This is a genomic window from Rufibacter psychrotolerans (genome assembly GCF_016924645.1).
Classification (GTDB): Bacteria; Bacteroidota; Bacteroidia; order Cytophagales; family Hymenobacteraceae; genus Nibribacter; species Nibribacter psychrotolerans.
The window spans coordinates 346,029-436,303 of record NZ_JAFFJV010000009.1 but is presented as its reverse complement, the minus strand read 5'-3'; the positions used below and the strand labels follow the sequence as shown (position 1 = coordinate 436,303).

Annotated in this window: 70 protein-coding genes, 1 tRNA gene, 1 pseudogene, 1 CRISPR repeat array and 1 riboswitch (1 of these 74 only partly in view); of the genes and pseudogenes, 26 read left to right on the top strand and 46 right to left on the bottom strand. The window is 51.8% G+C overall.

What is annotated here, in order from left to right:
• Nucleotides 1-549: 549 nt before the first annotated feature.
• From JT718_RS10750 to gap, 3 genes are all read right to left on the bottom strand, one after another.
• Complete coding sequence (locus tag JT718_RS10750) at nt 550-894, bottom strand: translation initiation factor (protein ID WP_205502523.1); 345 nt, start codon at nt 892-894, stop codon at nt 550-552.
• Between the two features lie 4 nt (nt 895-898).
• The gene (locus JT718_RS10745) at nt 899-1,804 is read right to left on the bottom strand and encodes a diacylglycerol/lipid kinase family protein (protein ID WP_205502520.1); all 906 of its coding nucleotides are present in this window, start codon (nt 1,802-1,804) and stop codon (nt 899-901) included.
• A gap of 183 nt (nt 1,805-1,987) precedes the next feature.
• Complete coding sequence (gap, locus tag JT718_RS10740; protein WP_205502518.1) at nt 1,988-2,986, bottom strand: type I glyceraldehyde-3-phosphate dehydrogenase; 999 nt, start codon at nt 2,984-2,986, stop codon at nt 1,988-1,990.
• A gap of 179 nt (nt 2,987-3,165) precedes the next feature.
• Between gap and JT718_RS10735 the strand changes: the two genes are divergently transcribed.
• Nucleotides 3,166-3,237 (top strand) — tRNA-Glu (locus JT718_RS10735).
• Between the two features lie 174 nt (nt 3,238-3,411).
• On the opposite strand, the gene JT718_RS10730 is transcribed toward JT718_RS10735, so the two are convergent.
• Nucleotides 3,412-3,567 (bottom strand): hypothetical protein, encoded by a 156-nt coding sequence (locus JT718_RS10730; RefSeq protein ID WP_205502516.1) that lies wholly within the window; start codon nt 3,565-3,567, stop codon nt 3,412-3,414.
• A 480-nt stretch (nt 3,568-4,047) separates the two neighbouring features.
• Between JT718_RS10730 and JT718_RS10725 the strand changes: the two genes are divergently transcribed.
• From JT718_RS10725 to cas2, 10 genes are all read left to right on the top strand, one after another.
• Nucleotides 4,048-4,968, top strand: a complete 921-nt coding sequence (locus JT718_RS10725) for a helix-turn-helix transcriptional regulator (protein WP_205502513.1) — start codon at nt 4,048-4,050, stop codon at nt 4,966-4,968.
• A gap of 160 nt (nt 4,969-5,128) precedes the next feature.
• Nucleotides 5,129-5,791 (top strand): CRISPR-associated endoribonuclease Cas6, encoded by a 663-nt coding sequence (locus JT718_RS10720; protein WP_205502511.1) that lies wholly within the window; start codon nt 5,129-5,131, stop codon nt 5,789-5,791.
• 6 nt (nt 5,792-5,797) lie between these two features.
• Nucleotides 5,798-6,388 carry a hypothetical protein gene (locus tag JT718_RS10715; RefSeq protein WP_205502509.1) on the top strand — a complete coding sequence of 197 codons (591 nt, stop codon included), beginning with the start codon at nt 5,798-5,800 and terminating at the stop codon, nt 6,386-6,388.
• Nucleotides 6,389-6,394: 6 nt separating this feature from the next.
• Nucleotides 6,395-8,602 (top strand): CRISPR-associated helicase Cas3', encoded by a 2,208-nt coding sequence (cas3, locus tag JT718_RS10710; RefSeq protein WP_205502507.1) that lies wholly within the window; start codon nt 6,395-6,397, stop codon nt 8,600-8,602.
• Nucleotides 8,603-8,618: 16 nt separating this feature from the next.
• Complete coding sequence (locus JT718_RS10705; protein WP_205502505.1) at nt 8,619-9,971, top strand: hypothetical protein; 1,353 nt, start codon at nt 8,619-8,621, stop codon at nt 9,969-9,971.
• Between the two features lie 10 nt (nt 9,972-9,981).
• Nucleotides 9,982-11,055, top strand: a complete 1,074-nt coding sequence (locus tag JT718_RS10700) for a CRISPR-associated protein Cas7 (RefSeq protein ID WP_205502503.1) — start codon at nt 9,982-9,984, stop codon at nt 11,053-11,055.
• Nucleotides 11,056-11,062: 7 nt separating this feature from the next.
• Nucleotides 11,063-11,608 carry a CRISPR-associated protein Cas4 gene (locus JT718_RS10695; protein WP_205502501.1) on the top strand — a complete coding sequence of 182 codons (546 nt, stop codon included), beginning with the start codon at nt 11,063-11,065 and terminating at the stop codon, nt 11,606-11,608.
• A gap of 153 nt (nt 11,609-11,761) precedes the next feature.
• Nucleotides 11,762-12,616, top strand: coding sequence for a CRISPR-associated endonuclease Cas1 (cas1, locus tag JT718_RS10690; RefSeq protein ID WP_240337024.1), 855 nt, complete (start codon nt 11,762-11,764; stop codon nt 12,614-12,616).
• 69 nt (nt 12,617-12,685) lie between these two features.
• Nucleotides 12,686-12,847 carry a hypothetical protein gene (locus tag JT718_RS20530; protein ID WP_240337023.1) on the top strand — a complete coding sequence of 54 codons (162 nt, stop codon included), beginning with the start codon at nt 12,686-12,688 and terminating at the stop codon, nt 12,845-12,847.
• Between the two features lie 99 nt (nt 12,848-12,946).
• Entirely contained in the window at nt 12,947-13,210 is a 264-nt protein-coding gene (gene cas2, locus JT718_RS10685) for a CRISPR-associated endonuclease Cas2 (RefSeq protein ID WP_181308524.1), read from the top strand.
• Nucleotides 13,211-13,429: 219 nt separating this feature from the next.
• Nucleotides 13,430-17,844: a CRISPR direct-repeat array (repeat unit 30 nt; unit sequence ATTTCAATTGCACCTCAGTGGTATAGAAAG).
• Nucleotides 17,845-18,258: 414 nt separating this feature from the next.
• Here cas2 and JT718_RS10680 read toward each other — a convergent pair.
• Nucleotides 18,259-18,693 carry a cupin domain-containing protein gene (locus tag JT718_RS10680; protein WP_205502499.1) on the bottom strand — a complete coding sequence of 145 codons (435 nt, stop codon included), beginning with the start codon at nt 18,691-18,693 and terminating at the stop codon, nt 18,259-18,261.
• A gap of 467 nt (nt 18,694-19,160) precedes the next feature.
• On the opposite strand from JT718_RS10680, the gene JT718_RS10675 reads away from it, so the two are divergent.
• Complete coding sequence (locus JT718_RS10675) at nt 19,161-20,501, top strand: glycosyltransferase (RefSeq protein ID WP_205502497.1); 1,341 nt, start codon at nt 19,161-19,163, stop codon at nt 20,499-20,501.
• A gap of 170 nt (nt 20,502-20,671) precedes the next feature.
• Here the strand turns inward: JT718_RS10675 and JT718_RS10670 are convergent, their stop codons facing one another.
• Together JT718_RS10670 and JT718_RS10665 are read right to left on the bottom strand one after the other, a co-directional pair.
• Nucleotides 20,672-21,709 (bottom strand): aldo/keto reductase, encoded by a 1,038-nt coding sequence (locus tag JT718_RS10670; protein ID WP_205502496.1) that lies wholly within the window; start codon nt 21,707-21,709, stop codon nt 20,672-20,674.
• Nucleotides 21,710-21,826: 117 nt separating this feature from the next.
• Complete coding sequence (locus JT718_RS10665; protein ID WP_205502493.1) at nt 21,827-22,858, bottom strand: spore photoproduct lyase family protein; 1,032 nt, start codon at nt 22,856-22,858, stop codon at nt 21,827-21,829.
• A 202-nt stretch (nt 22,859-23,060) separates the two neighbouring features.
• Here JT718_RS10665 and JT718_RS10660 point away from each other — a divergent pair, with 202 nt between their 5' ends.
• The gene (locus JT718_RS10660; RefSeq protein WP_240337022.1) at nt 23,061-24,143 is read left to right on the top strand and encodes a spore photoproduct lyase family protein; all 1,083 of its coding nucleotides are present in this window, start codon (nt 23,061-23,063) and stop codon (nt 24,141-24,143) included.
• Nucleotides 24,144-24,532: 389 nt separating this feature from the next.
• On the opposite strand, the gene JT718_RS10655 is transcribed toward JT718_RS10660, so the two are convergent.
• The 8 genes from JT718_RS10655 to JT718_RS10620 all read right to left on the bottom strand — a co-directional run bounded on the left by JT718_RS10655 (nt 24,533) and on the right by JT718_RS10620 (nt 33,128).
• Nucleotides 24,533-24,709 carry a hypothetical protein gene (locus tag JT718_RS10655; RefSeq protein ID WP_205502491.1) on the bottom strand — a complete coding sequence of 59 codons (177 nt, stop codon included), beginning with the start codon at nt 24,707-24,709 and terminating at the stop codon, nt 24,533-24,535.
• 225 nt (nt 24,710-24,934) lie between these two features.
• Nucleotides 24,935-25,492 carry a T9SS type A sorting domain-containing protein gene (locus JT718_RS20730; RefSeq protein WP_205502489.1) on the bottom strand — a complete coding sequence of 186 codons (558 nt, stop codon included), beginning with the start codon at nt 25,490-25,492 and terminating at the stop codon, nt 24,935-24,937.
• Complete coding sequence (locus JT718_RS10645) at nt 25,390-28,095, bottom strand: PA14 domain-containing protein (RefSeq protein WP_205502487.1); 2,706 nt, start codon at nt 28,093-28,095, stop codon at nt 25,390-25,392. Before JT718_RS10645 ends, JT718_RS20730 begins: the two co-directional genes overlap by 103 nt.
• 69 nt (nt 28,096-28,164) lie before the next feature.
• Nucleotides 28,165-28,635, bottom strand: coding sequence for a hypothetical protein (locus JT718_RS10640; RefSeq protein WP_205502485.1), 471 nt, complete (start codon nt 28,633-28,635; stop codon nt 28,165-28,167).
• 1,151 nt (nt 28,636-29,786) lie between these two features.
• Entirely contained in the window at nt 29,787-30,038 is a 252-nt protein-coding gene (locus JT718_RS10635) for a hypothetical protein (RefSeq protein WP_205502483.1), read from the bottom strand.
• A 296-nt stretch (nt 30,039-30,334) separates the two neighbouring features.
• Nucleotides 30,335-31,747 (bottom strand): aspartate ammonia-lyase, encoded by a 1,413-nt coding sequence (gene aspA / locus JT718_RS10630; protein ID WP_205502481.1) that lies wholly within the window; start codon nt 31,745-31,747, stop codon nt 30,335-30,337.
• A 151-nt stretch (nt 31,748-31,898) separates the two neighbouring features.
• Nucleotides 31,899-32,174: a hypothetical protein gene (locus tag JT718_RS10625; RefSeq protein WP_205502479.1), complete on the bottom strand. Its 276-nt coding sequence runs from the start codon at nt 32,172-32,174 to the stop codon at nt 31,899-31,901.
• 66 nt (nt 32,175-32,240) lie between these two features.
• On the bottom strand, nt 32,241-33,128 hold the full coding sequence (locus JT718_RS10620) for a DMT family transporter (RefSeq protein ID WP_205502477.1): 888 nt from the start codon (nt 33,126-33,128) through the stop codon (nt 32,241-32,243).
• A 384-nt stretch (nt 33,129-33,512) separates the two neighbouring features.
• On the opposite strand from JT718_RS10620, the gene JT718_RS10615 reads away from it, so the two are divergent.
• Nucleotides 33,513-35,405 (top strand): amidophosphoribosyltransferase, encoded by a 1,893-nt coding sequence (locus JT718_RS10615; RefSeq protein ID WP_205502475.1) that lies wholly within the window; start codon nt 33,513-33,515, stop codon nt 35,403-35,405.
• Between the two features lie 127 nt (nt 35,406-35,532).
• Here JT718_RS10615 and JT718_RS20725 read toward each other — a convergent pair whose 3' ends face one another.
• The 5 genes from JT718_RS20725 to JT718_RS10590 form a co-directional block, all read right to left on the bottom strand.
• Nucleotides 35,533-38,964, bottom strand: a complete 3,432-nt coding sequence (locus JT718_RS20725; RefSeq protein ID WP_205502473.1) for a T9SS type A sorting domain-containing protein — start codon at nt 38,962-38,964, stop codon at nt 35,533-35,535.
• Between the two features lie 940 nt (nt 38,965-39,904).
• Nucleotides 39,905-40,735 carry a hypothetical protein gene (locus JT718_RS10605; RefSeq protein WP_205502472.1) on the bottom strand — a complete coding sequence of 277 codons (831 nt, stop codon included), beginning with the start codon at nt 40,733-40,735 and terminating at the stop codon, nt 39,905-39,907.
• Nucleotides 40,732-40,908: a hypothetical protein gene (locus JT718_RS10600; protein WP_205502470.1), complete on the bottom strand. Its 177-nt coding sequence runs from the start codon at nt 40,906-40,908 to the stop codon at nt 40,732-40,734. The genes JT718_RS10605 and JT718_RS10600 overlap by 4 nt, the downstream gene beginning before the upstream one ends.
• Nucleotides 40,908-41,996, bottom strand: a complete 1,089-nt coding sequence (locus JT718_RS10595; RefSeq protein ID WP_205502468.1) for a toxic anion resistance protein — start codon at nt 41,994-41,996, stop codon at nt 40,908-40,910. Before JT718_RS10595 ends, JT718_RS10600 begins: the two co-directional genes overlap by 1 nt.
• Nucleotides 41,986-42,447: a hypothetical protein gene (locus JT718_RS10590; RefSeq protein WP_205502466.1), complete on the bottom strand. Its 462-nt coding sequence runs from the start codon at nt 42,445-42,447 to the stop codon at nt 41,986-41,988. Before JT718_RS10590 ends, JT718_RS10595 begins: the two co-directional genes overlap by 11 nt.
• Nucleotides 42,448-42,835: 388 nt before the next feature.
• On the opposite strand from JT718_RS10590, the gene JT718_RS10585 reads away from it, so the two are divergent.
• A complete protein-coding gene (locus JT718_RS10585; RefSeq protein WP_205502464.1) occupies nt 42,836-44,134 on the top strand; it encodes a DEAD/DEAH box helicase in 1,299 nt (432 codons plus the stop codon).
• Nucleotides 44,135-44,240: 106 nt separating this feature from the next.
• Here JT718_RS10585 and JT718_RS10580 read toward each other — a convergent pair whose 3' ends face one another.
• Nucleotides 44,241-44,639, bottom strand: coding sequence for an NUDIX hydrolase (locus JT718_RS10580; RefSeq protein ID WP_205502462.1), 399 nt, complete (start codon nt 44,637-44,639; stop codon nt 44,241-44,243).
• Between the two features lie 207 nt (nt 44,640-44,846).
• Nucleotides 44,847-44,942, top strand: a riboswitch (TPP riboswitch).
• A 79-nt stretch (nt 44,943-45,021) separates the two neighbouring features.
• On the opposite strand from JT718_RS10580, the gene thiM reads away from it, so the two are divergent.
• From thiM to tenA, 4 genes are all read left to right on the top strand, one after another.
• Complete coding sequence (gene thiM / locus JT718_RS10575; protein WP_205502460.1) at nt 45,022-45,852, top strand: hydroxyethylthiazole kinase; 831 nt, start codon at nt 45,022-45,024, stop codon at nt 45,850-45,852.
• Between the two features lie 381 nt (nt 45,853-46,233).
• On the top strand, nt 46,234-46,875 hold the full coding sequence (thiE, locus tag JT718_RS10570; RefSeq protein ID WP_205502458.1) for a thiamine phosphate synthase: 642 nt from the start codon (nt 46,234-46,236) through the stop codon (nt 46,873-46,875).
• A complete protein-coding gene (gene thiD, locus JT718_RS10565; protein WP_205502456.1) occupies nt 46,872-47,702 on the top strand; it encodes a bifunctional hydroxymethylpyrimidine kinase/phosphomethylpyrimidine kinase in 831 nt (276 codons plus the stop codon). Before thiE ends, thiD begins: the two co-directional genes overlap by 4 nt.
• Complete coding sequence (gene tenA, locus JT718_RS10560; protein WP_205502455.1) at nt 47,689-48,342, top strand: thiaminase II; 654 nt, start codon at nt 47,689-47,691, stop codon at nt 48,340-48,342. The genes thiD and tenA overlap by 14 nt, the downstream gene beginning before the upstream one ends.
• A gap of 175 nt (nt 48,343-48,517) precedes the next feature.
• On the opposite strand, the gene JT718_RS10555 is transcribed toward tenA, so the two are convergent.
• Nucleotides 48,518-49,900: an FAD-binding protein gene (locus JT718_RS10555; protein WP_205502453.1), complete on the bottom strand. Its 1,383-nt coding sequence runs from the start codon at nt 49,898-49,900 to the stop codon at nt 48,518-48,520.
• A gap of 77 nt (nt 49,901-49,977) precedes the next feature.
• Between JT718_RS10555 and JT718_RS10550 the strand changes: the two are divergent.
• Nucleotides 49,978-50,736: pseudogene (locus tag JT718_RS10550) on the top strand (Hsp70 family protein); the annotation flags it as partial.
• Between the two features lie 112 nt (nt 50,737-50,848).
• On the opposite strand, the gene JT718_RS10545 reads toward JT718_RS10550, so the two are convergent.
• From JT718_RS10545 to JT718_RS10495, 11 genes are all read right to left on the bottom strand, one after another.
• Nucleotides 50,849-51,463 (bottom strand): hypothetical protein, encoded by a 615-nt coding sequence (locus JT718_RS10545; protein WP_205502451.1) that lies wholly within the window; start codon nt 51,461-51,463, stop codon nt 50,849-50,851.
• 442 nt (nt 51,464-51,905) lie between these two features.
• Nucleotides 51,906-53,237 (bottom strand): basic helix-loop-helix domain-containing protein, encoded by a 1,332-nt coding sequence (locus tag JT718_RS10540; RefSeq protein WP_205502449.1) that lies wholly within the window; start codon nt 53,235-53,237, stop codon nt 51,906-51,908.
• Nucleotides 53,238-53,493: 256 nt separating this feature from the next.
• Nucleotides 53,494-54,534, bottom strand: a complete 1,041-nt coding sequence (locus tag JT718_RS10535) for a hypothetical protein (protein WP_205502446.1) — start codon at nt 54,532-54,534, stop codon at nt 53,494-53,496.
• Nucleotides 54,531-54,791 (bottom strand): hypothetical protein, encoded by a 261-nt coding sequence (locus JT718_RS10530; RefSeq protein WP_205502444.1) that lies wholly within the window; start codon nt 54,789-54,791, stop codon nt 54,531-54,533. Before JT718_RS10530 ends, JT718_RS10535 begins: the two co-directional genes overlap by 4 nt.
• Nucleotides 54,792-55,045: 254 nt before the next feature.
• Nucleotides 55,046-56,116: a radical SAM/SPASM domain-containing protein gene (locus JT718_RS10525; RefSeq protein ID WP_205502442.1), complete on the bottom strand. Its 1,071-nt coding sequence runs from the start codon at nt 56,114-56,116 to the stop codon at nt 55,046-55,048.
• On the bottom strand, nt 56,103-56,435 hold the full coding sequence (locus JT718_RS10520; RefSeq protein WP_205502440.1) for a hypothetical protein: 333 nt from the start codon (nt 56,433-56,435) through the stop codon (nt 56,103-56,105). The genes JT718_RS10525 and JT718_RS10520 overlap by 14 nt, the downstream gene beginning before the upstream one ends.
• Before the next feature lie 121 nt (nt 56,436-56,556).
• On the bottom strand, nt 56,557-58,023 hold the full coding sequence (locus JT718_RS10515; RefSeq protein WP_205502438.1) for an SGNH/GDSL hydrolase family protein: 1,467 nt from the start codon (nt 58,021-58,023) through the stop codon (nt 56,557-56,559).
• Between the two features lie 177 nt (nt 58,024-58,200).
• Nucleotides 58,201-58,908 carry a response regulator transcription factor gene (locus JT718_RS10510; protein WP_205502436.1) on the bottom strand — a complete coding sequence of 236 codons (708 nt, stop codon included), beginning with the start codon at nt 58,906-58,908 and terminating at the stop codon, nt 58,201-58,203.
• Nucleotides 58,909-58,919: 11 nt separating this feature from the next.
• The gene (locus JT718_RS10505; protein WP_205502434.1) at nt 58,920-59,693 is read right to left on the bottom strand and encodes a sensor histidine kinase; all 774 of its coding nucleotides are present in this window, start codon (nt 59,691-59,693) and stop codon (nt 58,920-58,922) included.
• Nucleotides 59,694-60,151: 458 nt separating this feature from the next.
• Complete coding sequence (locus JT718_RS10500; RefSeq protein ID WP_205502433.1) at nt 60,152-60,763, bottom strand: cupin domain-containing protein; 612 nt, start codon at nt 60,761-60,763, stop codon at nt 60,152-60,154.
• A complete protein-coding gene (locus JT718_RS10495; protein WP_205502431.1) occupies nt 60,760-61,308 on the bottom strand; it encodes an RNA polymerase sigma factor in 549 nt (182 codons plus the stop codon). The genes JT718_RS10500 and JT718_RS10495 overlap by 4 nt, the downstream gene beginning before the upstream one ends.
• A gap of 267 nt (nt 61,309-61,575) precedes the next feature.
• On the opposite strand from JT718_RS10495, the gene JT718_RS10490 reads away from it, so the two are divergent.
• A complete protein-coding gene (locus tag JT718_RS10490; RefSeq protein ID WP_205502429.1) occupies nt 61,576-63,714 on the top strand; it encodes a S9 family peptidase in 2,139 nt (712 codons plus the stop codon).
• 365 nt (nt 63,715-64,079) lie between these two features.
• Here JT718_RS10490 and JT718_RS10485 read toward each other — a convergent pair whose 3' ends face one another.
• Nucleotides 64,080-65,003: a lytic transglycosylase domain-containing protein gene (locus tag JT718_RS10485; RefSeq protein WP_205502428.1), complete on the bottom strand. Its 924-nt coding sequence runs from the start codon at nt 65,001-65,003 to the stop codon at nt 64,080-64,082.
• Between the two features lie 352 nt (nt 65,004-65,355).
• On the opposite strand from JT718_RS10485, the gene JT718_RS10480 reads away from it, so the two are divergent.
• Both JT718_RS10480 and hrpB read left to right on the top strand, forming a co-directional pair.
• On the top strand, nt 65,356-65,847 hold the full coding sequence (locus tag JT718_RS10480; RefSeq protein ID WP_205502426.1) for a YciE/YciF ferroxidase family protein: 492 nt from the start codon (nt 65,356-65,358) through the stop codon (nt 65,845-65,847).
• A gap of 580 nt (nt 65,848-66,427) precedes the next feature.
• Nucleotides 66,428-68,977 carry an ATP-dependent helicase HrpB gene (gene hrpB / locus JT718_RS10475; protein ID WP_205502425.1) on the top strand — a complete coding sequence of 850 codons (2,550 nt, stop codon included), beginning with the start codon at nt 66,428-66,430 and terminating at the stop codon, nt 68,975-68,977.
• 115 nt (nt 68,978-69,092) lie between these two features.
• Here the strand turns inward: hrpB and JT718_RS10470 are convergent, their stop codons facing one another.
• The 3 genes from JT718_RS10470 to JT718_RS10460 form a co-directional block, all read right to left on the bottom strand.
• Nucleotides 69,093-69,419 carry a hypothetical protein gene (locus JT718_RS10470; RefSeq protein WP_205502423.1) on the bottom strand — a complete coding sequence of 109 codons (327 nt, stop codon included), beginning with the start codon at nt 69,417-69,419 and terminating at the stop codon, nt 69,093-69,095.
• 229 nt (nt 69,420-69,648) lie between these two features.
• On the bottom strand, nt 69,649-70,518 hold the full coding sequence (locus tag JT718_RS10465) for an MBL fold metallo-hydrolase (RefSeq protein WP_205502422.1): 870 nt from the start codon (nt 70,516-70,518) through the stop codon (nt 69,649-69,651).
• A gap of 451 nt (nt 70,519-70,969) precedes the next feature.
• Nucleotides 70,970-71,989 carry a LacI family DNA-binding transcriptional regulator gene (locus tag JT718_RS10460; protein ID WP_205502420.1) on the bottom strand — a complete coding sequence of 340 codons (1,020 nt, stop codon included), beginning with the start codon at nt 71,987-71,989 and terminating at the stop codon, nt 70,970-70,972.
• Between the two features lie 383 nt (nt 71,990-72,372).
• On the opposite strand from JT718_RS10460, the gene JT718_RS10455 reads away from it, so the two are divergent.
• From JT718_RS10455 to xylE, 3 genes are read left to right on the top strand one after another with little or no spacing between them, the layout of a single operon-like run.
• Entirely contained in the window at nt 72,373-73,854 is a 1,482-nt protein-coding gene (locus tag JT718_RS10455; protein ID WP_205502419.1) for a xylulokinase, read from the top strand.
• Between the two features lie 26 nt (nt 73,855-73,880).
• A complete protein-coding gene (gene xylA / locus JT718_RS10450; protein WP_205502418.1) occupies nt 73,881-75,212 on the top strand; it encodes a xylose isomerase in 1,332 nt (443 codons plus the stop codon).
• 36 nt (nt 75,213-75,248) lie between these two features.
• The gene (gene xylE / locus JT718_RS10445) at nt 75,249-76,685 is read left to right on the top strand and encodes a D-xylose transporter XylE (RefSeq protein WP_205502416.1); all 1,437 of its coding nucleotides are present in this window, start codon (nt 75,249-75,251) and stop codon (nt 76,683-76,685) included.
• A gap of 283 nt (nt 76,686-76,968) precedes the next feature.
• Here the strand turns inward: xylE and JT718_RS10440 are convergent, their stop codons facing one another.
• The 9 genes from JT718_RS10440 to JT718_RS10400 all read right to left on the bottom strand — a co-directional run.
• Complete coding sequence (locus JT718_RS10440; protein WP_205502414.1) at nt 76,969-77,937, bottom strand: transketolase family protein; 969 nt, start codon at nt 77,935-77,937, stop codon at nt 76,969-76,971.
• Between the two features lie 110 nt (nt 77,938-78,047).
• Nucleotides 78,048-78,911 (bottom strand): transketolase, encoded by an 864-nt coding sequence (locus JT718_RS10435; protein WP_205502412.1) that lies wholly within the window; start codon nt 78,909-78,911, stop codon nt 78,048-78,050.
• Nucleotides 78,912-79,042: 131 nt separating this feature from the next.
• On the bottom strand, nt 79,043-79,714 hold the full coding sequence (gene fsa, locus JT718_RS10430; protein ID WP_205502410.1) for a fructose-6-phosphate aldolase: 672 nt from the start codon (nt 79,712-79,714) through the stop codon (nt 79,043-79,045).
• Between the two features lie 103 nt (nt 79,715-79,817).
• Nucleotides 79,818-81,545: a glycoside hydrolase family 43 protein gene (locus JT718_RS10425; RefSeq protein ID WP_205502408.1), complete on the bottom strand. Its 1,728-nt coding sequence runs from the start codon at nt 81,543-81,545 to the stop codon at nt 79,818-79,820.
• Between the two features lie 242 nt (nt 81,546-81,787).
• Nucleotides 81,788-84,721 (bottom strand): glycosyl hydrolase 115 family protein, encoded by a 2,934-nt coding sequence (locus JT718_RS10420; RefSeq protein ID WP_205502406.1) that lies wholly within the window; start codon nt 84,719-84,721, stop codon nt 81,788-81,790.
• Between the two features lie 11 nt (nt 84,722-84,732).
• Nucleotides 84,733-86,190, bottom strand: a complete 1,458-nt coding sequence (uxaC, locus tag JT718_RS10415) for a glucuronate isomerase (protein WP_205502404.1) — start codon at nt 86,188-86,190, stop codon at nt 84,733-84,735.
• Nucleotides 86,191-86,196: 6 nt separating this feature from the next.
• On the bottom strand, nt 86,197-87,369 hold the full coding sequence (gene uxuA / locus JT718_RS10410; RefSeq protein WP_205502402.1) for a mannonate dehydratase: 1,173 nt from the start codon (nt 87,367-87,369) through the stop codon (nt 86,197-86,199).
• Between the two features lie 400 nt (nt 87,370-87,769).
• Entirely contained in the window at nt 87,770-89,725 is a 1,956-nt protein-coding gene (locus JT718_RS10405) for a RagB/SusD family nutrient uptake outer membrane protein (protein ID WP_205502400.1), read from the bottom strand.
• A gap of 11 nt (nt 89,726-89,736) precedes the next feature.
• Nucleotides 89,737-90,275, bottom strand: partial view of a SusC/RagA family TonB-linked outer membrane protein gene (locus tag JT718_RS10400; protein ID WP_205502399.1) — the 3' end only. Its footprint extends 2,575 nt past the window's final position; 539 of the gene's 3,114 nt are visible here — the last part of the coding sequence; its start codon lies beyond the right edge, outside the window; the stop codon is at nt 89,737-89,739.

The window sequence follows — 90,275 nt, the reverse complement described above, 5'->3', positions numbered from 1 at the left end:
GGGCCCCGTCTTCCGCCTTCGCGCTGTGCTCTCTCGCCTGGCCCTCAGGCCTGCCGCATGCGCGGCACCGGGTCGAGCGCTAGGCGCTCAAGCGAAAGACTGGAACAGGTCTGCTTAGCACACGCCGTCGCTTCCTCTTTCCGGCCTCCAACATAGGTATATATGATAGGTATACAACATAGGTAAACATGATAGGTATACATGGTTCAAGTCTGTGAGGTGGACCTACCATGAGGGCAGTTTGTAACTGCCGTGAACCACTAACCCCTTAGGAGAATATAAACATATTGATCCGCTGGCGCGAGCGTCCCGCTCGTGTCTGCACGCATTCCTGGACTGTACACCCATCCACGCAAATTCACCTCATCAGCAAACCAGCGCTTTCTTCAACCCAGAAGGTAGATACGGCCCAATCACCTCGCACTGCCAACACAGCGTTTCCAGGCCAATTCTCTGAAAAAGGGCTGAAAACAGGAAAGGCACAGACCAATGCCTGTGCCTTTCCTGTCTGGGCAACCGTCTGCCGGAAAGCTGCGCCGCAGCAACTGTTCAACCGCCCGACTTTTTGGCTTTGTAGCCCAGGTCCAGGAGTAGTTGCAGCACTTTGTCCCGGAAATCGCCCTGCACGGTGATCTCGCCATCTTTGGCGCTGCCGCCCACGCCGCATTTGGTCTTCAGGGTTTTGCCCAGGGTTTGCAGGTCGGCGTCTTGCCCCACAAAACCGGTCACCAACGTTACCTGCTTGCCCCCCCGGCTTTTCTTGTCCAGTTGCACGCGCAGGTTCTGCTGCTGGGGCGGCAGGGTCTGCGCTGCTTCCTCCTGCTGGTAGTCGTACTCAAAATCTGGGTTGGTGGAATAGACCACGCCTTCGCGGCCTTTTTTGTTCTTGCTCATGGTTCTATGCTTTGGCCTCCAGGGAGGCGATTACTTCTAACGACTGCGGCTCTATCTGCACCTCAAACTCGGTGGCCTGGCCCATGGGTTCGCCATCGGCATGGTAGTACTGGGGTACTTCACAGTGTACGCGCACGGTGGCACAGGTATGGAACTCCGCCAGGTGAGAATGGGCAATCTGCTTGGTCATGAGCCCATACCCTAGCTGGATGGCCTCGGCCACCCCCACGTGCCGGATCAGGCAGACATCCATGAGCCCGTCCTGGATGTTGGCCATGGGCGCAATGTAGGCGTTGTTCCCGTACTGCGACGCATTGGCAAACGCCACCACAAAAAAGTCTGAACTGAGGTCACGCCCGTTGATGCTGACGGTGGCGGCCTCTGCCTTGAAGTTCCTGAATTCGCGCACCACCAGCTGCACGTAGCTGCTGAGGCCCCGCTTGGTGCTCAGCGCGAAAACCGAGCTCACCAGGCCGTCGAACCCGATGCCGGCGGTGCAGAAAAACGGGTGCCCGTTGATGGAGCAGGAATCTATGCGGTGGAACGTAGGCTGGTTGAGCAGGGCCAGCGCCTGCGGCAAGGCCATGGGAATGCCCAGATGCCGGGCCAAGCCGTTGCCTGAGCCTTTGGGCAAGATCCCCAACGCGGTGTTGGTTCCTTTGAGGCCCCGGGCTACCTCGTTCACGGTACCGTCTCCGCCTACGGCCACCACCAGCCGGGCTCCCGCTGCGGCGGCTTGCCGGGCCAGCTCGGTGGCGTGGCCGGCGTACTGCGTGGGGATGAGTTCGGCCTCCCAGCGGGCAGTGTCCAGGTGCTCGGCAATCAGGTCTGGCACCGACACAGCGCTCCGCACCCCCGACTTAGGGTTGAGGATGAAGCAGGCTTTCTCTGGGGCTACGGGCTGTGTCATAGAGGGCTGGGGTTGAGGGATAAGCACAGCGGCAGACGGGCTTTCCTTGTATAAATCTTGCCTTAAAAGAGAACGCAACCGCATGGTACTCCTTTCTGTTTTGGGGCTGTTTTGGTAAAAATAAACAAAAAAGTGGTGCCGCCCCACGGCAGCACCACTCTTGAAATAAGGTCAGGCAGAAGCCTAAGCGCCTAAACGCTCAATCAGGTCGGCGGCTCTGTTAGAGTAACCGGTTTCGTTGTCATACCAGCCCACTACTTTGGCCAGGGTACCGTTCACAGAGGTCAGCTCGGCGTCAAAGATGCAGGAGTGCGTGTTGCCTACAATGTCAATGGAAACGATGGGGTCCTCGGTATACTCCAGAATGCCCTTCAGCTCGTTTTCGGCGGCTTGTCGCATGGCGACGTTGATTTCCTCCTTGGTCACTTCGCGCTTCAGGATCACGGTAAGGTCGGTCAGAGAGCCATCCGGAATAGGAACGCGCATGGCCACGCCGTCTAGTTTCTTGTTCAGGTGCGGCAGCACCAGGCCAACCGCGCGGGCGGCACCGGTAGACGTAGGCACGATAGAGTAGGCAGCAGCGCGGGCGCGGCGCAGGTCTGCGTGCGGAGCATCCTGCAGGTTCTGGTCGGCGGTGTAGGCGTGCACCGTGGTGATGTAGCCTTTCTCAATACCGAAGGCAGAATCCAGCACCTTGGCCATAGGGGCCAGGCAGTTGGTGGTGCAGGAAGCGTTGGAAACGATGGTTTCCTGGCCGGTAAGGGTTTCTTCGTTCACCCCTAACACCACGGTTGGGATGTTTCCTTTGGCAGGAGCCGAAATCACCACTTTTTTGGCACCAGCCTCTAAGTGTCCGCCAGCGCCTTTCTCATCCACGAATCTACCCGTAGACTCCAGTACCACGTCTACTTCCAGTCTGCCCCAGGGCAGGTTTTTAGGCTCCCGCTCCGCGAACACTTCAATGCGCTGTCCGTTTACGGTGATGCTGTTTTCATCAGCAGTAACGGTGCCATTGAAACGGCCGTGTACGGAGTCATATTTTAATAAGTGGGCCAGGGTAGCGTTGTCGGTCAGGTCGTTGATCCCTACCACTTCTACGTTCTCGCGCTCAATCAGAGTCTTAAAGGTAAGACGGCCAATGCGGCCAAAGCCATTGATGGCTACTCTTATTTTCTTAGACATGTTACGTAAGGTTTTGTTCTTATAAAGCCCCGGCAAGTTACGGGTTCCGGCAGGCAAAACAAATTAAAAATTTTAGGGCTCACGGTGAGCTATTTAGCGTTTAAACGCAGCTTTTTTAAGAAGGGTGCTTGGCAGATTAAATTCTGCCCTCTATATTTGCAGCATCAAAACCAACAGATGGTCCGTTCGTCTAGGGGTTAGGACACCAGATTTTCATTCTGGTAACAGGGGTTCGATTCCCCTACGGACTACAGCAAAGCCTCTCAGCAATACTGAGGGGCTTTTTTTTATAATTCGGTTCAAAGCTCAGACGCTGCAGCTCTCCCTATTGCTGCGCATCAAAAATTCCTACCAAAACAGGCACCAGGAAACAGATTACAGGCAATGCCAACACCTCCAGCTGGACTTACCTATCTAAATCAATATTACTCTTTGGGCACCCTGTCAATTCCATCATCACTTCTTGAAGAATCACTTTTAGCTTTCTTCGCCGCGGCTTTAAGCAACTCCTGATGCTCTTTTCTTTCCCTAAATTCTTTCTGGCGCTGCTTCTTCTGTTGGTCTCCTGATCTGGTACTCATTGTTTAATTTACTTTATCTGCAACTAATTCTACCCTGACGTCCATAGTGACCTTGTGTATACGCTGGAACGAAAATAAAATACTTCTGCAGAAGGTATTTCCCTGTCATAATGGGTTAAGCAGTGGCTCTAAAAAAGATGAGAAACACTGAATCACATAGAAAGCCCAGGTTCCACTAGGCTTCTGCTATTCTAAAACGTTACCAAAGGGTAGCTATACATCTAACCTACTCTTATTCTTGCCTGCAATGTTAAGAAAATAACCATACGGTTTAAATCTTGTACCAAGAGGTTCGATACTTCTATCCTCTAGTCTACAGCAAAGCTGCTTCATGAAAATGGAGCGGCTTTTTTATTCACTCCCTCCCTCTGCCGCCGGTTCTCTCCTCCCATTTTTGCTTTCCTAAAGCGCTTGCAGGAGTTTCATCTTTCATTTTGGAATCATATATTCAGAAAACAATATTTTATCCCAGATTAGATCATGCACCATCATGCCATCATCAGGCGGCACCTGACCATTCTGCGTCTGGTACAGCCGCCTTTCCTGTACCCCACCAAAGCCCAGATAGCAGAACGCCTGCGCGAAGAAGACTTGGAGAACGTCTCCCGAAGGACCATTGAGCGCGACATCAAAGAAATCCAGGACAACTACGGCATCACCATTAAGCCTTGCCCCCGGCGCAGAGGCTATTACCTGGAGCAGCCCCAAGAGGAAGACCTTTCTAATTTCGGGCAGTTTCTGCAATTGCTGGAGCGGGGCGAGCGGCTGGCGTTTCTTACCCACTCCTCAGACGCGCTGCGCACCAGCCAGTATCTGCTGTTGGAGGAGAACCAATCGCAGCAAGACCTGCAGCATCTGCCTGTGCTGTGGGAAGCCCTGCGTACCCAGCGGCAGCTCTCGTTCACCTACCAAGCCTTTGGGGCGGTACCTGCCAAAGCCTACCAGCTAGACCCGGTCCTGCTGCTGGAGTACCGCAACCGCTGGTACCTGGCCGCCTGGCACGAAGAAGACCAGCGGTTCAAGACCTTCGGACTGGAACGGATGCAGGCCCCGCAACTCACCAATACCCCGGTACAGCAAGACCGACGCGCGGAGTTCCTGGCCCTGAAGCAGGATGGGCTGGGTGTTTTCATTGGCCCGGAGCATGAGGTGACAGAAGTGGTCCTGAGGGTTGACGCGACCATGGCTCCTTATATCAAGACCGTTCCCCTGCACCCTAGCCAACAAGTAACAGAGGAAAGCAGCACGGGCATGGTGCTCTTGCTTCGCATCATCCTCAACCCAGAATTAGAAAGTCTTATTCTGGGCTACGGGGAACACGTGGAAGTACTGGAACCAAAGGAACTACGCGAGAAAATCAAGCAGCGGGTACTGAGAATGGCGAAGCGGTACGAGGTGTAAGGGAAGCCTCCGTTTCCGGCCTGTTTTCGCAAAAACAGACCGGAAACAGAAAAGCATCAGATGACCAATTCAATATTATTTCTAAAAAATCAGCATCTCATTCAGCCGCCGCCGGATTCTGGCGAGCACTCCATTTAAATAGCATCAATAAACAGAACTTATGCGGATACAACTAAAACTTTCACCCAATACGCAGCAGGTGCCCTTCAACCACCTGTATGAGCTTACCCTACGGCTGCACCGCTGGTTGGGACCGGACAACGCCCTGCATGACGGGCTGAGCCTGTACAGCTTCGGGTGGCTGCGGGGCGGCAAAGCCCAACGCGGGGCCCTCTCTTTCCCGGCCGGGGCCACCTGGCAGATTTCCTTCCATTCTGAAGAAGCTACCCGCAAACTGCTCATGGGCATCATCAACGAGCCGGAGCTTTTTTATGGCATGCGGGTGTACGAGGTACAGGAATTACCCACTCCGGCCTTTGGTGAGCAGTACCGCTTCCTGGCAGACGGGCCCGTGATTGCCCGGCAGGTTCGGCCCGACGGCACCCGTGAATACCTCTTGCATGACTCCCCCGCCGCCGATGTAGCCCTCACTGCCACCCTGCGCCACAAACTGGAGAAAGCCGGGCTTTCCTCTGAAGGGGTTTCAGTAGCCTTTGACCGCGACTTCCTGGCTCCGCGCCACAAACTGATGGAGATAAAAGGCATCCAGCATAAAGGCAGCCTCTGCCCCGTGCTAGTGCAGGGCCCGCCGGAAGCCGTGCAGTTCGCGTGGCTGGTAGGTGCTGGGGAATTGACGGGAAGTGGTTTCGGGGCTTTAATGTAATATTTTATGACAAAATCTATACTACACCTTGTTAAATACTCCGGTCCTTTTGCCTTTATCAAACCTTGGACAGCAGTCAGGGACAGTGAAACCTATAGCCAGCAATTTTTAACACCTTCTATTACAGAAGGCATTGAGAAGAAACTTTTCCCTTATCTTTTAGGAGCCACTGGCATACACAAGATTAGAAGACATCGGCTTAGGTATGAAGGTATGTCTATGCAGATGGAGCAGACCCAGACCCGAGGGTGGAATAAAGTCAGCAAAAAGATGGAACGTCCCCGCTCCATTCTTTACAGAGGTGTGTTACTTAACCCTACCTTATATCTGGCCTTTGGCACAGAAGAAGATGCGCGCATAGCCTCAACCCAGCATATTTGTTTGTGTAGAAATGAAGACATACTGTTACCAGATGAACAAATAAGATCTGTTACTGAGAACGACTTTGACGAGGACTTAGAACAGTTTTCCGGCTTTGAATTAATATTTGAGCAAAATGAGCAAGCGTTTTTAGTTGGCCATAACCGCTGGAATAAGGCTGAACCCATGCACGGGTGGTTAAAGACCTATGGAAATCCAGTAACAACTTTTTCCTGATAGTATATGGAAGCCATTGCAAAGGAGATACAAGTCTCTTCCCTAAACCATTTAAAGGCTAAAGGAAAACCTGACCACACCACTCTGTATGACCATTTATTACATGTGGCATTGGTAGCAGAAAAGGTGGCCCAACATACTGGGTTGGATATTGAGTTAGCACGAACGGGTGCATTGCTTCATGATATAGGGAAAGCTAGCTGTGTCTTCCAGAAAAAGCTACAACCAAATTATACCCGCGACCCTAACGAAGCACCATTCCGGCATGAAATAGCCTCCCTTTTTTTCTTGCCGCTCTTTCCAGAGCAAGACCATGCCGCCTTGATTGAAATGATTATCGCCCATCATAAATCTATTAAAAAAGATGCAAGGCAAGGTGGCATCTGTGACTTGGAAGAACGGTTTGAAGCAGGAGTAAACCTAGAAAATCATCTACAGGACTGGGAAAGTTGGTGTGAAGATGCGCTACAACTTTTATCCTTGCTTGGGTTTAGAACACGTCCTATCTCCAGAGGCGAAGCAGAAGCCGCATACCTTAAAGTAGTTGATTACTGTGAATCTGTCGCACCGGGATATTCAGAATGGAAAGGCCTTCTAATGGCTGCAGACCACTTTGCCTCAGCGTTGGTTCATAGAACAGCATCTCAACTTAATCCACTCTTCAAAGCACCTAATTTAAATCACTACAATAGAGTAAGCGAGTTACACCCTCTTTCCCTGATTTCAGCCGCATCAGAAAAGAGGCATACGCTGGTTACCGCACCAACTGGTGCCGGAAAAACAGACTTTTTAATGCGCAGGTGCTCGGGTAGGGTATTCTATACGTTGCCCTTTCAGGCTTCCATCAATGCTATGTACAATAGGTTCTGTGGTGACTTGAAAGAAGACAATCCTGATTTACATATAAGGCTATTGCATTCTTCTTCCAGCTTGATTATTGAAAAGGGGAAAGTGGAAGAAAAGATTTTACAAGGCCATATAGGGGCCTCCATAAAAGTACTCACACCGCACCAAATGGCAGGCATTGTGTTTGGCACCAACGGTTATGAAGCACTTATCATGGATTTGAAAGACAGTGACATAATCCTGGATGAGATTCATACCTACACGCAGGTCACCCGCGCTATTGTACTCAAAATAGTGGAAATGCTTAGCAAACTGAATTGCAGACTGCATATAGGCACTGCCACGATGCCCACCTGTTTGTATAAGCAAATTCTGGAGTTACTTGGGGAAGGCAATGTTTATGAAGTAAGTTTATCTGAGAACGAATTAGAAAAGTTTAACCGCCACATCGTTTACAAAGAAGAAAGCTTTGAAGGTTGCCATGAGACTTTAGAAACAGCTCTAGTACAAAGAAAAAAGATTCTTCTGGTTGCCAACCAAGTAGATACAGCGCAAAAATGGTTTGAATACCTAGCAGATTACTTTCCAGAAGAGCCCAGACTCCTCATTCACAGCAGGTTTAAGCGCAAAGACAGGCAGCAGCTAGAAAAAATGCTGACTGGTAGTAGAATAGATGATTATGGGATACCTATTGCTGAATTCAACACGGCAGAAGGCTCCTGTATTGTAGTAGCAACGCAAGTAGTGGAAGTTAGTTTGGATATCAGCTTTGACCTGATGATAACACAATGCGCACCCATTGACGCACTGATACAGCGCTTTGGCCGCATCAACAGGAAAAGAACTCCCCATACTATTGGAGAATACAAGCCTGTATATGTATTGGCTCCCCCACCGTCTGAGAATGATGCAAAACCTTATGAATCCGAAATACTTCAACGAAGCTACTCAGCTCTACCCGATCAAGAGCTCTTAGACGAAAGAAGCCTGCAAGAAAGAATAGATGCTGTGTTCCCAACCATAGAGGATGTTACAGTAGAGAAAGAAGCAATTTTCTGTCAGAGCCGCTGGCGAATTGATAAGCTTCAGCACAAGGCAAAAACCGCCCTGTTAGAGAAACTGGATATTGACAGCGTCACCTGTATTACACAGGCAGACCAAGAGGCCTACGAAGCAGCAGAATACGAAGACCGAATGCAATTTGAGATCCCTGTCCGTTACCACACAATTGCATATAGAAAGTTAGATCAATCACTTTTGGGAACCAGGCCTTTTATTATACCTGACTGTGCTTATGATCCTGAGAAGGGCTTATTGTTAGAATTCGCAAAGCCAGAGCATTACGCCAATAAATATAGATTTATTTAAAGCCTACATATACACAATGATAGCAGTAACTATAGGCAGAAAGCTCTTAGAGCTTTACAACCAGGAAAAGAGAGATGCCCTAACTCCCAAGAGCTTTTTTGAGAAAGTATATTTTGAGCTTTTCTATAATCACTCCAGATATATGCAATGGGTTCCTAACTCACCCTTTGTACAAATGAAAAAAGGGCAAAAGCCTGATGCACTATCTGTTGCTGAACGTCAGGAAAAACTTCAAAATCTTTATGAAAAGGTTGAGACAGGATTCAGAGATGCTAGTATTGCCATTGGTTTTGCAGCCTCAGAAAAAAAAGAGTTCGCCACTACCTCTGGTCAAGTCTCCGCATTAGATTTAGTGACCACAGAAGAAGATGTTTATCTTTCTTGGATTGGAAGCGGCTTAGGGGTTGGCGTTGCAGGAGGTATCTCCATTTTCTTTGATCATCCCAAAATACTTCTGACACTCTTTGAAGGATGGCAACACTATCGTAACTACTTAAATGATCCTGCCTATATCGGTTTAAGAGGCAATCAGATCAATACATGGAATGGGCAATGGCTTTCCCATGCCTTTAGTAAAGACTACAGGGAGTATGATCCATTACAAAACTTTGATCCTTTTGGCACAATAGCAGGCGGCGGGATAGAGCTTACCACTCAAAGCTGGACCTCAGTGCTTTTCAATATTGCTAGAAATCTTCCTAACACAGATTTAATAGGCTATGTGTATAGCTTAGGCCAAAGTAGCCCTAATAGGACATTAGGATTTGTGCCGTTTCGTTTGCCTCAGATACAACGTCCAATTGAATTATACAAAAGCTTGTTTGGGGAGAACGATTACCATAAAGATGCAAAAAGGATAGAGCCGCTATACGGTACCGCCTTCAGCTTTCAAAGAGCTTGCCAAATGGGTGCCATAGGCGTACAGGCACTTGAACCTAAAGGGTTAAGGGGCTTGATCCCTACTGGCAGAGACTCTACCAGCCTGCCCAACTTCTCCAAAGCAGATCATGAAAAACTTGTCTCATTTAGAACTTATCAAACTTGGTTATTAGCTATGCTCAACAATGACGAACTCTGGGAAACCGCCGGTAAGGCAGCCGAAGCCCTTCTCCACTATGAAGCAGGTGCAGGAAAGGCTAGAAAAGACAGATTTAATAAAGTTAAATCTGTCTTAGATACTGCCCGAAAGCCGCAGTTCATGCGGGAACTGACTGTTATAGTCGAAGAAACAGACTACAAAGAACCTCTTGTTGAACTCGGCAAGACAGTGAACAGAATGCCCGTTGACAATGTGGGGTATTTTATCACCTTAATCCGCTTCCGTTACGCTGAACTATCTTCTAAAACTGTTCAAGAACCTATAATATAAAAGAAAAAATATGAATCACTTTATCTATTTCCGTGCCCTTAAGCATGCTAATCACACAGTTTTTTGTGTAGAAAAAGGCCAGAAAACCTTTAGAGATGCCCAATTTGGCAGAAGCATGGCTTACTCTAGTGGCCAACAAGTAAAACGCTCTATTTTAGAAGCCATCATTAGCGAAATGAATGTGCCTTTTTCCCCAACTACTTTTACATTTAATATAGATAAAAGTAAAAAATTAGGTGAAGGGGAAGCTTGGAGTGCCTGCAATCCGGTTTATGTGGATCAATTGTTAGGTGGTTGGATGAAAGCTGAAGTTGGTGGAGAAAGCCGTACCTTAAAAAGAAGAAGCCCATTTTCTATATCTGCCATGCGGCCTCTGCATCCATTATTGGCTACTTATATCAAGGAGGATTTAACATTTGACCGTAGTGATAGACCTGAAAGTCACAAAGTGATTGTTAAAGATGTTAATGGTAATACTCTCTCTGAAGAAGAAGTACAAAATTTATTAGCAGGAACAAATAGAAGCTTACATAGGAAATGGGTTCCTGAAAATGCTCGGACAACAGGTTTATTTGTACATGATATTGCCCTTGATCTACGAACACTTTTTGCGGTATCAATAAACAAATTTGAACCTGAAATAAGCCCTGAAACAGAAGATCTATTACGAGCTGCGGGGTGGATAGAGGGCGAGACTGTATTTGGTAAATGCTTGATTGCACCTAAAGAATTGCGGGAGAAGATTATTCCTGCTATTGCTAATGCACTGATAAATTGGCGAATTACCACTAACCAATCCCGCACTTTCAGCTTAATGGAAACATTAGCTATTGCAATCAGCCCAAATGCGAATAAGTTGGCTGCCGCAATACGGACAAAGTTGAAAGAAGATGAAGACAAAGTAGAACCTATTGTAGATGACAGTTTAGAAGACGTTCGCACCTTTATCTCTCTTCCGGCTGCAGGGTACATTAGAACCAACACCGAATCAGCTGACGCTTTAGACAAAGCAGAAGAGCACTTAATTGAACTTCTGCAAAATTACCCGTATGAGGCCCAACTCCAGGAAATAGTTCCTGCATAGCGTTTCTATGCTTAAGACTGTAACCATTAACGCCACCGTCTTCTCCTACTACCTCATCTGCCCGCGCAAAGCTTGGTTACACCACCAAGGAATCAGAATGGAGCAGGAATCAGAGGACGTGGCGTTGGGGCGGCTCTTGGATGAGACCACCTACAGCCGCAGCGAAAAGCACCTGGACCTGTACGCCACCGCCCCGGACGGCACGCCGCTCACCGGCCGCATTGACCGGGCGGTGCTGCGTGATGGAGTGTTGCACGAGACCAAGAAGGGCCGCTCCTGCCAAGCAGCGCACCTGAGCCAGGTTCGGTTCTACCTGTGGCTCCTGAAGCTGAACGGCGTCACGGGCGCGGGCGGCGTGCCTTTCAAGGGGCAGATTGACTACCCCGCTTTGCGCCGGTCTGAGCCGGTCACGCTGGGGCCGCAACAGGAAGAGGAACTGGCCTTGCAGCTCCGGCACCTGACTCAACTGCTGGAGGAACCGCATCCGCCGGCCCGGCTTACCAAACGCGAGTTCTGCCGCAAGTGCGCGTTCGAGGAGCTCTGCTACGGGTAAACCTCTATCGGCTTTAGCTGCTGCTTTTCATTCAAACTTGCGTTTTTGGCCTCATTTTCAGAAAACAGGCCTGAAGCGCAATTCCCCCCAGCCCCTCTCTACTGGAGAGGGGCTGGGGGTGAGGTACCCTTCACCAATAAATTTTTTCTGCCCATGAAACGCCCTTTCTACCTGTTTTCCAACGGTCGGCTGCGCCGGAAGCACAACACGCTGGCCCTGGAGAAATGCGCCCTGGACTGCCGCATCCCCGATGACGAGGACACCGAGGGCCTGCCCAGCCAACCCGCCGACGGGCAGCGGCTGCCGTTCGCGGTGGAGAGCGTGGACAGCATCTACCTGTTCGGGGAGATTGACATCAACACCAAGCTGGTCACGTTTCTGGCGCGACAGGGCATCCCGCTGTTCTTCTTCGACTATTACGGCAACTACACCGCCTCTTTGTACCCACGTCAGCCGGTGGTGAGCGGCCGGGTGCGCATGGCGCAGGCTCAACATTACCTCAGCCCTAAGAAGCGGCTGGTGTTGGCGAAGGAATTTGTGGATGCTGCCTTGTTCAACATCTTGCGGGTGATGCGCTATTACGTGCCGCGCCTGCCGGAGCCGGAGTCTCTGGCGCTGCAGGAGAGCTGCGAGCAGATTGAGGCCGAGCGCGCCCGGATTCCGGCCTGCCCCGATATTCCTACGCTCATGAGCGCCGAGGGCCGCGCCCGTGACTGCTATTACCAGACTTGGCCTTTAATGTTGGGCGAGGCCGTGGCGCAGAAGTTTCCGTTCAACAAGCGGGAGCGCAGGCCGCCGTCCAACCCGCTGAACGCGCTCATCTCCTTCGGCAACTCGCTGTGCTACACGGTGGTGCTGCGGCAGATTTACCGCACGGCGCTGGACCCCACGGTGTCTTTCCTGCATGAGCCCGGCGACCGCCGCTACTCGCTCTCGCTGGACGTGGCCGAGATCTTCAAGCCGCTGCTGATTGACCGCGCCATCTTTAAGCTGCTCAAGAACGGCTAGATCCAGCCCAAACACTTCGAGCAGCGGCTGGGCGGCTGCTACCTCAAGGAGGAGGGCCGCAAGATCTTCATGGCGCACCTGGACCAGCGCCTGCAGAAAACCGTGCTACACCGTCAGCTGGGCCGCCACATCTCGTATGAGCGGCTGGTGCGGCTGGAGTGCCACAAGCTGGTGCGCCATCTCTGCGACCCTAAGCAGGACCCTTACCAGGGCCTGCACATGTGGTGGTGAGGCGACCCCCTTACGTGCGTTTCGGGCCTGCTTCCCTGAAATCAGGACGGAAACATACGTTCCTCGTTCTTTGACATCTTGTAGAAAACTATAATTGACATGCCGTATTTTATTGCCGTGTATGACGTGGGCCAGAAGCGCGTGGGAAAAATGCTGAAGCTCTTCCGGAAGTACCTCACTTGGATCCAGAACTCGGTGTTTGAGGGCGAACTCACCGAGGCCCAGTACCAGCGCCTCCGCCATGAGGCCAACCAATTGATGGAGGAGGGCGACGGCGTGGTCATCTACCGCATGCGCGAGGAACGCTACCACGAGCGCCACGTCCTCGGCACCGACAAAGGTAGCCCGCAGCGGTTCCTGTAGTCGTCGGGTGAGAGGCCTACTACCTGCGGGTGGAGGCAAGTGCTTGTCCGTTTCCGGCTTGTTTTTATAAAAACGTCTCAGAAACAGACCATTAGCTCAGTCGTCGGCTGCCCGCTGATTTTTCCTTACCACCACCTGACGCTTCTTTAGCGCCATTTTATCTAGAAAAGCCTGTCCCTACGTGCTGGAAAAGGCTTTTTTCCGCTATTTTTAGAGCGCATTTCAATTGCACCTCAGTGGTATAGAAAGTTTAAGAATCCAGCTTTCAGGAAGCGCAGAATCACGATTTCAATTGCACCTCAGTGGTATAGAAAGTTTCTATTTTGTGTTATTAATACTTTGCCCATGTGCAAATTTCAATTGCACCTCAGTGGTATAGAAAGGTGGAGGAACCGAAACAGCCGGACGGGCCCAAACCACCATTTCAATTGCACCTCAGTGGTATAGAAAGATGGAGGCGAAGTCGTAAACGTGGTTCGTGGTCATTAATTTCAATTGCACCTCAGTGGTATAGAAAGCCTATACCACCAACGCCAAAGATCCCTACACGCCAGTAATTTCAATTGCACCTCAGTGGTATAGAAAGAGAGGAATAACAAACTCCCTAGCCAAAGGAGGCTTGAATTTCAATTGCACCTCAGTGGTATAGAAAGTGTAGACCGATTCCATATACAGTTCCACCAGGACGGGTATTTCAATTGCACCTCAGTGGTATAGAAAGACGGGAAGCGAAAGGTGGAAGAGCAGGAGGATAATACATTTCAATTGCACCTCAGTGGTATAGAAAGCATTATGCGCCTGGAGCAGCAGTTGATGGCCCTCAAGAATTTCAATTGCACCTCAGTGGTATAGAAAGTTCCCGCTCTTGGGGTAGAAGCTTACTCTCATGGAGCGCAAGAATTTCAATTGCACCTCAGTGGTATAGAAAGCTTAGCGGCTTTTACGGAGGTTGGACCTGCTTATATATTTCAATTGCACCTCAGTGGTATAGAAAGTTCCAAGTAAGCCCAGCGGCTGGAGTATGGTGGGGGAAATTTCAATTGCACCTCAGTGGTATAGAAAGCTTTCAGAGCGTTTGTATCTGGTTTTAGCAGAATTGATTTCAATTGCACCTCAGTGGTATAGAAAGGTCTGAAAAGGCCGCCTAATTCATTTACAGGAGTTGCGATTTCAATTGCACCTCAGTGGTATAGAAAGGTTCTCTGCTGGCAGACATTGACCACACCAAAAGCCCAATTTCAATTGCACCTCAGTGGTATAGAAAGGCGGGAAAGCTATTCTGGCCAGTTGCGCGCTGGATTGAATTTCAATTGCACCTCAGTGGTATAGAAAGCTTTCAGAGCGTTTGTATCTGGTTTTAGCAGAATTGATATTTCAATTGCACCTCAGTGGTATAGAAAGTTTCCCGAATGGAGGCGGAGGCAACGAACGGCAAGAGTATTTCAATTGCACCTCAGTGGTATAGAAAGAAGATTGGGAAGTACGGATTGAGAAGAAAGAAATTTTAATTTCAATTGCACCTCAGTGGTATAGAAAGCTATGGCAGTGGTGAGCATGTGCCGAACCTCATTGATTTCAATTGCACCTCAGTGGTATAGAAAGTGGGTAGAGGTATGCTCATAAATGAGCGAAAAAATCAAATTTCAATTGCACCTCAGTGGTATAGAAAGTTCGTAAAGCAGCCTCGAACGAGCTCGTCTCGTCGTATTTCAATTGCACCTCAGTGGTATAGAAAGACAATAGAACGTATTTAAAACCCTGGCCCCGCCTTTCCTGATTTCAATTGCACCTCAGTGGTATAGAAAGAGAAAAAACCTACTGCTAACGCAAAGGGCAAGAAAAAGATTTCAATTGCACCTCAGTGGTATAGAAAGGTGGTGGGCTTGTCGGTCACGTACTTCACCACGTTGGCCGATTTCAATTGCACCTCAGTGGTATAGAAAGTTTAAACCGCCCAGAATTCTTAGGTGGCACCAAACAGCCGAATTTCAATTGCACCTCAGTGGTATAGAAAGACGATATACCGCCCATCAATGCGATATTCTTTGAAAAGATTTCAATTGCACCTCAGTGGTATAGAAAGGGTGGGCACCTCAATACACGAAACACCCAGGAGAGAAATTTCAATTGCACCTCAGTGGTATAGAAAGATGCAGGAGATTGCCGAGATCTACGGCAAGGCAAAGGTGATTTCAATTGCACCTCAGTGGTATAGAAAGACGCAAGACTTCGCCGCACGACTGGCGGCGAAATACGGATTTCAATTGCACCTCAGTGGTATAGAAAGGGATTTATTGTATTTAGGCTGGAAACGGTAGTCATTAGGCATTTCAATTGCACCTCAGTGGTATAGAAAGTGCTTTGGGTCACCAGTTCGTCGCAGATGGTCCCCGGCATTTCAATTGCACCTCAGTGGTATAGAAAGTAGGGTATGACCCCTGGCAGTCTCAGTACCTGGCCAACAATTTCAATTGCACCTCAGTGGTATAGAAAGGAATGATGTGCCAGATAAGGGCGTAGGGATATGGTACGCATTTCAATTGCACCTCAGTGGTATAGAAAGCAGCCAGAACGCTCAAGATGCAGCATTCTGGTTTTGTCTGATTTCAATTGCACCTCAGTGGTATAGAAAGGGTTTAGCGGCTTACGCAGTTTGCCGCGGCTGGCGATTTCAATTGCACCTCAGTGGTATAGAAAGAAGATGATACAGGAACTTTGCGCCAGGTTTGCCAAATTTCAATTGCACCTCAGTGGTATAGAAAGTAAAAGGCAGGTCCGTTTGTGAGGTTTGTGACGCATTTCAATTGCACCTCAGTGGTATAGAAAGGGTCTGGTCGTAGGTCATCTTGGCGTTGGCGTTGGAGTATTTCAATTGCACCTCAGTGGTATAGAAAGAAGTCAGCAAGGAAAGCTTGCCAAGTTTGAGCAAAATATTTCAATTGCACCTCAGTGGTATAGAAAGCGGTTAGGAGCGGGTGGAAGCCCCGGAAATACAGGCATTTCAATTGCACCTCAGTGGTATAGAAACAAAACAGCGAACAAGCGAGAGTGGCGGCGGCAGAAATCATTTCAATTGCACCTCAGTGGTATAGAAACGCGGCAAGGTCACCTACAGCAAGCGCTAGCCTTTCACTTATTTCAATTGCACCTCAGTGGTATAGAAACTGATCAGGGTCACGCCACCCACAAAGGCTAGGGCCACGCATTTCAATTGCACCTCAGTGGTATAGAAACCAGGAAAAGAGATTTACGCAAGCGCGCTGAGTGTTCAATTTCAATTGCACCTCAGTGGTATAGAAACAAGCGCTCCCCACCGGTGTACTGATCAAGCCCCCCGTTGATTTCAATTGCACCTCAGTGGTATAGAAACAAGTTTGGAGGTTCCACCGTTGCCAGAGCTGGAAAAATTTCAATTGCACCTCAGTGGTATAGAAACAGTAAACGCATTTTCGCGGTCACTGACCCGAACGATCATATTTCAATTGCACCTCAGTGGTATAGAAACAACGGAAAATGCCTCTCTTTGGAACTCCGTTGATTTATTTCAATTGCACCTCAGTGGTATAGAAACAGGGGGGAGAATGGTGGGGGGTGGAACCTCAAGCACATTTCAATTGCACCTCAGTGGTATAGAAACAGATAACCCTACTAGTTGCTGTCTTTTGTTTGGGCATTTCAATTGCACCTCAGTGGTATAGAAACATCCATGGAGAAGCTTACGCCTTCCTCTAAACCACTGGATTTCAATTGCACCTCAGTGGTATAGAAACGAAGATGCCGAACACCTGAGAAACAAAGTCTGGGACAATTTCAATTGCACCTCAGTGGTATAGAAACGAGGCAATGTGCGCAGATTTTAGAGCCGCTTCCTGAGATTTCAATTGCACCTCAGTGGTATAGAAAGCAGCTCCGTTGCCACGGCAGGCGCTTCGCTTCCTGCATTTCAATTGCACCTCAGTGGTATAGAAAGGAGCCTACGCCCATATCGCGGAACCGGCCTCGCTCCAGATTTCAATTGCACCTCAGTGGTATAGAAAGGTGGGGAAACTCTCTGACGTTGTAGAAATTGATAAAAATTTCAATTGCACCTCAGTGGTATAGAAATCTGGAAGTGTGAGCGTTACAAAGGTCGGATAATACCATTTCAATTGCACCTCAGTGGTATAGAAATCCGGGCAGACCCCTGACACCCTGCGCGTGGTCAGGAATTTCAATTGCACCTCAGTGGTATAGAAATATGGGCTTCCGGTTAATAATCAAGGTGAGGCGTTTGATTTCAATTGCACCTCAGTGGTATAGAAATCAGGATGTCCACCCGGTGCTCCCGCTCGTCGGCCGAGATTTCAATTGCACCTCAGTGGTATAGAAATTTTTGTACATCATGGAGGTTTCCCAGGATCGGGAGTATTTCAATTGCACCTCAGTGGTATAGAAATTTCTTATGTGAGGAAACTTTGTGCAGCTGTACACGATTTCAATTGCACCTCAGTGGTATAGAAAGTTTCTTTATAGCTTTGGTACCACTCCTTTGTCATGGCATTTCAATTGCACCTCAGTGGTATAGAAAGATGGTCTTTGAAAAAAGAACCCCGTAACAACAGAAAATTTCAATTGCACCTCAGTGGTATAGAAAGTTTTTTTGTGGTTCTGCGCGCCAGAAATAGTGTTTTAAACAATTGCACCTGTATGGTATAGAAAAGTTGAATCAAGCTCTCAGCGGCTGAAAAAGGGAAAGACCCTGCCGCGAGAGGTGCTTTGATGGGTAGTTCCCAACAGTTCCAGACCACCCTACCCCGGAGGAAATGGTGGCTGTCAACCGTTTGCTGTACGCTGTGCATTCTAAATAGGTCAGAAGCTTTTATTGCTATGTCCTTGCTTCCTGCCTGTTTGGTTCTTACCAAAAGAAAGCCTTGCAGGAGCAAACGGGTAGTTGATCCGATTAGGCCAAAAAGGCCAGGGGAGTTCTTTACCGGCGTGCTTCAACCTGCCAGAAGAACCAGCATACTAAAGTGGGCACAACAAATACAAAGGACAAAGGCTCTGGAGTTTTACTTCTTCTCGTAAACAATGAGCAGGGTTAGCTCCGTGTCTTTGTCTGGGGAGAGTCCGTGCGAACTTCCGGGCCGGGTAAGGATGGCGTCGCCGGGTTTTACCGGGAAGGTTGTCCCGTTCATCTGCATCTGGCCGGTGCCGCTCAGGATGTAGTATATTTCGTCTTCTTTCTGCAGGTGATACCCAATGGAGGCACCGGGTTTCAGGACTCTTTTCCGGAAAGCAGTCTTAAAATTGGGCACGCCCTCAAAGAAACTGTAGGCAACGGTCTCCCCTCCTCCTTTGTGCGGACCGGCTTGCTTTTTAGCCACCTGCGCGTCCTGCTCCAGCACATATCCTTTGGGCGCAGGCGCTTTCTCCTGCGCATACAAAGGGGCGGCGAAGCCGAACAGGAGGGTAAGGGCAAATGCAGGAAATAATCTGGTTTTCATGGGCTTGTAGTAGGTCTACGTCAAAGATAGGCAGATTGAAGCAGTAGCAAACTTCTGCCTGAAGAGATTTGAAAAATGCCTGCTACGCCCCCATCCGCCAGCAACCACGGGGCATTGGTGCGTTACAGGCACAACTTACCTTGAACTGCTACCCACACAACCACAGAGAACGAGAGGGCAGCTTGTGGCTTAGGCTTGGCTGTAGACTGCTTCGGCGTTTTTGGCCCTTTTTCCGGAAATCACCCCTAAAACCTGGTGCGCCGGTGGTACTCACTAAAAACTACGCAACCCTAAACTCCCTCGCCGCTCCGCGGTTAAGGGTGAGAAGGTTAGACATCAGGCTCCCGCTCTGGTGAGGTAACAACCTTGGCCCGAATGCCGTTTGCTGGGGAAGGTTCCTGCATGAACCCAGGCCTGCGCGCTTTCAAAGCCAGGCCACCAAAGCCACCTGCCAGAAAAGAGCCGTAATGGGGAAAAAGATAGCGATGACCACCCTGGGTACGCTGGGTGATATTAACCCGATGCTGGGCCTGGCCCTGGAACTAAAGCGGCGCGGACACGAGATCAGCTTTTCCACCTCCCACTATTTCAAGCCTTACATTGAGAAACACGGCCTCCGGTTCCACGAGGTCTGGCCCAACCTGGACCCGCACAACCCAACCATCATCCAGACCGTGCTGGACCCGAAGCGGGGCCCGGAGCGCTTCCACCGGGACATCATCTTTCCGGCGGTGGAGCCCAGCTACCGCACCTTTCTGCAAGTGGCCACCTCCGCCGACCTGATCATTAGCGGCATCCTCTCCTACTTTGCCCCTCTCTGCGCCAAAAAGCTGGGGAAACCCTGGGCCTCGGTCATGCTGTCGCCCATGACCTTCTGGTCGGTGTACGATCCGCCGGTAATTCCCACCATGGAATTTATGAAGTACGCGTACCGGTTTGGCCCCGAAGTGAACCGGTTTGTGTTCAGGGAGATTTTCAGGGTTACCCAGAAATGGACCCAGCCGGTGCAGGACCTGAAACGGCGCGAAGGCATTTGGGAGGAAACCAACCCCCTGACCAACGGGGCCACCTCAGCGTTCCTGAACCTGGGCCTGTACTCCCGGCTCCTGGGCGAGGTGCAGCCCGACTTCCCGCCCAATTCCCAGATCACGGGCTTTGTCTGGCATGACCAGAGCCTCGGGCACCAGGAGCTATCGCCCCGGCTGAAAGCGTTTTTAGAGAGCGGCCCGGCCCCGGTGGTGTTCACGCTGGGCTCTAACAGCGTCATGAAGCACCAGGCCCTTTTCGACCTTTTCCACCGGGTAGCCCAACGGCTAAGCCACCGTTCCGTGATCTTAACCGGCGAGGCCAACTTCCAGAAGTACAAAGACCTGAGCACCCCCAAGGTGTTGTTTGACGCGTATGCCCCCTATTCCCAGCTGTTTCCGCACGCGTGCTGCATTGTGCACCAGGGCGGCATTGGCACCACGGGTCAGGCCATGGCCGGCGGCAAGCCGATGATCATTCTGCCCGAGTGCAACGACCAGCATGACAACCTAGAGCGCGCCCAACGCCTGGGCATTGCCCGAGGCATTGCCCTGCAGGACGTAAGCGCCCGCAAGCTGCGCCGGGCCATCAAGGCCCTCCAGTCCGATGCCGCGTGCCAAGCCAGAGCCACCCAGGTAGCGCAGGCGGTAAAACAGGAAAACGGCCTGAAAACGGCCGCCGACGCCATAGAACGCCTCCTGCAGCTCACCCCAGAAAACCAGACTGCTCCCTTGCCCCCCATTCCCCAAGCCGCCTTCTCGGCCAAAGTTGAGAAGGCATGACAAGCACTACTAAAGACTGTATTTCAGGATCAAGGAGCAGAACTTTCTGATTCTTTTTGAGCGACGCAATACAGAACCAACTCCTGAACAAGCACAACGCCTCTCCCATTTGGGAAAGGCGCTGTGGCATCAGCAGAAGGATGGACTACGACTGATTTCCCGATAACTGGTTAATAGAACTTCGGCAGGGGGTTTAACTTGGTGTTCTGCCGTTGGTGCCAGTACGGGTAAACGGGCGGCACTTCGCTGGCGGCATCCAGGCGCTTTACCTGGTCGGTGGTCAGGTTCCAGCCCACGGCTCCCAGGTTTTGCTTTAGCTGCTCTTCGTTGCGGGCTCCAATGATAATGTTGGTCACGGTGGGCCGTTGCAGCAACCAGTTCAAGGCTACCTGGGCCACTGTCTTGCCGGTTTCCTCGGCTACTTCGTCCAGCACATCAATGGTGCGGTAAAACACTTCTTCGTTCACTACGGCTTCCGGCACGGGACTGCCGCCCTGCGCCACGCGGCTGTCGGGGGGCAGGGGCTGGTTTCGGCGGTACTTGCCTCCCAGCCTGCCCGCGGCCAGCGGCGACCAGACAATGGCTCCCACGTTCTGGTCCAGACCCAGGGGCATCAGTTCCCACTCGTACTCGCGGTTGGCGAGGGAATAGTAGACCTGGTGGGCGATGTAGCGGTTCCAGCCGTATTTTTCAGAGAGGGACAGAGACTTCATCAGGTGCCAACCAGAGAAGTTGGAGGCCGCAATGTAGCGGATCTTGCCGCTTTGCACCAGGTCATCCAGGGTGCGCAGGGTCTCCTCCATGGGCGTGTTGCCGTCAAAGCCGTGCATGTGGTAGATATCCAGGTAGTCGGTGTTCAGGCGCTTGAGGCTGCCTTCCACTTGCCGGAGCAAATGGAAACGAGATGAGCCCTGGTTGTTGGGTCCCTGGCCGAACGGAAAGGTTCCTTTGGTGGAGATGAGCGCCTGGTGCCGGCGCCCGGCCAGGGCCTTGCCCAGGATTTCCTCGGCCATGCCCTGGGAGTAAATATCGGCGGTGTCAAAGAAGGTTACCCCGGCGTCCAGGCACAGGTCTACCAGGCGGGTGGCTTCCTCTACCTGGGTGCTGCCCCAGGCTTTGAAGAACTCAGTACCACCCCCGAAGGTGGCCGTGCCGAAGCTAAGCACCGGTACCTGCAGCCCCGAGGCCCCTAGTTGTCTATATTCCATAGTGGTTGTTGGGTTGGGTTTGGGTAAAGAAACGTGTTTCTCAGGAGCAGGTTGGTCAGCCCAAAAAAAGAAGCCCCGCCGGGTACCTGGCAAGGGCTTCTTTTTATAACGGATTTCTTAAAAGATATACCGGATGGTGCACCACGGAATCACCTCTTGCTGCAATTGCCTAAACTCATGGATCCAGACGGCCTTTCGTTGGTACTGGTACCGCACGTTGATGCCGCCAAACTGGCTTTGCTTGGTTTCCTGGATGTTTGGTGCCCAGATCAATTCCTCGGCCCGGGGGTTGATGGCCAGGTTAAGCTCGTGCTGCCCTTGGTTGTGGGTGAGGAAGATGACCTCACAGTCCATGGTCTGCTTGAGTTGAGGGGGCACTACCTGGTTGAGCTGCTCAAAGAGCTCGCGGTAATCGTCCAGCCAGCCTTTGTAGACAATCACCGGTGAAAAGTTAACGTGCACTTCATACCCGGCCTGGTAGAAGTCTGCAATGGCGGCCAGGCGCTTCTCCAAACTGTCGGTGCGCACGTCTACCAGTTTGCTCACCCTCTTGGGCAGCAGGCTGAACCTGATGCGGGTTTTGCCCTGCGGGTCATAGGTGAGCAGCTCTGGGTTCACAAATTTGGTGGCAAACGTAGCAAACGCTTTGGGGTGCTCCCGGAAGAACGCCACCGCCGTCTGCACGCTGTCAGAGATAGAGGCATCTACTGACACGTCTGAGTTACACCCAATGTCATAGGTATAAAAGCGGGCGTGCGTCTGGTTGGGAACTTTGGGCCAGGCTTGCTGGTGCACGTGCTTGTCCACGGCCCGCAGGATCTCCTCGGTGTTGGTGAACAAGGTGATGGGGTTCACGGCCTTGTTGCGGTCTACGTAGCAGTAGGCGCAGGCCCCCATGCACCCGTTGGCCAGGCTGGGCGCAATAAAGTCTGAGCTTCGGCCGCTCTCCCTGCACACCAGCGTCTTCAACCGGCCCAGCACCAGGGCATTTGACTTGATCTGGTAATGGTTGCCCTCCAGGGCAGGCAGCCGGTTGTGCTGTTTAATCTCCTGCTGCGCCGCCTGTGGGTAGGCCAGCAAGGCCTGTTTCCCGCGCGCATTCAGGGCGTCTGGCGTGTATAGAATAATGGAAGGATCAAATGTCTGCATACCCTTTTTCAACAGTTCTCCAGCAGGCTTGGTTCAACAAAATACTTATACAAAACACTGAGCATCAGCTACATACAAACCAAAACAAAGGCTTCGTTTTGAATTATACCAAGCCTGGGCATGTTCTTACACTAGCAGAAACAACCAGAATCCCCATCGGGTTTTCGGGCCGGTTTCTGCAAAATAACCCCAAAACAGACACATGGAACTAGTGAAGGAAAATATAGCGGCTGTACCCCAACTGCGTTCGGCCAAACGCTGGATGCCCAAACAGGTGCTCATCACCCCGGCGGCCCTGGACGAACCCTGGGGCAGGCAGATGTACGAGCGCGTGCAGGCCCTGGGCTTGCCGGTGCAGGAACTCAAGCAGAACCGCATCACCGGCTTGCGCGGGGAAGACGAGCGGGAGACCTACCGTAAGGCCAAAAGCACTCTGGCCATTGTGACCGCCCCTCCCAGCGCCCTCAAACTGCAACCCATTCCGCCCTCGGCCGACTACCAGTTTCACCTGGCCGAAGGCTGCCCCGCGCACTGCCAGTACTGTTACCTGGCCGGCAGCCTGCAGGGACCACCCGTGATCAGGGCCTTCGCCAATCTGCCCACCATTTTGCAGAACCTCACCCAGTACCGCAGACCGGGCCAGCCCACCACGTTTGAGGCCAGCTGCTATACCGACCCGCTGGGGATTGAGCACCTGACCGGCAGCCTGGTCGAGACCATCCGGTTCTTTGGGGAGCAGGAAGACATGCACCTGCGCTGGGTCTCTAAGTTTGACCAGGTAGACGGCCTCCTCTCGCTGCCCCACCACGGCCACACGCACCCCAGAATCAGCCTGAACGCCGATTTTATCTCCCGCCGGATGGAAGGCGGCACGGCCTCTCTGGAAGCCCGCCTGGCAGCCATCCGGAAACTGGCCTTGCCCCAGGCAGCGGGTGGCGGCGGGTACAAGGTAGGGCTGGTGATTGCCCCCATCATGGCCATCCCCGACTGGGAGGAGCAATACACTCACCTGCTGGACCGACTGGCGCAGACCCTGGATTTTCCCTGTGCTATCACGTTTGAGTTGATCAGCCACCGGTTCACTCCCGGGTCTAAAGCGCTGCTGCAGGAATGGTACCCCAACACCCTCATTGACTTTGACGAGACCAACCGGTCTATGAAGTTCAACAAGTTCGGGGGCAAGAAGTACGTGTATGATGCCTCTACCATGGGCCAGCTCCGCAGCTTCTTCTACGCCCAACTTAAAGCCCGCTTCCCCCAGGCCCCCATCCTGTACTGGACTTAAGGCCAGCGGGCGGATAGATGGTGCACTACAGTTTTGACATCCCTCAGCGGCAAGGCTCGGCGGCAAACTTCCCAGCACTCTGCTGCCTGGCCTTGCCTCTGTTTCGGGCCTGAAATCCTGAAAATTTGGTAAAATCGCTAAGAGATAGTTTTTGCTTCGCCTCTCCTAAGCTGATCCGGTTTTCTATTTTGCCTCTGGCGAACAGCATTCGTTTGAGTCTTTTGGGAAGCTTGTGTTTCCGGGCTGTTTTCTGAAAAGTGGCCCCAAAAGGATCCTAATCTTCCTCCATAGAAAACCCAAAAAGCCTACTCCCTCTTTAACCATCACCTTAGGGCAAGGCAATGGTTGAAGAGGGAGTAGGCTTTTGTCTTAGCGCTTTCTTAGAGCCGTTACTTCTTTGCTTCCTGGAGCACGCCGTAGATCACCGGACTGAAAAACCTTAGGTTCTCCAGAATGTAGGTCATGCTGTAGAACTTGCCGGGGTCAATTTCCTTGTTTTCGGCCATTGCCTCCAGCACCGCGTCCAGGGCCTCCACGTAATTCGCATCAAACTCTTCTTCCGTCATTTTTTATCTGTTTGGCCCAAAACAGGCTGAAAACTACTCTCCTTCTACTCTGGCAGCATCTGCTCGCTGTAGGGTAAACAGATTCCGGCCCCAAGTGATTCACTGGCAGCCACGCATTCTTTCCTGGGTTTCCATTAAGACCTGTTTTGGGCCTCTTTTTACAAGAATACAACAAAAAAGGCTCCCTGCAGCAGGGAGCCTTTTTTCTGGTTAGCTTCTGACAACTTACCGGTTCAGCACCAGGCGCTTAATGGTGGTCTTGCCGTCTACCGTGATGCGGCAGATGTAAACGCCGTTGGAATGCTTGCTGCCGTCAAACTCATACTGGTAGGCTTGCCCGGCTTCGGCTCTGCCCGAATGCAGCGCCTGTACCCGCTGGCCGTGCACGTTGAACACTTCCAGTTGTACCTCCCCGGCGTTCTCCACGGTGAACCCAATGGTCACCCGGTCGGTGAAGGGGTTCGGGCTGGCCGTGAACGCTGCTTCCGATGCCTTAGGTGCCGCAAGTTCGGCGCCCTGGGTGGTGGCTAGCATGTCAGCGCCAGTGTACGGAATCAGGCTGGAGCCGGGGATGGTCTCCATGGTGCCATCGGGGCGGGTCCAGGCCACGGTCATGTGGTCTTTGGAGCGGAACTCGCGCATCACCGCCTCAATGTAGTAGCGCTTGCCGGCCTCCAGCATCACCGTGCCCGACTGCTGGGTGGGGAAGGTGGAGTAGCGGTGGCGGTCCTGAGCGAGGCCACCCTCATTTTGTTGGCCGGGTCCTCGTCGGTGCTCAGCCACAGCTCGGCCCGGTCGTCGGCGCTCAGGTGGAAGCGGTAGTTGCCCGTCATCGGAACGCACAGGTAGCCGCGCACCCGCGCGAAGTAGTTGTCGCCCACGTTGGCCGGCACCGAGAACGAGGAGATGGTGCTGGTGCTGCTGGGCGCCGTGCCCGCAGGCAGGTGGTGGATCTCCACTAAACGTGAGGCTACGTTAGCCCACATCTCATAGGTGATTTCACCCGTTCCAGAGCAAGCCATCGGCATGCCGGTGAAGGGCACCAGGCTGGAGCCGGGGATGGTCTCCATGGTGCCGTCGGGGCGGGTCCAGGCCACGGTCATGTGGTCTTTGGAGCGGAACTCGCGCATCACCGCCTCGATGTAGTAGCGCTTGCCGGCCTCCAGCATCACCGTGCCCGACTGCTGGGTGGGGAAGGTGGAGTAGTTGCCCGGCGCGGTGGCGGTCCTGAGCGAGGCCACCCTCATTTTGTTGGCCGGGTCCTCGTCGGTGCTCAGCCACAGCTCGGCCCGGTCGTCGGCGCTCAGGTGGAAGCGGTAGTTGCCCGTCATCGGAACGCACAGGTAGCCGCGCACCCGGGCGAAGTAGTTGTCGCCCACGTTGGCAGGCACCGAGAACGAGGAGATGGTGCTGGTGCTGGTTGGCGCCGTGCCGGAAGGCAGGTGGTGGATCTCTACCAAACGTGAGGCCACGTTGGACCACATCTCATAGGTAATGCCGCCGGTGTTGGCGCAGGTTACCGGAGTAGTGTTTCCGGTGACCATGAACCGCTGGATCACAGGCTCTGCGGCAGCATACTCGTCATTGCCCGCTTGTGAAGCCTCTACCACCACTTCGCCCTGCATGCCGGTGAGCGTGATGGTATTGCCGCTGATGGTGGCCGGCCCTGACACGATTCTGAAGGACACCGGCAAGCCCGAAGTTGCGGTGGCGCTGATGGTGAATGGCGCATCACCTACCATTTTGTTGGCCAGCGGGCCAAATGCAATGGTCTGGCTTTTCTTGGTGGCAGTCACCCACGTAATCTGCGCCGTGGAGCTCACCGTGCCCGAAGAGGCCACAATGTTATCGGTGCCGGGGTTGGTGCCCGTGTAGCAGAACCTGGCTTGTCCGTTAGCCCCGGTGGTGGCAAAACCGGTCTGACCGTTTGCCCCGGTAATGTTGAAATCTACCCTAACCCCAGCTACTGGATTATTGTTTTGGTCTGTGGCGGTGGCCAACATGCAGTGCTCGGTGCCCGTAGTGGCGGTAGAACCGCCCTGTAAGGTAATGGTAATGGTCCGTACCGTTGCCACCGGTGCCAGAGACTGTCCGCCCGGGTACCCGTAGGAGTCCGCGTTATCAAACCCGTACACAAAGGCGCCAAAGGGGAAATTTCCGCCCGTGAGGTTATGCGTACCGGCTTCCACCGGAATCTGCGCCCCAGAAAACCCGCTGCTTCCAATGGCCATGAAGGACGAAGCCGGGATAACCGTGCCGTCTACCCTGATGGACCCTATGCCCGCGGTTGGGGCCACTACGTTGATGTAATTCACCCTGAACCCAGAGGCCGGGGTGGCCACCGTGTAACTGCCTAAAAACTGCTCAAAGGGCGGAATCAACATCATGAACGGATCTGATGTTACCCCGTCAAAGGAGGTGCCGTTGGAGTATTGCGCCACCAGAATGGGTTTGGTGGAGGTTATCTGGGCTGCCGTTGCCACAATCTGCTCATGGTATTCGCCCCTTTCCAGGGTGGCCACCGTCGTGCCGTTGATAGACACCACAGTATTCCCCTCTGATGCTAAGAACCTAAAGGTATCTCCGCCCCTTCTTGTGGCCAGCGGGATGGTGACAAACGCCTTGCCCCACGCCGAGCTTGGGGGCAGCTGCTCTACGATATAATCACACGCAACCGTGTTGCCGTCGGGGATGTTGGCGCAGCCGTGGCTCCCGAACACCGCCACCGGCTGACTGGACGAAATCAGGGTTCCGCTCAGATCACTTGGGGCCGGGCTGGTGTTCTGCAGCAAGTAGGTCTGCCCCTGATTCAGCGTGATGGTGTAAGGAACCCCCATGGCATGCCCGTCAGTGGCCTCCGTTGGGGTGATGGTGACGCTGGTATTGTTCACGGTGGCCACTATTGCCAGCTGAGTGGCATTGACCACGTTTACGTTCTTGTACCCCAGGTTGATGTATTCCGTGCCCAAAATATTGGTGGGCAGCGCCAGGAAAGCATCGGTGGTAAATTGCTGCCGGTTCAGGCCGTACACCGTCACTTCCTGCTGGGAGACAACGTGAATCCCTTTGTTCTCAATGCTGTTGGAAGCCATTAATTGGGCCCCGGTGGGTAAAACTACTGAGGTAATCTCCCCTGGCGTAACAGAGAAATTAGTGGAAAAGCCCATGCCCGGAATAGACACCACGCCGGTGGTTCCTACCTCCCCGGTGATAAACAGCGTCAGCGTACTTTGCCCCCCGAAATTACCCGGAAACGTAAGCCAGAAATCGCTTCCCTTGCTGTCTGCCACCGGCGTTTGGGCCCTGCCCTGTGCGACAATTCCTAATAAAATAACGAAGATGCTGAGCATCCTACACCTGAGAATCAACCGAGTAAAATCTTTCATAATTTTTTTGGGGTTAGAGTTGAACATTGTTTTAATAAATAGGGGCAATAGGTTAGCTTCATTTTGGGGTTACTCCAGGGGTTTTACACGCACATTTTTAAAGTTTACCCTGGTAATGTCGGCCTTGAAGGTTGGCAGGGCCTTCTCAGAATAAGTGATACATTCTTTGATGCCCACCTGCGTGCAATCGTCTTCAGAAGTGTCGCCCGGGGGCAACACAAGGCGCTTGCCTTGGCCATAACTTTCAAGCTCTTCGGGCACCTGGCTGGTCTGATAGGCTTCTTTCCAGGCCAGTTCCACCTTTTTCTTGGTGGTATTGCTGAACTTCAGGAACACCACGCTCCTATTCTCACAGGTACCTATCTTGTAGTATATCTTCACTCCCTGGGCCTCAGAATGAAATATCCAACTGGCATCATCGGGCTGAACCGCTCCTGGCCGGGAGCCCACCGTAGAAAGCGCCGGCGCCAGGAGAAAGAGCAGCACCAACCACGTTGCCTTGCAGCCCAAGAGGCTGTATTTTCTCTCATTATCGCTCATACTTGTGATCATTTAAGTCTCAGTTCTACACTCAAAAGGCACTACTTACACCGAGGATTTTTATGCATTTCGGTATCCTTGTTAGGGAGGAATAGACGCGGCATTTACCAAAGACTTCATCTATTGCTTTTGTTGCTTGGTATCAACTTTAGAAAGCAGTTTGCCTTGTATCTCATGCCCTAAAGGCATGCCGTGGCGTAGCGCAGAAAAGAAAAGGTGGCCTGGGGTTATGGTGCATAACCCTTCTTACTTTTTAAGCAAAGGCAGAATGGAGGTAAATGGCTTGGGCCCACAAGCAGCCCCTTAGAAAAGGTAATTGAAAGCCTAACGACCACGCCTTAAAGGGCCAGCAAAAACTAAAAGGGGCTAAGGCTTGAAAGCAATGGGCAGGGTAAACCTGGCAGATTTAGAGAAGCAAAAGACGGGCAATAAACAGCTGGAAGGCTTGGTAGAGTTAGCGTGCATAGCATTAACGTTAGGTTAACCAAATACCTGTAGCCCCTAAGCTCTTAGGCTACAAAAACTACTCAGTACTAAACCAACACAAACACACCTTTCGTGTTTTGTTGTACATGCAGGTCACCCATGGGCGCGGCGGGTACCGCTTACCCAATAAGTACTCTATATAGCATATACCCCTCAATCCAGATACTATACCTTGGCAATATGAACTAAAGCTAGTTAGCCCTGTACCACGGAGTTCCTGGTACAAAGGCATGGCCAACCAACCATGTTTCGCTGGTAACAACAGACCTACAGGAAGCCCTCTACCGGTACGCGCGTAAAGCGCCGTAAACTTCTTTCAGATCCTGACAGGAAAGTAACTGGTGCTGTTATGAAAGCAAATGTAGTATAAAAAATAATTATTCCAATATAATTTATACTTATTTACACAAATTTAACAGACTTCTTAATTTATACTTACAAGTAGGTACCCTAGGGGCGGTAGGGTGAAAAAAGTCTGCCGCCTAAGCCGCGAACAGGACGCGAGGCTCCTGGCCGGCTTTAGCACATTGGCAGCAGGGCAAGTTATCCTGGAAGCCGCGCTTCTCACAGTAATCAGGAGGAATGGGACAATCCCTACAAAAAAACAGCCATTGAAGCAGGTCCTCTTCAATGGCTGTGGGAGACAGTTCAGGCAGGCCTTACCGTCAGGCACTTTCGGGCACTTGCAGCTCTGGCACGTAGGGCTCAATGATGTCCATGTAGGTGGCAGCAGCATGGAAGGAGCCGATCACTTCCACGCCCATTTTAGCCCACACCTCCATAAAACGGTTCTCAAAGGAGAACAAGGTAATGGCCCAGCCTTTGTGGTTTCGATGGGCCAGGGCAATGCCTTTCTGCTCCAGCAGTTCGGCCTGGTTTCTGGGTGGAAGTTTATGAAAAAGCGAATGTTCTAACATACCGTCTCGTAACGCTGAGGTTCTCCCTCATAAGCCAGGCAGGAACGTTTTAGTTCACCCGGCCCGGGCCTGCGAAGGTAACAAAGTTACTGGGGAAAAGGCCAGGCAATCCGGTTCCCCTATGCACGAAAGGGAAAGCCTCCAGCGCTCTCTTCCAGGTGTTTCAGGCCGGTTTTCAGCAAAATGGCTCCAAAACCTCACGGCCCCATCCTGCCTGCAACTGCCCTCGTTTCAGGGCTGTTTGTACAAAAACTGCCCCAAAACGCTGCTGAAGCTCATTGAAAAAGTGTATAGCCCTACTTATTGATGTACACCGGGTGCACCATGTTCTCAAAGGTGTAGATCTCGTCCCACTTGGCCTGGTCTAGCAGTTTGCGCTCCAGCACCACAATCTGGTGGATGGACTTGCCGGTGGCCAGCGCCTCTTTGGCAATGGAAGCGGCGGTCTCGTAGCCCAGCAGCGGGTTGAGGGCGGTCACAATGCCAATGCTGCGCATGACTTCCTCGCGGCAGACCTCCACGTTGGCCACAATGCCGTCCACGCATTTGGTGCGCAGCGTGGTGATGGCGTTGATCATGTAATTCATGGAGGTAAACAGGCTGAAAGCGATGACCGGCTCCATCACGTTCAGCTGTAGTTGACCGGCCTCAGCGGCCATGGTAATGGTCACATCGGCGCCTATCACGTAAAACGCCGTCTGGTTCACCACTTCCGGGATAACGGGGTTCACCTTGCCGGGCATGATGGAGGAACCCGGCTGCATGGGCGGCAGCTTGATCTCGTTCAGGCCGGCCCGGGGCCCCGAGGCCAGCAACCGCAGGTCGTTGCAGATCTTGGAGATTTTGACGGCGCTGCGCTTGAGCATGCCAGACACCAGCACGTAGGTTCCCATGTCGGAGGAGGCCTCAATCAGGTCAGGGGCCAGGTGGATGGGCAGCTTGGTGATCTGGGCCAGGTACTTGGTGCAGAGCTGGGGGTAGCCCTTGGGCGCGTTGATGCTGGTGCCTATGGCGGTGCCGCCCATGTTGCACTCGGTAAGCTTCTCCTGCACTTCCGCCAGGTGCTTGATGTCATCGTTGATGGTGGTGGCAAAGCTGTGGAACTCCTGCCCCAAGGTCATGGGCACGGCGTCCTGCAGCTGGGTGCGGCCCATTTTCAGCACGTTTTTGAATTCCTCGGCCTTTTTCAGGAAAGCGGCTTTCAGGTCAGCGAGGGCCTGCAGGTACACATCCACCTTCAGGTGCACCGCCATCATGATGGCCGTAGGGTAAGTATCGTTGGTGGACTGGGAGCAGTTGACGTGGTTGTTGGGGTGCAGGAACTCATATTGGCCTTTTTTGTGCCCCAGGTACTCCAGCCCGATGTTGGCGATGACCTCGTTCACGTTCATGTTCACCGAGGTGCCCGCCCCGCCCTGGATCAAGTCGGTCACAAACTGGTCCAGGTACTTGCCGGCAATCAGTTCATCGCAGGCGAAGATAATGGCCTCGGCCAGCTTTTTGTCCAGGACGCCCAGGTCACGGTTGGCCATGGCGGCGGCCTTCTTCACGTAGGCAAACGCCACAATGAACAGCGGCTCTGAGGCAATGGTGATGCCGGTGATGTTGAAGTTTTCCAGGGCCCTGAGCGTCTGCACCCCGTAGTAGACGGTATTGGGAATCTCTTTCTCGCCCAGGAAATCATGTTCTATTCTGACGTTGGGTTTCATGTAGTCTAGGTTAGTAACAGGCATTTCCTGTACTGTACCCCATTTGCGGCAACTTGGTTATCTGCCTAGCCCCCGCGCGCCAACCTCCGCCTGGCCCTCACTGCCCAACCTGTTTTAGCCCCATTTTCTGAAAACGGGCCCAAAACGAGCCTCAGACCTTCAGGAATTTCACCTTGATGATGGTGGTGAGATAGTCATAGATCTCGGTGACTTCCTTGTCAAACAGGAAGGTGTTGTAGCCGTCGGCATCTACTTTGCTCACCCGGCAGCCGTTGCCCACCATCTGGTACACCACTTCCCTGATGCGGAGCGGGTGCCCGGCCAGGTTCAGCATGCAGGTGGCGTCCTGGGCCTCTACAATTAAGAAAAGGTGCTCTAAGGAATCTTCAGAATAAGTATGCGCGTCAGTCATTTCGTGGTAATCCATGTTTTGCTTCAACGCCCATTGGGCCGTATGGGTGCCCTTTTGGGACTATTTTTTAGAAATCGGCCCTTAAACCGCTGGCTTTTGGGGTTTGCTCACCAGGTAAACGCCCCCAAAGATCATGGCCGCGTAGAGGGCTTTCTGCCAGGTAAACACATCTTTGCCCAGGCCCACGGCAATGAGAATGGCAAATACCGGCTGCAGGTAAATGTACACGCCCACCAAGGCCGGGCTGGCGTATTTCATGGCCCACACGTTGAGCAGGTACGCCAGAATGGTCATCCCGATGACCACAAACGCGATGGCGGCCCAGATGGAGGCCGGTAACGTGGCATATGCCGGGGCCAGCACCTGCTCCAGCCCGAACGGGATCACCCCTACCGCCCCCACCAGGAAAATGCGGCTCACCACCGTGATGGGGTGGTACCGCTGCATCAGGGGTTTCACCAGCACCAGGAACGCGCCAAAGCACACGGCATTGAACAGGATCAGCAAATCGCCCAGCAGGTGCCCGTGCGCGGTGCCGGCCTTGCCCGAGATCAGCATCATGGCCCCCAGCCCGGCCACAAGGATGCCCACCATGCGGAACACTTTGATGCGCTCCCTGAGCAGGTACGCCGACAGCAGCACCACCATCACCGGCGACACCGTCTGAATAAGCGAGGCATTGATAGGCGAGGTAAGGTTGAGCCCGCTGAAGAACGACAGCTGGTTAAGCGTGATCCCCAAAAGTCCGGAAAGGGTAATCCGGACCCAGTCGTTTTTGCTCTGGATTTTCTCTTTCACCACGAAAACGGAAATGGCCCCAAACACCAGCACCGCACTCACCACCCTAATCACAATTAGCCCAAACGGCTGCACATAGGCCGGCATAATCTCCTTCGCAATGCTGTAGTTGGCCCCGTAGATAAGCGCCACCAGGAACAAAGCCCCGTGCACCTGTACTTGTCTGTTCATGGCCGCAAAGGTAACTAACCTGCCCCTGCGCGCCACCAAAAGAGTCTTGGGCTAGTGTGGTTTCTTCGGGTAAAGTAGGGCTAACCAGCTCAACCCGTGCCGTTTGCCCCTGCCCTATCAATCGGACTAAACCTGCCTGGGCTATTTGGTTTTGGCACTATAAACAGCTGAAGTAGTATTGGTTAAAGGAATTTCACTGCCTAGGCCAGGTATGCCCCAATTAAGGGTTTGGGGCGGAATGAATGGGGGGAGAAATTGGTTTTGGGAGTAGCGGGTTACGTATTTTTTTGCCTTACTTTGCATGCCCAAACCGCTCTGACGCTTCAAAGCAGCTTGGTAGCAGAAAGCTATTGAACACGTGCTTTCGCTTTAAAACCTTTTCAAATGAGTGATGCGATCAAACATGAGTGCGGCATAGCCATTGTCCGCCTCCGCAAACCCCTGGAATATTACACTGAGAAATACGGCACCCCCATGTACGGCGTACAGAAAATGTACCTGCTCATGGAGAAACAGCACAACCGTGGGCAAGACGGCGCCGGCTTTGCCAGCATTAAGATCAACGCCAAACCCGGCACCGAATACCTGGCCCGGTACCGGTCGGTGAAGACCAAGGCGATTGACGCCATTTTTGGCAAAATAAGCGAGAAATACAACAAGGTTAAACGCAAGTTCCCCCACGACGCGAAAGACATTGATTGGCTCAGACAGCATCTTCCCTTCCTGGGCGATGTGTATCTGGGCCATTTGCGTTATGGTACCCACGGCGAGAACAGCGTAGACAACTGCCACCCCATGGTGCGCGAGAACAACTGGCGCAACCGCAGCCTGGCCGTGGCCGGTAACTTCAACATGACCAACGTAGATGAGCTCTTTGACGTGCTCACCGAACTGGGCCAGCACCCGCGCCAGAAAATAGACACCGTGACGGTGCTGGAGAAGATAGGCCACTTCCTGGACGAAGAGAACCAGCGCCTGTTTGACTACTTCAAGCCCGACCACAACAACGAGGAAATCACCGCCCTCATTGAAGAGCACCTGGACCTGCAGCGCGTCTTGCGCCGGGCCTGCAAAGACTTTGACGGTGGCTACGCCATGGCGGGCCTTACCGGCTACGGCGCCTCGTTTGTGGTGCGCGACCCGTCGGGTATCCGGCCCGCGTACTATTACATGGACGATGAAGTGGTAGTGATCGCCTCTGAAAAACCGGCCATCAAGACCGCGTTTGGGGTGGAGTACAGCCAGATCAAAGAGATTACCCCCGGGCATGCCCTCATCGTGAACAAAAACGGCGAGGCCGCCGAAAAGGAAATCCTGCCGGCCCTGGAAAAGAAATCGTGCAGCTTTGAGCGCATCTACTTCTCCCGCGGCAACGACCCCGAGATTTACCAGGAGCGCAAAGCTTTAGGCAAACTGCTTTGCCCGCAGGTGCTCAAGGCCATTGACTTTGATCTGGAGAACACCGTTTTCTCCTACATCCCCAATACCGCCGAGACTTCTTTCCTGGGCATGATGGAAGGCGTGGAAGATTACCTGCGCGCCTACCGCCGCAAGGCCATTCTGGAAGCAGACGGCGATGAAGAGAAACTGGACAACCTGCTTTCTTTCCGGCCCCGGGTGGAGAAACTGGTCATCAAAGACGCCAAGCTGCGGACCTTCATCACCGATGACACCTCGCGCGACGACCTGGTGGCCCACGTCTATGACACTACCTATGAAGTGGTGCGGAAAGGCATTGACACCGTAGTAGTGATTGATGACTCTATTGTGCGTGGCACCACCCTGGAGAAAAGCATTATTAGAATGCTGGATCGCCTGGGCCCTAAGAAAATCATCATTGTGTCCTGCGCCCCGCAGATCCGCTACCCAGACTGCTACGGCATTGACATGTCCAAGATGAAGGAGTTTGTGGCCTTTCGGGCGCTCATGGGCCTGCTCAAAGACCGCAACCAGGAGTGCCTGGCGCACGAGGTGTACCAGAACTGCCAGCTGGGCCTGAAGACCGGCGAAGCCCGCACCAAAAACTTTGTAAAGGAACTCTACAAGCAATTCACGGCGGAGGAGATTAGCGCCAAGGTGGCCGAAATTGTCAAAGCCCCTAACGTAAAGGCCGAGGTGCAGGTGATCTTCCAGACCATTGAAGGCCTGCACGAAGCCATCCCTAACCACATCGGGGACTGGTATTTCACCGGTAACTTCCCTACCCCGGGCGGCATGAAAGTGGTGAACCGCGCCTTCGTGAACTTCATGGAAAACAAAGCTGGAAGAGCGTATTAAGGTGCTAATGGTTTAATGTGCTCATGTGCTAATTTCCTGGCACAAATTATAAACGAAACGGGCCGGTTCTTGGGAACCGGCCCGTTTCGTTTTAGGGCTGTTTTCTGGAAAGAACGCTCAAAACGGTTTACAGCTTGATGAAGCGTTGCTGGATAAGTCTATCTGAATTCTGAATTTTCAGGATGTAGTTTCCTGCGGGCAGATGCTTTACGGGAATGGCCGGATTCTGACCCGTTGAAACAGGCTGCACCTTTTCTACCCGCTGCCCTTTCAGGTCCAGGATCTCCACCACGGCCGTTGGCTCCAGCGTGATGTTGGCCAGATACACCGTTTCGGCGCTGGGGTTAGGGTACAACCTCACGTGGGCCTCGGTGCGGTTGCCCTCCTTTACCGCAATGGTCTTGCTGTACTCAAATTTGCCGTCATAGTCTAGCTGCTTCACGCGGTAATAGGTGGTGGCGCTGGAGGCCTGCCCGTGCTGGAACTGATACTTCTGTACGGTACTGCTGTGCCCCCCTCCTTTCACCACGCCCACCAGGGAGAAGTTTCTGCCATCCTGGGAGTACTCCACCTCAAAGCGGTCGTTGTTGATCTCGGTGGCGGTGGCCCATTCCACCAGCACTGCCTGGTTTTTGCGCTGTCCTTTCACGTAGAGCCAGGACACGGGCAGCACGGTCTCCATGGTGGCAATGCCTATCTGCCCGAAGGGTTTGATGAAGTTGCGCTTGGCGTAGCCGCTGGCTAGGGTCCGGCCATCTTTGTCGGGCGCGTCCAGGGTGCCTCCCCCGGTGGTCCAGTCTTTGCCGCTGGTGGAAGTCAGGGGTCTGATCAGCAACGCGAATTTATTGTCAGAAAGGTTATTGAACCCCTGCAGATAGGCCAGGGCCGTGAAGTTCCCCTCGCTGGGCACCGCGTTGGGCTCTACCTGCCACACGCCTTCCGTGCCCATGTGCGTGTAGGTATGCCCGCCTTCGGTCAGGAATAAATCACCATCCTGATGGTGCTGCAGGGGCTTGAAACTTACCAAAATGCTTTGGAAACCGTTGCCGCTTAGCCCTAATGACATCAGGTCCATCTGCCGCTTGCCGGTGGCATGGCCTACCGGAAACGTGTACGTTCCGCTGTTGCCCACCGCCCGCCTGAGGTTGCCCTGTACCCACAGGTTGGGGTCTACCACCTGCAACGCTGTGGCCGCCGGGCTCAGTAGGGATACTTCATGGAGATCGGTTTTAAATACCCCACTTCTAAGGGTGAGCACGTTAGTCACCTTCACCGACTTGCTGAGGGTAACTCCACCGGCGGTTTTGGCCACCAGCAGGTTGGCCACCGTAGCAGGCAAGCCATCGCCGGTCACCATCTCAGAGTTCCCGATGAACCCGTAACTGGCCTGCGGTGAGAAAGAGCGGGTCCCGCTTACGCGCACGTTGCCGTCCAGGGTACCGGTGCCGCTAAGTTTGATGCCCTGCGGCGAGCCGTACAGCAACGTGGCCCCGGGTTCCAGGATAAAGTTACCGGTACCGCCAATGGCGCGGTTGGTGGCAATCTGCAAGACCGAGGGCGCTTTCACCGTTAGGGTACCGGCTACATCAAAGTTGGCACTCACCAGCTGGTTGCCCAGGTCATTGTCGGTGTTGGCTTCTGCGGCTGTCAGGAGCACGTTGTGATAAGTAATATTCTGGGAGTTGCCGTACGTACCCCTGATGCTCTGGTTCTGGGTATTGACCGAGCCGTAGAACTCAATGGTGCCGCCCGTAATCTGGTAAGGTTCACTCTTGCCCTCCAGCTCGGGCCATGTCCCGCTGATGCGGCTGGTCCTGAACAGGCCCCCGGTCATGGTCAACCCACCAGTCCCCTTCAACGACTTATTGTTGAGGTCCAGAATGGCATTGGGCAGAATGGTAAGGTTCTGGTTGATGGTGGTGGTAGTAGAGATGGTCTTGGCATTGACCCCGGGTGTATTGGTGCCTCCAACAATAATCTTGTGGTAAGTTTTCCCGCGAAGCGTCTGCTCTCCGTTGCCAGCCAACTCAATGGCGCCCCCGGTAAGCTCGTAAGTGCCGGTCAGCTGGGGCACTGTGGTATTGGCTGCTATTTTGTAAGTCCCTCCGGTCATCACCAGCCTGCCGGCCCCGTTGATATCAGCGCTGGGGCTAGCGATGAAGGTTCCCTGCCTGATTTCCAGTCTTCCACCACTAGAGGAAATACCGGTACTTTGCGTGAGGGCCAAGGTGGTAGGATTATCCATGATCATGATTTTACCGCTGGTAGTAGCCGTCAAAGCATTGCCGGTTTGCTGCGGCAGGAGGCTGTTGTACACGAAAGTAGCCACCTGGTTGAAGGTTCTGCGGCTGTCCGTCACCACCACGTTGCCGCTGTTACCGGTGGCATTAATACCTTGGGCACTGGTGATGTACAAGGTTCCGCCCTGGTCCAGTTTGAAGTAACCTTGTCCCTGCACCTGGTACCCAAGTCCGTTAGCATCGGCTCCAAAGTCCAGAGTGGCCCCATTTTCCACCTGGAGCGTACCGGCGTAAACGGAATTGGAGGGATTCAGCAGCACGTGCTGCCCTAACCTGACCAAGGCACCGGATTTCACCATTAAGGACACGTGGTTGATGGGCCCGGCGGCTTGAAGCAGCTGCCAGCTGGTTCCCACCAGCCTGATGCCACTGAGGTCAGTTTTTACGGTGCTGCTGTTGTTGATGGTAGAGGCCCCGTCGGTCTGCAGGTTTCCTTTAAGGTCAATGTTAGACACGGCGGTGGAACTGGAGAGTTGGTTGAGGGTGAGGACGCTGCCCTGCAGGCTCATATTACCGGCAACCGAAAGCACGCCCGTTCCAGCGTTCTGACTTTGCACAAAGTAAGTCCCACCCGATAAGGCGACGTCGGCCCCAAAGGAAAGGCTCAGGCTGGCACCAGACAGAAACAACAGCGAAGAGGAAGCGGGCAACGTGGACCGAAAGGCCTGGGCCGCCAGCGGGGCGGAAACATCGGTCAGCTTCCACTGGGAGGTACTTCCCGGCAAGGCCAGGGTTAGGCGGCCAAACCAATAGCCGTGGGGCTGGGCAGTGAGGTGAGCACCGCTAAATAGCAAGGCATTAGCAGCAGCAGCCTCAACCCGTACCTCCGCCGAAGCATCTATCTGTTCCAGACCAGCCCACAGGGGTGAGGCTGCCTGGTACTGAGCCGATTTGATGATCAATCTTGCATTGGTCTGTAATTGGAGCACTCCCCTACTTTCCACCTCGCCTTCCTGGATAAGTTCTGCCGAGGGGGCAACTGTTACCCTATCTGTGACGAGCAGTCTGGAACCGGCAGGTACCGTAAGTGCCTTTGAGGAAGCTACCTGCAGGCGGGCGAGCTGAAGCGGGCCGGAAAGTTGAACCGCATGCTCCACATAAACAGTGGCGGTGGTTGGAAGCGGATACGTTGCCGGCAGCCAGGTACCTTGGGAGGTTAGCTGCTCCAAGGTGCTGGTGCCCCCGTTTTGGCCCAGCGTGCCAGCAGTGACCGTTCTGTAATCGCCCGCGGTGTACGGCCCAGCACCTTGTGCCCCCACTAACGTACTTTTGAAGATTGCAAACGCCCAAACCAGCATCCAAACTCTGAAAGCTGCTTTGCCTTTCCCAGAGAATCTCTCCACTTCCATCTGCCTTTTAGTACAAGCTTAAACTTAGTTAAATGATAAAATTTCTTGTTGAGGCCAACTCCAATTCAAGTCCAGAAGTTCAACCTCCATGTTAAACTTTATCATTAACCAACTTCACCATTCTAATAAAACAGCAGGTTTTAACCCTACTAAGTACAACAACCTGCCAGCATCTCACTACTTAGATGAATTAATTTAGGTACAAGGTTCAACTTATTCCTTCCGTCACTTTACAACGAAGAAAAACAAGGCGTTTTTGTACTGTTTGGGGCAGGTTAGAACGAATCAAGGACTTGGGTTGCACCTGGAGCCATCTGGGAATGATGATAGAAGCAATAGAACCTATTTTTGATGCTAGTAAGGTCCGAGGGGTAGTTCGCTCAACTTTAAGTTTTCAAGCGAAAAAAATTGAGAATATGATTTTACACGGAATCTTCCCTAAAGTGGAAATATTTTTCTGTTTTTGAGCTATTTCAAGGAAAGTAGGCTCAAAATGCAGGGACAGGAGAACTTAGTTTGAAAGAAGTTGGGGAACATACGTGTCTCCTTTTGAAGGACTTCTTTCAACGTACCATTCACCAACTAGCCCTTAGATCACCGAAGTGGCTTTAGGTGATAGGTGGAATTAAGGAATCTCAATCCTGATATAAAAGGCAACACAAGCTACAGCCTACGTTGTTAGACCTTACCATGGCACCTGCAGTCCCAGCCGCCTCACCGCCTGTTCCTGGCTCCGCAGTTGGATCGAAATCACACGGCAAACCCGATTGTTTTAGGGCCGAAATCTCCAAAACGGGCCAAAAACAGAAGGCAAGGCTTTCTCCACAGCCCAATCATTCCCAATGGGAGCTTATCGTACGCCGGCTCTGTAGATCCTGACGGGGAACAGGCGGTAATCGTTGAGGTTAAGGGCATAGAGGCAGCCTTCCCAGTGGAGAACGGGCACCAGGCCGGTGGGGGTAATGCCGTTGTTGTTGGGGATGGTTACCAGGGCATTGCCCACATAAGAGGCGTCAGGCAGGCCTAAGCGCACCAAGAGGTGCTCCAGGAACGCCTCCTTTTCCTCTTTGGAGGAAGTAAAGCCCACCTCCTTGGGCACCAGCTCCTCCTTTTTGCCTTGAGAGTAGTACGTTACTTTCTCTACGGTATTGATGGAAATTTCTGGCACATATAACCGCGGCACGCTGGTTTTGGCGCCCCGGTCATGGTAATACTGAACCGAGTTCTGTACCGGCCGCACCAGCTCCGGCAGGTTGGCGGCCTTCTCCAGCCGCTTAAGTTTGGCGGACCTGCTTTCGTGCAAAGGGGTTTCCTTGCCTCTGGCGGCCCCGTTGGAAGCCGGCGCGAGGTGCTGGAACTTCTGGTGCACGTCCAGAATGGCGGTAAAGGTGGTCAGGAAATGGTCGGTGTTCTGGAGGTGGAACATTTCCAGTTCGTGCACCTTCTTGCGCGCTACCAGATAACTGTGGATAGTGCGGGTTTTCTCGAAGGCGGCCTTCATCTTTGCCGCGTGCGGGGTGCCCTGGTAGCGGGTGGTAAGTTCCTGCAACTGGGTGAGGCGGCGGTTAGACTCCTGGATAAACCCTGCTTCCTGCAGCCCAAACTCCGCGGGGTTCCCCACCACTTCTCTTTGCCCCGTATCCGCTTTCATCCCGAAAAGGGCGCGCACGAAATCCATCATTCAGAAAGTAATTTTTTAAGGTGCATGGTCTCAATCTCCACCTGGATCTTCTCAGCCGCTTTCTGGTTCTCAAAGAAATTGTCCAGGTTCTGGAGGTACAGGTCCAGCAGGGCATCCTGCTCTTGGGTCAGGATGCCGTTCAGGTCTGTGGCGGGGTTCTGGTTGGGGACCATTATTCAATTTCAATTTTCCTGGATTTGGAGCCCAGCGCCCCCAGGATTTTGGAGTTAAGCTCTTCCTGCACCTGGGCCAGTTCTTTGACGGCTTCGGCCCGTTTGCGGCTTCCTTCCTCAGAGATTTTGATCACGGCGTCCAGGGTCTCCACCATGTCTTTGTTCACTTTCTTGAGGGTATCCACGTCCACAATGCCGCGCTCGTTTTCCTTGGCCGCCGTGACCACGTTGTTCTTGAGCAGCTGGGAGTTTTTGAGGAGCATCTCGTTGGTGGTGTCGGTGACCTTTTTCTGGATCTCCAGGGCTTTGCGCTGTTTCTCCAGGCCCAGGGCAATGGCTACCTGCTGGCGCCACACCGGAATCACGGTCACAATGGAGTTCTGGATTTTCTGGGCCAGCACCTCATTGGTGGTCTGGATCATGCGGATCTGCGGCATGGACTGCGTGGCTATGGTGTGCGAGAGCGTGAAGTCGTGCACTTTCTTCTCCAGCCGCTCCTTAAAGGCCACCATGTCGGCCAGGCGCTGCACCACCAGTTCGTCCTGCCCGCTGCTCTCCACCTCGGCCTGCAGCTTAGGAATCACCTGGGTCTCAATCTCCTCAATCTTCATCTTGCCCGCGGCAATCAACGCGCGCACCTCATGGATGTACTCCACCACCTGCTTGAACATGACCTCCAGCCCGGTAGAGTCTTTCATCACGCTCTGGCGGGTTTTCTCCAGCTTCACCACCACATCGTCTACGTTCTCAGACACTGAGTTGTACTGGCTGGCCAGCTGCTTGGTCTTATCTTTGATCTTGCCCACAAACGGCAGCCGCGAAAAGAAACCGGGCTTCTCAGTCTCGTCTACCTTGATCATGTTGATCTGGGCCAGCAGTTCATTGATGGCTTCGCCCGCCTCGCCGGAGTCTTTGGCTTTCACCTTAGAAAGCAGCTCATTGGAGTAGTGCCCCAGTTTGCGCTGCGTCTCTACCCCAAAGTTGCTGAGGCTTTCGGGCTTGTTGGGGTCAAGGGTCTTGGAGATCTCCAGGGCTTTCTGCTGAACCAGCTCTTTGTTCTCTGCTAGTACTATTTCGTTATTTTCCATGGTGTAGCTTTCTTAACTGGTGAGGGTGTTTAACTGTATCTATTGCTTGCACAAACGCTCTAAGGTGGGCATGCCGGTCTTCTTGCTCGTACCACTCAATCTCGCTTGCGGGCAGGTAGTCGCCCAGCAGGCCCTGTACTTCCTGCAACAGCGCCTCGCCCTTGCGGGTGCGGAACGCCGGATTTTTGTAGTACGCGCTCAGGTACTGCACCTTTACTTGCCCCGCCTGCGTCACGGCCAACTCCTTTACTTCCACCACCAGCTCAGAAGACTTCTGCTCTTCCTGCACCAGGGTTTTGTAAACGCCCTTGCGGCCTTCCTCCAGCACGGCCTGGCATTTCTGCCGCACCTCGGCCAGCGCCTTCCTCAACTTTTGGTTAGGCCTGATGCGGTTTCCGTAAATGTACCCCAGAAACGCTGCCAATATACACGCGAATATGATTGCTCCCATTATTTAAACCTGTTTTCTAATGAACGTAGAAACCGGAAGATTCTATACGCAAATTTCCTGACAACGCCCCACTGCGCAAGCCCCATGCTCTGGAAGCAAACCCGCGCGACCCGTTGCCGACCTTGTTGGGGTAGCGCTTTAGCCCATTAGTCGAACCCAGGGGCAGAATATAACAGGAGCCGGTCAACTTTTTACCGGTTCAGCCCCGGCTTGCTGCGTCTTGCGGCACTTGGCAGCGGGGCGTTTATGGGCCGTTTTCAGGAAAACCCACCGGAAACAGACCGCTATCCGTAGCCCTTTCAGGTGGGCCTGGCAAGCCGAGGTCTGGTAATGTAAAGCAGTGCCGGTTCTTTATGATTAACTTTGTTCCATTTCCAACAGAACTACCATGCGCGAGAAGATACTGGAGCGGCTTAAGATTACCCAATTAACCCCAATGCAGGAGGCCACCGTGGAAGCGGCCCGGCAGAATGATGTGGTGGTGCTTTCCCCCACCGGCTCTGGCAAGACGCTGGCGTTTCTGTTGCCCGTGGCAGAACGGCTTCAGCCCGAGGCAGCCGGGGTGCAGGCCCTGGTGCTGGCCCCCACCCGCGAACTGGCCCTGCAGATTGAGCAGGTGCTTCGGCAGATGGCGCTGGGCTACAAGGTAGACTGTTTTTACGGCGGCCACGCGCTGTACGAGGAGAAACGCAGCCTGGCCTCGCCGTCGGCGGTGCTCATTGGCACGCCCGGCCGCCTGGCCGCCCACCTGCGCGAAGGCTACCTGATGCCCTCGGCATTGCACACGCTGGTCCTGGACGAGTTTGACAAAGCCCTGGAACTGGGATTTCAGGAAGACATGGCGTTCATCCTGCGGCAGCTGCCCCAGGTTTCCCGGAGAATCCTGACGTCGGCTACGCCCATGGCCGAAATTCCGACCTTTACCGGCCTCAAGAAGCCCGTCACTATCAATTACCTGCGCGATGAAACCAGTGCCCCCGACATTACCGTGAAAAAGGTGTTGGTGGAGAAGAACGACAAACCGGGCACCCTGTACCGGCTGCTCTGCCAGCTGGGCAACCAGCCCACCCTGGTGTTCTGCAACCAGCGCGACACCGTGGACGAGGTAAGCACCTACCTGCAGCGAAAGAAGCTGGCGCACGGCATTTTCCACGGCAAACTGGAGCAACCCGACCGCGAACGGGTCCTGCTGAAGTTCCGGAACGGAACCCACCACCTGCTCATCAGCACCGACCTGGCGGCCCGTGGCCTGGACATCCCCGAGATTGAGAACGTGGTCCACTACCAGCTCCCCGATGCCCAAACCTTTGTGCACCGCAACGGCCGCACCGCCCGTATGCAGGCCCAGGGCACCGCGTACGTGTTGCTGCACTCACAGGAGCAACCGGCTTTTCTGCCTGCCCAGCTTAAAACAGAGCCACTGCCCGCCCACGTTTCCTCCCCGCCCCCCTCGTTCTGGGACACGGTGTACATTAGCGCCGGCAAAAAAGACAAGATCAGCAAAGGCGACGTGGCCGGCTGGCTGCTGCAAAAAGGCGGCCTGGAGAAAACCGACCTAGGCAGGATTGAGATACAGGACAACGCTTCTTTTGCCGCCATTAACCGGCAGAAGCTGGCCCAGGCCCTGAAGCTCCTTCAGCAGGAAAAACTGAAAGGCAAGAAAGTGAAGGTAGAGCGCGCCATGTAAGTTTTCCCGGTAAGCGTGGCGATATTTAAAATGCCTCCGTTTTAAGCCCGTTTTCCAGGAAAACGGGCTTAAAACGGAGGCATACTTTGTGGTTTGCTAAGTGGCTTTAGTTCAATAACTGTTCTTTCCGCAGCCAATCAAAGATAATTTTGTCTACCGGCGATACCTTTTCCCGGTCGGCGTAGCCCAGCCACACCACTTCCTCTATCTCATTGGCCGGCTGAATGGTGCCTTTATACGCCCCCGTGTAGCAGGTCATTTTCACTTCAGTTCCCTCCGGGTGGCTGTCGGCCTGCGCCTGGAACGTCCCGAAATAATTCACCGTCTCCTCTACCAGCTCCACGCTCAGTTCTTCCCTGATCTCTCTGGACAGCGCGGCAAAGTCATTTTCCGTGGCCTCCCGTTTCCCGCCGGGGATGTAAAACTTGGAGCGGCCTTTGGTGCGGGTGCTCAGAATCTGGCCGTCTTTGAGCTGAATCCAAGCAAGCTTATCAATTATCTTCATGGTTGTGATGGATAAAGCAAGGGTTGAATATGCCCTAACAAGTTATCTTTCTTCCCACAAAAAACAAACGAAATCAACGCAAAAACACCTTGCTTGTCCTGGCTCTGATTGCAGCTTGCTTTTTCAAAATCAGCCCCAAACTAATTCAGGCTGGCTCCACAATTTCCAGAAAAAGCTATCATCTGAAATGTAAACCTTCTAACTTGGCGCTGGCTTTAGGGGCGTTCCAATTGCGGAGCTGAGATTGTACCCTTTGAACCTGATCCAGGTCATACTGGCGTAGGAAAAAGCATGGAAGAACTAGCTTGTTCTTCCTTCTTTTCAATTCAATACTCCATCTCGGAGGCTCCTGAGCCCATCTTGAACTTTTAAACAAGAACCCATGCAGGAGCAACTCTGGAACATTGTATCGGCCGTTAGAACTCAATCGCCGCTGGTACACAACATCACCAACTACGTGGTCATGAACAACACCGCCAATGCCTTACTGGCAGCGGGAGCCTCGCCGGTGATGGCTCACGCCCACCCCGAAGTCAAAGACATGGTATCCATTGCGGGAGCTTTGGTGGTGAACATTGGCACGCTGGACGAGTACTGGGTAGAAAGCATGCGCCTGGCCGCCCAACAAGCCCACATCCTCCACAAGCCCTGGATCTTAGACCCCGTGGGGGCTGGAGCCACGCCGTACCGAGACCAGGTGCTGGAAGAACTGCTCACCTTCAAGCCCACCGTTATAAGGGGCAATGCCTCTGAGATCATGGCCTTAGCCAAAACCGCTTCCCAGACCAAAGGCGTAGACAGCACCCACCAAAGCCAGGAAGCGCAGGAAGTCGCCCTCCACCTAAGCGCCTCCACCGGTGCCGTTCTCTGCATCTCAGGCGCCACCGACATCGTGGTATCTCCAGGCAAATCCAGCACCCTTTCCAACGGACATCCGCTCATGGCCAAAGTTACAGGTATGGGGTGTACCGCCAGTGCCCTCACTGGGGCCTGCTGCGCCGCACATCCGCAGGATCCCTTCACCGCCACCCTAGCCGCCATGGCGCTCATGGGCGTAGCCGGCGAAATAGCCGCTGAACGAGCTGCTGGTCCAGGCACCCTGCAACTGCACTTCCTGGATACCTTGCACCAACTCACCGAGGAGGAGTTCAGCAGCAGGCTCAAAATTGGAGAGAGTCTTCCAGAGGGCAGGAAAGATAAAGCTCTGATTTAAGCACTGTGCCTTATTTGGGAAAAGCGAAGCTGAAGTTTTTGCTTCACCTGAATAAGGCATCAGAATGTTTCATCTGGAAGGCATGGTTGTTACAAAGTCCCTCGCTCGCCTCTGGCGAGTGTGCGTCATCTTGCGGCCTCTGGCCGCGTCCTCACTGCTTCATTTACATCCCAACGCGGCGGGACGCCGCCTGTAACCCACACTCGCCAGAGGCAAGCGAGATAAAGGAAGTAGGCTTTAATTAAGAAGCTTTCGCCCCCACAACCAGATAGGACATCATCCCCCTACCCCCTTCAAAGGGGGATGGAACGCGTCTTTCAAATCCGAAAGAACAGAGGGCTTGACATCCCACTATCGACACTGACATGATACTTAAACCACATGAACGAGAACACAACCTTTCCTCACCGCCTGTACCTGGTCACAGATGAGCAAGCCTGCTTAGGGCGCGACTTTCTGCAGGTGGTGGAGGCGGCGGTAAAGGGCGGAGTGGATTTGGTGCAGATCAGGGAGAAGCACCTGCCGGTACCTGCCTTTCTGGAGAAAACGCTTCGGCTGAAGGAATTGCTGGACCGGTACGGCGTGCCCCTGATCGTGAACGACCATCTGGGCGTGGCCCTGGAAAGTGAGGTAGCGGGCATTCACGTGGGCAACAGCGACCTGGCACCGCAGCAGATCAGGGCGGTGTGGCCCAACTGCGGCATTCTGGGGTACTCGCTGGAGGCAGAAGTGCTGCTCCATAGTGCCCATGCCCAACTTGCCGACTACCTGGCCTTAAGCCCCATTTTCTCCACGCCCACCAAAACCGACACCATTACCGAATGGGGTCTGGACGGTATCCAGCGAATCAGGTCCATGACCGAGAAGCCCTTAGTGGCCATTGGTCGGGTAAGTGCCGGGAATGCCGCTGATCTAATCAAAGCCGGGGCCAATTGCCTGGCTGTAGTTTCTGCCATTCTATCGGACCCAGATCCGGCCCGGGCCACCGAGGCGATCAGAAACCAAATAGAGAAAGCTTTATGAAACAATATACTTATCCGGCGGTGCTCACCATTGCCGGCTCAGACAGCGGTGGAGGAGCCGGCATCCAGGCCGATCTTAAAACTTTTTCCGCGCTGGGCTGCTTCGGCACCTCAGCAATTACGGCCATTACGGTGCAAAATACCCTTGGCGTGACGGGCATCCACAGCGTACCGGCCCACATTGTACAAGAGCAGATCAAAGCAGTGATGGAGGACATCAAACCCTCAGCGGTGAAGATTGGCATGGTGCACAGCCCCGAGCTGGTGCTGGCCATTGCCCACCAACTGAAGCAGTACCAGGTGCCGGTGGTGGTGGATCCGGTGATGGTAGCCACCAGCGGCGATAAGCTCATCCAGGACGAGACCATCGGTTTGCTGCAACAGGAGCTTTTCCCCCTGGCGGAGGTGGTAACCCCCAACTTAGACGAAGCCAGCATTCTGGCAGGCAGGTCCATCCGAAATGTGGAGGAGATGAAAGCAGCCGCGCAAAAGATTCTGGAAACCGGGTGTCAGGCAGTGCTGCTGAAAGGCGGTCATCTGCAGGGTCCCCGGTTATATGACGTCTACCTTCCTCAGAAAGGGGAACTTCAGGTGTTTGAGTCCACTGCCATCCAGAGCCATAACACCCACGGCACCGGGTGCACCCTCTCCTCAGCCATTGCGGCGTACCGCGCGCTGGGCTTACCTCCGGCTAAGGCCGTGCAGCAGGGACGCCAATACGTATACCAGGCCATTGACCAGGGCAAGAATGTTAAAACCGGCGAAGGTCATGGTCCTTTAAATCATTTTTTCAACCCTCAACCTTTACAGAAACATGAGCTGGAGTAAATTAGCCTGGCAGGCAGGAAGCGGTGTCTATGAGCAAATCACGAAGATGCCGTTCATCCAGGAACTCATTCGCGGCACGCTGGCGCCGGAGAAGTTTACCTTCTACATCGCCCAGGACTCCTTGTATCTGGCGGGCTTCGGACGCGCCTTGTCGCTCATTGCGGCCCGCGCCCAGAACAGCGAACATGCTCTGGAGTTCATGCGCTTCGCGGAAGGTGCCTTTGTGGTAGAACAGGCGCTGCACGCGGGCTATTTCCAGAAGCTCAACATTGACCAGAACGTACCCATCTCCCCTACCTGCCAGCACTACACGCACTACCTGCTCAGTCAGGCCGCGGTAGCCCCACTGGAAGTAGCCATGGCCGCGGTGCTCCCCTGTTTCTGGATTTACAAAGAAGTAGGCGATTACATCTACGCGCAGGACCGCCCCACCCATCACCCGTACCAGGACTGGATCAATACCTATGCCGGCGAAGAGTTCGGGAACATTGTCGCCCGGGCCATCCGCCTCTCCGATGAAGTAGCCCAAACCTGCTCCCCCGCCCAGCAGCAAGCCATGACCGAAGCCTACCTGACCGCCTCCCGCCTGGAATGGATGTTCTGGGACAGCGCCTGGCGACTGGAACAATGGCCGGTTTGAGGCAAAATGAAATTGGGCTGTTTCCGGCTTGATTTCTGGAAAACAGTCTCAAAAGACTCTATTCTTCTTTCGCTGATATACTCTGTTTAGGGGCTGATTTTGGGAAATCAGCCCCTAAACAGAAATCTTAGCTTTATCAACGTGTTTGAATGATATTGCTTGTAGCAAAAGAGAATTAGGCAGGTTTCTTTTCATTCGAGAAGATATACTTGTCCATAAACTCATTCCGAAACTTCCCTTCCGGATCATGCTGGCGCAACAACTGCCTGAAATCCTCCATCTTCTCATACTGCGCCTGTATCACCTCAGGGGCCATGGTAAATAATTTTCCCCAGTGCGGACGGGGATTGAACGGGGCCAGTTTTTCCTCTATGAGAGGCAGCAGTTGCATCACCACTTCCTCATCCTGCTTCCAGGTAAAGTGAAACGCCACCGTCGTCTGCTTGTACTGCGGACTCAGCCACAACTCATCTGCCTTAATCGTCCTGATCTCAGAGACAAAAAGATGCGGAGTAATCTTCTCGTGCAGAGCCTCTATGGCCATGATGGCTTCATACGCATGTTCAATGGCCACAAAGTATTCACTCTGCAATTCAGCCCCGGCGCTTGGTTTGAACCCCATCTTGAAGTGTGGCAAGCGCTCATACCACTCCCCAGTTTCCCCCAATTGGTCAGTCGTGTTCTCTGGTGATTGGTCTTCTATGGGGTGCAGCTTCTGAGTAGCAAGCTTTGCCCCGAACAACTCCGGTTCAATAACGGTAGGCACTCCCTCCTCTACTTTGCTCTTCACCCATACCTGGTTGATGTTCTGGTTTTCCCAATGAGTGAACAAGCTCACACTGTACCCTTTGGACATGATCTCCACAAAATGGTCTTGCAGCGCACGCATAGGTACGTTGCGGTACACCACCTGAGTCATCTTGAAGGTGGGCACCAGATCAAGCGTGATCTTGGTCACCACGCCCAAGCCACCAAGAGACACCACCGCTCCGTTGAACTGATCCCCATCTTTCTGCCGGGACATAGTCACCAGTTCACCTGCTGCATTCACTAACTGAATGGCGGAGACAGAAGTGGCTAGGTTACCATTGTGTATCCCTGAACCGTGTGTAGCGGTGGCACAAGCCCCAACTACCGTGATGTGCGGTAAGGAAGCCATGTTGTGTATAGCATACCCATGTTTCTCTAAAATCTCAGTCAATTCCCCGTAGCGCATTCCAGCTTCAACGGTCACCGTATTAGCAGCTTTGTCCAGGTAAACCACAGAGGCCATCATCTGAAGTGAAATCAGGTTCTCCCCGCTATCGGCGATCTGATTGAAAGAGTGTCGTGATCCCAAGGCTCTTACCTTCTGGCAATTTCTTACAATAGTCTTCACCTCTTTCAAGGAGGCTAGATAATGAACCTGATTTGTGCTATAGATGAGATTGCCAGCCCAGTTTCTTAAGCCGGGATCTTGTGCAGCAATTTTCGCCTTTCGTTTGGCCTTTAACAGCTTAGACAAAACCACGCCACCAGCCAGACCTAGCGAGAGGGAGAATATGACTCTTTTAACCATTTGAAACTTGTAGATAATACAAGTTAGGAAAAGAGCCGATTCAATCCAAAATCTTGGGCTCACACTAAAACTTCTTAAACATTGACGAAGTAATCTTGGTGGGTGGTTCTACCCGTATCCCAAGAATCCAGGAAGAAGTAGAGAAATTCTTCGGTAAGAAACCATCTAAGGGTGTAAACCCGGATGAGGTAGTAGCGATTGGTGCCGCTATCCAGGGTGGTGTATTGACCGGTGAGGTGAAAGACGTGTTGTTGCTTGAAGTAACGCCGCTTTCCTTGGGTATTGAGACCATGGGTGGTGTGATGACCAAATTGATTGAGTCTAACACAACCATCCCAACCAAGAAGTCTGAGACCTTCTCAACCGCTTCTGACAACCAGCCAAGCGTGGAAATTCACGTGTTGCAGGGTGAGCGCCCAATGGCCCGCGACAACCGCACCATCGGTCGTTTCCACTTGTCAGACATCCCACCAGCACCACGCGGCGTTCCGCAGATCGAAGTAACGTTTGATATTGACGCCAACGGTATCCTGCACGTGTCTGCGAAAGACAAAGGCACTGGTAAAGAGCAGAAAATCAGAATCGAGGCTTCTTCTGGCTTGTCGGAGCAAGAAATCGAGCACATGCGTAAAGAGGCAGAGGCTAACGCCGAAGCTGACCGCGTAGTCAAAGAGCAGGTTGAGAAAGTGAACCAGGCTGACTCTATGATCTTCCAGACTGAGAAGCAGCTGAAAGAGTAGGGCGACAAACTTTATGACAGGAACAAATCAGCCACAGAAGGTACATTAATTCAGTTCACAAGAACTCAAGGCTGTAATCTAGCAGGTATTGATTCTTTTTTTTAAACAGCTTCAACTTTAAATCAAATAGATCAAAATTTAGGCAAATAATCTATAATAAATTACAAAATTGATCTAATATAAAGGCACCTAAATAAGCTTCTGTAATTTACAATACTATTTCTCCAGAAGTTTTAAACGAATGACTTCCCAAAGCTCTCCCACTTTCATCAATCATGCCTTCAAAACTCCAAATTGCAGACTCAGGGCTTGTAATCTCAATTAAATATTTAGTACCTCGAGAACCAGAAATAAAATAATTAAGAAAGTGTACACTCCTAGCATTCACTTTCATTCGAAAAGTATTTGAAACCTGATCAACTGAAACGTCATAACCGTCAAGCATCAAACGTATTAAATTTGCATTATCAGCAGTAACACGACCTGTAACGGTAATCATTCCTTCTGAAACTGAATTTCCAATTTTAGAGCTTATTGCTTCTTTTGTCACCTCTTTTGCTAATGATAAATCTGCATTTTGAACTGCCTTATCACCTATTCTGTTAGCAACACTTTGAGGATTTATAGACAGAAAATTAAAAAAAACAGCAATAGAACCTCCAATTATTTCTATTATCAGGGCGTAAAATAATTTTTGTTGCTGTTTGGAATCAGCAAACTTAACCAACCCAATCAAAGAAAGACAAGTAATTACTGCAGTAAAGACCAAAACACCTAAAAGTGTATAGGAAATTACCAATTTAATTATTTCAGGATGATTCATAGCCTCCAAAGAATATATACAAACCTAAATGTATTGAATAGAAGTATTCGTCATACAACAACATATTTCCAATCTCATATTATTTTTTGGTTATCCTGCAACTTGAAGCAGCATATGTTCCTGTGATTGATGGCTATTAAATTCTACAGGGCAATTTTTAACCACTGAAAAGAGTTCACCTGCTGTATTATGAAAATAATAAAAAAATAGTAGATGATTCCTGACCTAGTGACGGCCTAATGTATTCAGATTAAAAGGTAATTCATTTTTTCTTAAATCTATTTACGAAAGGTATTTAGCAGTAGTATACGGCTTAACATTAATTTAAACAGTTGGTGGAGTAGTGTTATTAGGTAGATTAAATAATAAAAATGGACTATCACTGATTTCCTTAAAAACTATGATCCAACAGAATTTGGCTATCAAAATTATGTCATTAGTTTTATTCGCTTATAAAGGTTGTTAACATATTTTGAAGAAAACTAGTCAAAAGAGGCGATGCTGTAATTAGAATAGAAGAGATATTATCAATTATACCTGTAAAAAATTTTTTACTACTAGGTAAACCTACAACAGATAACCCTTTCTGATATCTTACAATGTCTAGTGTATTGAACTTAAGTTGAACTGGTATATAAAAAATTAAAAGAAGCAAACTATGCAATAGCCCAACAAGATACACATAGTTACTATTTAAGTAATCTTGTCCCGAAATTTGTCGATAATAATTCATTAATTCAATGGAGTTTATAGCATTAAACATTGCTCCTAACCATATAATAAATACACTTAGTATTAATGCGCTAAAAGCAAATGAATAGTTAAAAGTAGATTGTAAGATCTCAAGTTTTGTTAAATACCCAGGTGGAAGTAAATCATTTAACTGATGAGCTTGATCAGCTAGTAGTAAATAAATAAAAAAACAAATGCTTGCTACGGTATATCCAAATATTGCAAGGATATACATTTTCAAAGTAAAGTTTTTTAAAAAAATATGATCTTCAATCACATATGCATCTATTAGTAGATAATATGTAATAAAAAGGAATGCAGTCATAACAAATGTAACTAAGATAACATATCCAGCTGTTTTAAGTATATACTTCTTAGAACCTGCTTTCAATTTCTTAAGTGTTTCATAATTCATTAATACTATAATTGTACCAACCATAAACCATAAACACATTTGAGCTATAGAAGCTATCAACCAAAACCCAAAAGCAGGATATTTATTAATAAACGCAACTTTACTTTCTGAAGGCACATTTTCTAATCCTACTGTAAATTTGATAATGTTATTATAATTTGAATCGTAGCTTATTAGCTCTGGATCAACAATATTAAATTCAATTGAATTAATATTAAAATTTTCACTATTTAATGATTTATAAAATAAGTGACGGTCCACAGATAAATACTTCGTATAGTATACCGAATCCTTATCTATATTTGAAGCCCTAAGTTCATTCCGTTCTACAATAGTTTTTTGCAACAAATCTTCAGCCTTTTTCAAAGCTTCATCTAACCTTTTAAATCTAGGATTATTTGGCGCATTCCCAGTGGAAGAAATACTCTTAACCATTTCCTTATCTAAGGAATCCACCATTTTATTTACAAAAACAATCCTATTACTTAACAAAGAGTCAACTTTATCTTTCTTTTGAATAATAGTATTTTCAAAAAAAGGCGATTCAGATATTGGATTAACTAACACAAATACAGACACAACAAACCCAATCACACCAGATAAAATAACAACAACAATGAACTTCATAATAAATTAGTAGTATAAAACTTTGGAAGTCAATATAAACATATCCAACAATTTCCATTTTAATAATATTCACTAGACAATTATGCAAAATAGCATAAACACTTTTTCTCTTAATTACTAGGATGATTACATTTTAAATTTATAAAAAAGATAAAATGCACCTTGAATAAACCGTTTACAAAAGCACAATCCGATTAGATAAAAAAATATAATATTCCCAATTATTTAATAATACTTGGAAACATCCTTAATAAACTTACAATCCTAAAATCTTATTTAGGCTAGATCCAATAAACAACCCCACGGAAAAAGGCGAATTACTGATAGTTCTGTAATTAATAAAGACACCTCCATTCAAATCTAAAAATTTTTCATCTTTAAATTGAGGGATAACATAAAGCGGAAGATCAAAAACAAAATCTTCATCATTTGACAAATATGTAATACTTGGATTGATACCAAGTTTTGCGTCTAAGAACCTCGTAACATTCTCTATTTGTATCTGATGATTTTGCTTATGAGAGGGAGCTCCAATAACTATATTTCTTTTAACTAGCGTTGGTCCTCCATTATAAGGAACATAATATTCATTACTTTTATTTGATATAAAGCTATTATTATAAAGCCATATCAGTCTAAATAATGAATTCAAACTCTTACCCACATATACTCCTGCATAAACAGAACTAGCAAATGAATACTTATCTTCATCTTTAAAATCCACTAACATATTATCTATAGCATAAGCAAAATTTTGTTTATTCAAAGTACCAGTTACTCCTATAAACCAAGGATTAGGCATTAAATTTTCTAATATTTTATGTTTATTTGCTTCGGACAAATCCATAAAACTATTTACCTGATAGGGTTTAAGAGCATTCCTAATCTCCTCTGTTGTTAAAGCTTTCCAACCTTTATATTTAAACCCAAAAGTAATTCTTCCGTCAGATGCTAAGCCATCTAAATTTGCTGGCCTAGTAAATCCATTATCTGATAAAGGACTGGCTACTTCAATATTGCCAGAAAATTTGTTATTAAAACCAATACCTAGGTTAAGTGCTGCTAAGGTTCCGTTTGTAGTTGTAACAAGCCTAAAGCTTGTGATAGCATTTGAAGTAGATGCATTTCCAGCAGGAACAAATGAGACTCTTTCAGCCTTATAACTAGTTGAGTAATTCACTGAATTTATTAGTAAACTATCCTGTGAATTATTCTGACTATATACTTTATCTGAAATTAACATCCCAAATACAAGTAAAATAACTTTTAACAAAGTGCAATGTATCAGGTCCTTCATAATTCAATCTCATGAAATCCAAAATCTAATCCAAAACTATCAAGCGTAATAGACCTTGTAAACGATGCCTTTTCAGGCTCTGTAATACTAAGTGTATATTTGTTCCCCTTTTGCCCTTTTATCTGCCATGTCATTACATGTAACCCTCTGGACAAATCACCTGTTTTTGTTCCAGACCCTCGAAGCACTTCCTCATCGTCAATCCTTATTATATTGAAATCTGCTTCAGATTCCAAGCCTACTGTTAGCTGTGTCATAATAAATTTTAGATTTAAGGGATTTAAAGATTTTGTTTACTATATTCATCACTAATCTTTAACTAATAATTAAAACTGTATTTACCATGCTTAAATATGAAATTACTCCAGCAGGTAGACAATTACGCAAATTGCACTATTCTATAATATTCATTGGTTTACTATTCTATAATATTCATTGGTTTTTTAAATATTGAAAATACAACATTAAAAATTAATATAACTAAAAATAAAGCAAATTGATTACAAAAATTTTACTTATAGCTACTCTTAACTATTAATTCTGACCATGGAATAAAATCAATTTGTTTATTGATGATTATATCTGTATAAACTTTTTCAAACAACTTATACAAACTTTTCCATTTATTCATCATAAAGCCTTTAAATAAATCATTTGTTTCATTCATTTCGGCAATATTCCCTATCTGATAATAATTTGAAAACCCATATGAAACGGGCAAAATGGCACCATTCTCATCTATTATTATGGTTTGTAAAGCTTTCGTAAAATTATCTAAATTAACCTCAAAAGCGTCTCCATAATAGTTGATTGTAGCTGGGTTATAGTATATATAATCCTTATGCAGAAAATCCATTTGGACAGTCATTTCAGAAGAATACTTTGCTTGTAAGAAATTGCCGATTATGAAAGTCCTATGCAAAGTTTCTTGAGTTACAAAATTCCCCTTAAATTCCTCTTTTGCCCTACCATAATTTTCTAGTGGATGAATCTGAAACAGTTTAGCGCCATGTTCCCTTGCAAACCTTGCTAACTCAAATAAAACATTCCAAGTTTCAGGAGTAACGGTATGAATAAACCCTAAGTTAATATTATACTTATTAAGTACTCCTACCCCCTCTAGCATCTTATCAAAAGCACCATCGAAAGCACGTATGTTATCATGTATTTCTTTAGTTCCATCAATGCTTACAGCAGCTAAATCAATATATTGTAAAGTGTTTTGGGCACTAGCACTCTTTAATAACATGCCATTGGTTGCGACTAGGTTTTTATAGCCAATTTCTTTACTTTTTTTTAAAAGTCTTTGTAAATCTTTATAGAGAAACGGCTCCCCACCTGATACAGACAAGGCATTGAAACCATTGTCAAAAGCATATTTTAAAAAAAGAACTAGCTTATCAAAATCTAAGCTTCCTTTTAATCCAGGAGCTGAGCTTGAATAACAGTGTCGGCATTTTAAATTGCATTGCAACGTTGGATGAATTTGAACAACCCGGTAACCTTCTGGTAATTCAAAGTTTTTGGGATGCTCACATTCCCCAACACCTACCTCAGGATTAATCAGATCAGAGCTCCACATTTCTAATAAGGTCTCCTAATTGTATTCTAATTTCCAACTGATCCGGATTTACTGTACCTAAAGGAAAGGCTTTAAAACCCTTAAAATCGTTATTATCAAATATATCAGTCAAATTACCCAAATCAGACGTTTTGATCCGGCCACCTACTATAATCCCGTCATCCGGCTTAGGCTGCCCATATTTCCATATACGGTCTATAATAAAGTTGCTCTTTCTTAACTTATTAATAGCAGCAGAATAGCGTTTCAGAGAATCCTTATCAATCTTCTTGTCTGATAGGTGAGCTAAAATAGCTTTTTCTAATTCATTACTTTCCATAGCTAATTACACTTAGTTTTACAAAATATTACCTTTAATCACTTTCATGCTTTTAAATAATATAATTGATGACACTTTTTATATCACCCTATTATAAAACACAAACCTTTTATAAACATTTTTATTTTTCCAAAAAATGCTTTAAAAAAGGCGCTATCCATTCTTTTAGTTTATCATGTTCAAATAATTCATTCACTAGCGGGATTGGAGTACTATAAAGGGTATCACTGGCATAAATTTTATCCCATTGTAAAGCTGATTTTTCTGAAAATATAACACCTGCTTTTTCCATAACTCTCATAAATTCGTAAGCTAACAAGCCATGGCCAATTGCCGAAGGATGAACACCGTCTAAACTAAATATACCACCTTGCTTTATTCTTCCTTGATTGTCAGTTTGGTAATATTTAGTATTAACCACCGGATAACGCATTTTCACGTAATCAGGAAAATCATACTTTACTTCTCCATTATTTCTTTTTATAGCCATCTGGGATAATATTTCGGCAACATCAATAACAAAATATCGTTTTACTCCTTCATTGGTTTGGTACTTATTATTCAAATCATTCAATATCTTATTTATACCCTTATTATAACGTCTTATTGATGCATCTATAAACATAACATCTTCTCTACTTAGTTTAGGAAGGTGCTTATTGTTTGCTAACGAATCCTTATCGTAAGGAAAGTAAGTATAAAAATCATAATATATACCAGTATCCGTTTTCGTCTTTTTTCCTAATCCACGCGCAAAAGGAGCTATAGTTATTAATGGCACATTTCCTACAAAAACCTTCCAATTCTGATATTTATTCTTTTGCATAGCAGCATCGACTCTTTCAATCAATTGCTGGTATTCATTTATAAAATCATCAGGATGCCATAAATTATAATTTGCATTGGATCTATCCTCGTAGCTCATCTCTACAATAGTTCCATCACCTCTTGTTTGGCGAATCTCCATGTCCAGCAAAGTTGATAAAGCATTGTTTGGACCCAACCACAAAAACAAGTTTTCTAATCCATCATCAGATTCAGAATGTTTTTCAAGCCAATCTAATTGAGTAAAATTCATGTACTTATCCTCTAGTTTAGGATTAAGTACTTTCAAAGCGGTACGATAGAAACTTTGGTTAGGAGCTGCAAACACCTGATCACGTGCTTCTCTAGCTTCTTTGATATATTTCAAGCATAATTCTGAAGTTAATTTCCAACTATCACCAACGTTAAATCCTCGGATGGCTATGTTATGATAAAAGTCTCCTTCTCCATCATACTTTGCATCTTCACGGCCTAGGCCTCGCTCATAATAATCTTCTACCTCATCTAAAAATTGATTTATTCCAATAAGCATATTTGGCCATTCCCAGAAATCTATCCGATTTTTCATTTTCTTACTAAGCCTTCGGAACAGATTTTCTAGATTAATAGGCATTCCTCCTACTGCCCATTCGGGATAATAGTAACTCTTTGGAACTAAACCCATTACTTCAGCTATAAGTGATGAATATGATAAGTCAGTTCTGGCAGCAGCCATCGACATAAATCCTTGAGATATGCTATCACCTATAGTAAATAGTTTCATAAATAGTTGAATATTATATAGTTTATAATCCTCTTATTTTTATCCCTCACTTATAAATTAGCAGGTGATAGATCGGAGTTATAGAATTAGGTTTATATATTCTTTATTGTTATAATATTTTTTTATGTTCTTCTATAAAGATTTGAAATTTCAAAGACTCTTTTGCCTTGCCTGAGATTACAACCCTTTCATAATTGCCCCATTAGCAGAGTGCACCTGTAATTTCTCATAAATGTGTTCCAAATGCTTCCTGACAGTTTTATTTGCAATAAACAGCTCTTCTGATATTTGCTTTACCGCCAAACCCCGCTTTAAGCATTCCAACACCTCCATTTCCCGCTTACTTAAAACTTCTAAAGCTGCTATAGGTGGTTTAGGAATTACCTTTTCACCTTTTAAATAACTTAACACCTGCCTAGCTAACGAAGGCGAAAGCGGCAATCCTCCCTCCTGCACATCAGAAATGGCATTCAATATTTGGTGCGGCTTGGCGTCTTTGAGCATATAACCCGAAGCTCCGGCCTGTAAGGCTTCAAAAAGCTTTTTCTCGTCGTCCATCACCGTCAGCATTACAATTTTTAAGTCTGGGTACTGTTGCTTTGCTTTCCTCGTGGCTTCAATGCCATCCATTTCGGGCATTTGAATATCCATTAGCAATATATGCGGCACTGTGCCTTTTTGTAAAGTTTGAAATAACAGATGCCCACTTCGCACTTCAAACAGTACTTCTACCTCTTTGCTTAAAACCAGCTTATCCCTGATGTCCTGCCCCAGTTGGGCATTGTCTTCCACTATTCCGACGGTTATTATTTGCATCAAAGTAGAAATAGGATTTGCTTTATAAATGAAAGGTACTTTGTAAAAAGCACCTTGTAAATACGGCAAATGACGTATTTTTATGCATTTAGAGGGAGTACAACCTTGATGTAGGTACCTGAAGCAGTAGAATTAATAAAGAAAGTGCCATTTACTTCTTCTGCTCGTTTGCGTAAGTTGTTTAGCCCAAAACCATTTGTATAAGTTACATCATGTAAACCTTGACCATCATCTGTAATGGTAAGCGAAGTATCTGTTTGGGAGATCTCTAATGTTACATTTATTTGTGATGCAAATGCATATTTCAATGCATTTATTGTGCCTTCTTGAGCAATGCGTAATAAGTGCATTGCTATTAAGGGTCGCACCTCTGATTTTTTTCCCAAATCGTGAAATTGCCATTTTAAGTATGGCAATTCACGATCTTCCCAAACTTTTAGTAAAAGTCCATGCATACGCCCTCCTAAAGCTTCTCCTGTAATCTGCTCTTGGTCAAGTAACCAGATAGTTTCACGAAGAGTATGGTTCATCTCACGGGTGAACTCACTTAATCGTAGAAGTTGATTGGGATCAGGCGATTTATGATAAGCCAGCAATTCCAATCTTGAAATTAGGTGAGTTAATTGTGAGCCAAAACCATCATGTAGATCCCGCCCTAACTTTTCACGCTGCACCTGTAATTCTCTTTCTAATTGCAGAGTCTTTAGTTCAGCGATATGACGTTTTTGTTCTGCTTCTAATAAGGACTTCAGCAATGAGGTATATGAATCCTGAATCTCTAATCTTTTAGTCAGATATGTTATGCGTTGGCTAGACCAGGCAAGGACACTATTAAGTATTTCCGCCACACTCATTATGTAACCACAATTAAAATAAATTGATATGATACAATTTAAGCAACAGAGAGGAGGCGGCTTAACTAGTTATAAGTTATCCGTTTTGAGGAGGAATAAATTTATGATTATACAGGCTGCTCCAGCCTATATCTTGCGGGCTTTTCAGAAGACTTACTTATGTTTTTTTATTCTAATACGATTTAAAAAAGAATGGTATTAAATTGTTTATCGCTAAAATTTCAATATTTATAATATTTACAGCAACAAGATAAAGTTTGATTCTTTATCATTCAATACCTACAACTTGGTATATATTTCATAAAATAAATGAAATATGTATGAAAGAACATATAATTCCTTAGTAATACTGAATCATAACTAAATTTGGAACGCCTATAAAGCAGCCATACTCCAATAAATTATCAATAGTATAAAAAAGGGGGAACTGACCTTAACAAATAAAGACTACCCTTACCCTACACCGCCAACCGCTGCAGAACTACCTTACAAGGCACCTCTGAAGTAACTTTCACTTTGTGCGTTTGATGCAGGGGAATAGAAAAGAAGTCGCCGGGAGAAAGGTGGTTGACCTTCCCGTCAACGGTAATGTCACAGGTACCCTCCAAAATAAGGAATCGCTCATGTTCATCATGGTGGATCTCTTCCTCGGCTACGCCTTTGATCCAGATAATGGCGGTGGTAGCATTGGGCGAGTAGCCGATGATCTTCACATAAATGTCTTCTAACTCAGCAGGAGCCTGCAGGTCTTCACGCTCTAACCAGGCTGCATAGTCTTCCTGGCGGGATTCGGGAGAAAGTACCGGCGGAAAGGTAACGGGTTCTCCCTGCTGCAGTCGCACCATGTAGTCAATGGTGGCCAGCACGAGCGGCTTTACCGTGCTTTTAGGCTCCACGGCATGCGCTAGGGCGTAAGCTTCCAGGGTGTGGCGGATGGTCTCAATCTCTTCGCGGATTTGAGGGTGCGCAGAAGCCATCTGCTCCACCTCCTGGGTTTCACCTGGGGTGGTAACTCCCATGACGTACAGCTCTAAAATCCCGGATTCAATATAGTCAGTGATGGGGTTCATGCTGTTCTTTCCGCTCCTATGTGTTTGAAAGCCGATTTTAGCTGGCTTTTGAGTTCTTCCTGAGAGATATTCAAAGCTTCGGCCGCCTGCTGGCAGGAGTAGCCTTTGTGGTAAATTAAATCGAGGATGGCATTTTCCTGTGGCTGCAATTGGCAGAAAACTTCTTTTGTTTGGCTCTCCTGCGGTTGATCTGTTTTCTTGGCTGCCTCTGGTGTAACAGGGGCTTCGTCTTTCTTGCCAAAGGTGAGATGGGCATATTTGCCGGTTTTATGTGCCTCCAGCGCTATTCCCCGGGCCATGGCTAAACCCCAAGTTAGAAACCGGCTCTGGGAAGGGTCAAAAATATGGATGCGGGACCAGATGGCCAGGAACGTCTCTTTCAGCACCTCTTCCGCTACCTCGGTATTTTGCACAATGCGCGAGATCAGCCCTAAGAGCACCGGAGCGTAGGCGTCATACAGCAGCCCGAAGGCTTCCTGTTTCCCCTCCCGGATCGCTTCAATCAGTCGTTCTTCTGCTTCTCTCAAAAGGGTCAATGGTGCCATAGAATCTTCTTTATCTTCCCCTAACGTTTTCCTCTTGCCAACCTTCCTAATTATTGCCTAAGTTAACTAACCCCGCCTTTAATACCTAACTGGCTTTGTGCCCTTCCTAATTCAAATAGTTTATACCGAACAAAACCAGTTTTACAGGTAGCAGCCTGTTACCGGCATTAGATAATTTTCCGCTAACCTTCTAAGAATAAGCCGGAAAATAAAAATCTATTTTAGATTTAGGACTGATAATCTATAACCCCCGTTCCGTTTCATCCTATGAGAAAACACATTTCCCCTTTGCTCGTCTGCTGTCTTCTGTTTTTAACAGTCTTTTCTTCGTTTGCTCAGAAGTTCTCTTTTGAGGCAGTTAAGGCCTATCCTTTCCCTACCGCACTCACCGCCTCAGCACAGGGTTCCCGAATTGCCTGGGCAGTTGATGAACAGGGTAAACGGAACATCTACGTGGCCGAGGGGCCAGATTTCGCTCCCCGTAGGCTCACCAACTATCTGCAGGACGATGGACAGGAACTCACCAGTGTTTCGGTTTCGCCAGACGGGAAATGGGTGGTGTATGTACGGGGTGGGGACCACGGATCAAGTTGGAACGAGGAGGCGCCTGTGAACACTTCCTTCAGTCCAGTCACTCCTAAAGTGCAGATCTGGAATGTGCCTTTTACCGGAGGCGAACCGAAAGCTTTGGGAGAAGGCGAAAACCCAGCCATCTCACCTAAGGGAGAATCCCTTGCTTTCACCAAAAACGGACAGGTGTGGGGAGTGCCCCTGGACGGCTCTGCACCGGCCAAGCAGTTGTTTTCGGCTAGAGGCACTAACGGTTCCTTGGAATGGTCGCCCAATGGAGATCAGTTGGTGTTTGTTTCTAACCGCGGAGACCATGCGTTCATTGGAGTCTTCACCAATGCAGAAACACCTATTACCTGGCTGGCCCCGTCCTTCACCCGCGACCGGAATCCACGCTGGTCACCAGACGGAAAGCAGATAGTGTTTGTGCGCACTCCGGGCATGGGCGGAGCCCCAGACTCGGTATTGGCCCCCAGACACCAGCCCTGGTCTATCTGGACGGCCGAAGTCTCTACCGGCAAAGCCTCCAAACTGTGGGAAGCTCCCAAAACCCTGGCTGGTTCGTTTCCCGGCACCCACGGTGGTGCAAACCTGCACTGGGCCGCGTATGACCGCATTGTGTTCCTCTCTTACCAGGACAACTGGCCCCACCTCTACTCTATTCCGGCAACCGGCGGAAAGGCGCTGCTGCTCACGCCCGGCAATTTCATGGCCGAGCACATCCGCCTGAGCCCCGATAAAAAATGGCTGGTATTCAGTGCCAATTCCGGCCCAGACAAGCAAGACATAGACCGGAGGCACGTGGCGCGAGTACCCGTAGACAAAGCAGCCATGGAAGTGCTTACGCCAGGAACTGACCTGGAATGGACTCCGGTGGTTACGGGTGACGGAAATTCAATTGTATACTTCAGTGCCACATCCCAGCGCCATCCCCTGCCTGCTATGATGCCTTTCAAAAAAGGAAAACCCACGTTGCTGGGAGAAAGCCTGCTTCCTGCTCAACTGCCCTTCAAACAACTGGTCACCCCCAAACAGGTCACTTTTAAAGCCCCAGATGGCACAACTATCCACGGGCAGCTTTTTGAACCCAAAGGTGGCGGCAAGAAACCGGCCATTGTGTATGTGCACGGCGGACCCTCCCGGCAGATGTTACTGGGTTGGAACTACTCAGAGTACTATTCCAATGTGTACGCCTTGAACCAATATTTGACCAACCTGGGGTTTGTGGTGCTTTCGGTGAACTACCGTCTGGGCATCGGGTACGGCTACGACTTCCAGAATCCCGAGAACGCCAACACCAAAGGCAATTCTGAGTATCAGGACATTAAAGCCGCCGGTGAATGGCTGGCTCAGCAGCCGCAGGTAGACGCTTCCCGCATCGGGATTTACGGCGGCTCCTACGGCGGGTACCTGGCCGCCATGGCTCTGGCGAAAGACTCTAAACTTTTCGCGGCCGGCGTTGACATTCACGGCGTACATGACCGCACCATTACCAGAACCTTGGGGATCACTGCTCCAGACCGCTACGAGCGTGCCCCAGATGCGGACCTGGCCTCCAAAGTAGCCTGGCAGTCATCGGTAACCGCCCACGTGGACGGCTGGACCTCGCCCGTTCTGATCATTCACGGCGACGATGACCGTAACGTACAATTCAGCCAAAGCACCGATCTGGTGCAGCGCCTGGAGGCCAAAGGAGTGCCCTACGAGACCATGGTGATTGTAGATGACACCCACCATTGGATGAGCCACGCCAATGCCCTTAAAGTAGGATTGGCTACCGCCGATTTCTTCCAGCGGAAGCTCATGAAGCCTAACAATGCGGTGGGAAAGAAGTAGACGTGCGCTGAAAGTAGAAACGTTTCGGGGCTGTTTTCGTCAAATCAGCCCCGAATTGTTTTTATTTAGATCCCTGATGAGAGATACCGCCCTTAAAGACTTATGCCCTTTCAGTATGAAAGGGCATAAACTACTCTCCTATTTTAACTCGTTGTTCTATGTATCCTTATTGCAGAAGCGCCTTTGGCAAAGTTTGCAAATACTCTAGTTTCTGACCTGTTTTCCAGAAAACTGCTCAGAAACGAATCCAATTACTAACCAACGCAGCCCCTATCAACAAAGAAGAAAATCCGGTTCAGCCTGTTTCCCGGCTTCTGAAATGAACGGTAAGTTCTTGTCAAGCGCAGTTTGAGAAGGATAAAAATCTATGATTTCTCAGGCAGAAGCAACTCAAACTCTTTACCGGGGGCCACGGTGAGCTTATAGGCTTTGATCCAGGGATTGTACAGCCGGAGGGTCTTGTAATTGGTGCCCTGCTCCACGGCAAATTGGGCCAGGTCAGGAATAGTAGAGGTCACCTTGAAGGTACGGGAGGGCAGGACCTCATAGCCCTGTTCCTTGGGCAACTCAAAGCCGTACTTCTGCGGATTGCCCAGAATTTCTTTCAGCGCCAGGATGCGGAACATGTACCGGGAAGTCTCGTCGTTCAGGTACAGGTCATAGTAAGAGCTTACTTTCTGCCGCTCTAGCGCCCGGTCAATGCCTCCCACGCCCCGGTTATAGGCGGCGGCAGCGTTGGTCCAGGTACCAAACTTTTTCTTCGCCGATTTCAGGTACCGGCAGGCAGCCAGGGTGGCTTTCTCTACGTGGAAGCGCTCGTCTACCTCGCCGTTCACCAGGAGGCCATAGCCCCGGGCGGTGTCGGGCATGAGCTGCCAGAATCCCGAGGCTCCGGCCGGTGAGGTGACCTGACTGAACAGGCTTTCAGCCAGGGAGAGGTACACAAAATCCTGCGGAATGTCATTCTCGCGGAGCAGGCGCTCTATCTCGGGCTGGTAGCGCTGCATGCGCTTCAGGCCCAGCAGGGTGGTGGCCTGCAAATAGGAGTTCACCAGCAACTCACGGTCCAGACGCTCGGCCACATCGGGCACGTCCAGCGGAACCGGCTCCCCGGCAAACGTCAGGGAAGTAGGCAGCGTAGGCGCCTTGATTACGCCTTCCCGCACCAACGCGGGACCAGATTCGTTGGCACCGGCACCCACCACTTGCAGAGGCTGTTGGCTGCAGAGTTGCAGGGTCACGGCAATCAAACCTAATCCGCCAAAGTATTTCCAGATGTTGTGTGTCATGTTCTCCTCCTTTCTGGCTATCCCATTACAAGATAGCCTTTCTGAACCAATTTTCTGCCAGTCCCTCGTCCTTTCGCCCTCTTCTCTTACGAGCGTTTGGGGCAGTATAGTACAAGTTGCGTTCCAAAAATTACGGGAACCCGAAAAAGCAGGCCGCTCCTGGCAGACCAGTTTGACTCACTCCGGCTGCCTGCGCTAGAAGCAGTTACGGCATAGGGAATGGCGCTTTTTCCAGACTATCAAGCGTCAGAATACAAGGAGAATCATCCCGCTGTCCAGCCGGGTGGCTTAACCCTTTAAATACCGCCCCGTATAGCAAGTACAAATACTAACCAAAAGAACCTATACCGTTATGGCTAAGTTAAAGACATTAGAAGACCTGTTTGAGCACCAACTGAAAGACCTTTACAGCGCCGAGAAACAAGGCATCGCGGCGATGACCAAGATGATCAAAGCCACCGAGGACGAGAAGCTGAAGCAGGCCATTGAAACGCACCTGGAAGAAACCAGGGCCCAGAAGGAGCGTCTGGAGAAAGTATGCGAGCTGGTGGGTACCAGCCCGGGCCGCATGAAGTGCAAAGCCATGGAAGGCCTGGTGGAAGAAGGCGAAGAAACCATTGAAGAAGATGCGACCCCTGAAGTAAAAGACGCGGGCCTCATTGCCTCCATCCAGCGCATGGAGCACTACGAGATTGCCGGTTACGGTACCGCCGCGCACTTCGCCGAGCGCCTGGGCCACGCAGAGGCCGCCAAGTTGCTCAGACAAACCCTGGAAGAAGAGCAAAAAACCGACACGCTCCTGAACGATCTGGCCAAGAGCTACATCAACGAAAAAGCTGAATAGCGGTATTTTTTTGCTTTCAGCAAAGCCTGCTCCCCGGAGCAGGCTTTTTTGTTTTATAGCAGCGCTGGCCGCACACCGGTTTTAGCTTCGTTTTCTGTAAAACAGGCTTAAAACGCCCTTTTATCGCCTGATTTGGTACCCTAAACCATATCGCGTGTATCAACCACCGGGACTGAATCAAAAGCGACTAACCCACCCCCGCCCCTCCCAGGAGGGGAGTTTCCCACTTAGGCGGTTGGTTAGTTTCAGAAGATAGAAGTTGCCCACCAATAGATTAGTTTTCTTCCTAAAAGAAAGAATTACAAGTGCAGAAACTCCCCTCCTGGGAGGGGCGGGGGTGGGTTTAAGCACACCGCAGTTTGCATTATCGCATCCAGCTTCCGTCCCTTTAAATTCCCACTCAACCGCCAAGCCCTCCACCGGCAGTGGCTCCCAGTGGCAACCGCTACTCCGTAAAAACAGCCTCTTTTCCTGAAAAGCCCCCTGAAACAGAATGCTCTGCCTAGATCATGATCACCTGCGGAAGAAAATACTGGGGAGGTAAGGACTTTAGCGGGAGAATCCGGAAATTTGCGGGTACATGTCACGTAGCTCCCTCCTATCCAGTTTACCCGAATTGCCCGTCAAGGAAGCGCTTCCCAGACTGGTTTCGGCGTTAGAAACAAACACCCGCGCCGTGTTGGAGGCGCCTCCCGGAGCCGGGAAAACCACGTTGGTGCCCCTGGCCTTGCTGGAGGCAGAATGGCGCGCCGGCGGCAAGGTCCTCATGCTGGAACCCCGCCGGTTGGCCGCCCGGGCCGCCGCCCAGCGCATGTCTGATCTGTTGGGCGAGGAAGTAGGCCAGACCGTGGGCTATTGGGTGCGCATGGAGCACATCGTTTCGGACAAAACCCAGATTGAGGTAGTCACCGAGGGAATCCTCACGCGCCTGCTGCAGAGCGATCCGGCCCTGGAAGGCATTGCCGCCATTATCTTCGATGAGTTCCATGAACGCAGCCTTCAAGCTGATGTAGGCTTGGCTTTGGCTCTGGATGCCCAAGCTGTGTTGCGCCCCGACCTGCGCCTGTTGGTGATGAGTGCCACCCTGGATGCCGAGTCGGTGGCTACCTGGCTGGAAGCGCCCGTGGTGAAAAGCGAGGGCCGCCAATTCCCCGTAGAAACAAAGTACCTTTCCCCCGCCGAAGTCGCCTCGGCCGGCCACCGTCCGGCAGAACGCCTGAACAACCTGGTACCCAAAGCCATCCGTCAAGCACTGGCGCAGGAACCCGGGGGCGATGTACTGGTCTTTTTGCCCGGCATGGGCGAGATGCGCCGCGTAGCCCAAGCGCTGGAAGAAAAACTGCCGTCTACGATTGACCTGCACCTGTTGCACGGCGACTTGAATCTGTCGCAGCAACTAGCCGCCATTCGGCCTGCTCCGGCCGGAAGGCGCAAAGTAGTGCTGGCCACCAGCATCGCCGAAACCAGTTTGACCATTGAGGGCGTGAAAGTGGTAATTGACGGCGGGTACGCCCGCGTGCCCAAATTCGTGCCGCGCATTGGGCTCACTACGTTGGCCACCATTCCGGTCTCCCTGGCCGCAGCCGACCAGCGCCGGGGCCGGGCGGGCCGTTTAGGGCCGGGCGTGTGCTACCGCATGTGGTCCTCGGCCGACCAACTACAGCTCGCCGACCGCCAGACGCCCGAGATCTGCGAGGCCGACTTAACCGGTCTGGCCCTGGAACTTGCCATTTGGGGCGCAAAGGAGGCCACCGATCTGAAATGGCTGGACACTCCGCCCGCGGCTGCGCTGGCTCTGGCCCGCGACCTGTTGGTTCGGTTAGAAGCCCTTGATCAGAACGGGAAAGCCACCGCCCACGGGAAAGCCCTGGCCGCTCTGGGGTTATCGCCCCGCTTAGGGCATCTGGTCATGCGCGGACATGCCTTGGGGCTGGGCACCACCGCCTGCGACTTGGCTGCCCTCCTCTCGGACCGTGACATTCTCAAGCCCCTGCAGATTTCCTGGGCAGACCCGCTCCCAGATTTGCCCCTACGCCTGGAGATCTTAGACGGCCAGTCCCCGCTTACGCCGGGGTACACCGTAGACGCCAATACCGTCCGGAAAATACGGGAACAGGCCCAGAACCTTCGGCAGCGGATCAAAGAGAAACGGGCGCCCCTCAACCTGGATGCCACCGGACTGCTGACCGCCCTGGCCTACCCCGACCGGCTGGCCCAGCGCGAGGCTTCCGGCCGGGTGCGACTGGTCTCAGGGCAGCGGGCCTCCCTGCAAACCGAGTTGTTCGGCGAAGCCGAGTTCTACGCCGTGGCGCACCTGGAGCTGGGCAACAAACCCCGGGTGCTCACCGCCGCCCCTGTTTCCAGGGAAGAGTTGCTCCAACACTTTGCCGGCCAGCTGGAGAAAGTACAGGAGGTACGCTGGGATGCCGCTACTGAAAAAGTGGTCGCCCGGCAGATTACCCGTTTGGGAGCCTTGATTCTAGAGGAAACCACCCTTCAGAACCCAGACCAGGAGACCGTAGCCCAAGCGCTCTTGCAAGGTCTGCAGGAAAAAGGGATTCAGCGTTTGCCGTGGTCGGAGGATGCCCAAAAAACGCTTAGGCGATTGGCGTTTCTGCACCACTTGTGGCCCGACCAATGGCCCGATGTCTCTGAACCGCACCTGGAGGCGACCCTGGAAGAATGGCTGCTGCCGCACCTGGTAGGCTTGAGAACCCTGGACCAGGTGGCTAGATTAGATTTTAAGGAGATTCTGCTGGCCGATCTGACCTGGGAACAGCGGCAGGAAATGGACCGGTTGGCTCCTTCCCACCTGGAAGTGCCTAGCGGCTCACGCATCGCCCTGGATTATGCAGACGTGAACGCCCCCGTGCTGGCCGTGCGTTTGCAGGAAGTCTTCGGGCTGCTGGATACGCCGCGTATTGGCGGCGGCAAGGTGCCGGTGCTCATGCACCTGCTCTCCCCGGCTTCCCGCCCCGTACAGGTCACCCGCGACCTGCGCAGCTTCTGGAGCACCGGCTACTTTGACGTTAGAAAAGACCTGCGCGGCCGCTACCCCAAACACCACTGGCCCGATGACCCGCTCTCGGCACCTCCCACTAGGGGCACCAAGAAAAGGCCCCAGCCCTAGCGTTTCCAGGGCCAACGCAACCTTTCTGTTTTGGGCCGATTTCTGGCAAAACAGGCCCAAAACCACAAAGGGGAAGCAAATGCTTCCCCTTTGTGGTTTTGGGCGATGGGTCGAATTAACGTCCGGCGCCTCTTACCTCGGCGTTAGCGCCGGCCGGACGGTTTGGACCGTCTTTCTCGCCGTCTGAGCCTTTCACTTTTACAAGCTTATTGTATAGCCCCAGCAGCAGGAAAGGCGCGGGCCATTGTCCTACAAACAGCGCTTCGTCATCTTTTTTCATGATTTTCAGGGTAGCCGAAACAGCCATTGATCCAAGGGCAGCCCACAGGAACAAATCAGAAGGCAACTTGGCAGTATACTCCTCAATGTGGCGAGCTACTGGTCCTTCTTTATGGTCTGGGTTAAAGTTGTCAGCTTTTTCTTTCAAGTTTGATACGTCCATAGCTTTATTTGGGTTAATAAGTTGGTATATGGGTATCAAAACGTAGGAAGCATTTCTAAGGTTGGCCTAAAAACACAACTTGTGCAGAAGAAGTAGGCTGAATGGAGGATTCTACAGGCTTCTACTTAGATCGTTACCTGCTATGGGCTTCAACCATCTCCCGCTCCAGTCCAACTTTCTAAGCTGAGCGCCCGCGAAGTCCCCCTTTCTCCTTAAAGACTAAGTGGGGTTAGAACAGCTCAAGCGATAGCTGCTGCACTACAGGTGGGCTGGGCGCAGGCACTGCCTCTGGCACAGGGGCTACCACGGGGCGCTCGGCAAGAGGGATAGGGTCTCCTTCAATATGATACACGCTGGTTTCCTCATACCTGGAGGCCACCACCACCAGCGTGTCCTGAGCGTGCGCAGTGAACAATTCCTGCACCAGCCCCGGGTGGTTGTTGTCCCTGGACAAATGGCCCAGCAACACATGGCTCATGAATTCGGGTTTGTAGCCGGTGAAAAGATTGAGCGCCTGCCGGTTAGAGAGGTGCCCGTGGTTTCCCCTGATTCGGGCTTTCAGGTGGTACGGGTAATGCCCCCGGTCCAGCAGGTCATCGTCGTAATTGGTTTCCAGAAAGGCGGCGTGGCACTGTTGGAAGTTGCGGATAACGTGGTCACAGGGCGTTCCGATATCGGTAAACACGCCCACGTTGATCCCTCCGCCCGAAACAATGAAGCTGTGTGGGTCGGCGGCATCGTGGTACTTGGGGAAAGCGGTAACGGACAGGCCGCCCACCTCCACGGGCTCGTACCCCCGGAAAGCCCGCACCAGCTGTGGCTCCACCCCACCGCGCAGCCCCTGCAAGGTGGCCGGCGTGATGTACACCGGTATCTTGTACTTCTTGGCTATGACTGGTAAGCCCTTGATGTGGTCTGTGTGCTCATGGGAAATGAAGATGGCTTTTACCTTCTCCATGGAGAGCCCCAGCCGCTGCATGCGCCTCTCGGTCTCGCGGCACGAAATGCCCACATCCACCAAGACCGCCTCCTTTTCATTCCCCACGTAATAGCAATTGCCGTTACTCCCCGATGCCAGTGATGCCATGTTCAAACCCATGCTGCAAAATTAACGGTTCATTGGGAATATCCTCCTGCGGCCTGGTCCAGTATACTGAGAAAAGATGGAAAGCCTAGCTAGATACTTTACATAATAAATAAGATAAAGACACACCACCTCCCGTTCTTCTCTTTCTTGTGCTCCCTTGTGCAGTGTCCTGTAGCCCAGCCACCCATACAATTTTATCCCTCGCTCGCCTCTGGCGAGTGTGCGCTATCAGGTGGCCTCTGGCCACTAGGCAAAGTTTGGGGATGATGGGGATGATGAAGGAGTTTATACAACCCAAGCGGCGGGACGCCGCCCAATGACTCACACTCGCCAGAGGCGAGCGAGGGCGATTTTGGGGCTAAATAACCGACATAGCTTCAACGGCATTGGGTACTTGGCCTTTTGCCTGTTTATGGCCTAGTTCTTTAAAAAGAGCCTCAAAACAGCGGCAAAAACAGAACCGCTACTGGGGCTGGGACGATTTACGGGGAACCAGGATGGGGTCCAGGACAATGCGCTCGGGGGCTGAGCCATAGAAGTCTTTGCTGCCGCAGAGTTTCAGGAACAAGCGGGCGGTCTCCTCGCCCATGCGCACGGTTTGCTGGTCTATGGTAGAAAGGGAAGGCGTCACGAACGCCCCGAACGCCTCGTTGGCGAAACCCACCACGCCCACCTGCTCGGGTACCCGGATGCCGGCTTCCAGCAGCTGTTGCAGGGCCCCCATGGCGGTGTAGTCCTCCGCCGAGAAAACCGCATCAAACGCCACTTTGTCCTTTAACAACTGCTGCACCGAGGCCTTGCCCAGTTCCAGGGCTATCTTTCCCTTGAAGATCAACTTTTTGGAAACGGAAAGCCCGTGGTCGTGCAGGGCGTCGCGGTAGCCCCGGTACCGTTCATTGAAGATGGTCAGGTTCTGGTCTGAGGTGATGTGCGCAATGCGCTGGTAGCCCTGCTTGATCAGGTGTTCGGTGGCGGCATAGCCTCCCTGGTAGTCGTTGATGGTGACCGAGGGGACCGCCAATTCCTTGATGGCCCGGTCAAAGAACAGGAGCGGCACCTGGCGTTTCCGCAGTTCTGAGTAGAGCTCTGAGCCCTCGGCCTCAGCCGAAACCGACGACAGGATGCCGTCTACCCTGGACTGCAGGAAGGTCTCCAGGCCTTTCTGCTCCTGAGAGAGCGACTCGCCGGTTTGGTACAGCAGGATGTTGTAGCCGTTCTCGTTCATCACCTTCTCAATGCCGTGCACCACCGAGCTGAAGAAGCTGGTATCCAGGCTGGGCACAATGATGCCGATGACGTTGGTACGGCCCGACCGGAGCGAGGAGGCCAGTTTGTTCTGCTGGTAATTGAGGCGCTTGGCGGTTTCCAGCACGGCCGCCTTGGTGGCCGCGCTGATGGCCGGGTGGTCGTTGAGGGCCCGGGCCACGGTGGAGAACGTTACATCTAACTCGCGGGCAATGTCGTGGATGGTGGTCTTTTTCAACTTAACAGAGATGTACGCATGGGGCAGCCCACGCCGTTCAGAAAATGCTAACCAACTGCGCTATTCCTTATGGTTTTAGGAAAAACCCTGAAAAACGGCTACTAAACAGGTGACCAATATAGCTGTTTTCTTGCATTCTCATGTTTTCTAGCCCCGTAAAAAGCTCGGCGAAGACAGGACTAAAATAGAAAGTTGGCGGCAAACCCCGGCAAACCGGCCTTTTTTTGTAAGAAAAAGCAGGAAATTGGAACATAAATTTTCTATTCTCAAAATTTACGCGTAAACTTATGCCAACGTTGGCATAAATCTGAATCCAGAGGAATCCGTACCTCTTACGCAAGCACTTGCCCGCGTAAACCGCTCACTAAGAACCAAAGTCCTGTATGCTCTTATTAGGAATAGACGTAGGTACCTCCTCCATCAAAGTCTCTGTGGTAGACGCTAATACCCAGAAAAGCCTGGCCTCGGCCCAGTACCCCGACACGGAATCCAAAATCACCTCCCTGCAACCCGGCTGGGCAGAACAGTCGCCCGAGATGTGGTGGGAGCATACCCAACAGGCCATCCGGAAAGTGAACGCCACCGGGGCGTACAACCCCCAGGACATTGGCGCCATCGGCATTGCCTACCAGATGCACGGCCTGGTGGTGGTGGACCAAAACCAGAACGTGCTGCGCGACTCCATCATCTGGTGCGATAGCCGCGCGGTGCCCTACGGCAACCAGGCGTTTGAGCACATCGGCCAGGAGCAGAGCCTATCGCGGTTGCTGAACTCGCCGGGTAACTTCACCGCCGCCAAATTGGCCTGGGTGAAGGAAAACGAGCCCGAAACGTTCAGCAAGATCTACAAAATCATGCTACCCGGCGACTACATTGCCATGAAGCTGACGGGCGACATCACCACCAGCGCCTCGGCCCTCTCGGAAGGGATTTTCTGGGATTTCCAGAAAGACGAGGTGTCGGCCGATGTCATGAACTTCTTCGGGTTTGGGGCAGACATTATCCCCGAGGTACGGCCGCTCTTCTCCTCGCACGGCCAGGTGAAGCCGGAGGTAGCTTCTACCCTCTCCCTGAAAGCGGGCATTCCGGTGGCCTACAAATCGGGCGACCAGCCCAACAACGCCCTTTCCCTGAACGTGCTCAACCCCGGCGAGGTGGCCGCCACCGCCGGTACTTCGGGCGTGATCTACGGCGTGAGCGACCAGCTGGTGTATGACCCCCAGTCACGCGTGAACACCTTCGCGCACGTGAACTACACCCCAGCCTCTAAGCGCGTAGGCGTGCTCATGAACATCAACGGCACGGGCATCATGAACAGTTGGGTGAAGGAAAACATGGGCCAGGGCCTTAGCTACCCGCAGATGAACCAGGAAGCCTTGAAAACGCCGGTAGGCAGCCAGGGGCTGCGCATCTTCCCGTTCGGGAACGGGGCCGAGCGCGTGTTCAACAACCGCATCATTGGCGCGCAGTTCCACCACCTGGACTTTAACCTGCATTCCCGGGCCCACGTGTTCCGGGCGGTGCAAGAGGGCATCGCCTTCACGTTCCGCTACGGGCTGGACATCATGCGCGAGAACGGCATGAACCCGCAGGTGATCCGGGCGGGCAACGCCAACATGTTCCTGAGCGAACTGTTCGCCGAGGCCTTCGTGAACGCCACCCACGTACCGGTGGAATTATACCAGAACGACGGCAGCGTGGGCGCGGCCCTGGGAGCCGGCATTGGGGCCCAGGTATTCGCCTCGGCGCAGGAAGCCTTCAGCCGCTTTGAGCGCCTGAAAGTGATAGAACCCACCCAGACCCAGGCCTACGAAGCCGCCTACCAGGACTGGAAAACCTTATTACAAAAACAACTAAGCAACTAATTTTCAACACCATACTTCACAAAACCATGGCAAAAATCACATTAGGAGACCAAGAGTACTTCAAAGGAATAGGTCAAATAAAGTTTGAAGGTCTGGAGTCAGACAACCCGCTGGCGTACCGCTGGTATGACGAAAACCGGGTGGTAGCGGGCAAAACCCTGAAAGAGCACTTTAAGTTTGCGGTGGCCTACTGGCACTCTTTCAACGCCAACGGATCAGATCCGTTCGGGGGCCCTACCCTCAACTTCGCCTGGGACGCCAGCTCAGATGTGATTGAGCGCGCCAAGGCCAAAATGGATGCAGCGTTTGAGTTCATCACCAAGATTGGCATGCCCTACTACTGCTTCCATGACGTGGACGTGGTAGACTATGGCAATGACATTGTGGAGAACGAGCGTCGCCTGCAAACCATGGTAGAGTACGCCCTGCAGAAGCAGCAGGAGAGCGGCGTGAAACTGCTTTGGGGAACGGCCAACGTGTTCTCGCACGCCCGTTACATGAACGGTGCCTCCACCAACCCAGACTTCCACGTATTAACGCACGCCGGTGCCCAGGTGAAAGCCGCCTTGGACGCTACCATTGCCCTGGGTGGTGAGAACTACGTGTTCTGGGGTGGCCGCGAAGGTTACATGACCCTGCTGAACACCGACATGAAGCGCGAGCAGGAGCACTTCGCCCGCTTCCTGCATACTGCCAAAGATTACGCCCGCAAACAAGGCTTCAAAGGCACGTTCTTCATTGAGCCCAAGCCCATGGAGCCTACCAAACACCAGTACGACTACGATTGCGCTACCGTGATCGGGTTCCTGCGCCAGCATGACCTGTTGGGCGATTTCAAAATCAACATTGAGGTTAACCACGCCACCCTGGCGGGCCACACCTTCCAGCACGAGCTGCAGGTGGCCGCCGATGCCGGCGTACTGGGCTCTATTGACGCCAACCGCGGCGACTACCAGAACGGCTGGGATACCGACCAGTTCCCGAACAACCTGAACGAGCTTACCGAGGCCATGCTGGTGTTCTTACAGGCCGGTGGTCTGCAGGGCGGCGGCGTGAACTTCGATGCCAAGATCAGAAGAAACTCCACTGACCCGGCCGACCTGTTCCACGCCCACATCGGCGGCGCCGACACCTTCGCCCGCGCCCTGATCACCGCCGACAACATCCTGCAGAAGTCTGATTTCCTGAAAGTGCGCCAGGAGCGCTACGCTTCTTTTGACAACGGCAGAGGCCAGGAGTACGAGCAAGGCAAACTGACCCTGGAAGACCTGCGCGCGTATGCCGTGGAGAACGGGGAGCCAGCGGTACAAAGCGGCCGTCAAGAATACCTGGAGAACCTGATCAACCGCTTTATCTAAGCGGTTTGATCTTTCTTCCCTAAAACCCCTCTTAACATGATAAAGACCGAAAAAGAAACGGCGGGGCAAAACCTTCCCTACATTGCCGGGATCACCTTGATTGCCACCTTGGGTGGATTACTGTTTGGGTATGACACAGCCGTCATCTCGGGCGCCGAAAAGTCTGTGCAGGCCTACCTGATCACGGGCCAGGGCCTCAGCACCTGGGTGCATGGGGTCACCATCTCCAGCGCCTTGATTGGTTGTATCTTAGGTGGGGCTATCTCAGGGGTTTTCTCCTCCCGCTTGGGCCGGAAAAATACCCTGATCATAGCGGCTATCCTGTTTCTGTTATCGGCCTTGGGGTCTGGTTACCCAGAGTTCCTGTTCTTTAACGAAGGCGAGCCTACCATGGGGCTGCTGTACATGTTCAACTTTTACCGCATCATTGGGGGTATTGGGGTGGGCCTGGCCTCAGCCGTTTGCCCGGTGTACATTGGCGAAATTGCGCCGGCCAACCTACGGGGGCGTCTGGTTTCCCTGAACCAGTTTGCCATCATCTTCGGGATGCTGGTGGTGTATTTCGTGAACTGGGGGATAGCCAAGGGCCAGACGACCGAATGGCTCAACGAGGTGGGTTGGAGATGGATGTTCCTGTCAGAAGCCATTCCGGCCGGTTTATTCGGACTGCTGCTGTTCTTTGTGCCAGAGTCGCCAAGATACCTGAGCATGGTCAACAGAGATGACGAGGCCCTGAAAATCCTGACCAAAGTGAATGGTGCGGTGAACGCCCGTAAAATCTTTGATGACATCAAGAATACCGTAGAGCACCACTCGGGCAACCTCTGGTCTTACGGGAAGATGGTGATTATCATAGGCATTCTCCTGTCTGTGTTCCAGCAGTTCGTGGGCATCAACGTGGCCCTGTACTATGCGCCCCGCATCTTTGAAAGCATGGGGGCCGGGAAAGACGCCTCTATGCTGCAAACCGTGGTGATGGGCGTGGTGAACGTACTCTTCACGGTACTGGCCATTGTAACGGTAGACAAATGGGGGAGAAAACCCCTGCTGATGGTGGGTTCGGTAGGCATGGCCATTGGCATGTTTGCCATCTCAGCTTTCGCTTACTACGAGATCATCGGCATCAGCACATTGGTGTTCATCATTGTGTACACGGCCTCTTTCATGATGTCGTGGGGGCCAATCTGCTGGGTCCTGATCGCGGAGATCTTCCCTAACAAAATCAGGGGGAAAGCGGTAGCGGTAGCGGTGGCCGCGCAATGGGCCGCCAACTACTTTATCTCGGCCACCTACCCGTCTATGATGGAGTTCAGCGGCGCCTTCACGTATGGTTTCTATGGGGTGATGAGCGTCTTGTCCTTCCTGTTTGTCTGGAAAATGGTGCCGGAAACCAAAGGCAGATCCTTGGAAGACATGGAAGCGCTGTGGGAGAAAGAACCCCAGTCACGCTCTAAAGGAAAGGTAACCGTGTAAGCTCTTACCGGTCCCTTTTAAACCTGAAAAAGGCTGCCCCAGTTGCGGGGCAGCCTTTTTTGTTGCCGGAAAGTTAACCCCATTGGTTGGCGGCAGTTCCGGCTCGTTCCTGTCTAGCTGTATTCAATGGGTTATGGTTTCTTCCCTCCCAGCGCCTACCTCCGTTTTGGGCCTGTTTTCAGGAAAACACCCCAAAAAAAGACGGGCTCCAGAAGAGCCCGCCTTTTCACCTATATCCTATTCTTTACTTTTCCAGAAAAACCGCTGCCGGCAGCGGCAGCTGCTACTGGGCTGCGGTCTTTTTGCGCGCCATCACCGTTTGCACGGCTTTGATGATGTGCTCGTCGTCCAGGCCGTACTTCTTCATGAGCTGCTCGGGCGTGCCGCTCTCCCCGAAGGTGTCGTTCACGGCCACGTACTCCATGGGCACCGGGGTGTTCCTGATGAGCAACTGAGCAATGCTGTCGCCCAGGCCGCCCAGGCGGTTGTGCTCCTCGGCGCTCACCACGCAGCCGGTTTTCGCCACCGACTTCAGGATGGCTTCCTCGTCTAGGGGTTTGATGGTGTGAATGTTGATGATCTCGGCGGAGATGCCCATTTCGGCCAGCTTCTCGCCGGCCTTGATCGCCTCCCACACCAGGTGGCCCGTGGCGATAATGCTCACGTCGGTTCCCTCGTTCACCATCCAGGCCTTGCCAATCACAAACTCCTGGTCGGCAGGGGTGAACACCGGGATCACCGGCCGCCCGAAGCGCAGGTACACCGGCCCGTGGTGGTCGGCGATGGCGATGGTGGCCGCTTTGGTCTGGTTGTAGTCACACGGGTTGATCACGGTCATGCCGGGCAGCATTTTCATCATGCCCAGGTCTTCCAGGATCTGGTGGGTGGCGCCGTCCTCACCTAGGGTAAGCCCGGCGTGCGAGGCGCAGATCTTCACGTTTTTGTCTGAGTAGGCAATGGATTGCCGGATCTGGTCATACACGCGGCCGGTGGAGAAGTTGGCGAAGGTACCCGTAAAAGGGATCTTCCCGCCAATGGTCATGCCCGCGGCTATGCCCATCATGTTCGCCTCGGCGATGCCCACCTGCACAAATCGCTCGGGAAACTCCTTGATGAAGTCTCCCATTTTGAGGGAGCCTACCAGGTCGGCGCAGAGCGCCACCACGTTCTCGTTTCTGCGGCCGGCTTCCACCAGCCCCGCCCCAAAGCCAGAGCGGGTGTCTTTAGATTCTGTATAAGTATATTTTTTCATGTAGTAACGCGGTTATCGCTTAAGTTGCAAGCTGAAAGAGGGGCGGTCCGTTTTAGGGGAGTTTTGGCAAAACCAGGCCCAAAACGGCAGCCCACGCCAAGAAGCCAGCTTTAGTAGTCTTCCTGGTTGCAGGTCAACTGAGCCAGGGCCTGCTCCAGTTGCGCATCATTGGGGGCCACCCCGTGCCATTTGTGGGAACCCATCATGAAATCCACGCCGTGGCCCATGTTGGTCTGCATCAGGATCATGATGGGTCTGCCCTTGAAGGTCTTGGCTTTGGCCAGTTCCAGTACCCTGATCACGTCTGCCAGGTCGTTGCCGTTCATTTCCAGCACGTCCCAGCCGAAGGCTTCCCATTTGGCGCGCAGGTTGCCCAGGGCCAGGACCTTGTCGGTGGGGCCGTCAATCTGCTGGCCGTTCACGTCAATGGTAGAGATCAGGTTATCTACTTTGTTGTGCGGGGCGAAGAGCGCGGCCTCCCAGATCTGCCCTTCCTGCAACTCGCCGTCGCCGTGCAGCGTGAACACCAGACCGGTGTCGCCGTTCAGCTTCTTGGTGAGGGCGGCACCAATGGCCACCGACAAGCCCTGCCCCAGGGAGCCCGAGGCAATGCGCACGCCGGGCAGTTCCTCATGGGTAGTGGGGTGCCCTTGCAGGCGGGAGTCCAGTTTGCGGAACGTCTTGAGCTCGCTCACGTCAAAGTAGCCCGAGCGGGCCAGCACGCTGTACCAGACCGGCGAGATGTGGCCGTTGGACAGGAAGAACAGGTCTTCCCCTACCCCATCCATGTTAAAGGCGGGGTTGTGGTTCATCACTTTGAAATAGAGCGCCACAAAAAAATCGGTGCAGCCCAAAGAGCCGCCCGGGTGCCCCGACTGGCAGCCGTGGACCATTCTAACGATATCGCGCCGCACCTGCCTGGCCACTTGCTCCAGCTCTTCCAACTGCAGCGTTTCCTTTACTTCTGATTGCATATGTTCACGTATGGTGATTGATTCTATCTAATTTACCAGACTAGGCAGCCTTGGGGCACTGACCCAACCAGGGCCTGTGACCGCCCTACCCGCTGCCTTTCTGCTTTTTCCTTTATGCCTGTAAGAATACATCAGGCGTTCTCCAGTACTTCCCTCATTTTGCGGGCGTCGGCCACAAACTTGGCCAGGCCACTGTCGGTCAGGGGATGGTTCAGCAGGCCCAGGATAGGCTCCAGCGGACAGGTACAGACGTGCGCCCCGGCTTCGGCGCATTTCACGATGTGCATAGAACTGCGGATAGACGCCGCCAGGATCTGGGTGTCATACCCCTGCACGGCGTAGATGGCGGCAATCTGCTCAATGAGCTGCACGCCGTCCCAGCCAATATCGTCTACGCGGCCCAGGAACGGGGAAACGTAGGTGGCACCCGCCTTTGCCGCCAGGATGGCCTGCCCCGCCGAGAACACCAGGGTGCAGTTGGTTTTAATGCCGTTGTCGGTGAACCACTTGATCGCCTTCAGGCCGTCTTTGATCATGGGCACTTTCACCACAATGTTGGGGTGCAGCGCGGCCAGCCTTTTTCCCTCTTCCACCATTGACTCAAAATCAGTGGAAAGCACCTCGGCACTGATGTCCCCGTCTACTATCGCACAGATGGCTTTGTAATGGTCCAGCGTGGCCTGCTCGCCCTTGATGCCTTCCTTGGCCATGAGCGAGGGGTTGGTGGTTACGCCGTCCAGAATGCCAAGATCATGGGCCTCTTTGATGTGCGCCAGGTTGGCGGTGTCAATGAAAAACTTCATAATAGATAGGTTTTGGGTTGCTAGTTAGGGAAGAGGGTTAATAAGTGTTAAATTAACAATTATAATCTAGAATAACAATAGCTGATCCAGTAATATTTCAGGATTATTGTGCCTGCGGGACGGTGGCAGGCGCAAAGATGGCGTCGTTGCCTTCGTAGTCAAACCAGTCAAAGGCGGCTTGGTTGGTAGACGGCTGCCCGTTGGAGGTGGCGTACATGCCCAGGGTGACGCCCACAAAGCCCCCGGCTACCCGGGTACTGAGGTATTTGCCGTCTACATTCTCCTGCAGCACCTGCCACTTGCCTTCTTTGGTGGCATAGTAAAAGGAGTAGGCTCCGCCGTTGAAGGCTACCTTGAGGTAAAGCGGCTTTTTGGCTTCTTTGCGGGTGAGGGTTTTCTCCGCCAGCACAGTGTTGTCGGCCTTGAGCAGGCGCACCACGGGAGCATTGCCCTTCAAGGTTTTGCCCAGCGCGTAATGGTGCTCACTGTTCTGGAAGGCCACCAGGCCGGCGAACTCATTTTCTTTCTGGGGCACAAACTCCAGTTTGGTGCTGGCGGTGCCGCGCACGTGTTGCTGCCGGCGGGCAATGAACGACAGGTTCTCCTTCTGGGAGAAATTTTGGGGCCGTACGTTCAGGGTCAGTTTGCCGGCCGGTTGGCTCAGGCTATACCAGGTAGAGCGCGGCGTGCGCAGTTGTAGCCAGTACATGGGTAGGGAGCTGCCTTTGAAGTCCTCGCGATAGGTGAAGTTTCCGGTAAGCGGAAACGCCGGCTTGGGCTGGGCAGGCAGGTTAGGCACCGGGTACGCGTACTGCACCAGTTCATGGTCTGGGTTGATGATGGGCCAGCCGTCTTTCCAGGTAACGGGGGCCAGGAACGTCTCCCGCCCGGTGTTGTAGTGATCCTCTGGGCCGTCGTACGGCCGGGTGGCCAGGAAAACGGCCCACCACTCGCCGTTCTGGGTCTCTACCAGGTCTGCGTGTCCGGTGGCCGACACGGGATTAGGTCGGTTGGCCGGCAGGAGGCGCTGGGTAAGGATGGGGTTCTGCTCGTACGGCACATACGGCCCGGTCACCGATTTACTGCGCAGGATGACCTCTGAGTGCTGCACGCTGGTTCCACCCTCGGCGGCCATGAGGTAGTAGTACCCGTTTACCTTGTAAATGTGCGGTCCCTCAATCCAGACGGGCTTCTTGGAAAGGTCCACTCCGCCGTTCACCAGCAGGTGCTGCGGGCCCACGGTTTTCATGGTGTTCAGGTCCAGTTCGTACATCCTGATGGTGCGGTGCCCGCTGTAGAGTGGTTGGTTGTCTGGGGCATCAGAATTATACAGCACGTAGGTTTTGCCGTCGTCGTCATGGAAGAGCGAGGGGTCAATGCCGTTCACGTTGGGCAGCCAGTGCGGATTGGACCAGGGCCCCGCCGGATTGGTGGCCGTCACCACAAAGTTGCCGCCCTTGTCAATGAGGGTGGTCACCATGTAGAACGTGCCGTTGTGGTACGAGAGGGTGGGCGCGAAAATTCCCCGGGACACATCATGCCCGTCCAGGTTCAACTGCTCCGGGCGGTCCAGGATGTTGCCAATCTGGGTCCAGTTCACCAGGTCTTTGCTGTGGAAGATAGGCACCCCTGGGAAGTACGCGAAGGTGGAGTGGATAAGGTAGTAGTCCTCCCCTACCCGGCAGATGCTGGGGTCTGGGTAAAAGCCTGGGAAGATGGGGTTCTGGAACAGCTTTTTCTGCTGCTGGGCCTGGGCCGGGACAAAGAGAAACGTCAGCAGCAAAGCCCCGAGCAGGAAGGTTTTCTGGAGGAAGGATAGTTTTCTGGTCATGGTTAGCGTGATGCAGGGGCTCGCCGGAGGGCGCGCCGCTCAGTGGATATCAGTTCTGTTTTGGACCCGTTTTCAGGAAAACTCCTCTGAAACAAGTACCATAAGGAAAAAGAAGAAAGGAGGGCCGGGGCTGCACCTGCCGCGGGTAACGTGACCTGCCCGTTGGCAGGGCGTTCGGGCGATGGCTCTCCCTAAAAGGGGCATTTCCGGCCTGTTTTGGGGAAAACAGGCCGGAAACACTTTTACTTCACTTGCTTGGCCGGTTGGTAAGCGCTTTCGGGCGGCCCCAGGTAGCTGGGCTTCAGGCCGCCGGCGTCAATCACGATCTTCTGCAGGACCACGCCCGAGTCTACCATCCAGAACTTCAGCACGTGCTCGCCGGGTTTGTTGAGGAGGTGCTTAGAAATGGTCAAGTTAATGTTATTGGCCACGTTCTTGCCCCACTCCCGCTCCGAGGTGTTAGTGTGAAGGTTGATGATCTGCGGTTTTTCATCATTGAAGGAGATGGCGTACCGCAGGCCCTGCGTGTTGTGGAAGTTGAGTGTGGGCGCTACCATTACCTGCACGTTCACCTCGCCGCCTTTTTGCAGATGCACTTTGTACTGCAGGTGCGGGCTGTTGCCGCCGGGAGTCTGGCTGGGAGCCGTCACCGGCACCGTGGTCATGGCCGAAGCCGTCCGGCCCAAATCTGGGATCAACTGCCACTGCACCCCGTTGCCGTTCACGGCCTGGGTAAAATGCTCGGCCTCCATGGAAACGTAGCCGTTGCTCTCCACAAAGCCCTCGGGCTGGGCGGCCACTGGCAAGGCAGGCTCAAGCACGGCCTGCACCACCACCTTCTTGCCCTTTGGGCCTACAATGGTGATGGGAGCCCGCTGCTCGCCGGCCGGCGCGTTGGCCCAGTCTACGCTTACCCAGATGCGCTGCTCTTTGGCCACCGTGCCGGTTGCCTGCGACACCTTCAGCCAGGGCGCCCCGGTCTGGATGGTGTAGTCAAAAGGCTGCTGCCCCCGGTTGAAGATCTCCAGGTAATGGCCCTGGTTCACGTACCGCGAGAAGCGCGGCAACACGGCGGTTTCCTTCGCCTGGGGCCACCACAGCGCAGAGCCCTCCAGAGCCACGCCCATGTCGGCGGCGGCGGGTGGGGTGAGTTGCTTCACCTCAGGCATCACGTCTTTTTCGGGTTGTTGCCAGTAGGTGTAGCTGATGTGCGTCTGCGACATCATGTGGTTCCATTTGCCGCCGGCAATGTTCTTGTGGAAATGCTCGGTGAGGGCGGCGTCTTTCTCAAACAGCTGCTTCACTTTGGCGGCCATGTCATTGGTGGTGTTACGGCCCTGGGCGGCGTACCAGCGGTTGCGGCCGGTGGTTACGTGCAGTTCGTTCAGGTTGGCGCAGGCCTTGATGGGGAACAGCACCAGTTGGTAGTAGGCATCGCGGTACTGGGCCGGTAAGGCGGCGTTGAGGCGCTCGGCTTCCTCGGCCAGGCGGTTATACTCGGCTACAATCCGTTCGGCCTCCTGGTAGTTGGTGAGGCTGTAGGTGTCCGGGGACAGCAGCTCCGGCTTACGGCGGCTGTTGTATTTGGCGTACTTAGAGAGCATCTGGGCGATAGCCGGAGCGTGCTCGGGTCCAAACTGGCGCTCGGCCCACAGGCGGGTGTACTCCTCCAGGCGCTCGGCGGGCCACTTCTCGGGATTCCAGGCGTAGTCCAGGAAGAACTCGGTGGGGAACTCCATGGGTTTGATGTCGCCCACGTTCACAATCCAGATGCGGTCGGCTTTGTGCTGGTAGGCCAGGTGCATCTGCTCCCAGATGCGGGGAATGGGGTTCGTGTTGAGCCATTTGTAATTACGGGGGCCTCCCACGTAGTCAAAGTGGTAGTAGATGCCGTAGCCGCCGGAGTGCTGTTTCTCGCCTGGTTTTGGCAATTTGCGGATGTTTCCCCAGTTGTCATCGGCCAGCAACAACGTCACGTCATCAGGGACGCGCATGCCTTTGTCATAGTAGTCCTGCACTTCTTTGTACAGGGCCCAAAGCTGTGGGGTTTGCGAAGCGGGTTTGCCGGTAACCTCAGCGATGATCTTGCGCTGGTCGGCCACGATTTTCTCTAACAGCCCGATGTTGCTTTCCTCGCTCATGGGCTCGTCGCCGTCGCCGCGCATGCCCACGGTCACGATGTTCTCAAAGCCGTTCATGCGTTTAATGCCGCCGGTCCAGAATTCGCGCAGCTTCTCGGCGTTGGTGTTGTAGTTCCACGGACCGCCTCCGTTGCGGCGCCACTCGTCGTGGGCGCGCGCCAGCGGCTCGTGGTGCGAGGTGCCCATCACCACACCGTACAGATCGGCGGTATGCGGGTTGAGCTTGTCATCGTCGCTGAAGGCGCTGCCCCACATGGCGGGCCACAGGTAATTGCCTTTCATGCGCAGGATCAGCTCAAACACCTTTTCGTAGAACTTGTGGTTGAACCCGCCAAACTGCTCTTTGGCCCAGTTGGAAAGTGCCGGGGCCTCGTCGTTGATGAAGATGCCGCGGTATTTCACGGCCGGAGTGCCTTTGGTGTGGCGGCCTTCCTGCACGTACAGGTTCTGCTGCTGCTTAACCGGCACATCGGCCCACCAGTACCACGGCGACACGCCAATCTGCTGCGACACGTCATAGATGCCGTAGATGGTGCCGCGCTTGTCGCTGCCCACAATCACCAGGGCCTCTTCTACGCCTTTCATGGGTTTCTTCACGGTCTGCACCACAAAGGTTTCCCACTTGCCGGCCAGGTCTTGCACGTCCAGCTTCTTGCTTTTCACCAGTTGGTCAATGAGCGGGCTTTTGCCCAGCGTGCCCACCAGCACCAGGGTTTTGGCTTTGGGGGCCTTCTTGCCCACCGTCAGGGCGGGCTCGGCTTTGGTCACGCGCTGCACATCGGCCTGCAGATCCCGCAGGGCCCTGATGACCCCGGGGAAATCGGCCTCGCTGACGAAGAAGGGCGCGGGTTTACCGGCTTCGGCCAGTGGAAAGGCGTTGCCCTTCTTCTGGCCCGATATATACGTTACGTCATCCAGGGCGAAGGCCGCCGGCGAAAAGGTGAGCACAGCCAGCAACAGGAAAAGCGGCTTCCAGGCTAGTTTTTTACGATAGGGCCGTTTTGGGGCCGTTTTCAGGAAAGTAAGACTACTCATACGGGGGGCTTTTAAGATGGAAAGTAGTTTTTGGCGTTGTAATAACAGATGTCCTGCACCATTTTCCCCATCCAGGGCAGGTCCATGGGCAGCAGGCCGCGCTCCATGTCCTCGCCCAGCAGGTTGCAGAGCAAGCGCCGGAAATACTCGTGGCGGGAATATGACAGGAAGCTGCGCGAATCGGTGAGCATGCCCACAAAGCAGCTGATGAGACCCATGCTGGAGAGCGCGTCCATCTGCTGTTTCATGCCGTCCAGGTTGTCCAGGAACCACCAGGCCGAGCCGAACTGCATCTTGCCTTTGATGCCGCCGCCCTGGAAGTTCCCGATCATGGTGGCGAAAGCGGCGTTGTCGGCGGGGTTGAGGTTGTAGATGATGGTTTTGGTGAGGCAGTTCTCCTGCTCCAGCTGGTTGAAGAAGCTGGCCATGGCCTGGATCTGCGGGTAGTCCCCGATGGAGTCATACCCAGTGTCGGGCCCGTTCACCTGCAGCATGCGGTGATTGTTGTTCCGGATGGCCCCCACGTGGAATTGCTGCACCCAGCCTTTCTGGTAGTACATGCGCGCCAACTCTACCAGCAGGAACCGGCCGAAGGCATCATGGTACTGGGCGGCCTCTTTGTCATCGCCCTGCAGCACATCGGTAAACACCTTGTTCAGTTGCTGGACAGACTTTTGCCCCAGGGGCAGGCTGGTGAGGCCGTGGTCTGAGATGCGGCAGCCGTGCGCGTGGAAGTAGTTGACGCGGTTCTCCAGGGCCTCCAGCAGGCTGTCCAGGTTGAAGATCTCAGCCCCGGTGACGCTGGCCAGCAACCGAATGTAGTCCCGGAAGGCATTGCCGCCGGCCAGGTTCAATACCTTGTCGGGCCGGAAAGAGGGCCGTACTTCTGTTTTAAAGCCGTTTTCGGAAATTTGCCGGTGAAACGCCAGGTCATCCGTCGGGTCATCGGTGGTGCCCACCATCTCCACGCCAAAGTGCGTGAGGAGCCCCTGCGGGGTGAACTCCGGCTGCTGGAGCAGCTGGTTACAATGCGCGTACACCTCCGGGGCGTTTAGTTCAGTGAGCAGCTCGTCCACGCCAAACGGGTTATGGAGCTCCATGTGGGTCCAGTGGTAGAGGGGGTTGCGTACCGTGTAAGGCACCGCGCCGGCCCACTTCAGGAACTTCTCCTCGTCGGTGGCATTACCGGTGATGTATTTCTCGTCAATGCCCAGGGTGCGCAGGGCCCGCCACTTGTAGTGGTCGCCGGCCAGCCAGATGCTGGTGAGATTGGCGAAGTTCTGGTTCTGCGCAATGGCCTCCGGCGAGAGGTGGCAGTGGTAATCTATGATGGGCAGCCCCTTGGCATACCCATGGTACAGCCGCTTGCTGGCCTCTGTGTGCAGCAGAAAGTCTTCGTTCAGAAATGTACTGAGCGAAGGCTGCGGGTTGCGGGCCGCCGCCGCTGGGGAAAGGGTACTTTTTTGCATAGCAGCCTAGTTATTGCCGTACAGGGTTCGCTCAATGCCCATTTCCAGACCGCGCAGTTCGGCCAGGCCCCGCAGACGGCCAATGGCCGAGTACCCCGGGTTGGTGACTTTGTGCAGGTCATCCAGCATCTGGTGCCCGTGGTCCGGACGGAACGGAATGGGCTCCTGCCGCTCGCGGTTTATGGCCACCAGTTCTTTCATGACGCCGTACATGTCCACGTCGCCGGTCAGGTGGTCAGACTCAAAGAAGTTGCCCTGCGCGTCTTTCTTCACGTTGCGCAGGTGCGCGAAGTACACCCGGTGCCCCACCGATTTGAGGATTTCCACGGGGTTGTTGTGCGGACCGGCCCCCAAAGAACCGGTGCAGAAGCAGATGCCGTTGGGCGCGCGGTCTACCCGGTTCAGGATAAACTCCAGGTCTTCTTTGTTAGAGGCGATGCGCGGCAGGCCCAGGATGGGATAGGGCGGATCATCTGGGTGGATGGTCATTTTAAGGCCGTTTTCCTCACAAACGTCCATAATCGACTCCAGGAAGTACGCCAGGTTCTCGCGCAGGCCGGCATGGCCAATGTTCTTGTAGATCTCAATGCTCTGGGTTAAGTGCTCCAGCTCAATGTAGCCTTCCATGGGCACGCCCATCCGGATGATCTCGCTCAACTCGTCCAGCTGCTGCTGGGTATAGGAGCTGAACCTGTCCTTGGCTTGCTGCACCACTTCCGGGGCGTAGTCCTGCTCGGCCCCTTCCCTTTTTAAGATAAACAGGTCAAAAACGGCCAGGTCTGACCAGTCAAAGTAGAGGGCCTTGGCCCCGTTCCACATCTCCAGGCCCAGGTTGGTTCTGGTCCAGTCCAGCACCGGCATGAAGTTGTAGCAGACAATCTTCAGGCCGCAGGCGGCCAGGTTGCGCAACGATTGGCGGTAATTTTCTAAATACTGCTCATAATCGCCGGTGCGGGTCTTGATGGCCTCGTGCACCGGCACGCTCTCCACTACGGCCCAGGTAAGGCCGCTTTCCTCAATGATGCGTTTCCGCTCCTGAATTTCTTCCAGCGGCCAGACGGCCCCGTGCGGCACGTGGTGTAAGGCACTGACGATGCCGGTAGCGCCGGCTTGTTTCACATCTTGCAGAGTCACCGGATCATTGGGTCCGTACCATCTCCAGCTTTGTAATAGTGACATAAATAAATTAAGCTTTATGTAAGGAAAGAACTTTTGGCGCATTGAAAAAGAGCAACAAAGTCCTGTTTGTTGGCGAAGCAGCACTCTCATCATCTCCTTTCAACGGCATTGATTATGACCTAACTCTCCTGTATGGTTAAGCCACATGGTTTTCTGGTTATTTCAAGAAAATGGCCAGAAAACGGACTGATTTTTTATGGGGCAAACCTGAGAAACCTTCAGGCAAAAACCGCTTCCTTAAAAAAGTAAAGCGGCGAGTAAGTAAACCATTTACCACTCGCCGCCTACTTTTACGTTTTGCTACGTATCATCAGTTGATGATCAACCTACAACCCATATGATGGTGCAGTTAAGTACAAAGAGTTTGGGATACCATCCTCTCTGTACTTTCAACTGCGAATTAATTATATTTTGGGTTCTGATAGGTAGCCTTTTCCGCTGCCGATATATCCAGACGGTCAATCTGAGCTTGAGGAATAGGTCTCAGGTAATGGTGCGGTTCAATGGTCCGCGTAACCGTTGCAGGAGTATGGTCTCCAAAAGCGGTTCCAGCAATTTGGTAAGTAGATGCTAGCTCATTCCATTTCTGCGTGCGCACTAAATCATACCACCGGTAACCCTCACCATAATACTCGCGCGAACGCTCAGCCAGGATATAGTTGATGTCAATGGTGGCAGGAGTGGCCGCAATCATGGCTGCACTGTTATCTTCTACTTTAGCGGCATTCCCATTGTTATCCCAACGCCACTTGCCCGCACGCGCTCTGATCACGTTGATCAAATCTCTGGCAGATTTGCCTGGTAAAGGAATAGCCCCTTTCACGGCAGCCTCAGCCGCTATAAAATACAGTTCAGAGAATTTGGCGATGTTGAACGGGCGTGTACTGCCGGCATTTGGCTGCCCTAATCCAGTACCGTTGTCTGTACGGTAAGGACCAATCTTCCAAAGGCCTGGATAAACAATCCTGCTGATACCACTGGGGGCAATCACATAATCTGCTCTACCAGGTACTTCTCCAGCTCCAATGTTGCTTCTACCTGCACCTGCAGGATAGGCAATTGGCGTAGCTGGATCCTCGTTCAGGAATGTTAAGATGGCATCACCTGGTCTAACCTCTAAGTTATTCGCATTAAGAGCAACCGCAATAGTGCTGTTGGCAGGTTGTTTTGTCCAGTTCCCACGGTAAACAGTAGTGAAGGTACCGTCATACCTAGAATCATTGACTTTATCTGCGAAGGTATTCTTGATAGCATTAATGGTTGGAGCCATACGAGTCCAAGGACGCCCCAGCGCTTGTGCCGCTTCCCGGTCAACGGAGGCAAATCCTACATTGTTCGCTGGATTGTAGCTTCTGATCAAGGTATAGTTCCAGGTCATCATCCAGCTGGCGAAGTTATCAGGAGCCCCGCCGCTGCCGAAGGTTAGGCTACCACCGTTATAAAGCTCGCTGGTTTCGGTGTGGTCAGCGTACAGCAGAATCTCTTTATTTCTGTCGTTCTGGGCCAGGTTTACGTCATAATACGTTGGCTGCAACCCATATCCTCCCGGATTGTCAATAGCAGAGGTAGCAATGTCATAGGCCTGCTGAAAATACCACTGGGCGTTATGTCCGTCAGGGTCAGTTCTTGGGGCCTCAGGATAGGTTGGAATATTATTCGGGTTTTCAAGCCACCAGGCATAAGTCAGGTATGCTTTCGCCAGGTACAGACGAGCAACAGTTTTCGTAACAGAACCAGTCACCCGGCTGGTAGTAGGTAAATCTTCTACCGCTTTCAGCAGATCTGGGAAAATGGCTTTGGTGTACACTTCTGGCACGGTGTTGCGCACAGATGTTCTTACCGGATTTCTGTTGAATTTAAGTTCTCCCGCTCCTAAATCCAGTGGTACTCCACCAAAGGTTTGAACTAGCAAGAAGTAGTCAAAGGCACGGAAAAATCTAGCTTCTGCAATCAATGCCGGGGAAATGGTTCCTACCGCGGTAGCATTTTCTATGACACCACTTGCCGTATTGATATTAGGGAATGCGTTGGTCCATAATCTGTCTGCCCGGCTGTTGGTAGGGTTGATTATTCCTCTGCCAGACAAATCCATCACTAAGAAGTTTTCGTCTGCATCTCTCCCGTAGGTCACTTCATCGGTACCAGTTAGGGTAGTGTTGTAGAAGTAAGCGTCACCGTATATGTAACGCAAATGGGCATACATAGAAGTTAACCCTCCATATACCCCTCTTTCTGTTTGAAAGTAATCAGGGGTATAGAGACTGCGAGGTTCTTCCTCCAAGATATCAGAGCATCCAGCCGCGGACAAGGAAATTACGGCTGCTCCTATTAAAAATTTTAATTTAAACCTTTTCATTTTTCTCTTCTTTAGAATGTAACATTTAAGCCTACTAAGTAGCTGCGAGTGGCAGGTGCGTTAGTACCTATTGTTAGCAGTCTTGCTCTGTAGGCATCCGTTACTGCTGCATTTTCATTAGCATAAGAGTTAGTTTCAGGATCCATGCCAGATTCTTTGTGGTATGGAGAGAACAGCACAAATGGGTTTTGTGCAGTTACATAAAGTCTCAGTCTGTTCACACCCACGCCTTTCAACCAGGCATTGTTATCAAAATTGTAGCCCAGAGAGATGGTGCGTACTTTCAGATAAGAAGCGTCAAAGTAACCAAGGGTGCTACCATATTTTGGATTATCGCCGCTCATGATACCCCCAGGCTTTGGATACTTTGCATCTGTGTTCTCTGGAGTCCAGTAATCTACTTTCACGTTGCCTCTGCGTCCGGTCAACATATTTAGGTAGCCTGATGACCCGTACAGGGTGCTGATAAGGATACCACCATTCTGGAAGGCACCTACTGCACTCAGGTCAAATCCTTTGTAAGAAACCCGAGTATTGAAACCTCCTTGGA

What these genes read in the sequence shown, in the direction of transcription:
- JT718_RS10520 (WP_205502440.1), bottom strand. Translation starts at nt 56,435, where the DNA reads ATGGAAAGTAATGAATTAGAAAAAGCTATTTTAGCTCACCTATCAGAC.
- JT718_RS10675 (WP_205502497.1), top strand. Translation starts at nt 19,161, where the DNA reads ATGGGGAAAAAGATAGCGATGACCACCCTGGGTACGCTGGGTGATATT.
- aspA (WP_205502481.1), bottom strand. Translation starts at nt 31,747, where the DNA reads ATGAAACCCAACGTCAGAATAGAACATGATTTCCTGGGCGAGAAAGAG.
- JT718_RS10420 (WP_205502406.1), bottom strand. Translation starts at nt 84,721, where the DNA reads ATGAGTAGTCTTACTTTCCTGAAAACGGCCCCAAAACGGCCCTATCGT.
- JT718_RS10465 (WP_205502422.1), bottom strand. Translation starts at nt 70,518, where the DNA reads ATGGGTTTGAACATGGCATCACTGGCATCGGGGAGTAACGGCAATTGC.
- JT718_RS10490 (WP_205502429.1), top strand. Translation starts at nt 61,576, where the DNA reads ATGAGAAAACACATTTCCCCTTTGCTCGTCTGCTGTCTTCTGTTTTTA.
- JT718_RS10750 (WP_205502523.1), bottom strand. Translation starts at nt 894, where the DNA reads ATGAGCAAGAACAAAAAAGGCCGCGAAGGCGTGGTCTATTCCACCAAC.
- JT718_RS10440 (WP_205502414.1), bottom strand. Translation starts at nt 77,937, where the DNA reads ATGAAAAAATATACTTATACAGAATCTAAAGACACCCGCTCTGGCTTT.
- JT718_RS10660 (WP_240337022.1), top strand. Translation starts at nt 23,061, where the DNA reads ATGGAACTAGTGAAGGAAAATATAGCGGCTGTACCCCAACTGCGTTCG.
- JT718_RS10435 (WP_205502412.1), bottom strand. Translation starts at nt 78,911, where the DNA reads ATGCAATCAGAAGTAAAGGAAACGCTGCAGTTGGAAGAGCTGGAGCAA.
- JT718_RS10640 (WP_205502485.1), bottom strand. Translation starts at nt 28,635, where the DNA reads ATGAGCGATAATGAGAGAAAATACAGCCTCTTGGGCTGCAAGGCAACG.
- JT718_RS10485 (WP_205502428.1), bottom strand. Translation starts at nt 65,003, where the DNA reads ATGACACACAACATCTGGAAATACTTTGGCGGATTAGGTTTGATTGCC.
- thiM (WP_205502460.1), top strand. Translation starts at nt 45,022, where the DNA reads ATGCAGGAGCAACTCTGGAACATTGTATCGGCCGTTAGAACTCAATCG.
- JT718_RS10705 (WP_205502505.1), top strand. Translation starts at nt 8,619, where the DNA reads ATGATAGCAGTAACTATAGGCAGAAAGCTCTTAGAGCTTTACAACCAG.
- cas3 (WP_205502507.1), top strand. Translation starts at nt 6,395, where the DNA reads ATGGAAGCCATTGCAAAGGAGATACAAGTCTCTTCCCTAAACCATTTA.
- JT718_RS10645 (WP_205502487.1), bottom strand. Translation starts at nt 28,095, where the DNA reads ATGAAAGATTTTACTCGGTTGATTCTCAGGTGTAGGATGCTCAGCATC.
- JT718_RS10500 (WP_205502433.1), bottom strand. Translation starts at nt 60,763, where the DNA reads ATGAACCCCATCACTGACTATATTGAATCCGGGATTTTAGAGCTGTAC.
- JT718_RS10515 (WP_205502438.1), bottom strand. Translation starts at nt 58,023, where the DNA reads ATGAAACTATTTACTATAGGTGATAGCATATCTCAAGGATTTATGTCG.
- JT718_RS10745 (WP_205502520.1), bottom strand. Translation starts at nt 1,804, where the DNA reads ATGACACAGCCCGTAGCCCCAGAGAAAGCCTGCTTCATCCTCAACCCT.
- JT718_RS10580 (WP_205502462.1), bottom strand. Translation starts at nt 44,639, where the DNA reads ATGAAGATAATTGATAAGCTTGCTTGGATTCAGCTCAAAGACGGCCAG.
- JT718_RS10730 (WP_205502516.1), bottom strand. Translation starts at nt 3,567, where the DNA reads ATGAGTACCAGATCAGGAGACCAACAGAAGAAGCAGCGCCAGAAAGAA.
- JT718_RS10720 (WP_205502511.1), top strand. Translation starts at nt 5,129, where the DNA reads ATGCGGATACAACTAAAACTTTCACCCAATACGCAGCAGGTGCCCTTC.
- JT718_RS10455 (WP_205502419.1), top strand. Translation starts at nt 72,373, where the DNA reads ATGCTCTTATTAGGAATAGACGTAGGTACCTCCTCCATCAAAGTCTCT.
- JT718_RS10530 (WP_205502444.1), bottom strand. Translation starts at nt 54,791, where the DNA reads ATGACACAGCTAACAGTAGGCTTGGAATCTGAAGCAGATTTCAATATA.
- JT718_RS10695 (WP_205502501.1), top strand. Translation starts at nt 11,063, where the DNA reads ATGCTTAAGACTGTAACCATTAACGCCACCGTCTTCTCCTACTACCTC.
- xylA (WP_205502418.1), top strand. Translation starts at nt 73,881, where the DNA reads ATGGCAAAAATCACATTAGGAGACCAAGAGTACTTCAAAGGAATAGGT.
- JT718_RS10495 (WP_205502431.1), bottom strand. Translation starts at nt 61,308, where the DNA reads ATGGCACCATTGACCCTTTTGAGAGAAGCAGAAGAACGACTGATTGAA.
- JT718_RS10680 (WP_205502499.1), bottom strand. Translation starts at nt 18,693, where the DNA reads ATGAAAACCAGATTATTTCCTGCATTTGCCCTTACCCTCCTGTTCGGC.
- JT718_RS10715 (WP_205502509.1), top strand. Translation starts at nt 5,798, where the DNA reads ATGACAAAATCTATACTACACCTTGTTAAATACTCCGGTCCTTTTGCC.
- uxaC (WP_205502404.1), bottom strand. Translation starts at nt 86,190, where the DNA reads ATGCAAAAAAGTACCCTTTCCCCAGCGGCGGCGGCCCGCAACCCGCAG.
- JT718_RS10535 (WP_205502446.1), bottom strand. Translation starts at nt 54,534, where the DNA reads ATGAAGGACCTGATACATTGCACTTTGTTAAAAGTTATTTTACTTGTA.
- uxuA (WP_205502402.1), bottom strand. Translation starts at nt 87,369, where the DNA reads ATGTCACTATTACAAAGCTGGAGATGGTACGGACCCAATGATCCGGTG.
- JT718_RS10505 (WP_205502434.1), bottom strand. Translation starts at nt 59,693, where the DNA reads ATGAGTGTGGCGGAAATACTTAATAGTGTCCTTGCCTGGTCTAGCCAA.
- JT718_RS10655 (WP_205502491.1), bottom strand. Translation starts at nt 24,709, where the DNA reads ATGACGGAAGAAGAGTTTGATGCGAATTACGTGGAGGCCCTGGACGCG.
- thiD (WP_205502456.1), top strand. Translation starts at nt 46,872, where the DNA reads ATGAAACAATATACTTATCCGGCGGTGCTCACCATTGCCGGCTCAGAC.
- JT718_RS10555 (WP_205502453.1), bottom strand. Translation starts at nt 49,900, where the DNA reads ATGGTTAAAAGAGTCATATTCTCCCTCTCGCTAGGTCTGGCTGGTGGC.
- tenA (WP_205502455.1), top strand. Translation starts at nt 47,689, where the DNA reads ATGAGCTGGAGTAAATTAGCCTGGCAGGCAGGAAGCGGTGTCTATGAG.
- JT718_RS10545 (WP_205502451.1), bottom strand. Translation starts at nt 51,463, where the DNA reads ATGAATCATCCTGAAATAATTAAATTGGTAATTTCCTATACACTTTTA.
- gap (WP_205502518.1), bottom strand. Translation starts at nt 2,986, where the DNA reads ATGTCTAAGAAAATAAGAGTAGCCATCAATGGCTTTGGCCGCATTGGC.
- JT718_RS10585 (WP_205502464.1), top strand. Translation starts at nt 42,836, where the DNA reads ATGCGCGAGAAGATACTGGAGCGGCTTAAGATTACCCAATTAACCCCA.
- JT718_RS10670 (WP_205502496.1), bottom strand. Translation starts at nt 21,709, where the DNA reads ATGGAATATAGACAACTAGGGGCCTCGGGGCTGCAGGTACCGGTGCTT.
- JT718_RS10470 (WP_205502423.1), bottom strand. Translation starts at nt 69,419, where the DNA reads ATGGACGTATCAAACTTGAAAGAAAAAGCTGACAACTTTAACCCAGAC.
- JT718_RS10665 (WP_205502493.1), bottom strand. Translation starts at nt 22,858, where the DNA reads ATGCAGACATTTGATCCTTCCATTATTCTATACACGCCAGACGCCCTG.
- thiE (WP_205502458.1), top strand. Translation starts at nt 46,234, where the DNA reads ATGAACGAGAACACAACCTTTCCTCACCGCCTGTACCTGGTCACAGAT.
- JT718_RS10620 (WP_205502477.1), bottom strand. Translation starts at nt 33,128, where the DNA reads ATGAACAGACAAGTACAGGTGCACGGGGCTTTGTTCCTGGTGGCGCTT.
- JT718_RS10605 (WP_205502472.1), bottom strand. Translation starts at nt 40,735, where the DNA reads ATGATGGATTTCGTGCGCGCCCTTTTCGGGATGAAAGCGGATACGGGG.
- JT718_RS10425 (WP_205502408.1), bottom strand. Translation starts at nt 81,545, where the DNA reads ATGACCAGAAAACTATCCTTCCTCCAGAAAACCTTCCTGCTCGGGGCT.
- fsa (WP_205502410.1), bottom strand. Translation starts at nt 79,714, where the DNA reads ATGAAGTTTTTCATTGACACCGCCAACCTGGCGCACATCAAAGAGGCC.
- xylE (WP_205502416.1), top strand. Translation starts at nt 75,249, where the DNA reads ATGATAAAGACCGAAAAAGAAACGGCGGGGCAAAACCTTCCCTACATT.
- JT718_RS10700 (WP_205502503.1), top strand. Translation starts at nt 9,982, where the DNA reads ATGAATCACTTTATCTATTTCCGTGCCCTTAAGCATGCTAATCACACA.
- JT718_RS10525 (WP_205502442.1), bottom strand. Translation starts at nt 56,116, where the DNA reads ATGTGGAGCTCTGATCTGATTAATCCTGAGGTAGGTGTTGGGGAATGT.
- JT718_RS10635 (WP_205502483.1), bottom strand. Translation starts at nt 30,038, where the DNA reads ATGTTAGAACATTCGCTTTTTCATAAACTTCCACCCAGAAACCAGGCC.
- cas1 (WP_240337024.1), top strand. Translation starts at nt 11,762, where the DNA reads ATGAAACGCCCTTTCTACCTGTTTTCCAACGGTCGGCTGCGCCGGAAG.
- JT718_RS10600 (WP_205502470.1), bottom strand. Translation starts at nt 40,908, where the DNA reads ATGGTCCCCAACCAGAACCCCGCCACAGACCTGAACGGCATCCTGACC.
- cas2 (WP_181308524.1), top strand. Translation starts at nt 12,947, where the DNA reads ATGCCGTATTTTATTGCCGTGTATGACGTGGGCCAGAAGCGCGTGGGA.
- JT718_RS10540 (WP_205502449.1), bottom strand. Translation starts at nt 53,237, where the DNA reads ATGAAGTTCATTGTTGTTGTTATTTTATCTGGTGTGATTGGGTTTGTT.
- JT718_RS10405 (WP_205502400.1), bottom strand. Translation starts at nt 89,725, where the DNA reads ATGAAAAGGTTTAAATTAAAATTTTTAATAGGAGCAGCCGTAATTTCC.
- JT718_RS10590 (WP_205502466.1), bottom strand. Translation starts at nt 42,447, where the DNA reads ATGGGAGCAATCATATTCGCGTGTATATTGGCAGCGTTTCTGGGGTAC.
- JT718_RS10595 (WP_205502468.1), bottom strand. Translation starts at nt 41,996, where the DNA reads ATGGAAAATAACGAAATAGTACTAGCAGAGAACAAAGAGCTGGTTCAG.
- JT718_RS10615 (WP_205502475.1), top strand. Translation starts at nt 33,513, where the DNA reads ATGAGTGATGCGATCAAACATGAGTGCGGCATAGCCATTGTCCGCCTC.
- JT718_RS10625 (WP_205502479.1), bottom strand. Translation starts at nt 32,174, where the DNA reads ATGGATTACCACGAAATGACTGACGCGCATACTTATTCTGAAGATTCC.
- JT718_RS10480 (WP_205502426.1), top strand. Translation starts at nt 65,356, where the DNA reads ATGGCTAAGTTAAAGACATTAGAAGACCTGTTTGAGCACCAACTGAAA.
- JT718_RS20530 (WP_240337023.1), top strand. Translation starts at nt 12,686, where the DNA reads ATGGCGCACCTGGACCAGCGCCTGCAGAAAACCGTGCTACACCGTCAG.
- JT718_RS10725 (WP_205502513.1), top strand. Translation starts at nt 4,048, where the DNA reads ATGCACCATCATGCCATCATCAGGCGGCACCTGACCATTCTGCGTCTG.
- hrpB (WP_205502425.1), top strand. Translation starts at nt 66,428, where the DNA reads ATGTCACGTAGCTCCCTCCTATCCAGTTTACCCGAATTGCCCGTCAAG.